The sequence below is a fragment of the Citrobacter sp. RHB20-C16 genome (assembly GCF_013890155.1).
Taxonomy (GTDB): domain Bacteria; phylum Pseudomonadota; class Gammaproteobacteria; order Enterobacterales; family Enterobacteriaceae; genus Citrobacter_A; species Citrobacter_A amalonaticus.
This window is the reverse complement of record NZ_CP057630.1, coordinates 3,624,257-3,737,695: the sequence shown is the minus strand read 5'-3', so window position 1 is coordinate 3,737,695 and position 113,439 is coordinate 3,624,257. Positions and strand designations below refer to the sequence as shown.

The window sequence follows — 113,439 nt, the reverse complement described above, 5'->3', positions numbered from 1 at the left end:
GCTCATCTGGGGCTGCGTCGCTATTTTGATGCCGTCGTTGCTGCCGATCATGTCCAGCACCATAAACCCGCGCCAGATACTTTCCTGCTTTGTGCGGAGCGTATGGGCGTGCCTCCGGCGCAGTGCGTGGTATTTGAAGATGCGGACTTTGGTATCCAGGCAGCACGCGCCGCCGGAATGGATGCTGTGGACGTTCGACTCCTGTGAGTGACGGACTGTCGCTCCTTTCATTGTTCGCCAGCAGTTTCCTCAGCGCTACGCTGTTGCCCGGCAACTCGGAAGTCGTTCTGATTGCCATGTTACTGGCCGGACTCAGTCATCCCTGGGTCTTAGTTTTAACAGCAACAATGGGTAATAGCCTTGGAGGGTTAACTAACGTTATCCTTGGGCGTTTCTTCCCGCTGCGCAAGACATCGCGCTGGCAGGAGAAAGCCACAGGCTGGCTTAAACGCTATGGCGCGGTCACACTATTATTAAGCTGGATGCCGGTTGTGGGTGATTTACTGTGCCTGTTAGCGGGATGGATGCGCCTCTCGTGGGGGCCGGTGCTCTTTTTTTTATGCCTTGGCAAAGCGCTGCGTTATATTGTCGTCGCGGCTGCTACCGTTCAGGGCATTACCTGGTGGCACTAATTGTGCCTGGGGATTAGCCTTTAGGTTAACCACTACAATTATGCTAATTAATACGATTTTGACAGGCGGGAGGTCAATTTGATCCCGGACGTATCACAGGCTTTGGCCTGGCTGGAAAAGCATCCTCAGGCATTACAGGGGATACAGCGCGGGCTGGAGCGCGAGACATTGCGCGTGAATGCGGATGGCACGTTGGCGACAACGGGGCATCCTGAAGCGTTAGGCTCAGCGCTGACGCATAAATGGATTACCACGGATTTCGCGGAAGCGCTGCTGGAGTTTATCACACCGGTAGACGGCGATATCCAGCATATGCTGACCTTCATGCGTGACCTGCATCGTTATACCGCCAGAAATATGGGTGATGAGCGCATGTGGCCACTGAGCATGCCTTGCTACATTGCCGAAGGTCAGGACATTGAACTGGCGCAATATGGCACTTCAAATATTGGTCGTATGAAAACGCTGTACCGTGAAGGGTTGAAAAACCGTTACGGTGCGTTGATGCAAACTATTTCCGGTGTGCACTACAACTTTTCACTGCCGATGGCATTCTGGCAGGCGAAATGTGGCGTAGTGGAAGGCGAAGAGGCAAAAGAGAAAATCTCTGCCGGCTATTTCCGCCTGATCCGTAACTATTACCGCTTTGGCTGGGTCATTCCTTATTTGTTTGGTGCGTCCCCGGCGATTTGCGCTTCCTTCCTGCAGGGCAAACCGACCACGCTGCCGTTTGAGAAAACCGACTGCGGAATGTACTACCTGCCGTACGCGACCTCGCTGCGACTGAGCGATCTGGGTTATACCAATAAGTCGCAAAGCAATCTCGGAATTACGTTTAACGATCTCTACGAGTATGTGGCAGGATTGAAGCGGGCGATTAAAACGCCTTCTGAAGAGTATGCGGCAGTAGGGCTGGAAAAAGGCGGTAAGCGTCTGCAAATCAACAGCAACGTGCTGCAGATTGAAAATGAGCTGTACGCGCCGATTCGTCCGAAACGCGTTACGCGTAGCGGTGAGTCGCCTTCAGATGCGCTTCTGCGTGGCGGTATCGAATACATCGAAGTCCGCTCGCTGGATATCAACCCGTTCTCGCCAATTGGCGTGGACGAGCAACAGGTGCGTTTCCTTGACCTGTTTATGGTCTGGTGTGTGCTGGCCGATGCACCGGAGATGAGCAGCAGTGAGCTGCTATGTACGCGTACCAACTGGAATCGGGTGATTCTGGAAGGGCGTAAGCCGGGCCTGACGTTAGGGATTGGTTGTGAAACTGCACAGTTCCCGCTGCCCGAAGTGGGTAAAGATCTGTTCCGCGATCTGAAGCGTGTGGCACAAACGCTGGACAGCATCCACGGCGGAGAGGATTATCAGAAAGTCTGTGACGAACTGGTTGCCTGCTTTGATAACCCGGAATTAACGTTCTCTGCACGTATTCTGCGGTCTATGATTGATACGGGTATTGGCGGTACGGGCAGGGCGCTGGGCGAAGCTTACCGCAATCTGCTGCGTGAAGAGCCGCTGGAAATTTTGCAGGAAGAAGACTTTGTGGCTGAACGTGACGCCTCAAAACGTCGTCAGCGCGAAGTTGAAGCGGCAGATTCGGAACCGTTTGACAGCTGGCTGGCAAAGCAGCAGGCCTGACAGAAAAGAAAAAGGCCACTCGGGAGTGGCCAAAATTTCATCTCTGAAAACAGGGATGATGATAACAAATGCGCGTCTTTCATATACTCAGACTCGCACCGGAACAAAGAGTTCAGTTTATTTATAAAAAATTATCGGAGGTGGCTAAATGCCGTTGTTAGATAGCTTCACTGTCGATCATACCCGGATGGAAGCACCTGCAGTCCGTGTGGCGAAAACGATGAACACTCCACACGGTGACGCCATCACCGTGTTTGATCTGCGTTTCTGCATTCCAAATAAAGAGGTGATGCCGGAGAAAGGGATTCACACGCTGGAGCATCTGTTCGCAGGCTTTATGCGTAATCACCTCAACGGTAACGGCGTCGAGATTATCGATATCTCCCCGATGGGTTGCCGTACCGGTTTCTATATGAGCCTGATAGGTACGCCGGATGAGCAGCGCGTGGCAGATGCATGGAAAGCGGCGATGGCCGACGTGCTGAAAGTTCAGGATCAGAATCAGATCCCGGAACTGAACGTCTACCAGTGTGGTACATATCAGATGCACTCCCTGAGTGAAGCACAGGATATCGCGCGTCATATTCTGGAGCGCGACGTTCGCGTCAACAGCAATGAAGAGCTGGCGCTGCCAAAAGAGAAGTTGCAGGAACTGCATATCTAGTTAGTGCTGTAGCCGGACAGAGGTGGCTCTGTCCGGTTTGTTCACTCATCTCTCACCTGATATTCCACGCAGTGCGCTTCATCAGACTGAGGTACTTCCAGCTTTGACGCCATTCTCATTATAACCGCGTCCGGAACCGCATATTGGCGGTTTGCATTTTGCTGCTTCCATTGCGCCCATGGAACTTCAATGTAGACAATTTTTACCCGTGCACCGTAGGCAGTAAAAAGGTCGATGAGCTGGCTTCGTAGCTGTCGGGTAATATTGGTCGCATTCCAGACAAAAGCCGTTTTTTGTCGCAGCAAAGCCCGTGCATCTTCTTTTGCCTGCTGGACGACGCGACCGGTTGCCGACCTGTCTTCCGGGCTAACACCAAGGCGACGGCGGATATCATCAAGACTTACTACCGGTATGCCGGGACAGTGTTCGCTGATATAGCGATCCTTACCCATTCCGGGCAGCGCACTCATTATAATCACTTCAAAGCTTTCTGTTTCCCAGGGGATGAAATCGGCTGAACTGTTCGAATGCGTCAGATAATGCCAGCGAGCCGCATCGGAAACGAAGTGACGGGCATGTCCCCAGCACTGTTGTTCCTGACAGAAAAGCTCAAACAGGGCGATCCGGTCGAGCATCTCCTCCCTATCCTGACAGCGTCGCCCTTCTATATCGGCACGGGCGAGCAGCGTCAGCAGGCGGGTGTCAATCCGCATAGCCGCGCTAAGCAGCAGGCGCTCAGGGGCGGGACGTTCGAGTAGCCACAACGGCAGTCCGTGCAGGCGAACCAGCGCCGCGATTTGCTCACGCAGAATAAAGGGTGTGGGAATATCTCGCCACAGGATCTGCCGTGTCGTGAGTTCACCTTTGCGCGCATGGCCTAATGACTGGATGCGACCGTGTTCATCACGCAGCGTGGTGCTGCGCTTTTCCACATCGTGTAGCAGCGCCGCAGCCCATAGCAGCTCTTGTTGCTGTGGTGAGCATCGCTGAAAGTCAGACATGGTTGATAGCGCGTTGAGCACCATTTCAGTATGAATGCCAACGTCCCCCTCGGCATGATGGACGGGATCCTGTGGTACATCGTGCATCTCTTCTACCCAGCGGAATTGTTGTCGCAGCGCCGACCAGCTTTTGTCACCAGTAAGCTGCCAGATCATAACTGGCCTCCAAAGGCAAATTCATGGGCCAGACGAGCCCGTCGCCAGTTGCGCTTCCAGTGTTCCGTTGTTTTGACATGATTCTTACGGACAAACTTAAACACTTGGTGGGCGAAATCATCCACAGGAAATTCGTTGCGATTACGGCTCACGATGCCTTCAAGGGTGCAGGGCTGACCGGCCTGGATATCCCATGGGTCGAACGCGCCGCGTCCGTTGGTTAGCGCAAGAAATTCTCGCTGCCACGCTTTTTCATCCTGACCAGGCTGCGGTCCTGGGATTTCCGGGACGCAGGGAAAATCAAACAGCGCGGCATAGAACTGCACTTCTTCCCAGCTTAGCCACATATCCTGGCAGCGGATGGCAAACAGGAAAAAGTCCTGCTCCAGCGCGTGATATTCAATCGAGTGGACGGCATAGAGGTTCTCGCCGAAAAGCTCTAAATCGCCAAGATCGTTTTTTAGCAATTGCCAGCGCTGGCGAATTTTATGTGTCCACGCGGATTGCGTTGGGGCTGCATGAGAGCGGGCAAAAACGCCGTGGCGATTCAGGCAGTTGTTTTCACCATCCAGCTTTTCGGTGTGCACCAGTAGAGGAATAACCTGCAAATCTCGCCAGTAGTCGGCGTTGATACGGTCATCGCTAGTAGTGCCGGGGGAGAAAGGATAGTGCCAGGTTCTCCCGTATTTTCGTTGCGTATTCATGATAATTCATTATTTATGTTGTTATAAAGTTACGCCCGCGGGGAGGCGAGTTGTGAGGTTAACGGGTTTAAAGGGATAGTGTGAATTTCACCCATCAAGGCGAGGGTGTAGATAAAGAGGATTGACAACCTGAGCGAAGCGCTCAGAACCGGCTAGTTGTTAATGGAAGTATTTGGGGCGGCGTAAAGATACACCTCTTATGATGATAAAACAACCACCTGCATTTTCAGGCAATAAAAAAGGGATCCGCGGATCCCTTTAAATCAAACCTTAGTGCGCGCCACCACCGCCACCGCCCGCACCAAACGGGGGTTTGGCGAACCAGACCAGACCGAGCAACACCAGGAAGATCCCCGCCGACATCCAGAAGATCTCGTTGGCTGAAATAATCAGCCCCTGATTCGTTATCTGCTGGGCTATCCAGCCAGACGCCTGTTGCTGCGTCATGCCCAGTCCCTGTAGCTGATCGTACATTGCCTGCGCATTCGGGTTATACGGATTCACCGACTCGGTTAACTGTGCATGGTGCATCGATTCCCGGTTGGTCCACATGGTGGTGGTGATCGATGTCCCGATTGACCCCGCCAGCGTTCGCGTAAAGTTAGACAAACTCGATGCCGCCGCCAGACGCTCAGGCGGTAAGCCAGACAGCGTGATGGTTGTTAGCGGCATAAAGAAGCACGCCACCGCGAAGCCCTGAATAAACTGTGGCCAGGCGGAGGCGCCGAAGTCCATTCCCGGTTCAAACGTCCACGCGCGCCAGTAAAAGCAGACGGCATACATAATAAAGCTGAACGTCACCAGCCTGCGCATATCCAGCTTATGGGCAAAGCGGCCAATAATCGGCGACAGGATCACCGGAATAATCCCCACCGGCGCGGACGCCAGACCCGCCCACGTCGCGGTATAGCCGTAAACCTCCTGCAAAAGCTGAGGTAGCAGAACAATAGCCCCGAAGTACAGCATATAAGCCAGACTGATACACAAACAGCCGATGGTAAAGTTTCGCGACTTAAACAGTGAGAGATCGACAATGGGGTTATCGTCGGTAAGCTCCCAGACAATCAGGAAGCTAATGGCGACCACCGCCACCACGGTCAGAATGATGATCTCCTGTGAGGCGAACCAGTCCAGCTCTTTCCCCCGGTCGAGCATAATCTGCAGGCTACCGATCCCAATGACCAGCAACGCCAGCCCGATGGCGTCAATCCGCCGCTGTTCCGTGCGTGTTTCGCGTCCACGCAGGGTTTGCAGCGTCATCAGAACGACCGCAATACCGATCGGCACGTTGATAAAGAAAATCCAGCCCCAGTGATAGTTATCGCTGATATAGCCGCCCAGAATCGGGCCGCAAATCGGCGCGACAATCACTGTCATCGACCACAGCGCCAGCGCGATAGAGCGCTTTGCCGGAGGGTAGTTATTGAGTAGCAGACTTTGCGAAAGCGGGATCAGCGGCCCGGCAACCACCCCCTGAACGACGCGGAAGAAGATCAGCATGTTCAGACTACTGGAGACGCCGCACGCCCAGGAGGCGATGGCAAACGCCACCGTTGACCACATGAAGAGCTTCACTTCCCCAACGCGCTTTGCCAGCCAGCCGGTAATGGGAATCGAGATGGCGTTCGCCACCCCGAAAGAGGTGATCACCCACGTCCCCTGGCTCAGCGATGAGCCCAGGTTCCCGGCGATCGTAGGGATCGCCACGTTAGCAATGGTGGAGTCCAGCACCTGCATGAATGTCGCCAGCGACAGCGCAATCGTCATAATGACGAGCTGCGCGCCCTCCAGCGGTTTTTGCTGTTGCATCACACGCACCTCAGATTAGCCTGCGTTGGCCTGCACAATCTCTTCGATCAGTTTATTGACCGGGGCAAGGCTGATTTCACGGGCGTTACTCTCAGACACCGGCGTAGTGCGCACCTGGCTGGCGAGCACCTGACCGTCGCGGTTCGCGGTATCGACGGTGACGAGCGTCGATAAACCAATCCGCAACGGATGTTGCGCCAGCTGCTGTGCATCCAGTTCGATACGTACAGGCAGACGCTGAACCACTTTGATCCAGTTACCGGTTGCGTTCTGTGCTGGCAGCAGTGAGAAGGCGCTACCGGTCCCCATATCAAGACCGACCACTTTACCGGTGTACTTAACATCATCGCCGTAGATATCACTGATCACCGTTGCCGGTTGGCCGATGCGCATATGGGCAAGCTGCGTCTCTTTGAAGTTAGCATCAACCCACAGATTGGTGGCCGGAACCACAGCCATCAGCGGCGTGGTAGGGCTGATCTGCGCACCAGGCTGCACGGCGCGGCGCGACACGTAGCCGGTCATTGGGCTGACGATCTTCGTTCGCTCGAGCGCCAGCCAGGCGTTACGCACTTCGGTGGCGGCCTGTTGGACGGCGGGCTGATCTTCCAGCTTGCTGTCGAGAATCATCGCCTGATTAGCATTGTATTGCTGAATGGCAACATCAAGCTGCGCCTGAGCGCTGGCCACGGCATCCCGTGCGTGTTGCAGCTCTTCACGACCAATCAGATTGGCGTTACCCAGTGGTACGCGACGGTTAAAATCGCTTTGCGCCTGGGCAAGGGCCGTTTTCTGCACCGCAATGTTCGCCTGCAACTGTTTGCTGTTGATCATTAACTGATGCGTCTGACGGACGCTGGAGGCCAGCGCGGTCTTCGCTTTTTCAAATGCCTGTCTGGCATCCGTCTGATCGAGCGTGACGAGAACGTCACCCTGTTTAACAAAATCAGTGTTATCCGCCCAGACTTTCGTCACGCTGCCGGATACCTGTGCCATGATTTGAACCTGGTTCCCTGCCACGTATGCATCATCGGTCTCTTCGACATGACGCAGTACCAAAAACCAATAAATTCCATATGCCACGGCAATAATGATAAAGAGCAAGGTCAGGAGGAGTAGCGTACTTTTACGTTTGCTTTTCTTCTTAACCGGTTGCTGCGGGGTTTGGGTCTCCGCATTTGCGCTCATGTTGTTCTCCACGATCTTATTTTTTCGTCGGCTGAGCCGAGCTGTTTATCAGAAAGGCCAGCACGTTCAAGTGCTGGCCAGTCAGTTTTCTTTGGTAATCTGGATTATTGAGCGAGTCGACGCGTTAGCTCAGCGCCTCAAGGATAGCACCCTCCTGGTCCATCTGATCGAGACGCGTCAGAAGCTTACGAGTGATGTGCTCAAGCTGTTCTTTTTCTGCAGTGTTAAGAGCGGACCACAGTTGATGCAGGCAGTTATGCTGCGGCGGTAATACTTCGCGCAAAAATGCATGGCCTTTATCGGTTAACTGCAGATGCAGGCAACGACGATCGTTGTCGCTTTCATGGCGCTCGATCCAACCGCGCTTTTCCAGCTCATCAGCGATACGTGTCGCGTTAGTACGGGATGATCCCAGGGCACAGCTCAGTTCAGAAGGCTGAATGCTGTGGTTTTCCTGAGACTCCAGCGTAATCAACGCCATAAACAACGTCTCGTTAATCCCTTGAGCTTTCAGCATTTTATTGCGGTTATCCAGCAGTTTTCCTTGCATATGCATGCAAAGACGAGTCAGCAGGATTTCCTGATACGGAAAATCCTCGTGGCGGCTGGCGCGAAATTTTAGCATTTGTTCAATGGGCGTAAACGAACTATCCATTTGGGCATGACCTCATTAATTTCAGCCGATATAGTAACGACAGTGACAAATAAAGTAAATGTATTATTAAATTAAAATGATTTTTCCAACCTATAAAACCGCCAACATTTTCCACGCTAATCCATAGGCCAGAGCACTTAATAGCGTAGGAATGATGATACTGCGCGTTTTATAAAAACTAGCACCCAGTACAGCAAAGCCCACGAGCGTCGGCACGAAGCGACTGGCATCGTGCATGACCTCAGGGGCCGTTGACACAACCAGCAGGGCGCAAATTGATGCAATGCCGATGGTGTCGAGTAAAACGCCGGTTGCACCACGCTTGCCTGGACGGGTATTTCCCATCTTCAGACGCAGCGGTAAGTAGCGAAACCCATAATTTACACAGCCGACCAGCAATCCGAGCAGCAGCACCTCATAGCGCATCGGGAACTCCTTGCCAGAAAGCCTGAATCAGCGCGGTCAGACAACCACACACAATCCCCGCCAGAATCGCGGCGGGGATGGAAAACAGCGTCACGCCCGCCAGTGCGCCCGCTAAGGCGGCGGTCACGCACAGGGACTGTTTAGGCTGGAATGACGCCAGCAGAAAACTCATAAACAGCGCGGGGAGCATAAAACCGAGCGCCGCTTCGACCGCCGGGAATCCTTTCAATAAACCGCTGCCGGAAAAGGCGCCGAGTACGGTTCCCAGCACCCAGGAGGCCCAGGAGCAAAACGCGATGCCAATCATCCAGTTCTCGCTCCAGCGACGGTTATCCCGCACCAGCTTTGCAGTGGCAGCGGCAAAGACTTCGTCGGTGAGACCAAACGCCCACAGGGCGGTTTTCGGTTTACTGAGTTTCTGGGCGATACGACTGCGCAGGGAAGGACCGTATAAAACATGGCGTACATCCATCGCCATAACGGTCAGGGCGGCAACCCATAATGTGCTGCCTGCGGCGAGCATGGTTGTGATAACGAACTGGCTGGCACCGGCATAAATAATGCAGGAGAAAAACACGCTCTCAACCGGGCTAAACCCGAGACGGGTGGCATTGAGACCAAATGCAAAGGCAACAGGAATATAGCTGATGACGATGGGTAAGCTGTCTTTGAATCCTTCCGCACAGGTAGCCGGAGGGGTATTGGGCAGAGATGCGGGCCTTTCCATAGAGTTTTGCGCGTTATCACCAATGTTAAAATTATCAGGGTTAATAATCTCTATCACCTTAACAGACTGGGGGGCTCCTTAACACCCTCAGGAGCCCAAACGCTTGCCGGGCGCTTAAATTGCAGCGTCTTGTCGGTGAAATCCTCGCCACCAGACCAGCAGGTTCAGTACGGCAACGGTCGTCCCTGCCAGACAAACGCCCAGCCATCCGGCATGCTGCCAGGCCGAGGCGGAGATCAATGACCCTGCTGCCCCGCCGATAAAGTAACTGGTCATATACCCGGCGGTCAGACGGTTTCGGGCCTCCGGATACAAACGGTAAATCACCGTCTGATTAGTGATGTGAACCCCCTGAACGGTAAGATCCAGAACCAGAATCCCCACAATCAGCGCCAGTACTGAGGTGTGTCCCAACCAGATAGCGAGCCAGGAAAGCAGTAATAGCAGCAGGCCATAGGTCGTGGTGAGGTGAGAATGTCCTTTATCCGCAAAACCGCCAGCCGGACGCGCGCCGAGTGCACCAGCGGCACCCGCCAGCCCAAACAGGCCAATCATCCCTTCAGAATAGTTAAACGGCGGGGCGGCCAGTAAAAAGGCCATTGACGTCCAGAGAATGCTGAAATTGGCGAAGGTCAGGCAGCCCAGCAGTGCACGCGTGCGCAGCAGTTTATCGCGGGTAAACAAACTGAATACCGAACCCAGCAACTGCGGGTAGTTCAGGTGGGTGTCTGACTTCACCTTTGGCAAGCCGCGCCACAGCGCGATAGCCATCAGCGCCATCAATACGGAGGCGACCCAGAAGACAGTGCGCCAACCGCCGAGATTCGCCAGCAGTCCCGCCACGGTTCGCGCCAGCAAAATGCCCAGCAGCAGGCCGCTCATGATGGTCCCGACCACTTTGCCGCGTTTATCCGGCGTGGCAAGCGTCGCCGCCAACGGCACCAGAATCTGTGCAACCACGGAAAAAAGTCCGGTCAGCGCCGTACCGAGGATCATCATCGCCAGCGACTGACTGCTGGCGGTAATCAGCATCCCGCCCGCCGCCAGCAGCGTCATGGAGACGATCAGCGTCCGGCGTTCAAACATATCGCCAAGCGGAACCAGAAACAGTAAACCGGCGGCGTAGCCAAGCTGAGCGGCGGTGACGATAAACCCCGCTGAACTGGCAGAAAGTAAGAAGTGGCGTGCGATGGTTTCGAGCAGTGGCTGAGCATAATAGTTGCTGGCGACGGCCAGACCGGTAGCCACTGACATGAGAACGATCAGTGCCGGGCTCAGCCCGTGAGAGGTTTTTGTCATTATGTTCGCAATCGTGAGTCAGGTGATGATTTCTTTGGGAATCAATCATAGCGGACATTTATGAATGTTGGGGATTTGTTGCGTGCCGGATTGTGCGATCAGGGGAGGGAACGGCGGGAGCAGGCCGGGAACTGCGTTCCCGGCTATCGTATGCCAGATAAGCGCATCGCGCGCCCTTCGGCACTCAGGAGGCGATTACTTCTGCGCAGCCAGCGCGTCGTTCACCCAGCCGTCAAACTGCTGCTGGTGGGCTTTTATCCAGCCGTCAACATGACCCTGGACATCAGCTTCCGACGCTTTGCCCTCATGCATCATCGCGTTTTGCGCGTTAATGTCCGCCAGCGGCAGTTTCATGATGGCAAACAGTTTCGCCGCCGCCGGGTTTTTCTCTGCCCAGGTCTTGTTGGCAACGATGTGCATGGTGTTTACCGGGAAGCCATAGTTCGCGCCATTCGGCAGTTTAGTATCGATATCTTTCTGTTCGCCCGGCAGTGAGGAGAACGGCACCTGCAACCAGACCACATCTTTGCCCGGCTTCATCACGTCGCTCACCCAGTACGGCGTCCAGGTGTAATACAGAATTGGTTTACCTTCTTTAAAGCGGGTGATGGTATCGGCCATCATCGCTGCATAGTTACCGTGGCTGACGTCGACGGTTTTTTCCAGATCAAACGCTTTGTTCTGGTGGTTAATCACCGCTTCACAGCCCCAGCCTGGCGAGCAGCCCATCATGTCCGCCTTACCGTCGCCGTTGGTGTCGAAGATTTTAGCGATGTTGGGGTCTTTTAACTGGGCGATATTAGTGATTTTGTACTGCTCAGCGGTTTTCTTATCGATCAGGTAACCCTGCGCAGCCCCGGTGACGAATGTGCCTTCGCGGTAAAACTTCTTGTCCCCGCCTGCCGCAGAAAACATATCGTCGTGCAGCGGCTGCCAGTTGACGGCGGTAAAGGTAGCGTCGCCGGAGGCAATAGAGGTGTAACCCACGTTATAGTCGACTTCGCTCGGTTTATTGACGGTGTAACCCAATTTCTCCAGCGCGCGGCTCACCAGCAGCGTCTGAAAGGTTTCTTCGGTGATGGTGCTCTGTACCGGTTGGACGGTAATGCCTTTGCCTGGCAGGTCGGCAGCGAAAGCGCTGGTAGAGACAAGGGTGGCAAACGCTGTGGCAATCATGATTTTCTGTCGCATCGTTGTTCCTTAATTATTGGAGGGACGTGTAGGCCCGGTAAGCGCAGCGCCACCGGGCAACAGGTGAATTACTTAATGAAAGGGCGCGTAACGAGCCCGACAGGACCGGTGGTGTACCAACGACGGTTACCGCGGCTGCGTGAGTCGCGACCCACGGCCTGAGTCAGACGATCCAGAATGATGGCGAGGATCACAATGCCGACTCCGCCGACGGTGGCCAGTCCCATATCGAGACGACCGATACCGCGCAGTACCATCTGGCCCAGACCACCGACGGCAATCATGGAGGCGATCACGACCATCGAGAGCGCAAGCATGAGCGTCTGGTTGACCCCTGCCATAATGGTGGGCATCGCCAGCGGTAACTGAACTTTGAACAGCATCTGACGCGGACTGGCTCCAAATGAACGTGACGCTTCGATCAAATCAGCCGGAACCTGGTTAATCCCAAGGATCGTCAGACGCACAATCGGCGGCAACGCAAAGATGATCGTCACGACCACCCCCGGCACGTTCCCGATACCGAACAGCATCACAATTGGCACCAGGTAGACGAACGCCGGCGTTGTCTGCATGGCGTCGAGCAGTGGACGAACGATCTTCGCCGCCCGTGGGCTGCGCGCCAGCCAGATCCCCATCGGCAGGCCGATTACCACGCAGAACAGCAGGGCGGTCAGCACCAGCGCCAGCGTAATCATCGCCTGCGACCAGGCGCCGATCGCGCCGATGGCAATCAGGGAAACAAGTGTTGCAACGCCCATCCCGACGCCGGAAATCTGCCAGGCGATCAGGGCGAAAACGACGATCGCTACCGGAGCCGGCATTCCCAGCAGCAATTGCTGAAAACCGTTAAGGATGTAATCCACCGGCACACGAATGCCCTGGAAGACGGGACGAAAATGGGTAACCACCCAGTCGATCCCTTCAGTGACCCAACTGTCGAGCGGGATCAGCGTCTTATGGAACGGATCCATAATGTTGAAATGTTCAGGTGCTGGCGCAGGTGCGCTGGTCAGCCAGTCTGCGCTGCCGCTATCGGCAGGCGTCCCGGACGGCGTGCTCCAGGCGTCAGCGGATGGTGCGGCGCTCTCAGCCGCTGGTGCGGTATCCCACGGATTAGATTGATCAGCCATTGTTTGTCCCCTCGCGATCTAAAGCCTGTAGCAGCATGCGTTTTGAAATAATGCCTACATACTGTTGTTCCTCATCGACAACCGGCACCGCGCACGGCGCTTGCCCGACATGAGAAAGCAGCTCGCTAAGTGGGGTTTGTGCATCTACGGCCAGCGGCTCGTCGATTAACGCCCCTTCAATGCCCTGAGCCTGACCTAATGCCGCTTTTAATGAGTCGATGGAGACCACGCCAACAAACTTATTGCCGCGTTCGATGACGTAACCGTATTCCCGATCTTCGTCCTGTAATAATTTCAGGGCTGAACGGGGGCCAAAGCCCGGCGTTTTACGAATCAGTCCCACCGGGCTACGGCGGGCAATATCTTTCGCGCTAAAGACCTGGCTAATATCGACGCCACGGAAGAAGGTACGCACATAATCGTTCGCCGGATTATTCAGAATTTCATCCGGTGTACCGACCTGAACTACTTCGCCATTTTGCATAATGGCAATTCGGTCGCCAATACGCATCGCTTCATCAAGGTCGTGGGAAATAAAGACGACGGTGCGCTGATGTTTCGCCTGCAGTTTCACCAGTTCATCCTGCATCTCGGTACGAATTAAGGGATCGAGCGCAGAGAAGGCTTCATCCATTAATAAGATGTCAGGGTTAATGGCTAATGCTCTGGCGAGACCGACACGCTGACGCATGCCGCCGGAAAGTTCATCCGGGTAGCCGTGCGCATAATTTTCAAGTCCCACCTGGCGCAGGGCATCCAGCGCTTTTTCGCGACGTTCCTCAGCACTTACACCGGCTAATTCCATGCCGAATGCGGTATTGTCCAGAACGGTCATGTGCGGCATCAGCGCAAATGACTGGAAGACCATCGCAATCTTTTTTCTGCGCACCTCGCGGAGTTCGGCATCCGATATTTTGGCGATATCGACGCCGTCGATCAGTACCTGTCCGCGGGTGGGTTCAATCAGGCGATTGAGAAGGCGTACCATTGTGGATTTACCCGAACCGGATAATCCCATGATGACAAATATCTCGCCTTCTTCAATGGCCAGACTGGCGTCTTTAACGCCAAGCGATAGCCCTGTTTTTTCCAGAATTTGTTCTTTCGAAAGTCCTTTTTCAATATATTTGAAGGCGCGCTGTGGATGCTCTCCAAATACTTTATATAGATTTTTCACTTCTAATTTAATTGCCATGCAATAGAAAGATTCCTGTTATTTATTTATGTCGATATGATACCTGATAGAAATAGTCACCTTTTTCTACCCTAACATACTGAGAATCTGAGACAACCCTGAATGCGATATGAGGGGAAATAGAGAGGAAGGAAAATTGCCGGGACTTCCCATGATATAAGGGCTGAGAGCAAACCACGGCCGGTGAATATTTTTTGTAAGGACCACTGGAAAGGCGCCTGAATTTCGAAAATTCAGGCGAATATGACAACAGCTATTGAGTGTAGAACACCCTGAAATAGTTTGGTGAGTAAAACGTGATCTGCTTAAAATATTAACGTAAATATTGTAATGATATTCCCTATATTAATTTGTGTTAAAAATTCCAGTCTTCGTCTTCTGTTTCGACGGCTTTACCCATTACGTATGACGATCCTGAGCCAGAGAAAAAGTCGTGGTTTTCGTCGGCGTTAGGCGAAAGCGCAGCAAGTATCGCCGGGTTCACCTCCGCCATTTCCGCCGGGAACAGCGCCTCATAGCCCAGGTTCATCAACGCCTTGTTGGCGTTGTAGCAAAGGAACGCATTGACATCCTCTGCCCAGGCGGTGTCGGCATACAGTTCTTCGGTATAACGGACTTCGTTATCGTACAGTTCCATCAGCAGCTCGAGGGCAAAATCCTTCAGCTCGTCACGCTCGGATTGAGAGCGTTTTTCCAGTCCTTTCTGGTATTTATAGCCGATGTAATAGCCATGAACCGCTTCGTCACGAATGATTAGCCGGATCAGATCGGCGGTGTTGGTGAGCTTACCGCGGCTGGAGAAATACATCGGCAACCAGAAGCCGGAATAGAACAGGAAGGATTCCAGAAACACACTGGCAATCTTCTTCTTTAACGGGTCGTCGCTGGCGTAATGCGCGAGGATAATCTGCGCCTTTTGTTGTAACGGCGCATTTTCTTCGCTCCAGGCATAAGCGGCATCGACATCTTTCGTCTGGCACAGCGTAGAGAAGATGGAACTGTAGGAGCGGGCGTGCACCGCTTCCATAAAACTGATGTTCGACAGCACCGCCTCCTCATGCGGTGTCAGGGAATCTGCCATCAGCGACGGGGCCCCGGCGATATTCTGGATGGTGTCGAGCAGCGTCAGGCCGGTAAAGACGCGGATGGTCATCTGCTGCTCGGCGGCGCTCAGGTTTTGCCACGCTGGAAGATCGTTAGACAACGGTACTTTCTCCGGCAACCAGAAGTTGCTGGTCAGGCGGTTCCACACTTCGAGATCTTTGTCGTCCTGAATCTTATTCCAGTTGATGGCGCTCACGCGTGATAATGTCATACCGGTCTCCTTACAATGCGCACGAAACGCAGCCTTCAATTTCTGTACCTTCCAGCGCCAGCTGTCGCAAGCGAATGTAATATAACGACTTAATGCCTTTTCGCCAGGCGTAGATCTGCGCTTTGTTGATATCGCGGGTGGTGGCGGTATCAGGGAAAAACAGCGTCAGCGACAGGCCCTGATCGACGTGTTTAGTGGCTTCGGCGTAGGTATCAATGATTTTCTGTGCGCCGATTTCATACGCGTCCTGATACATATCCAGATTCTCATTGGTCATGAACGGGGCCGGATAGTAGACGCGCCCGGTTTTGCCCTCTTTGCGAATCTCCACTTTCGAGACAATCGGATGAATGCTCGACGTCGCATGATTGATGTAGGAGATCGAACCGGTCGGTGGCACCGCCTGTAAATTCTGGTTGTAGATGCCATAGCGCATTACTTCATCGCGCAGATACCGCCACATTTCACGCGTCGGCAGCGTGATGCCGCTACGGGCAAACAGCGCCCGGACTTTCTCGGTTTTCGGCGTCCAGTTCTGCTCCAGATACTGCGTGAAGAACTCGCCGCTGGCGTAGCGCGACTGTGCGAATCCGGCAAAGGTCTGTCCACGTTCGCGTGCCAGCAGCATCGACGTATGCAGTGCATGCCAGGTGATGGTGTAAAAGTAGAGATTGGTGAAATCCAGTCCTTCTGGCGAACCATAGGCGATGCCTTCGCGCGCCAGATAGCCGTGCAGGTTCATCTGTCCCAGTCCGATGGCGTGGGAGGCGGCATTACCGGCAGCAATCGACGGGACGCTGTGGATATGGCTCATATCTGACACCGCCGTCAGCCCGCGAATCGCTGTTTCGACCGTCCGGCCAATGTCCGGAGAATCCATGGTGTGGGCAATATTCAGCGAGCCGAGGTTGCAGGAGATGTCATGCCCGGTCTGGGCGTAGTCAAGATTCTCCTCGTAGGTAGAGGCGCTGTTGACCTGCAAAATTTCCGAGCACAGGTTGCTCATATTAATGCGACCCGCAATCGGGTTGGCGCGATTCACCGTATCCTCATACATAATGTAGGGATAGCCGGATTCAAACTGAATTTCTGCCAGTGTCTGGAAAAAGTCGCGGGCGTTAATGTATTTTTTGCGCACTCGCTCGTCGGCGACCAGTTCGTCGTATCGTTCGCTTATGGCGATATCGCCGAAGGGCTTACCGTAAAGACGCTCGACGTCATACGGTGAAAACAGCGCCATCTGCGCATTCTGTTTGGCCAGGCGGAAAGTGACGTCCGGGATCACTACCCCTAGTGAGAGCGTTTTAATGCGGATCTTTTCGTCGGCGTTTTCGCGTTTAGTATCGAGGAAACGCAGAATATCCGGATGATGCGCATGCAGATAGACCGCCCCCGCCCCCTGACGTGCGCCTAGCTGGTTGGCATAGGAAAAGGCGTCTTCCAGCATCTTCATCACCGGGATCACCCCGGAGGACTGGTTTTCGATGCGCTTGATGGGCGCACCGGCTTCGCGCAGGTTAGAGAGTAAAAACGCCACGCCGCCGCCGCGTTTGGAGAGCTGAAGCGCGGAGTTCACCGCCCGACCGATCGACTCCATGTTATCTTCAATCCGCAGCAGGAAGCAGGAGACCAGTTCGCCGCGCTGCTGTTTACCGGAGTTTAAGAAGGTAGGCGTGGCGGGCTGGAAACGCCCAGAGAGCATCTCATCGGTGAGTTGTGACGCCAGCGCTTCATCCCCCTGCGCAAGTGTGAGCGCAACCATCACCACACGGTCTTCAAAATCTTCCAGGTAGCGTTTGCCATCAAAGGTTTTCAGCGTGTAGCTGGTGTAAAACTTCCAGGCGCCGAGGAAGGTCTGGAAACGAAAACCGCTGGCGTGGGCGCGGGCAAACAGCGATACCACGAAAGCGCGATCGTAGCGTGCCAGAACGCTTTCGTCGTAATACCCTTCGCGCACCAGCGTTTGCAGACGTTCCTCCTGACTGCTAAACGTGACAGAGTGGGGGCCAACATGGGCGGCAAAAAAGGCGTCGACCGCCTGCCGGTCCTTATCGAACTGAATACGGCCTGCTTTATCGTACAGATTCAGCATGGCGTTCAGTGCATGGTAATCCAGCGATTCCTGCGTTACGCGTTCTGCGGTTGTCGTTGCCAAAATTCGCTTACTCCTTTTCGAACGTTGTCGATGTCGGCGGGGGTTCCCATCAGTTCAAAACGATAGAGCCAGGGTACGGCGCATTTCTGGGCAATCACTTCCCCTGCGCGACCATACGCCTCGCCGAAGTTACGATTGCCAGAGGCAATGACACCGCGAATTAACGCCCGGTTGTGAGCATCATTTAAAAAGCGGATCACCTGTCGTGGTACTGCGCCGGCCGTGCCGCCTCCACCGTAGGAAGGCACCACCAGAATGTAGGGATCGTCTACCCGGATCCGTTCGCGTTCATTCAGCGGAATGCGAATGGCGGGCAGCCCCAGACGCTGCATAAAACGGTGCGTATTTTCGGAGCTGCTGGAGAAGTAGACGAGCGGGTTCATGCGCTGGCTACCCGAGGCTCTGGATGCAGACGGTTGATCATATCCGGACGAAATCCTGACCAACGGGTTTCGCCGGCAATGACCACCGGCAACTGGCGAAAACCTTGCGCACGCAGGGTCTCGGCCGCGTCGGGCACCAGATCGACGTTCACCATCTCAAATTCAAATCCACGGCTTTCCATCGCCCGTTTAGTGGCGTGGCACTGAACACAGTCATTTCGAGTGTAAATAGTAATGCGCATGATTCGTATTTCCATTTAAAATGAAAGAACGGCGCGATAAGACGCGTCGGTTTGGGTGTGTACTGATAGAGGGAATACTAGATGTAGTTGAAATAAGTTTCAACCATACAAGATATGGGAATTATCGATTGATTACTCCCCACCGATGAGCCTGGCGGGGAGCGGGAGTTTGTGCTGAAAAATCGCCGGATTACATCCGCATGCTAACGGCCAGGCGGTTGAAGCAGTTCATCAGGCCGATCGCAAAGGTCAGGTCGCTGATTTCGCGAGCGCTAAAATGCGTAAGCAGCGGCAGATAAACGTCATCTTCAGCATGGGTTCTGGCGATATCGGTCACCGATTCAGCCCATGCCAGCGCCGCTTGCTCCTGCGCGCTGAAATGATGACTCACTCGCCAGCCGGCCAGCGCGTCCAGTTTACTTTGCGTGACACCCGATTTACGCAGCGCCTTGCTGTGCATTTCCAGGCAAAATGCGCAGCCGTTGATCTGCGAAATACGCAGGTAAATCAATTCCATCAGCGTGGTATCCAGCGCGCTGTTTTCCAGTGCCGTTTTCGCTTGTACCAGGGCGTTATAGACTTCAGGGCTGAGTTCATAGTAGGGCTGGCGTAACGTCGTCATGGTGCTTCTCCTCATGTTGATGGCAGGCAATGTAGCACTATAATGGACTGCAAAAGAGAGCCATATTTTTACGAAAAAAGCAGACCATATGCCGCGCTATCAGCAAATTGCCCGTCAGTTAAAAACGGTCATTGAACGTGGGGAACTCCAGCCCGGAGCCAGACTACCGTCCAGTCGTACCTGGTCACAGGAGCTGGGTATTTCGCGCTCGACGGTGGAAAACGCTTATGCGGAGCTGGTGGCACAGGGCTGGCTGGAGCGGCGAGGGCAGGCGGGAACGTTTGTCAGCGCACAGTTGCATCCGGAACAGACGTACAGCGAACCGGTGGTCTTTGCCGGAGAAAGTACCGTTCCTCAGCCCTTTCAGATGGGGCTTCCTGCACTGGATCTCTTCCCGCGAGACATCTGGGCGCGGGTGATGGGGCGACGACTGCGCACGCAGACGCGTTTTGATCTGGCTCTCGGCGACGTCTGCGGTGAAGCCGTGTTACGCCAGGCAATCGTGGACTATCTGCGCGTGTCGCGCAGTATTGACTGTCTGCCCGAGCAGATTTTTATCACCTCAGGCTATGCGGCGTCGATGACCCTCATCCTGCGCGCGCTGGCCAAGCCGGGCGATGGCATGTGGATTGAAGATCCCGGCTTTCCGATGATCCGTCCGGTGATTGAGCAGGAAAATGTCGCGCTGCTGCCGGTTCCGATCGATGACGACGGGTTGAATGTGGCGACCGGGATCCGCGATTATCCGGATGCGCGTTTTGCACTACTCACTCCGGCCCATCAAAGCCCGCTTGGCGTCGCGCTGTCGCTAGCCCGGCGTCATCAACTGCTGGAGTGGGCATCACATACCCAGGCGTGGATTATTGAAGATGATTACGACAGCGAGTTTCGTTATCACGGTAAACCGCTGCCGCCGCTGAAAAGTCTGGATGCGCCACAGCGGGTAATTTACGCCGGTACGTTCAGCAAATCGCTGTTTCCCGCCTTGCGCTGTGCATGGCTGGTGGTGCCAGTAAACCAGGTGAGTCGTTTTCGTCAGCAGGCGGTACGGATGGCCTGTAGCGTGCCGCTGCTCTGGCAGCAAACGCTGGCGGATTTTATCCGTGATGGGCATTTCTGGCGGCATCTGAAAAAAATGCGTCAGCACTATGCGCAGCGAAGGCAATGGACGGAAAGGGCGCTCGGCGAACAGGGATTTCACGTTGTGCCCCAACAGGGCGGGATACAGCTGGTGATTACTGTTGACGGTGACGATATCGCGCCGGTACGCAAAGCCAATGAGGCGGGCCTGGCGGTCCAGGCCCTGAGTCTCTGGCGGTTGAATACATCGGGGATGGGAGGGATTTTGCTGTCGTTCACTAACATCGCTTCGCCTGAAATCGCAAGACAGGTGGCAAAGCGGTTGCGACAGGCCATTCAGTCAGCGCTTTAGTCGAGTTTATGCCAGGCCGGATATACGTAAACGCTATCCGGCACCGGCCTCATCCTTAGCGACGAAGACTCAGCAACGCACCGACAAAGATCCCCACCGCCGCCGCCGTACCGATGCTACACCAGGGTTTATCACGCACAAACGTATCAGCGCAGCCTACGGCGTCACGGGCGGCTTGCTGCACGCGCGTCCGGCCATGCATTTTCGCACGCGTCTCTTTCAGTAGCGCCTGTGCTTTACGCCGTGCGGTATCTGCTTCATCCTTCGCATCGCTACCCAATGACTTCAGTACGGCTTCCAGACTATCGGCTAATTGATTGACGTCATTATGAATATCCTGCACGCCATCATCTACGTCGTTTCGGTTCGGTCGGTTAAACATATGATCCTCCAGTGATTTCGATGTGACTTTCAGTTTAGTCGATATTTTTAACTTCTGAGACGCCTCACGGCGTTATTGCGCGTTTATGGACTTTTCTGAAAGCGTTGCCAATGCTGAATCAGGTAAGGTAAGCCCGCAGTAAAAGATAACGAGGAAAAAATATGTATTTACGACCTGACGAGGTGGCGCGCGTACTTGAAAAAGTGGGGTTTACCGTTGATGTGGTAACACAGAAAACGTACGGTTATCGACGTGGCGAGAATTATGTCTATGTTAATCGCGAAGCGCGTATGGGACGCACTGCGCTGGTGATTCATCCGACATTAAAAGAGCGCAGTTCTTCGCTGGCTGAACCGGCATCTGAAATTAAAACCTGCGACCATTATCAGCATTTTCCGCTTTATTTAGCCGGGGACACCCACGAACACTACGGCATTCCTCACGGCTTTAGTTCGCGTATTGCGCTTGAGCGTTATTTGAATGGACTGTTTGGCGAGGCGAGTTAATTAAGCGACTGGCACAGCCAGTCGCAAAGTCGTTTCAGGCTTTAACCTGTTGGTAGCGACTCACCTTAAACAGGCGGCGGCAATAATCGAGGAAATAGCCATATACCGCCCCCATCATCATCGATATTACGATATTAGAACTGACTGCGGCGGTAATTTGATGCCAGTCAGCGCCCACCGTCAGCAGAATAGCGACATAAACCGGGGACTGGAAGGTGACATAAGCCAGTACATCCGCCAGGTTTTTCAGCCACCCCGCAGAACCCACTTTACGCGACGCCTTCATAAAGAGATCACGATACATTCCATAGGGCCAGGCGATCAGAATGTTGACCGGAATGGCGACCAGTCGGGACGAAAGTGATTGCTCAAAGGTCATTCCGGAGAGGAAGATCTCGATCAACATGTTCACGACAGAACAATAAACAACCATCGCAAACGTGTCTGCTACAGCATGACGCAAGCGTGACTGTGGTGAGAACATGCTAATGCTCCTTGTAAATAAGGGGTAAAATTGCCGTTAAATAAGTTAGTGTTAGTGTTTTGTTGTGGTGTTTTTGCTTAATGCTAGAGTATATTGCTGCATTGTAACTATCAACTAGCGAAATATTTTTATTTTGACGCTTTTTGTCGATAAAATACTCTGTAACCGCCTGATTTTTGTACCGGATAGAGTTTTTGTTGTTTGTGTATTTTAAATCATTAAAAATCAAGATGTTATGTTGGTGTTCTGATTGAGGGATTTCCCTGTAAGGCAAAAACCGCATTCTATGTTCGATGAGCCGATATGGAGGTTATTCGTCAGAGAATGAGAAAATGAGCCGGAATATTATTTAGCGTATATTAACGGGAGGTGGTATTTCCTCTGTTATATTCCAGGGGCTGGAAAATGTTCTAACAATATAATAGACTGCGCAGTGTAATAATTTGTTTTTGCGTTAAAGGATTTTAATTATTATGAATTTGATGTTACAGAACTTAAATAATATTCGTAAATTACGCGCCATGGCTCGCGAATTCTCCATTGACGTTCTTGAAGAAATGCTGGAGAAATTCAGGGTCGTCACTAAAGAAAGACGTGAAGAAGAAGAACAGTTACAGCGTCAGCGCGCTGAACAGCAGCAGAAAATTAATACTTTGCTGGAAATGATGAAGGCCGACGGAATTAGCCCGGAAGAGTTATTCAGCAATGACGCCGCGGCCATGCGAGTGGGTAAAAAACGCCAGCCGCGTCCGGCGAAATATCGCTATACCGATCTTAACGGGGAAAGTAAAACCTGGACCGGTCAGGGGCGTACGCCAAAACCGATTGCCCAGGCACTGGCGGCAGGTAAATCGCTGGACGATTTTCTGATCTAATTCTGTAAGCGGTGAGGTGTTCCTCACCGCTTATTTCCCGTGATTATTGAGGACGGCGATTCCACGGCATTTTGTCGAGCAATCGCGCCATGCCGCAAAAACCAGTCAGTCCGGCGAACAGCAACCCCGCGCCTACAAAACCGCTGAGCAGGAAAAAGCCGCTGTTGACGCTATATCCCAACACTACGCCCAGTAAGGCCAGCCCGCCTGCGGCAATTTGTACCTGACGCATCAGCGGAAGCGGCTGTGATTTATCTTCTGCCGTGGGGAAACCCGCCGCTTTCCAGCCGTCAATGCCCCCTTCCAGCAACAAGGCTTCAGCCGGTGCGGCAAGAGCCTGCAAGGTAGCCGCATTGTTTTGCGTTCGTTTTCCGGACTGACAATGGAAAATGACGCATTCACCTCGCAGCCTGGCAGGAAAGCCCCCCTGTTCGAGCGTACTCAGCGGTGCGAGATGGGCCTGCGGAATATGTTCACGCAGATATTCGTCGGCATCGCGAATATCAATCAGTCTGGCGCCTTGCTCAATACGGGCCTTTGCGTCGCGCGGGGAAATCGTCCCGATGGTCATGTTCACTCCTTATGGACAATAGACGTTTTTCAATGTGGCAATGAGTGAATTCACCGCTGCATTTTTAATGAAATAGAGGATGCGCTGAGCATCGCGCTGGCTGCCAATCAGCCCTTCTTCGCGCATTTTTGCCAGATGCTGTGAAGTGGCCGAGGGACTTAACCCGGTGGCGCGTGCCAGATCGCCCGCGCTGGTGCCCGGTGAGCCGCAAAGCATACACAGGATCAGCAGTCGCTTAGGGTTGCTCATCGCTTTCAGCAGGGCCGCCGCCTGTTCCGCGCTGGCCTGGAGTTGTTCGAGTTCGCTCATCTTTATTTTAGTGTTTTCTAAATTAAGTAAAGTCTAAAATAAAAATGAAGCGACTGCCAGTGTAAAAATCGTAAAAGAGGGTAAAAGCGAGAGTGATAACTGGCGATCTCCGCTAAGCTCGCTACGCTTAGGGATAAAATCCCTTTTTAAACAATGAGTAATTTTTTTTTTGGAGTGTATATGGGTTTCTGGAGAATTGTATTTACGATCATTCTGCCGCCGCTGGGGGTCCTGTTGGGTAAAGGATTCGGCTGGGCGTTCATTCTTAATATAGTTCTGACGTTACTGGGCTATATTCCGGGTTTGATTCACGCGTTCTGGGTGCAAACCCGTCCTTCATCTCTTTCTTAACCGCCATGATACCGCCCGATAGCGTGACGTTATCGGGCCACACCGGTCGCCGCGCCGTCAGAATTTTAAGCGAAACTTTCTGCTACACTTCCTGAGTGTTTATTGTCAACGATCGAGGTGGATATGGGACTTTTCAACTTTGTAAAAGACGCCGGGGAAAAACTGTGGGATGCAGTAACCGGTAATCACGATAAAGACGATTTAGCAAAAAAGGTGCAGGACCATCTGCATAAAACCGGTATTCCGGACGCTGACAAGGTGAATGTACAAATTGCTGATGGCAAGGCGACGGTGACGGGTGACGGATTAAGTCAGGAAGCGAAAGAAAAAATCCTGATTGCGGTCGGGAATATTTCCGGGATTGCCAGCGTGGAGGATCAGGTTAAAACCGACGCGCCTGCCGCCGAGAGTCAGTTCTACACGGTGAAATCCGGCGATACCCTGAGCGCTATTTCGAAACAGGTTTACGGCAATGCCAACCTGTATAACAAAATTTTTGAGGCGAATAAGCCGATGCTTAAAAGCCCGGATAAAATATATCCCGGCCAGGTGCTGCGTATTCCGGAAGAATAAGCGCCGTCAGGATTTTTGCGCCAGTAGTTTACCGGTCATGGCCTGCTGGATAATAGGTATCGGCGTCAGTAAATGTTGGCGCATGAGTTCACTGGCGCGCGTCGCATCGCGCGCCAGAATTGCCTCCGTTAGCGTCTGATGCTGAATGTGTTTATCCTCCAGCATTTCAACCGACAAGACCGTTTTTCGCAGCCAGATAAACCGATAGCGCGCCGCGAGATCAAACAACCGTTCACGCATTTGCAGCAGATACTGCGAACCGCATCCGGCAACAATAGCGGTATGGTATGCCTGATGGCGTAAATCCCACTCATCCAGCAGGTGTTCGCTGGCGTCGCTGGCCTCTAGCTTGCTGAGCATGTGGGCGCGGGCGAGGATCTCAGCTTCCCATTCGTCACCGCCGCGTTCAATCGCCAGACTTACCAGCATGGCTTCCATATTGGCCCGGGCGTCGAAAATATCGAGCAGTTCCTGCTCTGACATGGACGCCACCCGATACCCTTTTTGATTCACCACCGTGACCAGCCGTTCCGCCACCAGATGAGAAAGCGCCTCCCTGAGCGGCCCAACGCCAAGAGAATAGCGTGAAGTTAATAAACTCATGCGCAGTTTTTCATCAGGTTGATAAACACCACGGATAATATCGTTCTTCAGCCAGCGGTATCCATCTATGGCCGTCGGATGGGAAATGGCGGTCATGGTCTTACTCCTGAATCGTGTTCCCGGCCTGCGCCGGGAAATCATTTAACGGGTATTTTGCAGCGGTGTCTTTTGCCACAATACCAGTTTTTTCCAGCGCGACATAATCGGCACGGTGCAAATAATCCCCAGCCCCAGCAACCCTGTGGAAATCACTTCCAGCTGTTGCGCCGGGCGGAAGAGCATCACAACCAGCACAAAGATGATAAAGCCAATCACCAGCCAGGTCAGCCATGGATAGAGCCACATTTTCAGTTTGATCTCGCCGCCTTCCGCCAGCAGGATTTTGCGCATCCTCAGCTGAGAAACGGCGATAACCAGATACACCAGCAGGGCGATAGCGCCGGAGCTGTCAATCAGGAACTTAAACACTTTTGCCGGGGCATAATAGTTCACGACTACGGTTAAAAACGCCGCGCCTGTCGAGAGTAACACCGCCACCCAGGGGGTTTTGCTGCGATTGATTTTACCCATCATGGCTGGCGCGTCGCCACGGCGGCTCAGGGAGTAGAGCATTCGCGACGCGGTATACAGCGCAGAGTTCAGGCAACTGGTTACCGACAGCAGGATCACACAGTCCATGATCAGTTTGGCATGCGGAATATGCAGCAGTTCCAGCACCGACTGATAGGAACCTACCTCTTTCAGACCCGGCATGTTCCACGGAATCAGGGAGACGACGACAAAGATCGAACACAGATAAAAGATCGAAATACGCCAGATGACCGAGTTAGTGGCGCGGACGATGTGCTTATCCGGCGTGTCGGATTCGGCAGCGGCGATGGTAACAATCTCAGCGCCCATAAAGGAGAACATGGTGATCAGCATGGCGCTTAGCACCGCGCCAAAGCCGTTCGGCATAAAGCCGCCGTGATCCCACAAGCGCGAAATACCGCTGACTTCAGCGTAAGGGTAAAAACCGCTGATCGCCGCGGCACCCAGCGCGATAAAGGCGAGGATGGCAATCACTTTGCACAGCGCCAGCCAGAACTCAAATTCACCGTAGTTTTTGACGCTCAGCAAATTACTGCCGGTCAACGCCAGCGTGATGACCAGCGAGAACAGCCAGATCGGGATGCCGGGGACCCAGGAATTGAGGATGATGGCGGCGATATTCGCTTCAAGCGGGATCACCAGCACCCAGAACCACCAGTACAACCAGCCGATGGTGTAGCCTGCCCAGCGTCCGATGGCTTTATCGGCGTACGTGGAAAAGGAACCGGTGTCCGGCGTGGCGACGGCCATTTCGGCCAGCATCCGCATAATCATCACCACCAGTAACCCGGCGAACAGATAGGCCAGCAGGACCGCGGGCCCGGCCTGGGCTATCGCCACACTGGAACCCACAAACAGACTTGCGCCGATAACCCCGGCAATAGACAGCATGGTGACGTGGCGTGATTTCAGCCCGCCCCCTAAATCATGTGATTGCGACAGTTGCCCCATCTTATGACCTCTTTATTGTTATTGAACCGTTTGCCGGATGGCGGCTCCGCCTTATCCGGCCTTCAGAGGAGAGGTTTTCCAGGCCGGACAAGACGCCGAGGCATCTTGTCCGGCAGCGCTACAGGCGTGTTAACCGTGTTTCGCCTCATCAAAACACTGGGCGATAATGTCCAGCCCCTGGCGGATTTGCGCCTCTTCAATGGTGAGCGGAACGAGGATGCGCAGCACGTTGTAGTACGGCCCACAGGAGAGCAGGATCAGACCTTTATCGCGGGCGCGCGCGACGATCTCTGCCGTCAGTTTTGCATCCGGCTTGTTGTGGTCGCCGTCTTCAAACAGTTCGATGGCGATCATCGCCCCCAGCCCACGGACATCGCCGATTTCACGATGCGTTTCGGCAATCGCCAGCAGACCGTTGCGCAGGGTTTTGCCGAGTTCGTTGGCTTTTTGCAGCAGATTTTCCTGCTCGAAAATGTTCAGGACCGCCAGCGCGGCGGCGCAGGCAATCGGGTTACCGGCATAGGTGCCGCCCAGTCCACCCGGCGGGATGGCGTCCATGACGTCGGCGCGTCCGGTGACGCCCGCCAGCGGGAAGCCCCCGGCAATGGATTTGGCGAAGGTAGTGATGTCCGGTGCCACGCCCATCTGCTCCATCGCAAACAGCGTACCGGTACGCCCCGCACCGCTCTGTACTTCATCGGCAATCAGCATGATTCCGTGCTCGTCGCAAATCGCGCGCAGGCGCTGCATAAAGGCCGGAGAGGCGGCGTAAAAACCGCCTTCGCCCTGTACTGGTTCAATCACGATGGCGGCGATATCTTCCGGCGCGGCATCATTTTTAAAGATGCGGTGAATGCTGGCGATGGCGTCATCTTCGCTAATGCCGTGCAAGGCGCACGGATAGAGCGCGCGATAGACGTGACCCGGCATCAGCCCCATTCCGGCGGAGTACGGGTTCACTTTCCCGGTCAGCGACAGGGTGTAGTGAGTGCGACCGTGGTATGCACCGCTAAAGGCGATCGTCCCCGTCCGTTTCGTTGCCGCGCGGGCGATCTTCACCGCGTTTTCTACCGCTTCGGAACCGGTGGTGACCAGCAGGGTCTTCTTGGCGAAGTCGCCCGGCACTTTCTGGTTCATGATTTCGCACAGTTGCAGATACGGCTCATAGGCCAACACCTGGAAGCAGGTGTGGGACAGTTTTTTCAGTTGCGCTTCGACTGCCGAGACGATCTGCGGGTGCAGGTGTCCGGTGTTCAGCACCGCGATGCCGCCAGCAAAATCCAGGAATTCACGGCCTTCCACGTCCCAGACCCGGCAGTTTTCCGCGCGCGCGGCAAAGATCGGATGAATTTGTCCTACGCCACGCGGGACGGCATGAGCGCGACGCTGCATTAATTCGTTATTGGTGCTCATCAGGTGTTCTCCAGTTGATTTATTATGAAAGGCCAATGCACAGGTATTTGATTTCTAAGTAATCTTCGATGCCGTATTTGGAACCTTCACGGCCAAGACCGGAGGCTTTGATTCCGCCAAACGGCGCGACTTCGTTCGAGATAATGCCGGTATTAATGCCGACGATGCCGTACTCCAGCGCCTCGCCAACGCGAAAGACGCGGCTCAAATCGCGGGCGTAGAAATAGGCCGCCAGACCAAACTCGGTGTCGTTGGCCTGTCTGATAACGTCGGCTTCATCACTAAAGCGGAACAGCGGAGCCAATGGACCGAAGGTCTCTTCTTTGGCGACCTTTGCGTTGTCTGGCACGTCCACCAGAATGGTGGGCTGGAAGAAATTACCGCCCAGCGCGTGCGGTTTTCCGCCGGTGATGATGCGCGCCCCTTTTTCCAGCGCATCGGCAATATGCTCCTGCACTTTGGCGACCGCTTTCTCATCAATCAGTGGGCCGGTAGTGACGTCGGGTGCCAGACCGTCACCGAGATGCAGTTTTTCCACCGCCTGTTGCAGCTTCTCCGCAAAGCGCTCATAAACGCCGTCCTGCACATACAGACGGTTGGCGCAGACGCAGGTCTGTCCGGCGTTGCGGAACTTGGACGCCAGCGCGCCTTCAACCGCTTTATCGAGGCAGGCATCGTCAAAGACGATAAACGGCGCATTACCGCCCAACTCCAGAGAGACTTTTTTGATGTCTTTGGCGCACTGTTCCATCAACTGACGACCAATCTCCGTCGAACCGGTGAACGACAGTTTGCGCACCAGCGGATTGTGGGTCAGTTCGTTACCGACCGCGCCCGCCGAACCGGTGACAACACTGAATACGCCCGGCGGGATCCCGGCGCGGTTTGCCAGTTCCGCCAGCGCCAGCGCGGAGAACGGCGTCTGGCTGGCGGGTTTAAGCACCATCGTGCAGCCAGCCGCCAGTGCCGGACCGGCTTTGCGGGTGATCATCGCTGACGGGAAGTTCCACGGCGTAATGGCGGCAGTAACGCCAATCGGTTGCTTAATGACGATCAGGCGTTTGTCGGCCTGGTGTCCGGGAATGGTGTCGCCATAAATGCGTTTGCCCTCTTCGGCAAACCACTCAATAAAGGAGGCGGCATAGCTGATTTCCCCTTTGGCTTCTGCCAGCGGCTTGCCCTGTTCCAGGGTCATCAGGCGGGCGAGATCGTCCTGATGCTCCAGCATCAGATTGAACCAGCGACGCAGAATATTCGCCCGCTCTTTGGCGGTGAGGTCGCGCCAGGCGGGCAGCGCGCGGTTAGCGGCCTCAATGGCATCGCGGGTTTCCGCGCTGCCCATTTTCGGCACGCTGCCCAGCGTCTTGCCGTTGGCCGGGTTGGTCACCGCAATGACTTCGCCGCTATCGGCATCGCGCCACTGGCCGTCGATCAAGGCCTGCTGACGGAACAACGTCGGATCGTTTAGTTGCATGATGGCTTCCTGTCTGAAAAAAGGTTAACGGGTGAAAGCGGCGTGTAAGGTGTCCACGCTACGTGCCGCACGCAGCGTGCGTCCGGGGTTGCTCTGGTTTGCCAGCAGCGTTTGTACCTGGCTGACGATGTGTGCGCCGATAGGCAGCGCTGACGTCGCCGCAGGGGAGGGGGCATTGCAGGTGTGGATCGATCGCGGTGTGGTGACAAACAGAAAATCGTCAATCAGCTTGCCGTCCGGCGAAACGGCCTGAGCGCGGACGCCTGCAGGCCACGGTTGCAGATCGTTTAGCGTCAGGCTCGGGCAGTACTTTTGCACCAGTCGCAGATAGCCACTCTTGCACAGCGAGTTTTTCATTTCGCTTAAACCGGCGCGCAGGTTGTTTTGCAGAACCCGACGAATGCCGGAAGAACCGAGGATCTCCAGCGTATCGCTGAGCGAAAAGTCGCGTTTGCGATAGCCCTCGCGCTTAAACGCCAGCACCGCATTTGGCCCAACCGTGACGCTGCCGTCGATCATGCGGGTGAGATGGACGCCGAGAAACGGCATCGCCGGATCGGGAATCGGGTAGATCAAATGGTTGACGATATGGTTGTGTTCCGCCGCCAGGCGGAAGTACTCGCCACGGAACGGGCAGATGATAAAGCCTGGCTCGACGCCGAGCATTTTCACCAGCCGATCGGCCATCAGTCCGGAGCAGGTAATTAGCGTCGACCCTTCAAATTCCTGTCCCTGGCGGGTACGCACGACCATGCCCGAGGCGTGCTCTTTCAGAGCGCTGACGTCGGCGTTGTAGATAATTTCGCCGCCTCTGGCCTGGAAGATTTTCGCCATCGCCGCCGTGACCTCCCGGTAGCTGACGATCCCGCTGGACGGCACAAAAATGCCGCCGAGTCCGGTGATGTTTGGTTCGCGCTCGCGCAATTCCTGCGCATTCAGCCACTCGCGTTCTAAGCCATTCGCGGCGGTGCGATCCCACAGGGCGCGCATCCGTTCCATTTCCTGTTCAGAGGTGGCGACCAACATCTTGCCGCAGGTGTCGTAGCGGATGCTGTTTTGATCGCAAAAGGCTTTGGTCGCACGGTTACCGACGAGACAAAACTGCGCTTTAAGACTGCCGGGAGTGTAATAGACCCCGGCATGGATCACGCCGCTGTTGTGGCCCGTCTGATGACAGGCCGGGCCGGACTCTTTTTCCAGCAGCGCGATGCGAGCGTCCGGATAGACCTCACTTAACTGCATGGCGGTCGACATGCCAATAATGCCGCCGCCAATAATCACAAAATCATACATCCGCTTGTTCCTTCACGCTTACTGATGCGTCTGGTAGTGGTGGGTGGAATAAGCGAAGTAGCCGCGCTGACGCATGAGTTCGCGGCGCAGGTCCGGGTGCGAGGTAAAACGATCGCGACCGTGTAGCCAGAACAGGTTGTTGATCAACAGGAATTTACCCACCGAAACCGGAACGGACAGGATGCTTTTGCTGGTTTCCAGCGCATCAGACAGCTCGCTCAGCCAGACACCTTCTTCAAAATCTTTTGGCTGCACAAACTGGTCGATGTAGCGCATAACCGGGCGGCCCTGTTGGTCGACGTCAAATACCGGGTGGTACACATCATGACTGACGTTCTTGCTGGGCGGCGCAGCGAAGCGCATCGGACGGCGCGCCAGTGGGTGGCTGAAGTACTCGTCAAGATGTTCCCAGTCGTCAAGATGCAGCAGCAGCGAGTTGCCGCCGGTCATGTTTTGCTCGTCGATTTTCATCATCAGCACGTAATCGGTGATCTCTTCGACGTAGGTGCCGTCGTTATGCAACTCCATTACGCGGTGTGGCTGACGCAGATAGCTGTCTGAGTTATCGACGTTTTTTACCACAAAGCGCGCATAATACTGACCGCTCATGGCATCAAAGTTGGAGCGTCCAACCAGATGGGCCACCGCGGTTGCCAGTTTGACCATATCGTCAGCCTGCGCCACGTTATCGATGCCTTCTGCGTTGATCAGCAACGCGCCCTTTGCGCGATCCAGCAGCGTTTTCAGCAGCAGCGGCTGCAGCTGGTTGTCGCACAGATCGTCAAGGATCTTGCCCACTTTGAAGCGCAGGAACGATTTGTATTCCAGTGCCTGCACCGGCCATTGCGCGACCTGCCGAAGAAAGTGTTCTGTCGTCCGGGCGGAAAAGGTCAGCTCTAGCAGACGTGGGGATTGGGCTGACGGTTTCAGCGTAAATCCGTTGCCAGGTTGGCCTGGATCTTCAGCGTTTGGTTTAACGGCAGTCAGTGCATTCATCAGAATCGATCCTCTCAGTAGATGGTCAGGGAGACATGGCGAAGCTCATTTCGTAGCCATAAATTAAAAATATCTACATTTTTAGAAAGCGTGCACAAAATGAACCTTTTGTTTCTTTTTTGTGATCAAAAACAACAAATATTTAACATTATTAAATGCAGGGGTAAATGCATGCGTATCGGGAGAAAATGGCGGAAAAGGTTGAGGAAACCGCCGGTTAGCCTACACTAACGCCGGTTGCGGTGTGTCTGATGAGCGAGGTTCGGGATAAACATGTTGCTTAAAAACCTCTTCCGTCGGGTGAAGTGGGTCAGTTCCGGCCTGTTGGCGCTGATCAAACACGTGGTGCTGACGCTGCTGGTGGTACTGATTATTTTTCTCGGCGTGCGGGTGTATCAGACAGAGAGTGGGCCTGATCTTCATTCCTGGCATACCTGGCACGGGAATGAAATGAGCGCGGCGGCGCTGGATAACGCCACCTTTGCGCAGTATCAGGTACGGGAAGCGGCGCTGTTTGCCGATCTACAAAAACAGGTGGGCGATACGCTGAGCCCGGATGAGCAGACGCCGATCAACCGTTTCTGGTTGGGCAGTCGGGTTGCTCCGGGGCAATTTACCCCCAACTGGAACCGCTCATTCGTGTTGATGCCGCAAGGCAAACCGCGCGGCGTTGCCGTGATGCTCCACGGCCTGACCGACTCGCCCTACAGCCTGAAAGATATCGCCCGGATCTACCAGCAGCAGGGATTTATCGCCGTGGTGCCACGCCTGCCCGGACACGGTACCGCGCCAGGCGCGTTAACGGCGGTCGACTGGGAAGCGTGGCTGGCCGCGACACGTCTGGCGGTGCGTGAGGCGACGAGACTGGCGGGTAACGAGGTGCCGCTGCATCTGGTGGGGTACTCTAACGGCGGCGCGCTGGCGCTGAAATACACGCTGGACAGTCTGGACGACGCCACGCTGCGACGTCCGCGTCAGGTGGTGTTGCTGTCGCCGATGATTGGCGTCACGTCATTCGCCCGTTTTGCCGGGCTGGCGGGGTTACCGGCGCTGTTTCCCGCGTTTGCCAAAGCCGCGTGGCTCAACGTCACGCCAGAATTTAACCCCTTCAAATACAATTCGTTTCCGGTCAATGCGGCGCGGCAGTCTTATCTGCTGACCAAAGCGCTACAGCAGCAAATTGTGCAGGATGCGCAGACTATGCGACTTCACGATCTGCCGCCGGTGCTGACCTTCCAGTCGGTAATGGATTCCACCGTCAGCACCCAGGCTGTAGTGGAGTCGTTGTATCGCTATCTGGGACCTAACGGCAGCGAACTGGTGCTGTTTGATATCAATCAGGCGGCTAACCTGCGCCCTCTGCTGCGGACATCTTCTTATACCGCCGCCGCGACGTTGCTGCCCTCCGTACCGCGAGCTTACCGCACAACGGTGGTCACTAATGCCACGGCAGAAACGCTGGCCGTGGTGGCGCGTGACACCCTCGCCGGAACGCGTGATGTGCAGGTTCAGCCGTTACAGGAGGCCTGGCCGCAGGAGATGTATTCGTTGTCGCATGTGGCGGTGCCCTTTCCAATGACCGATTCGTTGTATGGGTTGAAGCCGGATGTGTTGAATCGCTATGGGCTGAGCATTGGCACGATTGCGCTGCGCGGAGAGACCTCCACGCTGCTGGTGGGGCTGGATACGTTAATGCGTGTCACCTCGAATCCGTTCTTTCCCTATATGAAGGAACGGATTGAGGCGGTTATCGGAAGGAATGTTAAGAATTGAGACTGTTGCCGGATGACAACGCGGCGTGTTTTATGCGGCCTGGGTTGAGGGTAGGCCGGATAAGCGAAGCGCCATCCGGCGAGGCATTACCCGACATCCACCTGCGGTTTGGTGTGGCGCTTACGGAGGATCCGTAACAGCGGCGGGATCACAATGACTGCCACCGCCATCACCAGCAGCACTTTGGTGACGCTACTTTCCCACAGAATCGCCATATTGCCGTTGCTGATCGACAGCGCACGGCGCAGGTTTTGTTCGAGCATTTCGCCCAGCACAAAGCCTAAGATCAGCGGCGACATCGGGAAGTGCATTTTGCGCAGAACGTAGCCCAGCACGCCGAGCGCGACCATCAGCACCAGATCGAAGGTTGTACTGTGTACGGCGTACACGCCGACTGCGGAAACCGCCGCGATAGCCGGTACCAGGAACCACAGTGGGATGGTCAGCATCCGGGTGAACAGGCCGATCAGCGGAATGTTCATCACCAGCAGCATCACGTTGGCAATCAGCAGAGCCGCAATCAATCCCCAGACGATATCCGGTTGTTCGGTAAACATCGCCGGTCCCGGCGTGATGTTGTACAGGGTTAGGGCACCCATCATCACCGCCGTGGTGCCGGAGCCCGGCACGCCCAGCGTCAGCATCGGAATAAACGAGCCACAGGCCGACGCGTTATTCGCCGCTTCTGGTGCGGCAACTCCACGAATATCGCCTTTGCCGAAGCTGTCGCTGTTGCCGCTGATTTTTTTCTCGGTCATGTAGGTGATGGCGCTGGCGATGGTGGCACCCGCGCCCGGCAGCACGCCGACGAAGAAGCCAATCACCGACGAGCGCAGCGTCGCGCCGACGCACTGCGCGCCTTCTTTGGCGTTGAACAGCATGCGCCCTGTTTTGCGTACCAGTTTCTGCCCGCTGCTGGTATGTTCCAGCATCAGCAGGATTTCAGAAACCGAGAACAGGCCGATCACCACGACGATAAACTGCACGCCGTCAGAAAGATGCACGCTGTCAAAGGTAAAGCGATACACCCCGGTGTTGGCGTCAACGCCGACGGTCGCCAGTCCCAGACCAATCAGCGCCGCCAGAAACGATTTCAGCGGATTTTGCGCCATCATGCTGCCAAGACAGGCAATCGCAAAAACCATGAGCGCGAAGTACTCTGCCGGACCAAACGCCAGCGACCATTGCGCCAGTAAGGGGGCGAACAGAATGATTCCGCCGATGGCGATCAGTGAGCCAAAGAAGGAACTGACCGCTGAAATAGAGAGCGCGACGCCGCCGCGCCCCTGTTGCGCCATCGGGTAGCCGTCCAGCGCGGTCATAATTGCCGCCGCATCGCCGGGCACGTTGAGCAAAATCGACGAAATGCGTCCGCCGTATTCGCAACCAATGTAAACCGTTGCCAGCAGGATTAGCGCCGATTCCGCTGGCAGATGCAAAGCAAAGGCCAGTGGCAACAGGATCGCCACGCCGTTGATCGGCCCCAGACCCGGCAGCAGACCGACAATGGTGCCGACGAAGCAGCCGATCAGCGCGATCACCAGGTTTTCCGGCGTCATCGCCACCGCAAAACCCTGAGAAAGATATATCCAGGTATCCATCGTTTCTCCGTTAACTCAGCCAGGCGCCGAGCGGTAAGGTGACATCAAGCAGGCGGTCGAAGGCATACCACAGGGTGATGCCAAGAACGGCGCCGGAAATGCCCGCGGCGGGTAATGTGGCGCCAAACAGAATGCCAATCACCAGCGTCAGAATGGCGGTGGCGACAGGGAAGCCCAGCCACTCAAAGCCCCAGGCGTACATCAACAGGACGATCACCATGGTTAACAGTTTTTGCAGGACGTGCCGGCGCGGCCAGTCCACAACATCCGGATGGCGTAACAGTAGTGCCAGCGCGCACAGCGCCATCAGGGCGATAATCCCCAGCGGAAACGGACGCGGGCCGACCGGTTCGTAACTGTATTCACTCTGAATTTGCCAGGCGATAAACAGCCCGGCGATACACAGCAACAGCCAGATACCGGCGAAAATACGATCGCTCATCGGAGCCTCCATCTTTATTTCGCCAGGCCAAAGGCTTTCGCCTGCTCGCGGTAACCGGTCACCTGTTTTTTGACATACTCATCAAGCTGTTGACCCGTCATATTGAATTCGAACAGGCCACGCAGGTCGCGCTGCTTTTTGAACGCGTCGGTCTGCTGGAGTTTTTCAAATGCCTGCACCCACCATTGATACTCGTCATCACTGACTTTTGGGCCGACATAAAAGCCGCGAATGATGGGCCAGACCAGGTCGTAACCCTGCTCTTTGGCGGTAGGCACATTGGCGAGTTGTCCGGGCAGACGGTTTTCAGAGAAGACGGCGAGGACGCGGATTTTATCGCCGCTCAGATAGGGCACCATCTCACTGAGATCGCCGGAAACCACCTGTACATGATTGCCCATCAGTGCGGTGACTGGTTCGCCGCCGCCTTCAAAGGCGACATAGCGCATCTTGTGCGGATCGACGTGAGCCTGTTGCGCCAGTAGCGCCGACTTCATCCAGTCCTGGCTGCCAATAGAGGCCCCGGCGCCAATCACCACGCTGTTGGGATCTTTTTCCATCGCGGTGAGCAGATCTTTCAGTGACTTCCACGGTGAGTCGGCGCGCACGGCGATCATGCCGTAGTCCGTACCGACGCTCGCCAGCCAGCGCACATCATCCACGCCGTAACGACCAAATTTACCCTGCGACAGGTTCAACAGCGAACCGCCGGAGAACGCCACGACCGTCCCCGCTTCGGCGGGCCGTTGCGCGACGATCGCGTTATAGGCGACTGCGCCCACGCCGCCTGGCATGTAGGTCACGCGCATCGGTTTCTCGATAGCGCCGGTTTCCATCATGCTTACCTGAATCAGTTTGCAGGTAAGGTCAAAGCCGCCGCCCGGTTTCGCCGGGGCGATACATTCGGTACGCGACGGCGCTTCTTGCGCCAGGACAGAGGTGCTCATCAGTAAAACGCTTGCAGCAAGGGTACGAACGAACTGTTTTTTCATTATTTATCCTCACGCCGGAGAACCGGATGGTAGGGTTCGGAAGATTATTTTTTGATTATGTGAACCAACATGTAGCGGTTCAGTTGCGTGATTGTTAAAACATTAACCTTTCATTTCCCTTTCAATGCGGCAGAAACTTTACAGGATGTGATATGCGTCTCTTATTGGCGGAAGATAACCGTGAGCTGGCTCACTGGCTGGAAAAAGCGCTGGTACAGAACGGATTCGCCGTGGACTGTGTGTTCGACGGACTGGCTGCCGACCATCTTCTGCATAGCGAAACCTATGCGCTGGCGGTTCTGGATATCAACATGCCTGGGATCGACGGACTGGAAGTGGTGCAGCGTCTGCGTAAGCGTGCGCAGACGCTGCCGGTGCTGCTGCTGACAGCGCGTAGCGCGGTGGCGGATCGGGTAAAAGGACTCAATGCCGGAGCGGATGATTATCTGCCCAAGCCCTTCGAACTTGAGGAACTGGACGCCCGGCTGCGGGCTTTGCTCCGGCGCAGTGCGGGACAGGTACAGGAGCTTCAGCAACTGGGCGATCTGGCATTCCATGACGAAGGATATTTCTTGCTTCAGCAGCAACCGTTGGCGCTCACCCCGCGTGAACTGGCGCTGTTGACGGTGCTGATGTATCGCAGAACCCGTCCGGTATCGCGCCAGCAGTTGTTCGAACAGGTCTTCAGCCTGAACGATGAGGTCAGCCCCGAAAGTATCGAACTGTACATTCATCGTCTGCGGAAAAAATTACAGGGCAGCAATGTGCGGATCACCACGCTGCGCGGGCTGGGATACGTGCTGGAGTGCGGCAATGAGGTGGGTTAAACCCCAGTCGTTATACCTGCAATTGATGCTGTTTCTTGGTCTACCGTTGATTCTGCTGTGGGGACTGTCGGCGTTTAACAGCTACGTCAGCGCCCTGCAGGCGGCAACGCAGGCCTATGACCGCACGCTGCTGTCGTCTGCCCGCACGGTGGCGGAGCGGCTGGTGGTCCGCAATGCAACGCTGGAGGTCAATGTTCCGTGGGTGGTGCTGGACAGCTTTGAACTGAACATGAACGACCGGCTGTACTATAAAGTGGTGGATCCGTCGGGGAAGGTGATTTCGGGTTACGACGACCTGCCGGCAATGCCGCCTTCCACCTCTCGTACGCAACTCTACCCTGCGCTGGCCTGGTTTTATCATACGCAATATCAGGGGCAGGCCATTCGCGTGGCGCGCCTGCTACAGCCGGTAAACGAGGGCGGCATTGTCGGGATGGCGGAGATCTACGTCGCAGAGACGCTACAATCGCGGCGTTACCTGGCAGGACAACTGCTGTTTTCGTCATCGGTAACGCAGGGTCTGTTGGTGCTGCTGACGCTGGTGCTGGTCGGCTGGCTGCTGCGCCGCGTGCTGCGGCCGATGCGCCAGCTCTCCTCACTGATGGTGCGACGTGAACCGGAACTCCTGACGCCGTTACCTGAACTGCTGCCCTGGTCGGAGACGCGGTTGCTGATCGTCGCGTTTAACCGCTATCTCGATCGCCTGCGCGCGCTGATCTCCCGGCAGGAACGGTTTAGCGCCGATGCCTCTCATCAACTGAAAACCCCGCTGGCCGTGTTGAAAACGCAGGCCGCCGTAGCGCTTGCCAGCGAACAGCCTCAGCAGTGGCACGAGAGTTTACGGGCGATGAGTACGACGCTGGACAACACCATCCTGCTGACGGAAAGGTTGTTACAGCTTTCAGCGGTGAAGCGAAAAGAGCAGGGGGAGCGGCAGTTTTCACCGGTCAATCTGTTCGAGGTGGTGCAGACGAGCTGTTTCACGCGACTGGCGCAGGCGCGCAGTAAAGGCATCGACCTGGGTTATGAAGGCGTGCTGGAGGCGATATGGATAGACGGTGATGATGTCCTGCTGGGGGAATTGTGCGGTAATTTGCTGGATAACGCCCTGAAATATACCCCGGCCCAAGGGACGGTGACCGCCAGGTTACGTCGGGAAGGTGAGGCCGTGGTGCTGGAGGTCGAAGATAGTGGTCCTGGCATCGAAGATGAACAGATTCATCAGGCAATGCTGCCGTTCCATCGTCTGGAAAATGCCGGAACGGAAGCCGGAGCAGGCATTGGCCTGGCGCTGGTTTCTGATATTGCCCGTTTGCATCGCACCCATCCTCATCTTTCACGCAGCAATACGTTTGGCGGTTTACATGTTCGGGTTCGCTTTTTAGTGGTCGCTCACATCCCGATGAAAACATAAATATTCTTTATAGACAATCAGATAGCCGGAATTACCACATTGAGCCATAAAAGCTTTTAGCAAAAAGTGCTTTTCAAAGGCAGTTTTTACACGCTGGCAAAATGTTAAAAATCTTATTACGCAATATAAAAATCCTGGGTTCCTCTCTATTTCCCCTTTCATGATACGGAAAAATAGAATTTCGTCATCTGTCCTTCCCAGGAATTTATGCTCACTAATTATTATTTTCTGATATTAATGTTCAGGCTAATAGTCCGGGGGCGTATTGACAGCTTTTTAGGCGAGTGTAAAACTGAGCGCAAGAATTACATAAACATTATTAACCAAACAGCAAGCCGCAATGGCTGCCGCCGAACCGATCCCGGGTCGTCACCAGAAGGTCTGAATTTATCGTGTGTTGTCAGTCACCAACTGGCATGAGTGGATGTTTTGTACAGGGACACGCGTTATATATTTGCATAATATTGTTTTTTATTTCTGACGATGGTCTGTGATTCATTAACGCCCTCTCCGGAGAGTAAATCGTGGATCCTGGATGTTCGTTATTTACTCATGCATGGATACTATTGTCGGAGACAATATGTGAAATCATTATAACACCATCAATAGATTATTTAATTTAAGACTGTTCAGAATTCATTTCTGAATAGTCCTCTATTTCCTATTTCCAGGTGAGGGAAGCTTATCGATTCTATGTTGCGTATTAAAAACAATTACACCGCATATAAACATTTTATCAGATTATGAGCATTTTTTATGAACACAAATTATCGCGTTATATGGAATGAAGTTCTGAAGGTATTTCAGGTTTGTTCCGAGTTGGTGAGAGGGAAAAGCCAGTCATCAACCCATTCATCTTTGAATACAACGTCCTCTTCCGCGCAACAACACCATGCTTTGCAACCGCTTTTTAAACGTAGTGTCCTGTCACTGCTGCTGCTGGCCTCTCTGCCCGCCTATTCGGCCATTATTGATAATGGCGAGGTGGTCAACGTGTCGACGGGATATTCACTGGATTACTACACTTTCGTCGGCATGAACGGCGTGGGCACGCTGAATATTCTCGCGGGCGGTGTGGTAGCAGGATCGGATGTCTACAAGCTCATTATCGGCGATAACACCCAGGCGAACGGTACGGTGAACGTCGATGGTTCCGGCTCTTCGTTACGTTCAGGAGCGATGACCATTGCCGAGTACGGTGTCGGCACCATGACCATCTCCAACGCTGCGGTGGTGAATACTTCAGGGTTGGGCGTGTTGGGCGGATCAAATGGCAGTCACGGGGCCGTTACGATCCGTTCGGGTGGACTGTGGAATTTAGTGAATCCTTCGGGGGCGCTCCAGGACCTGAATATTGGTTATGGCGGCACAGGAGTGATTAACATTGAAGAGGGCGGTGCGCTGAACGCCGGTATGACAACGATTGGCAGTTTTGAGGCCGGGGTCGGAACCGTCAGCGTTAGCGGTCAGAATTCAACAATGAGCACCGGCGCGCTGCGGGTCGGGGATTATGGTTCGGGAACGCTGAATATCTCTGACTCTGCCATTGTACGCAGTAGCGCCGACAGTATGCTGGGTCGTTCGCCTGCTGGTTACGGGCGAGTGAATATCAGTAACGGCGGGGAATGGCGGATCGCTGACGCCAGTGACGTCACCAAAAAACTCAACGTGGGTCATTCCGCGACAGGGATACTGGATATTCAGTCGGGTGGGAAAGTGGTTGCCAGCGCGGTGAGCCTGGCGGCAAATGGCGGCGAGGGGACGGTGAATATCAATGGCGCCGGATCGCGTCTGGATGCGACGTCAGCCACCGTCGGCGCCGTGGGCGACGGTACTCTCAACCTGAGTAACAGCGGCGCGCTTAACCTGAATGGCAAACTGTTCATTGCGCAGAATGCCTCAAGCACCGGCGTAGTGAACATTGGCGCGGCTCAGGGACAGGCCGCCGCCGGAGCGGGCGTGATTTCCGGCGTGACCGGCGTGACGTTTGGCTCGGGTACCGGTTCTCTTGTGCTCAATCACATCACCAACGATCCCTCCACCGCGGGAGGATATCAGCTCGCTATGCCGATTACCGGCCAGGGAACGATTGTTCATCAGGCCGGGCATACCGTACTGACGGGGGACAATACCTACAGCGGGAAGACCCTGGTCAATGGCGGCACGCTCACCTCGGCTCTGCAATCTAGCGCTAACAGAACCGGCCTTGGCAGCAGTGAAGTGACGATTGGCAGTGATGGCACGCTCGAAATTGTCGGTGCCACCGACACCAGCACTAATGACTTTGCTTTTAGCAATGTGTTGAACGGCACGGGGTTGATGTCTGTCAATCTGCACGCTGGAGATGATGTCTTTTCCTTTACGCCTGCCGTCGGCAACAGTTTTCGCGGAGCGGTTGAGTTGCGAAATAGCACATTTGCGCTTTCCGGGACTAACGCTTCGTCATTGGCACAATCGCTGTTAATCAGCAGTGCGGGGAACACCACAACCGTCAGCGGTACGCAGGATCTTACGGGGCTACTTTTTAATGGGGGCACGCTGGCTTTTGACGTTACGCTTCCGGGGTCAACGATCTCCAACAGTCTGGTGTCGGTCAATACCCTGGTTGCCGGCGCAGCGGGGGTAATGTACAACGGACGCGAACATCAGGCAGACGGTACCGGCACGGTGAAAGTAAATCTTGCCGATCCCTGGAACGATACTGGCACGGCGGCGAATCCAGATACTACCGCAAACCTGCTACAGCAGGATGACGCCGGGATTGGCGTACAACTGGTGAAAGCGTCGATTGTGCTTGGGTCGGGTGGTTCACTGACGCTTGCCGATCAAAACGGTGCGCCGATTGCGGGAGATAAAACCCTTCAGATAGCGCAGAACGGGACGACCGTGGCGAACGGGCAGTATGGTTTTCGCCTGACCACCGCACCGGGTAATGGCCTGTATGTAAACTACGGTCTGAAGGCGTTGGATATTCTCTCCGGACAAACGTTGGTGCTGTCGCCGTATGCGGGTGTGACGGGGGCTGGCGCTGATATGTCGGCGACGATCTCCGGCAGCGGCAATCTGGCGGTGAATACGGCTGATGTCGTGTCGCTCTCCAACGGCCTGAACGACTACAGTGGTGCCACGCAGGTACTGGCAGGGACGTTGCGCACCGACGCCGATGGCGCGCTGGGCGAGACCAGCGAATTGCACATCAGTAGTGGAGCAACCGCCGATCTCAATGGTACAACCCAGACGGCGGGTACGTTGACAGGACAGTCCAACTCCACCTTAGCACTAAATGGCGGCTCGCTGACCCTGTCGAACGGTGGGCTTAGCGAGGGACGTCTGACCGGCAGCGGCGCGCTGAATGTTAACGGCGGCCTGTTAACGATTGACGGTGCTAACGCCGCCCTGACGGCCAAAACGACCATCAGCAGCGGGGCGGAAGTGAGCGTAAATGATGTGCTGGGTGCAGGCAGTGGCGATATCGTTGACGGCGGGACATTGACCCTGAATGGCGTTGTCGGCACGCTGACGAACACCCTCAGCGGAGCGGGCGGCATTGATGTGGCAAACATGTCAGATGTGGTCGTCAGCGGGGATAACAGCGGTTTTAGCGGCCTGTTCAATATCGACGCAGACAACAAACTGACCGTCAGTGAACAGCAGAACCTTGGCACTGCTTCTGTGACGGATAACGGCCTGTTGACGGTAGCGACGGACACGAACTGGACGCTGGACAATGCCATTAACGGCACAGGCAATCTGACCAAGACCGGTAGCGGCGTGTTGACACTGAAACAGGATTTGACCTCCTGGACGGGCACCACCGATATTCTCGACGGTGAGATTGCGCTGGGTAGCGATGCCGATTCTGCCGTCGATATGGCTAACCAGCAGGTAAATATTCACGATGGCGCTACCCTGTCGGGGTATGGTCGCACCGCCGGGGATGTGGATGTGATGAGCGGCGGGACGATGCAGGTGTCCGGCTTTACAGTCGGCGGCAATCTGACTCACAGCGGCACTGTGATCCTGGGGCGTTCGGGCATGCAGCCGGGTAATCACCTGGATGTGAACGGTAACTACCACGGTAATGACGGTCTGATGGTATTTAACACAGCCCTCGGCGGTGATGATTCCGCCACGGACAAACTGACCGTACATGGCGATACCTCCGGTAACACGCGGGTGGACGTCAATAATGTCGGCGGTATTGGCGCGCAGACCCGCAACGGCATTGAACTGGTGCAAGTGGAGGGCAATTCAGCCGGTCAATTCGCCCTGACCCGTGGCTCCGTGGAGGCCGGTGCGTATGTCTACACGCTGGCGAAGGGAACCGGCGAGGCGGCGAAAAACTGGTATCTGACCAGCAAATGGAATGGTGTGATTGATTCGGACAACCCGCCGGTTGTTGATCCGCGGACGGTGGATGTTCTGCGACCGGAAGCGGGTAGCTATACCAGCAATATTTCTGCTGCGAACACGCTGTTTGCTCACCGTCTGCACGATCGTCTCGGCGAGCCGCAGTACAGCAATGCGCTCCAGGATGAAGGGCTGGCTGGTAGCATGTGGATGCGCCACGTCGGCGGGCATGAACGTTCCACGGCGGGGGACGGCCAACTGAAAACACAGAGCAATCGCTACGTGCTGCAACTGGGTGGCGACATTGCACAGTGGAGTATGGATGGGCTGGACCGCTGGCATCTCGGCGTGATGGGCGGTTACGCCAATGAGCACAGCAACACCCAGAGTAACCGTGCAGGATACGGTTCAGACGGACGTACCAGCGGCTACAGCGCCGGTCTGTACGGAACCTGGTATCAGAATGCCGTGGATAACACGGGGGCGTATGTTGATAGCTGGTTGCTGTACAACTGGTTCGACAACACGGTGGACGCGGATGCGCGTGAGAGCGACAGCTATGACTCTAAAGGGCTGACGGCCTCGCTGGAAGCGGGTTACACCCTGAAAGCCGGTACGTTCAGCGGCAGCCAGGGCTCACTGAACACCTGGTACATCCAGCCGCAGGCACAGATCACCTGGATGGGCGTGAAGTCGGATTCGCATACCCGGCATGATGGTACGCGCATTGAAACAGAAGGTGATGGCAACATTCAGATGCGTCTTGGGGTGAAAACGTACCTCAACAGTCATCACAAAATGGATGACGGACAGCAGCGCGAGTTCCAGCCCTATGTCGAAGTGAACTGGATCCACAATACCGAATCCTTCGGCGTGAAGATGGATGGCGTGAAAATCAGCCGTGACGGCGCGCGCAATCTGGGTGAAGTGCGTACCGGGGTGGAAGGTAAACTGAATAACCGTTTAAGCGTCTGGGGGAATGTCGGTGTGCAACTGGGTGATAAAGGCTACAGCGATACCCAGGGCATGCTGGGAGTGAAATACAGCTGGTAAGTTCAGACGGGGAAAAGCAGAAATAAAAAAGCCGCGTAAGCGGCTTTTTTATTCTTTAATGATCAGGGCGAAAGATTTATTCGCTGATTTTCTTCTCTACGCTGGCTGCGCCTTCTTTGGTTTTATTCCAGCCCTGCTCAGCACTTTCTTTCGTGGCGTTCCAGCCTTTTTCAGTACCTTCTTTGGTTTTATGCCAGGTTTCTTGCGAGCCTTCGCTAACTTTGCTGCTGATATTATCCTGTTTACCTTCGGCGCGGTGTTCTGCTTTCAGTTTTTGCTCTTCACCCTGATTCTGCGCCTGGTGTAATTTCTCTTTCGCTGTATTTGCGTTTTCATGTGCGGCAGCGACATCATTATCGGTTGCGTGTGTCGTAGCGGCAAAAACAGGAGAAGCCAGCAGAAGTGCAGATAATGCGATTAGAGTCTTTTTCATCATGTCCTCGCTTTACGTTATAAGTTATTAGCGTGATTAAGCATGGCATCTAAACGAAGCGCTGGCTTTAGGAAAAAACTGTAAGCGGGAAATATCGATTTTTTTCCATGTGTTACGTCAGGCGCACGTCATGCTGATTGGCGTTGACGGCGATAAATAAATATCGACATGACTATGGTTATTTATCGTTCTTTCTACCATGCTTTTTAGATTCGTGGCGTTAAGCGAGTCAACGACAAAATAATAACTTTTCTTTCGCCCGGGGCTGACAATGCGTAACACTCTTCTCCCTATTATTGTTGCTGTGTTGCTCTTTATTTTCGGTGTTTCTGTTTTAAATGTGCAGCTCTGGTATTCGGCGAGAGCAGGCAGTCTTTCGGGGGCCCGGTATGTTGCGAGTGATATTGATGTCATTCTTGATGAGGCTACTCACGCGACGTCAACGGTCAGTGATATCACGAGAAAGGGTTGCGATCAGGAAGGGCAGTATCGGTTAGGGACGGAAGCCGCGCTACAGCCTCATCTTCGGACCATTTTAATCTACCGCGAAGGCAAAATATGGTGCTCCTCGCTGCCGGGTAATCGCATGCTACTTTCTTATCTTTCTGAAATACCGGATACAACGCTGCAACTCGCGCCAGCAAATAATGCGGTTAACAGACGACCGGTTTTGTTATATCAGAATCAACTTGCCGGGAGCCGAATTGTCATCACCATCAGCGATCAGCATATTCGTGATTCACTGCGCACGCCGCTGAAAGAGGCGAATTATTCATTAATGGTAGGGAAGGCGATCCTGGGGCTGTCCGGTGATGTGGCGACCGTCAACGATACAGGCCAGGAGTTCGGACAGGTAGGATCCAAACGTTACCCCTTCACAATACGTTATAATTTACCGCCCGTGTTTAGCCTGCAAAGACTCATCAGTCAGGGGATGGGGATGCTGATCTTCATTTTTCTCATGTCTTGTTTTGCCGCGTATGCCCTGATTAAGTATTTAAATAAAAGCACCACGCCGGAAGAAGCGCTGCGCAGAGCAATTCTCAAGGGAGAAATCGTGCCTTTTTATCAGCCCGTGGTGAATGGTCGGGAAGGGACGTTACGGGGCGTTGAAGTGCTGGCGAGGTGGAAACATCCGAAAGCCGGATATATTTCCCCGGCGTCATTTATTCCGCTAGCGGAAAAGTCAGGTTTGATTATTCCTCTGACGCAAAGTTTGATGGAACAAGTGGTTACCCATATGAATGCTATCGCCACGAAGTTGCCAGAAGGTTTTCATGTCGGTATTAACTTCAGCGCCTCTCATATTACCGCTCCGACCTTTGTCGACGAGTGTCTGAACTTTAAGGCGCGGTTCAGCCGAAAAGATTTGAATCTGGTGCTCGAAGTGACCGAGCGTGAACCTTTGCATGTCGATGAGCACCTGGTACAGACGCTCAACGTTCTGCACGAAAATGGTTTTGTCATCGCTCTGGATGATTTTGGCACCGGTTATTCCGGACTTTCTTATCTTCATGATCTACACATTGATTACATTAAGATCGATCAAAGCTTTGTGGCGCGAGTCAGCATGGAAGAAGATTCCACCCGGATTCTGGACTGTGTACTGGATCTTGCTCGAAAACTGTCGCTAAGCATTGTGGCGGAGGGCGTGGAAACAAAGGAGCAGGTTGACTATCTGAACCGTAACGATATTACCTTCCAGCAGGGGTACTATTTCTTTAAACCGGTTAACTTCACCGAACTGATAAAAATTATTTTGTCGAAGCCGAAAGTCAAAGTGGTTGTTGAATAGGTGCGTTATTTTTTCTGTGAATTTTGTGTATTCATATTATCCACTTCCTGCATGCCTTTTTGTGGGTCAATAAAATAGCATTTCGTCTTTGACGAATGGGCCAGTGATGCCGTCTCGCATTGCGCCAGATCGCTAAACGCGCCAATCACTTCACTTTTCGTTGTGTTATTGGAAAGGGCGAAAATCAGTGCCAGAACGTACATATTCATTCCTTGAATAAATGGCTCATGGAGAGCCCGTTTTTTATTGACAGGAAGATACTACGTAGGACATGGCGCAAAACAAGTTGAACATGCCTGCAAGTCTGAATCTGGACCAGATCTCGTTTTTTATAAACCAAAGAATTGGCGTGGCTTGTCTGGTGTTCAGGAGGACTCCAGCATATCTCAATGGTGTTAAAGAAAGGCTAAACGCCAGACTATGAAGCCGCCTTAGAACGGTTCAACAAGTGTGTTGCGTCTATCAGTTGAACTCACAGCTCATAGCAGACGCTCACATCAGCTATGGCTAAAAAGCATGTATGAGGGGAAGGTGACAGGCTGCGATGAAAGAAAAGCGGGCTGTTGTTTGCGGCCGCATTGAAAGTGGCGAATGAGGCCAGAGAGCAGCAATAAAAAAGCCCGCATCAACGGGCTTTCATGTCACTCTGGAGCCGCGGCTCCTTTGCGTATCCTTTTTTGTCCCCTCACCGTCTGGTCGGTGTCCTGCTGAGACTGCTAACTTCCTGTTTTTGTTAGTGCTGTCCTGGCACTGTCCAATCATGATTGGCTGGCGGGAGTTGAACCCTCGTCCATCTCTCGGTAACTAACTGTAATTTATTGTTTTTTTTGAAGCCGATCACATACGTACCCTTTGAGGATACTTTTTTTGTATGATATTTTCAGTATGTTGTTTTATCAATCAAATGGATGTAGAGAATGACAATTCCGGAAGTAATTCAACAACGTAATATTACTAGACTGTTTCATTTTACACATAGCGACAATCTATCTTCTATTTTAGAAAATGGTCTTTTATCACGTTCAGAGCTTGATGATGAAGCGAATGAATATAACTATGATTTCAACGATGAAGATAGGATTGATGGGCATTTAGATGCGACATGTTTGTCGATAAGTTTCCCTAATGCAAAAATGTTTTGGAAATATAGGAGCTTAAAACCTGGAAATTGGGTCATATTAGAGATTAATCCATCCATTCTTTGGACTAAGAATTGCGCATTTTACCCCACTAACGCTGCATCAAATAATGTTCGTTTTAACGATCTTGAGTTAATGAAAGGGGATGTAGCATTTAGTGCTTTGTTTTCAGATGAGGTGTTTGGCATTCAGAGAGATGTAAAACTTCCTGCTGAATATACAACGGATGTTCAAGCTGAAGTACTGGTGTTTGAAAAAATTGACCCATCATATATTGTAAATACATTTCACCCTAACAAACAATCTGCTGAACATTTCAAAGGACTATATCCCCAGACACATCAGAGATATTATGCTAATCTTAATGGTAGAACACTCTACTCTCAGAGGCACTATTATTTAGGATAAGTTATGGCCGTTAGACCTGTTTTCATCCCTACAAATGCCGGGAACGTACTATCCGTTACGAAGGATGTAGACTTCCCTTGGGCACCTGGGATGTCTAAAACGCAAAAGCAAAAATCGATCAGGGCATTACATGCAGCTGCGAATGAGCAGGGGGGGAACTCTTTGTTGGAGATTTCTAGTAAATCTGAGGATGAGCTGGGAGTAAAACTTAGTGCCTTTAATCTAAGAATAAAGACCAAAAAACTTGGTAAAGAGTTTACAGTTGAATCTGCGTTTCAGGCAAGTAAAGTATTTGAAATGGGAGGACCATATGTCGATATCTTAGACAAAAGCTCTGTAGAGGCCAAGAAAGATTTGAGATTGAAGGAGTCAGGGAGTCTGGTTAATTTCAAATTTTATAATACTATATGGCCTCTTGTTCCCAGAACGGCTTTTTATGATTGGTTATATTTAAGTGCGCTCAACCAAAATAAAACATTGGCTCTCCATTTATTAAATTTTGACGGCTTTACAGATATTGAATTTAATCCAGCGAAGTCTATTAATTGCCAAGCTAGAGCAGCAGCTCTTTTTGTCTCTTTAGTGCGGAGAAATATGTTGGATGATGTTTTATCTTCAAAAGATAAATTTTTATCAGTATTAGTAACTCATTATGGTATTGAGAGTTACGCTGTTCAAAACACATTGATATAACTAATGGCCTATGATGGCCATTAGTGTTATCTATATTACTGTTTGATTTTTATGTTTAAAGATGTATTTCCATCATACTCTTTGAGGTATGAGCCATAATGTCGAAATAACATTTCTGGACCTTTGTGTCCCATTTGCGTTGCCAGCCAGAATAGGTTAACCCCCCGACTTATCAGGCGAGTAGCGAAGGTGTGACGTGTCTGATATGGATTACGGTAACGAATCCCAGCCTTTCGTAGTGTTGGAACCCAGGCTTTTTTTCTGATTGCGTCAGCACTGTCCCATGGTTTATTGGTTTTTGGATCTTCAAAGATCGTAGTGTCTTTCATGAAAGTGAACATTTTCTGACTTGTCAGTGCTGCCATTGCCTCCTCAGATAGTTCAACTTTTCGTGTACCGGCTTTTGTTTTTGTTCCTTTGATTATGCCAACTACGCTAGCGTTCTGAACGTGTGCCGTTTTTCCTACAAAGTCGATATTACGCCAATGAAGAGCACACAGTTCTGAACTACGCAGCCCGGTTTGTATCGCGAACCTGAAAAGATTCTCCCACTGCTTATTGCCAGCAGCGGAGAGCAAAGCTTCTACTTCTGCTGGTGATAGCGGATCAACAACATAACTACTTTCTGCCTCTGATTTATCACTTTGGTAACGCGAGGCTGTTACCAGTGATACAGGGTTAATCTGAAGCACACCATCCGTCACCGCTTCATCCAAAGCAGAGCGTAGGAATGACAGTTGGTTTCGGATAGTTTTCAATGTCGTTTTCTGGTTCTGGATCCATGTCTTCAATGCGGCCGGCGTCAACTCACTTGCAGGAAAAATATGAAGTGATGACAACGCGCTTCGGCATTTCTTATACCCGCCTATTGTCGAAGGGGATAGATTCCTCGTTTCGCAGATCACCAGGTACTCGTCCAAGTACATCTTCACTGTTTTGCCAGCGGCAGCGTTGCCGAAGATTTTTAGCCGGGTAGAACGGGGAAAGTATTCCGCATAAACAAATGTTCCCCTTTCTATCTTGTTATGGATTTCGCCGAGTGTGCGCTCGGCGTATCTGATGTTTTTTGGGGTTACGTCCAGATTAGAAAGGGGTTCACGGCATTTAACTCCTTTATAAGTGAATGTAATATTGATGGTTTCACCGTTGCGATGTTTCCTTATGGTTACGCCGCGCGGGAGTTTAGGCGATTCTGTCTGGCCCATTTTACAACCTCACTAAGATCAATCCATCTCTCCTTAACGCCTTCGATTTTCAGTACCTGAACCCCTTCACGCCACAAACCACGTTGTACGCGCTTGTTGATAGCATCAGGAGTTTCGCCTGTCTCTTTGCAATAAGTTGAAATGGGAACACAATCGAGGTTCAGCATAGTCATCTCCACTTAGCCCGGCTGCACCCGGGCTTAATTTTAAATATCAATATTGCTCGACACGTTCAACACAGATTTTTGCCTTACGTGAGCAAGCAATTGATTAAACATCAGTGTCAGAGGATTACTGCAGCCGAATGGCAGATCGTTGACGCGGTATGTCGGTGCACCACCACGAACGCCAGTTTTTACTATGTGGCCAGTGGTGTAGAGTTGCGATAGTGCGCCGGCCACGACAGGTGTCCTTCTGTGTAGCGCTTTAGCAATATCACTGCTGGTGGTATTGGGATGGGCCTGGACGTATTCGAATACGGTCATTGCGCATTACCTTCACGTTGTTGATCCAGCCGAGCCAGTGACTCGGTTAACGCTGCATAGGTTGCTTCCAGTCGTGTTGCGACCTCTTTCATAAGCCGCCCATGTTTTGCTGGCAGTTCCGGTACGGAGGCATGCGCCTCCGCAACGAGCTCTTTTACTTTCAGGCGGCGCATTGGCGCAGCTCCATCAGTTCATTGAACCGGTTAATGAACAGGCCGAAGGCCTGGCCGGGGCGCAAAGGATGAATTTCGAATAAATCCGTGGGTGGAATACCTTCCAGAATCGGCCATATGGAGCCGTCGTCGATATCCAGATCCCGGCGTTCGGTCGCTAGCATGGTCAGGTCGGCATATTTAACGAGGTATGTCTCGTCGAGCGGCAGGCCGAATTTCAGGCGGATCAGTTGATCCGTGCGCGTCTCGATCCGGCGGTAATCTGGCAACAATGCTTTCAGCGGGGCAGGGATGTCCAGGCAGTACGCCTCTGCGGCATCATGCATCAGAGCTTCAAAGGCAAACTCTGGCGCCACGAGTTGACTGCACAGAACGGAATGCTGCGCCACGCTGTAAAACTCCGACAGGTGCCCAGCGAAGCGGCAGATATTTGAAAGCGCACTGGCGATATCCTCGATATCAATATCGTCAATGGTGGAGTTGATATAATCGAACTTCTTACCGGAAAGAGTCTGGATAAAACTCATCGTTAGTTCTCCTTAATTGGTGCGCTGCACCGCACGATTTTTGGTTGCACGAATCCCTCGCCATAAGGCGATTAAAAGTTTTGGTTTCGTTTCAGTAAATGCCCCATCCAGAGGCACTTAGTGCAACGGGCGACTGCCATCGCCAGTTAGTTTCTCCACAAAACAGACAAGAGCACCTGCGGCTGCAACCGCCCGGGTGGATTGGGTTATGAGCCCGTCGCCCGGTGATGCCATTGTCTGTTTTGTAAAAAAGGGCGGTACCGAGGTAGAACATTATCTTCGCCCCCCTTTTGTCAGGTTGAAGACCCTGGTACCGCCAAGACTACACACAGCTTTCTTACTTCCTGGTACCACGCTGGCTACGTGATTGGGTTGTGGCGCCAGATGCTTATCTTCTGGTTACCTATAAGGGCTGCAATTCACCACAACTGCAAGCGCACTCCGCCGTTTCACACCTGTCACCCATAACTGGTTAGTGAAGGAGTGCGCTTGCATGTTGTGCCCTGAAAAGGCTGGCGGTTGCCGGAAATACACGGGAAAACGCCGGGCCGCCAGAACAGGGATGTGTTTCTTATTGCTTTGGCCTGCTTTTAACCACTTCAGGCGCGGTGGTATCCTTCTAAGTCGCTACAACCACGAAGGAAAATTTTTATGGGCAACGTTACTTATCTTAACCATGCCAGACTCGATGCTATTGAGTTGGCCATATCAAGGCTGGCCATTGCTATTACTGAGGCTGAAGGCCCACATACTAAAGAACTCGAAAGTTCTATCGCTCATTTCCGTATGCTCTTTGAGAAGCCTGATATCACTGAAAAAGAGCGTGAAACCTACCTCAGAACAATAAGGCTGCTAGATCCTTTGGGTAACGACCCTATCGAACCCTTCTAACTGTTTTCTCCGTTCCAGTAACGCCTCGACAATCTGTACCCCGTTGAGGCGCTTCTTTTCATTTTTGTCATGACCTGCGCTTTTTAATGCGGCTTGCGCAAGAAGAATGCGTGACTCAGTACCTGTGTTCGGTTCAATTTGCTGAACTCGCTTGGCATCCTCCAGTAGCAGAGCTATGACATGCTTCAATTCGTTCTCTTTCATCCTGAACCCCCTTGAGAATTGATGTGCCAGCGAATCATCCGGTCATTCATACGCCACCGGCGGCTACTTCGTGGGCGTCCTGCCTGTTCGCTGTTGGTATGATTAATGTAGGATAACTTACACGTAGTGGTCAAGTAAAAATGTTGGATAACTTACATAAAGGGGCGAAAAAAAACCGGGGATTCCCGGCTTTCTTATAAATCCATTATTACTTGTCTTACTAAACCTACAAGTCGGCAGTTGCCGTTGACCTCTAGCATCCTGTAATTGGGGTTGAGAGGTACCAAGTATTTCAGCGGCCCATCAATGACAAACTTTTTAATGGTGGCCTCATCACTGCCTACAAGCTGCGCAATAACGATTTTACCATTTGCTTGACTGGCATCACCAAAATCAGGCTCAACAACGACAATAGATCCCTCTGGGATACTTGGCGCACCTGTTGGGTTGGTCATCGAGTCACCGCGAACAATGAGTGCAAACGCGCTTTCAGAGACGGCTGCTGAAGTATAGACCCAGTCCTGAATATCTCGTTCCGTAATAGCCCCGCTATTGGCCGTCCATTCCCCGGCCTGTACCCATGTTAGAACGGGAACTGACCTGATTCCGAATCTCTGTTCAGGGTTCATGGTTGGCGGCTGCTGGCTTCCATCATCCTTACCATCCAGCAACCATTGCGGTGTCTTTTCTAATGCAGCTGCAAGCGCCTGGAGGTTTTCACCACCTGGCTTGTAGTCACCGGATTCCCAGCCAGTGATGGTGACGCGATTTACCCCGACAAGTTTAGCCAGGACGGATTGCGTCATCTTTAGTTCTTTTCGTCTGCTTCGGATTCGATCATTCATTTTCATGTAGGCAATCCTACCATTTTATGATGTAGGAATGCTTGACCATTGTATGTAAGATATCCTACTATTTGTGCACTGCATTACCTAACTCCAGAGGGAAAAATGAAAAAGAATGACGTTATCTCTTACTTCGGTGGCGTAGGGAAAACCGCTAAGGCTCTGAATATTTCTCACGCATCCGTATCGGGCTGGGATGAAGTTATCCCAAAGGGGAGGGCATTTGAGATCCAAGCGCTGACGAAAGGTGATTTGAAAGTTAACCAATCACTTTATGAAAAGCGTAGTCATTCGGCTGCGTGATTAAAACCACAGGAATAAGGGGTATGCCGTGGGAAATGAACCTAACTGGAAAGTTGAACGACAACCTGCCTGGCTGGTGGCCGCAATTAAAAAGACCATTACCGATCTGCCTGGTGGTTATGCCGAGGCGGCAGAGTGGTTGGGGGTAACAGAGAATGCACTGTTTAACCGCCTCCGTGTCGATGGCGATCAGATCTTCCCTATGGGGTGGGCAATGGTGCTACAGAAAGCTGCTGGTGTTAGCCACATAGCCGATGCATTTTCTCGTCAAACAGATAACGGGATCCACATTCCAGGCGCAGCGCCAGAGATAGAGAACGAGGAGATTGGTTTAAAGCTGGCTGAGTTGGTGGGAAGACTCGGGGACCTGGTCAACGCATATCGTCGATACATTGATGATGGCGTTGTTGATAAAGGGGAATGGGACAGTCTGAACGAAATCGCGTACCAGTTCCGGGTAACGCTTATGACATTTTTGAACCTGATTTCACGTGTTTATTGCCTTCCAGAAAAGAGTGACGCCCGCGAGTGTGCAGCTCCGGGCGCCGTGGCGTGTCGTATCAGTGGAGAAACTAACGCATGAACAGTTTAACGGTAAAGAACCGCATACCGCAACTACGTGCATTCCCTGTTCGGGGTTACATCATGTTTCGGTATGAACGCATGGTATCAGGCCGCTGGGTTCCCTGTAACCACAGTCGGGCGATGGCAATTGTGGGGGTATGGCGCCGTAGAGGGGAGTCCTTATGCGAGAACTTAACCGATGGTTCAAAGACCACTACGGTATCCCTGTTCGCGTTATCCGATGGGAACCGGAAACTCACCGCGTTATCTACCTGCGCAAAGGCTATGAGCATGAATGCTTCAGCCCGCTCGAACAGTTCCAGCGCAAGTTTACTGAGATAAAGGACGATCATGAGCCAGATATTTGAAATCGTTCAGTCGCTGTCGGGCCAGCGCAACGCAATAACAATCCCGGTCCCTTACCTTGATTTTTTTTCCGGTGATCAGCAGGCGCATGCTTTGGGGGCAGTTCTCAACCAGTTGGTCTTCTGGTCCGGGAAATCAGACCTGAAGGATGGCTGGTTTTACAAAGAGCACAGTGAGTTAGCTGCGGAAATTCGTGGAGTCAGTGAAGACCAGGTACAGCGGCTGGTAAACAAGATTTGCACTCGCTGGTTACCTGGAATTGTTGATAAAGCGCAAAAGCAGGTAAATGGTACGAAAAAGACGCACTACCGTATCGACGGGGATGCATTAATCGGGGCTTTATTCCCTACAACCCTGGATTCCGCAGAATCGCGGAACGGGAAACGCGAAGTCGCGGAACCTATTCCGCAGAATCACGGAACCGAAAACGCAGAATCGCGGAACCATAACCGCGAAGTCGCGGAACCTATTCTCTATACAGATCATTACTCAGATCACCACAAACAGATCATAAAACCTTCTTGTCCGGTTGCGTCGCAACCAGACCCTGAAGTTGCGATCACCGATAATGCCATTCTGGTTTTAACCCATTTGAACCAGGTCAGCGGTTCCCGCTATCAGAAATCAAAAACCTCGCTGGAAAACATTCGTGCTCGTCTGCGTGAAGGTTACAGCGTTGCAGACCTGCAACTGGTTATCGACCTGAAACACGAGCACTGGAATGGCAACGATGAGCAGTACCAGTACATGCGCCCTGAAACACTGTTTGGCCCGAAAAAATTTGAGGGGTATCTGCAAAGCGGGATCCGCTGGGACAAGAAGGGGCGTCCGCCACGTGAATGCTGGGGTGAAAAGAAACATGACCCAATGAAGTTCGGTCCGGTTGATACCAAAATTCCAGAGGGGTTCAGGGGATAATGACAAACAAATATTGCCAGGCGCTGGCGGAACTGCGCAGCAAACCAGCCCACGAACTGAAAGAGGTTGGCGATCAATGGCGAACTCCGGATCTGTTGTTTTGGGGGATCAACGCAATATTTGGGCCGTTGGTTCTGGATCTGTTTGCTGACGACGATAACGCGAAGTGCCCGGTCTGGTACACAGCCGAAGATAACGCGCTGATGCAGGATTGGTCGGAAATGCTGGAGTCAATCGGCGGGGCCGCATTCGGTAATCCACCCTATAGCCGCTCTCAGTACCACGAGAAGCAGGCGATCACCGGCATGACCCACATCATGGATCACACAATGGAGATGCGTGAAAAGGGTGGGCGTTACGTGTTCCTCATTAAAGCGGCGACAAGTGAAACATGGTGGCCTGAAGATGCCGATCACATCATGTTTATTCGCGGTCGCATTGGTTTCGATCTCCCTGTGTGGTTTGTTCCTGCTGACGATAAACAGAAACCCACTGGTGCTTTCTTTGCTGGCGCCATTGCAATCTTCGATAAGTCATGGCGCGGCGAGCGTTTCAGCTACATCAGCCGTACCGATCTGGAGGAAAAAGGGAAGGCGTTTATGTCGCTGGTCACATTTGCCGCTGGTAAGGCCCAGCAGGTAGAAACAGTACAGCCAACTGCGCCGCTGGTATTGCCAGAAGTCGAATCGCGTATCTGGCCTCTCGAGGTTGGTCTGGTGTTTAACCAGGTGGATGGCGTTGACGCCCTGACTGAGTCACAGCAAAACAAGCTGAAAGGCAATATCAATCAGCTATGGCTTGAACGTATGCCCACCAGCGAGATTATTGCTGTTGCCTCTGGTCTTGCCAGCAGCATGCAGGGGGTGACTCATGCGTGAGATTATCGTTGATAACTTTGCTGGTGGTGGCGGCGCGTCAACCGGTATTGAAATGGCGATTGGTCGTAGTGTTGATATCGCGATCAACCATGACGAGAACGCGATCGCGATGCACAAGACGAACCACCCGGACACACTTCACTACTGCGAATCCGTATTTGAAGTGGATCTGCGCGCGGCGACGGGTGGCTTACCGGTTGCCCTGGCATGGTTCAGTCCTGATTGTCGCCATTTTTCGAAAGCCAAGGGTGCGAAGCCTGTTGAAAAAGCGATACGCGGTCTGGCCTGGGTGACACTGCGATGGGGGCTTGATGTTAAGCCTCGTGTTATGAAGCTGGAAAACGTCGAAGAGTTCAGAACGTGGGGACCGCTTCTCGCAGGTGAAATGCGCCCGGATCCTGAACGTGTTGGCGAAACTTTCCGGGCTTTCGTAGCTATGCTAACGACGGGGATTTCTCCCGATCATCCTGCGCTGGTGGAGTGCTGTGAATTCCTGGGTATTCCTCTCGACAGCGAGGACGCCGCCAGACTGGTAAAAGGTCTGGGTTATCTCGTTGAGTATCGCGAACTGCGCGCCTGTGATTACGGTGCGCCGACGATCAGAAAACGCTTCTTCATGGTTATGCGCTGTGACGAGAAACCGATAGTGTGGCCGGAGCCAACACACGGGGATCCGAAATCACCGGCGGTTCAGGCTGGCAAGCTGTTGCCGTGGCGCACCGCTGCGGAGTGTATCGACTGGACCATTCCTGCACTGTCGATCTTCGACCGCAAAAAGCCACTGGCAGTGAACACGCTCAAGCGCATCGCGCGCGGTATTCAGCGTTTCGTTATCGACAGCGCGTCGCCGTTTATCGTGAAGTGCAACCATACCAGCACCAAAACGCATTACGACTGCTTCCGGGGCCAGTCGCTGGAAGAACCACTGCAGACAATCACCAAAACACATGGTTACGCGGTTGCCGTGCCGCACCTGACTAAGTTCAGAACAGGCGCGACAGGGCAGGATGTCACACAACCAGTCCCGACAATCACCGCCGGCACGTCACGGCGCCCGGGCGGGAATGGTCATGCTCTCGGCATCGTTGAGGCCGCGCTTACACCGTTCCTGGCTGGTAACGGCGGCAGTGAGTACCAGGCAAAGCCGCGCCCGCTGGATAAACCCGCTCATACCATCCTGAAGCAGTCCCGTGCCTGTCTGGTTGCGCCGGTCATCGCTCGCCAGTTTGGTGCCAGCATCGGTCACCGGGCAGACGAGCCGAGTGCGACGATTACGGCGGGCGGCGGCGGTCATTCACAGCTGGTGACGCCAACGTTGATACAAATGGGTTATGGCGAAAGACCGGGGCAGGACCCGCGCGTGTTGCAGCTTGAAAAGCCGTTGGGGACAGTAACCGCTGGTGGTAACAAGTTCGCCGTGGCCAGCGCATTTCTGGCGAAGCACTACGGCGGCAACTATACGGGACCGGGCGTCGGGCTGGATGAACCAGTCCACTCGGTGACGACGGTCGATCATCATGCTGTGGTGGCCTCTCACCTGGTAAAACTGCGCGGCACCTGTCGCGATGGTCAGCCCACGAGTGAACCAATGCCGACAGTTACGGCCGGCGGCCTGCATGTCGGGGAAGTCAAAACCACTCTGGCGGTCGAAGACTACGACGAACACCGCGCACAGCAGGCGCTGGCGTTCCTGCGTGAATACTGCGGCGAGGAATGCACCGGGATGGTCGACATCGATGGGATAACGTACCGCATCGTCGATATCGGTATGCGTATGCTTCAGCCGCACGAGCTCTACCGGGCGCAGGGCTTCCCTGACTGGTACATCATCGATCAGGATTATCGCGGCAAGCGCTACGCCAAAGATAAACAAGTGGCCCGCTGCGGCAATGCAGTCCCGCCACCGTTCGCTGAAGCGCTGGTGCGCGCCAATCTGCCAGAGCTATGTGTAAGCAAGGAGGAACAGGCAGCATGATGAACTTAACGGCTCGCCAGCAGCATGTACTGGATACCCTGATCAGCTTTCAACGCGAGCATGGCTATCCTCCAACTAATACAGAACTTTCGGGACTGCTGGGATGCAGTTCGCCAAATGCCGCTGCGGATCATCTGCGCGCGCTGGAGAGGAAAGGGGCTATCACCCTGACGCGTGGTGTTTCGCGGGGAATAGCCATCAACGATCAGGAGAACGCTGCTGATGCAGACTCCCTGCTGCATGCGCTTGTGAATGGTGAGGATGGTGCGAAGGACCGCGCCATCTCCTATCTCAAGAACAAGGGGATCCGGTTATGAAACTGGTGCTGCCGTTTCCTCCGAGTGTGAACACGTACTGGCGCGCCCCGAATAAGGGGCCGCTGGCTGGGCGCCACCTGATAAGTGCCAAAGGTCGCCAGTTCCAGTCGTCAGCATGTGCGGCAATCATTGAACAACTGCGCATGCTCCCGAAGCCGTCATCGTCACCGGCGGCTGTTGAAATAATCCTGTTCCCGCCGGACAACCGGATCCGGGATCTGGATAACTACAACAAAGCGCTGTTCGACGCTCTTACCCATGCGGGGATCTGGGAAGACGACAGCCAGGTAAAAAGAATGCTGGTGGAGTGGGGGCCAGTAGTGAAAGGGGGAAGAGTAGAGATCTCGATCAAGAAATTTGAGGAAAAAATATCATCTTGCTAGAGCAAAACATGGGTAATTCAGGGTATGGTTATCCGGTGCAAGCGAAACGGGAGTGCAGTCCCCTTCGCACTAAAACAGTGGAGAAAACAATGAATCAGTTACTTGTAATTGATGGCGTTTCCGTACGTCAATATTTTGAATCCAATTACTGTCTTAACGATCTGCAAAAAGCAGCGCTTAACGCTTCAGGCGAAAAGCGATCCGCTCGTTCAATGGAAGTCCATGAGTTCATGCGGCGTCCAGAAACCCAGGCGTTGGTGGAATTGTTGGAAAAAGAAACTACGGGAAATTCCCGTAGTATTCCGGTGATGACAATTCAGGGGCGTAACGGAGGAACCTACGTCTGCAAAGAGCTTGTTTACGCCTATGCAATGTGGATTAGCCCATCCTTTAACCTTAAGGTCATCAGAACGTTCGATGCTGCTCAGAATGCGGCTTCGCATTCACAAACTTCAGATAAAATTCAGGCCGGTATTATCCTGCTCGAATCAGCCGCCAAAATGCTGAACCTCTCAAATTCATCAAAGCTTGGGGCGTACCACAAACTGCAGCAAGTTGCTGGCCTGCCAGACCTGATGCCGCACTATGCAATTGATGCACCAGCAGGCGCACAGGACGGGTCTAGTCGACCTACGCAATCACTAAGCGCCCTCCTCAAGGCTAATAATCTCCGGATCACTGCCAATCAGGTCTATCACATGATGTCCCGGCAGGGGATTGTTGAGCAGAAACAGCGCCAGAGCCGTTCAGGTATCAATGGAGTTAAAAAGTTCTGGTCGCTTACTGCGAAAGGCTGTCTGTTTGGGAAAAACATTACCAGTCCAGCAAACCCGCGCGAGACTCAGCCACATTTCTTCGAGTCAAAATTTGCTGAGTTGATGAAGCTTATCGATCTGGTCGGGTGAGGTTGCTGTGAGAGCGTTGTTAACTCCTGAAATAGCTCATCGAATGGGGGTTGTGCTTTTCCGCCCCGGCGCTGAACTGATGCCGCTATTCATGCGCGGTCGGGTTTTACTCGAGCCAGAACCTGAAAGCATGGCCTCTTACGATACTGGTCCTGTGCCGGCAGCTGTTCAGCCACTGGCAGACGATCCGGTAATGAGTGGGATATTTGAAAATCAGCGCGTTATTCAGCGCGCTGGCGGATTGTCTTCGCTTGATACCTGGCTAAATGAAAAGTTCGAATGCCAGTGGCCCCATTCAACATGGCACGACAAGAATTTCACGATCATGCGGCATAAGCCCGGAAGCATCCGGTTGTGCTGGCACTGCGACCACACCCTCGCTGGACAATACACGGAACAGCTTGCAGGTATAGCCAGCAAAAACCTGGTATCCTGGATCATGTCAGTCATCCGTACGGATTTAGGTTTTCCAGAGTCGCATGTACTGACCCTCTCGGAGCTGTGCTGGTGGATGGTCAGAAATGATCTGGGCGATGTTATTCCTGAAAGTGTTGCACATAAGGCGCTGAGATTGCCGGTTGAAGAACCGAAATCGATCATGCGAGAAAGCGATATTGTGCCCTCGTTACCGGCCACTAGCATTGTGCAGGAGAAGGCGAAAAAGGTACTGACACTCAGGGTTGATCCGGAATCGCCGGAAAGCTTCATGCTACGCCCGAAGCGCCGACGCTGGGAAAATGAGAAATACACGCGATGGGTGAAGGCCCAGCCGTGCGCCTGCTGTGGTAAGCAGGCAGATGATCCGCACCACCTGATAGGCCACGGTCAGGGCGGCATGGGGACAAAAGCGCATGACCTCTGGGTGTTGCCTTTGTGCAGAAAGCATCACGACGAGTTACATGCGGATACCGTGGCATTCGAAGAGAAATACGGCTCCCAACTGGAGTTGATATTTCGTTTTATCGATCGCGCGCTTGCAATTGGTGTGCTGGCGTAAGTGGAGTGGAGAAGAATAATGCGTGATATGTATGAAGTTATGGAATTATGGGGCGCTTGGGCATCAGCTGATAGCAGCGGTGTAGACTGGCAGCCAATTGCTGCTGGGTTTAAAGGGGTGCTGCCCTACGGCAAAAAAACACGCATTCAGTGTGATGATGACGAAGGAATCATGATTGATGGTTGTGTGGCTCGCTTGCGAAAGTACAAACCGGAAGAGTATGAGTTGATTATTGCTCATTTTGTAATTGGCATTTCATTACGTGCTATCGCAAAAAAACGGAAGTGTTCGGATGGGACTATTAGAAAAGAGTTGCAAACAGCGCTTGGTTTCATAGAAGGCATAGTTTGCACTCTTATATATTAGATCTTTTTCTCTGTATTTCAATTATATTGGACGCTTTGAACTTGATTTAAAGCGTCTACCACTTATTCCAGAGATCCAAATGTCTTCCTCGATAAAGTCGAGTAGGGCTTTTATTTCTTTTTTGGATGAGGGCATAACGATTTTTTCAACGCCACCAACTACTGTGGTATTTAAAGGGAAATTAACTTTGGTAGCTTCGTTTTTAAATATTGACAGGTTCTGCGGGGTTAACATCCCAGTCTGATTTATTAACGTTACTTTGTTTCTAATCACAGTGTCTGCAACGCTTTTTAAATCAAATCCTTGCGGTGTTGAGAATACACTAAGTTGACTAAAAGTATTAAGTTCTTGATCCGTAGCAGCCGAAAAATAGGACGTCATGTCGAAAATACTTCTCAGCTTAAAGAAGCTCTTAAATCGTATTTTATCATTTTCAATTATGGCAACAAGTTTTTCATCAACATTAAAACCAACACTATCAGCTTTGCTAAAAGTGGTTGTACTTGCTACAAGTTTCCCAAAGAATGATTTGGAGTTATCTAGGATTTGTTTTTTATTGAAGGTTTGCAATGCGATAATATTAGGATTTGTTGGCGCGTCAACTCCAACAAATAATGCTTTAATATTTTCTATGTCTATTTGATTAGGATTCCAGATTGGAACTGCTGTTGGCCTATTGACTGCGTCAAGAAGGCTTGCAGAATCCGTAAATCTTTGTATTTCAAAACACTCATCATATTTAGGGTTGTAACCGGCGTAAAATGGTATTTTATTGTTATGATGACTTTCAAAATATTGACGCTGCTGTTGAAAAATAGCTGTAACAGATGCACTGGCTTTTTTATCAAGCTCAACCCTAACAATTCTCGTTGTTATTGTATTATCCATTACTGCAAAAAGTGCCATAATAATTATCCTTTAACATGTAAAAATGTGTAGTCTGTTAATTGAACCACTGAAAATTTAATATCTTTAATGTCAGTAATAACTGACTTAGAAATCAAGACAAAACCTACTCCTGTGTCATCTTCAGCTTCGTAAAATTTATAACCTATAAGTGAAAGAACGGGGTTAAAGTTATAGTTCTCGGAAAAGCTAATGTAAAATAATAATGATAAGTAAAAGAATAACGCATATGCTTTGTTTTCAGCGATAGAATCAGTACCCAAGAGAGGAAATAGATAGCTTAAGAAATAATTAGTTACTTCTTTGTTTGCAGGAGAAACAGAATTGATATTTTTTGTGAGGGGTTCCAGTTCCCTTTCTGCATATTGGATAAGACCTATAGCTAATAACCAACTTGCTATTCCTACACACAAGCTATATTGCATCAGCCAAACCGTTTCTTTTACATACCCAATAAAAAAAAGAGTGGCGCATACAGGCGCAATTGAGCTTGCTGTTAATAATAAGCGTGCTAATTTATTCATCATGATATCCTTTATACTGTACTTACATACAGTAATTTACATCATGTGTCCCAAAGTATCTATCTTGGGAGTAAATCTAGCACTAAATGACACAGAAAAAAATTAACGCGTACGCAATTCGTCGTGTAATGTGTTAAGGGTGGTCACTAAGACGCGAACTTAAGGTTTCTGTTTCCGTGACCTTTCTCATAGATTACCCCTTTTCTCCTTGCTAGTAATGTGTGTTCCACACAGCAAGGAGAAGGTATGAGTATATGTGGCAGTTGCGCTAAACCTTTACGACGTTCTTTGAAAGTGATGCGTGAGGGAGTCTCCCTCAAGTCATGCCCTGAATGTTCAGGAAGGGCTGGGTATCATGTGTTTTATCGTTTAGAAGACTTTGGTGACCGGGAAATGGAGGACGGAAGAATAATCCCCCAATCCTGGTGCCCAGCGTGCAGAGCCGATGTTCCTTCATCGATCTCACCATTTTTTGTCTGTAAATAATTAAGCACAACAAATTTATAAGGCTCACTTCGGTGGGCCTTTTTTCTTTCCCCTCGTTCTGAGAGGACTCACAGTAATAAGAGGGGGCTAAATGTCCGATCCTGTTTCTGGCACTACTGTAGCGGCTGGTGGACTGATGGGGGCCAGCATGTTTGGCCTGGCAACCGGCATTGATTACGGCGTAGTGTTTGGCTCCTTTGCAGGTGCAGTGTTCTACGTTGCGACGGCGGTGAACATCAGCCGCTTTAAGCTGGTGGGATATTTCATCACGTCATTCATCTTTGGCGTTCTTGGCGCTCCGCTAGTTGGCTCGTTTTTTTCTAAATGGACTGGATACAGCGACAGGCCACTTGACGCGCTGGGTGCGGTACTCGTTGCAGCAATTGCCATTAAGCTACTGACTTTCGTCAACAGCCAGGATTTGGGTAGCCTGTTTGGCATTCTCTCTCGTTTGCGCGGAGGAGGGACCAGTAATGGTAACAAGTGATCCTTCAGCGATGATCAATGCGTTAATCTGCGGGGTCATCGTTCTTGTTCTGATGTTCTACCAACGTGACGGGGCGAGACATCGCCCGATGATATCTATGCTGGCCTACTTCGTAGTGCTGGTATACGCCAGCATCCCGTTTCGGTATTTGTTTGGTCTCTATCATGAATCACACTGGATGGTGGTCATCGTCAATCTGATCATCTGTGCCATCGTGCTTCGCGCTCGGGGGAACCTGGCACGCTTAATTAACATTCTTCAGAAATAAAAAAGGGAAGCGCGACATCTCCGCTTCCCTGAAAGTTCGAGGCTTTGTGTTGTTTTAATGAGGTGGAGTGTCGACTTTAGTCAAACTCTGTTTCGCGGGTATTACATCACATCCTTTGATTTGAGTTTTGTCCTGCCTCAATTTCGGATTAATCACATGAAACAATCACAATTTCAGCAGGCGACTGGTATAAGCGCCGGATTAGCTGCGCGCTGGTTTCCGCACATCGATGCGGCAATGAAAGAGTTTGGCATCACAGCAATTAATGATCAGGCCATGTTCATTGCACAAGTCGGGCATGAATCTGCTGGTTTTACCTCTCTGGTAGAGAGCTTCAACTACTCGGTAAACGGGCTGAAGAAAACATTTGGTAAGCGCCTGACGCCGTATCAGTGCGAAATGCTGGGGCGCGTTGATGGTAAGCAGGTCGCTCACCAGCCGCAAATCGCCAATCTGGTTTACGGTGACCGCATGGGTAATAACAGCCCGGGTGATGGCTGGAAATATCGCGGTCGCGGCCTGCTGCAAATCACTGGACGTGAGAACTACACCAAATGTGGTTCGGCGCTGAAGCTTGACCTTGTCAGTACGCCAGAACTTTTGACGCAAGAGCGACATTCGGCCCGTTCGGCGGCGTGGTATTTCACGTTACGCGGTTGTCTCCTGCATTCGGGGGATGTGGAACGCGTCACGCAAATTATCAACGGCGGACAGAACGGCATTAAAGACCGTCGTGAACGTTACGCCAAAGCTAAAGCTGCACTGGTTTGAGGTCATATGGGACTTGAAATGATTATTGGCCTGGTTGTTGCTGTCCTGGCAGCAATTGCAGGTGCTTTTGGTCTGGGTAAATCACGCGGTACTAACATCGCTGAGACAAAAACGAACCAGCAACGCACTGAAGAGCGTGCAGCAGCTACTGAAGCCGTTGCAGAACGCCGGGTAGAGACAACGAAAGGAGCAAGGGATGTACAGCAGACTGTTAATCATCTTCCTGATGACGATGTTGACCGTGAGTTGCGTGAGAAATTTACCCGCAAAACCTGAAGTAACGGACACGGCATGTGACTGGGTAAACATCATATTCCTGACTGAGCATGACATTGATGTACTGGATAAGCAGACGAAGCGCGACATTCTGGCACATAACAAAGCGTGGCAGGCGAACTGCCAAGATGAGGGAACTTAAGAGAATGGCGAGCAATGAAGCCCGCCATAGATTCTATTGCTCTGCAAGGAAGTCTAAACCGTAGCAACTGATGCGTGTCTTATCTGGTGATAAGAAGTAATTATTACCTGTGTAGTCCCATTTCATATCAGTGATAATCAACTTTTTATCAGACAAATAAAGCATGTGCCCATCGAACTCATTCTCACTACCAACCTCGTTTGCGAGTTCTTGAAGGTACTCGGGAGTAGGGTAGTTCGGATAAACTTCTGCTAATGCATTAAGTATCATAACTAGCTTATCTTTTTGTATTTTCATTATAAATTCCAGTAAGTTACTCACCTAACGTGAGCTATATAGATGTTGGGATTAATTGTAAAAATGCAATAGGTGCAAGCCATTAATTTAAATGGATAACCAGTGGAGGTTATATGCGTCTCACTGTATTAGATGACGATCCCGGCAGGAAGATTAATCCCGGTGTTGAAAGATACGCCGTCTTTCTCAATGGTGCTGAGGTTAAGCATGTCTATAGTGCTGATGATGAGAAAGGTGAAGTGATCTCGGCGGTGCTCGATGAGCGTGGTTACGTGGCAACAGAAAACGGCGAAGTGAAGCGGCAGACACTGTATGGCACTGTGAGGATAGAGCGCTTGCTCGAGCAATAGGACCTCCGCATGAATAAAGAGCCCCGCATCTACGGCAGCAAGTGGGACCGCGAGCGTCTTACATTCCTTCGTGCTCACCCCTTATGCGTCATGTGCCAAGAGCAAGGCAGGGTGACAGCGGCAACAGTGGTTGACCACATCATCCCGCACAAACTGAAAGAGGCTCTGCGCTCTGGTGACAGTCAGGCAATAGCGAAGGCGCAGAAGCTTTTCTGGAGCCGTAAGAACTGGCAAGGGCTGTGTAAGCAGCACCATGACTCCACTAAGCAGAGGATGGAGAAACGTGGCACCGTCATCGGTTGTGATGAGCACGGCATGCCGCTTGATCCTAACTCGCACTGGTTTAAATGAAATCAATTCTCATCTGAGGGGAGGGCGGGTCAAAAGTCCATAAGCCTGACTACAAATGACCGCCGCCCATCCTTTTTGTACACAACCGCGAAATGAAAAGTTTTTTTCCGGGAGGTTCCGATGGCAGGACGACGCCCGAAACCGTCCCACCTGAAAGTGGTGACCGGCAATCCGGGCAAGCGAAAACTTAACGATAAAGAGCCCCAACCCGCGAGAGAAATACCCAGCCCTCCAGCCCACCTTACAGATTGGGGAAAAGTCGCCTGGGGAAAACTCACTGTGCTGCTTGACGGCATGGGCGTGCTCACCGTGGCTGACGTGCTGGCACTGGAGCGCCTTTGCGATATTTACGCCGACATACTCCAGTTGCGCCTTACGATCGCTGACGAGGGCAGGACGTATACCGTTCAGACCGAAGGTGGTTTTTTAATTAAGGCGAATCCGGCGGTGGCCATGTTGGCAGATGCCGATCGCCGCTTTAAAAGTTACCTGGTTGAATTCGGTCTTACCCCGGCTGCCAGAACGAAGGTGAAAGTTGATGGTGGAGAAAAAGAAGAAGACCCGCTCAACCAGTTCTTCGGTTGACCCCGCCACACGATATGCGATGGATGTGGAATCCGGCAGGGAAATTGCCGGACCCGATATACGCAATTCCTGCAAGCGTCACCTTAAAGATCTTGATTCTTGCCATGCGCGGGGCCTGCACTGGGACGCGTCGGCGGCACAGCGTGCTATCGACTTTTTTGCAAAAGTGCTGAAGCTCAATGGTGGTGAGCATGAAGGCCAGCCCTTTAATTTATTGCCGTGGCAATGCTTCATCGTTGGTTCGATATTTGGCTGGAAAAACTCAGACGACTATCGCAGATATCGAATGGCTTATGTCGAATCCGGGAAAGGTTCCGGGAAGTCGCCGTTGGCAGCGGGTATAGCCCTTTATTGTCTGGTCGCCGACAAAGAGCCACGCGCCGAAGTGTATGCCGCTGCAACGAAAAAGGACCAGGCTATGATCCTGTTTCGTGATGCAGTGGCGATGGTGGATCAGTCACCGGCGCTGGCGCAGCGAATCCACAAATCAGGCGGAGCCGGGAAAGAGTGGAACCTTGCATTCCTGCAAACTGGCTCATTCTTCAGGCCTATCAGTTCTGATGACGGTCAGTCAGGTCCGCGCCCGCACTGTGCGCTGATTGACGAAATTCACGAGCACAAAAACAACCAGGTGGTTGAAATGATGCGCGCCGGGACGAAAGGCCGGCGGCAGGCGCTGATTTTCATGATCACCAACAGCGGCCACGATAAAACCAGTGTCTGTTATGACTATCACGAGTACGGGCGCAAGGTCGCTGAAGGGGCTATTGAGGATGACAGCTTCTTCTCATTCATCTGCTCACTTGATGAAGGGGAAGATCCTTTCAAGGATGAATCCTGCTGGAAGAAGGCGAATCCGTCGCTGGGTCACACCTTTAGCGAGCGCTATCTGCGTGAGCAGGTCACACAGGCACGTGGCATGCCATCGAAGGAGAGCATTGTCCGGCGCCTGAATTTCTGCCAGTGGGTTGACGCTGATAACCCCTGGATGAGCAGCGATGTCTGGATGGGGTGCGAAGAGGATTTTGACCTTCAGGAACTGCTGGGGGAGGAATGCTACGGTGGGCTGGACCTCTCCGGTAGTCGTGACCTTACCGCGCTGGCACTGTTCTTTCCGAGAAAGCGGAAACTGCTGGTAGAGTTCTGGACACCAAAAGACACGCTGGCAGATCGCGCGAAAACAGACCGGGTTCCGTATGACGCCTGGGAGCGGGACGGATATATCCACACCACGCCAGGTAAAGCGGTTAAGTATGGATTTGTTGCTGAACGAATAGCCGACCTTTCCCAGATGTTTTTTATAAAAGCTATCGCCTTTGACCAGTACCGCATCAAATATCTTGAACCAGAGCTGGAGGAAGCCGCTGTTTCTGTGCCGCTGATCCCTCACGGCCAGGGCTACTACAAAGCGCAGGAGTCAGGGTTGTGGATGCCACACTCTATAGAGCTTTTCGAGCAGCGTCTGGATGATGGTGAAATCATTATTAAAACAAATCCCTGTCTTCGCTGGAACGCGGCTTCTGCTGTAACTGAAGCCGATCAAAAAGAAAACCGCATATTTGCCAAGAAGAAAAGTACCGGCCGTATTGATGGTGTGGTTGCTTCCGCTATGGCAATAGGCGCATCCGAAGGTGATGTCACTGACGATGGTGATATTGACGACTTCTTCTCACAACCGTTGAGCATGTGATGGACGAGACAAATTACAGCATTGATCTGCGCACAAATAACGGCTGGTGGGCGCGGCTGGCGTCATGGTTTGTCGGTGGAAGGCTGGTAACCCCTGAGCATGGATCGCAAACCGGTCCCGTCTCCGCCAGTGGTACGCTGGGCGACTCGCAGATAACAGATGAGCGTATCCTGCAAATTTCCACGGTCTGGCGTTGCGTGTCGCTGATTTCGACGCTCACCGCCTGTCTGCCACTGGATGTTTTTGAAACCGACCAGGAGGACAATCGAAAAAAAGTCGGTATCAGTAATCCGCTGGCACGCCTGCTGCGTTATTCACCTAACCAGTACATGACCGCGCAGGAATTTCGTGAAGCCATGACCATGCAACTTTGCTTCTATGGCAATGCCTACGCACTGATTGAACGGAACAGCGTTGGGGATGTAATCAGCTTACTGCCGCTCTTATCCGCAAATATGGATGTTCGCCTGGAAGGTCGGCGCATTGTTTACCGCTATCAGCGTGATACCGAATATGCAAACTTCAGTCAGCGGGAAATATTTCATCTGAAAGGGTTTGGTTTTAACGGTTTGGTTGGCTTGTCACCTATTGCCCACGCCTGCAAGTCAGCAGGGGTGGCTGTTGCGATGGAGGATCAGCAGCGTGATTTTTACGCTAACGGTGCAAAATCCCCCAAAATCCTGACTACCGGTGACCGGGTGCTGACAAAAGAGCAGCGCGGCCAACTGGAGGACAATTTTAAGGAGATTGCTGGTGGCCCGGTGAAAAAACGCCTCTGGATCCTGGAGGCGAACTTTCAGGCTCACGATATTGGTGTCAGCCCGCAGGATGCCGAGACAATGGCTTCCCGTAAGTTTCAGGTCAGTGAACTGGCGCGGTTCTTCGGTGTTCCCCCGCATTTGGTCGGTGATGTTGAAAAGAGTACCAGCTGGGGGACTGGCATCGAACAGCAGAATCTGGGGTTTCTTCAGTACACCCTTCAGCCGTATATCTCACGCTGGGAAAACAGCATTCAACGCTGGCTTCTCAGACCGGAGCAGGTTGGTGTTTATCACGCTGAGCATAATCTTGATGGTCTCCTTCGTGGTGACTCGGCGTCGCGGGCGGCGTTCATGAAGGCGATGGGCGAAGCGGGATTGCGAACCATTAACGAAATGCGACGACTTGATAACTATCCTCCTCTGCCTGGTGGTGACGTCGCAATGCGCCAGGCGCAATACGTACCGATAACCGATCTCGGCAATAACACAGAGCCCCGCAGCAATGACGGGGCTTAATTTTTATGGGGGCTATGATGCCTGACATCATCAAAACGCTGTCATTCGACGAAACCGAAATCAAATTTGCCGGTGATGGCAAGCAGGGCATTTTTGAGGGCTACGCCTCTGTTTTCGGTAATACAGACTCTGACGGCGACATCATCTTGCAGGGTGCCTATAAAAGCACGCTTGAAAAGCAGACCCGAAAGGTGGCGATGTTTTTTAACCACCGTCAGTGGGAAATACCGGTCGGTAAATGGGACTCCATTGAAGAGGACAGCAAGGGGCTTTTCGTCCGGGGGCAGCTTACTCCTGGAAACAGCGCTGCGAGTGACCTGAAAGCAGCCATGCTGCATGGCACCGTCGAGGGTATGTCTGTCGGTTTTTTAGCCACAAAAGATGATTACACCCTCGCTGCCAATGGTGGCCGCATCTTCAAAAATATTTCCCGACTGAAAGAGATCAGCGTCTGCACTTTTCCGGCCAATGAGCTGGCGGGCGTGGATTCAATGAAGAGCATTGACGGGATAGAAACTATTCGTGACGTTGAGGTCTGGCTGAGGGATTCAGTTGGGCTGAGCAAGTCACAGGCAGTAGGGCTTATTGCCCGGTTTAAGTCGGCAATTCGGAGCGAGTCCGAAGACGGCGATAACAAACCCGATATCAGCGCTCTGTTGAAGAGCATAAGTAACTTTAACCTGAATTAGGAAATTAACTATGTCAGAACTCGCTCAAATTCAGAAAGCCCTTGAAGAGTCCCAGAGCAAACTACAGGGCCTTTTCGACGAACAGAAAAAACAGATCGAACAGAATGGTACTGTATCCAAGCAGTTGCAGGACGATATGGCGAAGGTCAACGATGAAATGACCAAAACTGGTCAGCGCCTGTTTGATCTGGAACAGCGCCTCTCTTCCGGTCCAGAAAATCCGGGTGAGAAGAAATCTTTTTCTGAGCGTGCCGCGGATGAACTCACCAAGTCGTGGAACGGCAGCAAGGGCCACTTTGAAGCAAAAACTTTTAATAAATCCCTGGGAAGTGATGCAGGTTCAGCAGGTGTCCTGATTCAGCCGATGCAGGTGCCAGGTATCATCATGCCTGGTCTTCGCCGCCTGACTATTCGTGATTTGCTTGCACAAGGGCGTATTTCAAGTAATTCCCTGGAATATGTTCGCGAAGAGGTATTCACCAATAATGCGGCAAGTGTGGCAGAAAAAGCGCTGAAACCGGAATCGGATATCACTTTCAGCAAACAGACTGCAAACGTGAAAACCATTGCCCACTGGGTCCAGGCATCCCGACAGGTAATGGATGACGCTCCAATGTTGCAGTCCTATGTCAACAACCGTCTGCTGTATGGCCTTGCGCTGGAGGAAGAGCGTCAGTTGCTGAACGGAGATGGTACTGGTGACGACCTGGAAGGTATCAACCATGTTGCAACGGACTACGATATCTCCCTGAACGCGACTGGTGATACGCGTGCCGACATTATCGCGCATGCCATTTTCCAGGTTACAGAATCCGAGTTCAGCGCTTCCGGTATCATTCTCAACCCGCGTGACTGGCACAACATCGCGCTGCTGAAAGACAACGAAGGGCGTTATATCTTCGGCGGACCGCAGGCATTTACCAGCAACATTATGTGGGGGCTTCCTGTGGTTCCGACCCGCGCCCAGACTCAGGGGACCTTTACCGTCGGTGGTTTTGATATGGCCTCTCAGGTCTGGGATCGAATGGATGCCACCATTGAGGTGAGCCGAGAAGATCGCGACAACTTCGTGAAAAACATGCTGACCATTCTCTGCGAAGAGCGTCTTGCGCTGGCGCATTATCGCCCGTCTGCGCTTATCAAAGGTACTTTTGCGACAGAGCCTGCTGGCGGTTGATGGAGGAGGCGGGGAGTCCCCGCCTTTAATCATTATGGAAATTAACGATGGGCTGTTGGAGCAGATTAAGCTGCATTTACGTGTTGAAGGTAATGAAGAGGATCAACTGCTCATTGCGTACGCGCAGGCCTCAGCTGATTTTGTAGAAAAATACTGTGATGGTGTTTTGGTTGAAAGCCTTACACCACCTTCTCCAGATGAACCTCCACCACGAGAAATTGTTTTTACTAAAGGGATTTGGGCCGCAATGCTGCTTCTTATTGGGCACTGGTATAACAACAGGGAGGCTTCCGGGCAGAACCTCTCGGAAATTCCTTTGGGTGTTGACGATATTCTTTTTTTGAACCGTAGGTGGAACTAATGTCCTGTTCTGGATGTGCCAGGCGGCGCGAGTGGATAAAAAAGTGGGCGAGAATTGCTTATGAACGAGCAACTGGTAAACGAACTGATGGTGGCACTGCGGGAACAGACCGCAGCACAGAAAGAACAGACGGAAGCAATAAACCGTCTGGCTGAATCAAACGTAGCCTTATGCGACGTCATTATTCAGGCGATGGATGATGAAGACAGAGTTGATATTACTACCGTTAGCGATATCACTCCGCAGTATCTAAGCCAAAAAGCCCGGGGGTAACATGCAAGCTGGGAAATTACGGCATCGGGTAACGATACAGGAACCGGTAAAGATTCAGAATCCTGAAACCGGTTCGGTCAATAACACCTGGCGTGATGTTGCGACTGTCTGGGCCGAAGTTTCCCCATTGTCAGCGCGTGAATTTATTGCTGCGCAGGCTTCTCAGGGTGAAATAACCACCCGTATTGTTATTCGCTACCGTGCCGGGGTTACCAGAAAACATCGCATCTTATTTCGTGGTGCTGTGTATAACATCCATGGTGTTCTGCCCGATCCAAAAAGCGGACGTGAATACCTGACGCTTCCCTGTTCTGAGGGGGTTAATGATGGCTGATAGTGTTGAGGTAAGTCTTACCGGGCTTGAATCACTTCTTGGGAAAATGGAGGCCGTATCAGAAGTCACCCGTAATAAAGCCGGTCGGTTTGCATTGCGTAAGGCGGCAAACATTATACGGGACCGGGCCAGAAGCAACGCGTCACGGGTTGATGATCCTCTGACTAAAGAAGCGATCCACAAAAATATCGTCGCCAGCTTCAGCAGCAAGCAATTCCGCAGGACGGGTGATTTGGCATTTCGTGTCGGGGTAATGGGCGGTGCGAGGCAGTATGCAAATACAAAGGCAAACGTCAGGAAAGGCAGAGCAGGCAGGACATACAAGACAGCAGGCGACAAAGGGAATCCTGGTGGCGACACCTGGTACTGGCGTTTTCTGGAATTCGGAACTGAACACGCCGCTGCAAAGCCTGTACTGCGACCTGCCATGAATGGCGTTGATAATGCGGTTATCAGTATTTTCGCTGAGGAAATGGAAAAGGCTATTGATCGTGCCGTTCGTCAGGCTACCAAAAAAGGAATAAAAGCATGATTGCGCCAGTTTTTGCCGTCTGCTCGGCGGACCTGAAAGTAAAGGAGTTGCTGGGCGATGATCCGGTGAGGCTTTATCCGTTTGGCATGCATGATGATGACCTGGTGTATCCATACGCGGTCTGGCAAAACATTGATGGTGAGCCAGAAAATTATCTGAAACAGAATCCTGATATTGACCGTTATTCAATCCAGGTGGATGTGTATGGGGACACCGACGAAGATGCTATTGCTGTGGCACGAGCGCTACGCGATGCCATTCAGAGTAAGGCCTACATAACCCGCTGGAACGCACAGGGTCGCGACCCATCAACCCTCAAATACCGCTATTCCTTTGACGTTGACTGGCTGGTCAACCGATAGCTCAAACCACTCACATCACACCGGCTAAAAGCCGGTTTTTTTATATCCGGAGATGACTATGTCAGTAGTGACTCAAGGCACTCAACTTTTTGTGCTCGCGAATGGTGTCGTGAGCGAAATCGAATGTATCACGGCATTTTCACCAGGTGGAAGCCCGGCAGATCAGATTGACGATACCTGTCTGAGTGAACGAAACACCCGTAAATATAAAAAGGGATTACGTACACCAGGGCAGGCTACAGTCACACTCAATGCCGATCCTCAGAACGCCAGCCACCTCATGCTCAGTAATATGGCTGAGTCTAACGACCAGAGTGACGTAACGTTTGCGATCGGTTGGTCCGATGGCGAATCATTACCAACCGTCGCGCCGGAAAGTGATCCGGATGCAGTTGACGGCCTGTCCCTGCCATCTGACCGAACCTGGTATGTTTTCAAAGGATACGTTTCCGACTTCCCGTTTGATTTCCAGGGGAATACCGTCGTGCAGACATCCGCAACTATCCAGCGTTCCGGTCAGGGCGGATGGATTCCGAAAGAGCAACCAGGCAGTTAATTAAGCGCGGGGAGTATTCCCCGCCCCATCGATGCTGATACAGGGAAATTTCATGAAACTGACTCTTGATACACTTAAAAAAACAGGTGCTTTCACAGGCCGTCCTGTTGAGAAAGAAATTAAATGGAAAGGTGCTGACGGGAAAGAACACGTTGCTACAACATATATTCGTCCGCTTGGTTACCATACTGCAACGTCTGATGTTCTCGCTGGCTTAGGCAAGATTGATGGCGTGGCTGGTCGCATTGCTGCGTCCATTTGTGATGAGAATGGGCATCAGGTGTTTACCGTGTCTGATGTAACTGGTGAAGCTGATCCAGAGCGTGGCGCGCTGGATGGAAACCTTACGGTAGCTTTGCTGTTGGCAATTCAGGAAGTCAATGATCTGGGAAAGACGGACTCAGCGCAGAAGACGAAATCTGGTGCGAACTAGTCCTTAACGGGATTGGTGGACGTACCATTTCAGAAGCGCAGGAACGCCTCAGTTTTCTGGAGTTCCAGCAGTGGGTTCAGTACCGTCAGAAGTACGGAAGCCTAAACCCTATGATGAGGACAGAATGGGGGGCTGCTCTTGTTTCTTCTGTGCTGGCAAATGTTAACCGCAGTAAAAACACGCCACCCTTTCGGGTAGCAGACTTCGCACCGCATATTGCAGCAGAGCGGGTCGCTGCTAACGAACCAATCAGCCTTCAGGAGGCGATGAGGACTTGGTCATAGTCATAAATTTTTCTTTTAAGTTATTGCTTGATATTATCGATGCGTTAATTTAAATGGAAATGATTTTATGAAAAAGATAATATTATGTGCTCTAATTTCTCTTACTATTCCTGTTGGTTTATCATTTGCCGACACAAAAACATATGATCAGGATATTGTATTGCTATGTAATAATGATGGTAGTGAGAAAAGTATTCTTTGTGCACAGTACGTTAAAAATCTAGTATCAATGGCTATTGATCAAGGTAAAGTTTCATATTTATGTGACGAGTGGAGAAAAAAAGGACATGACGTCACTAAAGAACAAAGATGTGTTGATGCAAAAGAATTTGAGTCATATTTCGACAAAAAATAAATTTCAATTTTTCTGAAAAGCTCGCTTTGCGGGCTTTTTTTATTTGGAGAGCAATATGGCTGGGAAATCACTAGGTACGTTGACTATTGACCTTATTGCTAAAGTTGGAGGTTTTGTTTCCGGACTCAGCCAGGCGGAAAGGGCATCACAGAAATGGCGCAAACAAGTTAAAGACGATGCTAAGGCAGCGGCAGTGGCATTTACTGGCTTTGCTACAGCGGCAAGCGCGGCTGCACTTAGCGTGGGGGTGGCGGGGTATAATCTCCTTAAAAACACCTCGAAGCAGATCACTGAGTCTGATCGCTGGGCTAAGTCGCTGAATATGTCAACTCAATCTTTACTGTCTTGGCAGTATGCTGCGCAAAAAGCTGGCGTATCTGGCGATCAGATGGCTGATATTTTTAAAGATATTGGCGATAAAATTGGTGATGCAGTTCTGAATAAATCAGGAGAGGCTGTTAACGCTCTGGATGCACTTGGGTTATCGGCAAAAAAACTATCAGGGGAGTCTCCAGATAAGCAACTTTTGGCGATCAGCGATGCACTTTCAAAAATAAAAACAAACTCTGAAAAAACAACCATTCTAGAAAGTCTTGGCAATGATCTATCAAAGCTTCTTCCCCTACTTGACCAGGGTGGAGAAAAGTTACAGAAATATCTTAAGGCCGCAAAAGAATTCGGTGTTGCACCTAACGATGCTGATATAGAAAGTCTTGTTAAAGTTAATTCAATCTTTGAGGATATGGAAACCCAAGTTAATGGAGTTAAGATTGAATTAGCTACAGGATTAGCAAAGGTTGACCTTTCAGCCTTGCAGAAATCAATTAGTGACATGGGGGATGTATTTAAAGACCCTGAAGTTATAAAAGGTATAACTGATCTTGTCGGTGGTGTCGTCGATCTTGCAACCTGGCTTGTTAAGGTTGGGGCTGAGGCAGGTAAACTGATTGATCTCTATAAAGGAGGTAGTCCTGTTGGTGATAATGCTTCAGCCGGAGAAATTGAACGTCGTATAAGAAACCTTACAGCAGATCTTGAAGATGAAGGGTTCGCTGCAAGTGTTAACAGAATTGGAATGGATGTTGAAGGGAAAAGGGCAGAAAGAGAACAATTAAGACGGCGTCTTTCAATTTTAGAGTCCGCAAATAATCTACCTCTTACGCCAGCAACAGTGGGAAATTCTTCATCAACTAAGACGGGCTATGGGCTTAGCGAAGGGGAGTCAAACGGGAAAGTAAAAACTGATACTTCTGCTAAGAAACTTGAATCAGCCTTTAAGTCGATGGAAACAAGTTATCTTCGACAGATTTCTCTTATAGATACAACCGGGAAGAAAAGCGCCGAAGTAACTGAACAACAAAAGCTACATTTTGATATCGCCAGTGGAAAGCTAACCGGACTTAATGAAGCCCAGAAGCAACGCCTTGAACAACTGGCAACAGAGGTGGATCGCCTCAACGCTGTTAAAAAGGCAAATGAAGAAAACCTCAAACTAGCTGAGTACATTTCAAATCTGCAACGTGAAAATGCCAATGTCGCTGCTTCCCTTGATGCTGATGTGATCGGCGCAGGGCAAGGGGATAAAACCCGCGAACGGATGCGCGAGCAACTCAGCATTGAGCGCGAGTTTATAGAGAAACGTGAAGATTTGCAGCGTCGATACCAGCGTGGTGATATTCGTAACCAGGCAGATTACGACCGTTATAACCAGGAACTGGATAAAGCGCTCGCTGAAAGACTCGATAAATATCGATCACATTATGATGAACTGGACAGATTGCAGGGTAACTGGCTTGCCGGTGCGCAGAATGGTCTGGCTAACTGGGTAGATACTTCCAGTGATTATTACACTCAGGTATCTGATTTAGTCGGTAACACGCTTGATGGGCTGGTGGATAACATGGCCGATGCGCTAAGCGGAAATAAAGCCGACTGGGCAAGCTGGGCAAACAGCGTGCTCAGCGAACTCCAGAAAGTTCTGCTCAGGGCAATCATGGTAAATAGCCTTAAATCTGCTGGTGAGAGCGGCTGGTTTGGTTCTCTTGGTGGGATGTTTGGTGGTTCTTCTGCCGGAGGTAGCACACCTTCAGGTCTATACGATGGCTTAACACTTAACGCTAAAGGTGGAGTCTATGACTCACCAGACCTGAGCAAATTCAGCAACGGTATAGTCAACAGTCCGACCATGTTTGCTTTTGCTAAAGGTGCGGGACTTATGGGAGAGGCTGGATATGAAGCCATCATGCCATTAACCAGAACCGCTGACGGTAATCTTGGCGTCCGTATGGTGGATGATACAGTTTCTTCTGTTGGCGGCGGTGGAGCCCAGGTTCAGCAAACCATTCAGCAGCATTTTTCCATCTCCGGTAACGGAGATGCGGCACTTAAACAGGCTATGCAGGAAGCCGCCCGTCAGGGGGCGAACGACGGTGCTAAGCAGGCACGTCAGGATTTGCTTAATGACTTTTCCAATCGCGGTCAGGCGCGTCGTTTATTAGGCGTGTGACGTCCAAATTTTTCAATATAAATTGCCGAAAGGCAGGAGATAGTTATGACTTTAGAGCAACGAGTGGAAGCGCTGGAGTTCAAGGTGGAATTTCCAGAAAAGAATGGATTAAGTTTCACTATGAACAAAGACTTAGCCATGAAATTCATACAGCGCATTGGCAGCAATGTGTCGGTAAATATCGGTTCAAAAACGCTGGCTAACATTCCATACAGTGAAGAGTTAACAACTGATTTTACACTAGAAGGGTACAATCAGCGGGCGAAATTGTATGCTGAAAAAATGGTCGCGAAGATTTTTGAAGCGGCCCAGAAACAGGCCGCTCATAAGATGAATATTACTAATGATGAAGTGAAGATAGTTGATAAATGTGGATCTATTCGGGTTTCGTTAGGGCCACTTTGGTAATCATTGCAAGCCGCGCTATATCTTTATGGCAAGGCACACCCTCATTCATTTTATAGGCATTATCAAGCGTCTCGAACAACGCGGAGGAGAACTCAGGATCTAATTTATCTATTGCTCTGGCTAGTGCTGCGTAGCCAACAATAAGTGCATCCACAGTGCGCTCATATGATGGCATATCCAAATCCATGCCTATCTCTTCGAATGTATATTTACTCATGTCATTCCTTATCCAGAGGTAATCAGCCATCCCTCTGCATATAGGTTCGCCAGCGTCCCACCACTGACGGGCTGAGTAACAACCATAACCAGGTATGTAAATCAGTAACATCCTGATAAACGATCAGTAGCCGCCTTATGCGTATTTCACCAGGAGTTATTTATGGCTGCACTTGAATGGCCGAATGATATCTGTCCGGCGTCTTTAACTTGGCGACCTGAAAGCAACACAAAAACTTTTCGCTCCCCCTTCAACGGCGCATCACAGACTGTCCGTTTCCCCGGTACCCGTTGGGTATGTTCTCTGACCTTTAACAATCTTTCAGATGAGAAATCGCGACGTATTGATGCGCTAATTGCTGAACTCGATGGTGAGTATGGCAGGGTGAAAATCCACGACTGGGGGCGGGGAGGAAGAACCCCAGCAGGTGTTCCGGTTGTGAATGGTGCCAGTCAGACAGGGACACAATTGCAGACGCGCGGATGGACTCCTGGCGTAATGATTTTGAAACAAGGCGACTACATCACAGTGAACGATGAACTGAAGATGATCACTGCTGATGTGACGAGTGCTGCGAACGGGACAGCCATGATTACGTTTGCGCCAATGCTTCGTAGTTCCCCGCCTGCTAATGCTGCGATTGAGGTGGCGAAACCTTACGGCATTTTCAAACTGAAGGATAACCAGCAAGGGGCGGGGAACCGGGTGCCGGGTGTGTTCACCAGTTACACGCTGGAGCTTGAGGAGGCGTTTTAATGTTGTATTCCCCATTTTCTGACGCAATGGTTGACTGGCTTTCCCGCGACCGGGTGACAGCGGTGATCGCCGCAAGCATTCAGTTTGAGTCCGGCACTGTTTACGTGCATTCCGGTACCGGGACGATAGTGCTGGGTGGCTACGTCTATTACGGAATGGGACGCATGGGCTCGATTGATGATGCCACTGAGACGAACACGACCAGCCCGACGCAGGTGAAGATGACGCTTTCCGGGCTTGACCTGTCACTGTTCGCCAAAACACTGAATGAACGTTGTGTTGGTCGCAATGCTGAAATCTACCTGGTTGCGATGGATGACAACGGCGTGGTGCAGGTTGCCGATCTTCTGTTTAAAGGGAAGGTATCGGGTACCGGGGCCACAGCCGGGGAAACCAACGCTCTTCAGTACACCATCAGTAATATTTTTGAAGACTGGCAACGACCTTTCCCGGATCGCTATACCGACGAATCACAGCAGGCTTCGTATTCTGGCGACCGCATATTCCGCTATGTGGCGCAGATGGCTGAGCGTTCCATTTTCTGGGGCAACAAAAAGGATGCGCCTGGGTTTACTTATAAGTGAGGAAGCATGAAGCACCCTGACTGGCAAAACAGATTAAATGCAGTGATGAAGGCCGCCATTGAGCGGCCTTTTTCATGGGGCAAACATGACTGTTGCCTGTTTGCGGCTGACTGCGCACAGGCCATGTGTGGCGATGACTATGCGGCAGACTGGCGTGGAACTTATGACAGTGAAACCGGCGCAAAGAAAGCGATTCTTACAGGTGGCGGGACGCTGGAAAAAGTGATCGGCAAATACCTTGACGAGGTTCCGGTGAAACTGGCGCAGCGTGGTGACATCGCCATCGTCGAGAACGGCGGGGCGAAGTGCGCTGGCGTGGTGTATTCCGGTTCGGTCTGGGTGCCTGGTGAAAATGGTCTGGTGAGTTTACGGGTAAAACCGCTGAGCGTCTGGAGGGTTCGTTAATGCCTGCTGCTATTCCCATCATTGCGACCGTTGCAGCAGGTGCTGCTGCTTCATATCAGTATTACGGGATCGCAATGGCTATCACTGTTGCCGCTCAGGTTGCAACTCAGGCACTCACCAAAAAACCATCCATCGATTCATACCGTGACACATCAGAACGTAAACAGGTTCTTCGTGCAGCGGCCAGCGCCAAAACGGTTGTGTATGGACGTACCACTGCCGCCGGTACGTTGTTCTTTTCAGAAGAACAGCCTGGTCAGCAGGATGATGGTGAAATGTTGCACCTGGCCGTTGCTCTCGCAGGGCATTCATTATCCAGCATCGGAACGGTATGGCTCGGCGACGAACCCATCAGCAGTTATCCCGAGCATGCATCATTCCAGTTGCATACGAACCGGCAGACCGCTGATCCGTTCATGCTGTCGAACTGCCCATCATGGAAAAATGACATGATCGGCAAGGGGATCACATGGCTTCGTGTCTCCCTGAAATTCAGCGCAGAGAAATTCCCGTCCGGTATTCCCAATATCAAGGTAGAGAAGTTTGGGCGCGTCGTATACGACCCGAGAACAGGCCTGACCGGATACAGCAATAACGCTGCTCTGGTCATCCTGGACTATTACCGCAACTACCTGAAGGTTCCTGATTCAGACATCAACTGGGATCAGTTTCAGGAAGCCGCCAACATCTGCGATGAGGATGTGATCACCGGCGGCAATACCGTCGAAAGACGCTACACGATCAACGGTGAGTTTGACCTCAGCGAAAACAAGGTGAGCATTCTGGAGGGGATGCTTGCGGCCTGTGCAGGAGACGTCACCTATATTGCCGGAAAGCATGGTTTGCTGGTTGGTGCGTACTATGGCCCGGCAACGGAAGTGATCACTGAAAGCCAGCTGGCCGGTGATATCGAAATCATGCCGGAAGTCTCCCAGGCGGAGCGTGTTAACACTATCAAGGGAACATTCGTCGATCCGCTACAGGGTTTTACTGAGGCTGATTTCCCATCCGTATCTGTAAGCGAGTGGGTGGCGGAGGACGGCGTCGAAATATCGCAGGATATGAAACTGCGATTTGTGACGAGTGAGTTTCAGGCTCAGCGCCTGGCTGATGTGAAGTTAAAGCGTACCCGTATTGCCAGAACGATGAACGTTACGCTGAATCTCAGCGGCTACCGGTATCGCCCCGGAATGTATGTGAAAGTCAATTTCCCGTCTATCGGCATCGTGAACGTTGAGATGCGGGTAACGGACTGGAAATTTGGTGTGCAGAACGGCGTGCAGTTGACACTAAAACAGGAAACGGCTGATGTATGGGGTGATGCTGTTGGCAAGCCTATAGAGCGCCCTCCATTCACTCAGTTACCGTCCGGTGGTGTTGCCCAGCCGCAGAACATGAAGTACACCGTCGAAGAAATCGGTCAGGTGGTCCAGGGGATACTGTCCTGGGAAAATATCGGGCAGGTTGTCTATAACAAAGTCGTCATTCGTCGCAATGGCCAGATGGTGCTTTCTGCTCAGGTGCCGGGGTCTTTCACTCGTCTGACTGGGTTGCCAAGGAATACCTACACTGCGCATGTTTCAGCGGTGAATCAGATGGGGGCTGAATCGCCGGAAGCTTATCTTGAGTTCAGTGTTGAAGCGCCGCCGCCGCCCTCGCATGTTGATATTGAGCAGGGTTTCTTTGCGGTGACGATGTTCCCCCGCCTTGCTGCTATCACCAACGTTTCCACCCAGTTCGACTTCTGGACATCAGGTGAGACGCAACTGTCGGGCACCTCAACTGAGATCGTTGAGGGCAATGCCAGCAGAGAGGGGATGGGTACCACATGGACCAGCAATCAGTTACAGGTCGGGCATACCTATTACTGGTATATCAGGACCATTAACGCATTCGGCGCATCTGCATTTATCGAAGTTCCTGCTCTGTGCTCTATGGATACAGGAAGCCTGATCGACCTCATTGATGATTCTGTTCAGAATTCTGAAGCATTCCAGAACGTTAAAGGCGGGGTTGATACAAACCTTGAAGGCATAATGGAAAATGCCCTCGCCAATCACGGCACGGTCCAGCGTCAGTTTGAGCAGTATGGTGAAGTCAAAGCCGAAGTTATGACGGTGACCACTACGGTTGCAAATCTGGATGGCGCATTCGCTGAACTGGCTGATTATGTACAGGCGCAGATCGGGCCGGATGGGGAACTGATGGCGGCTGTAAATCAGAAATTAACAGCCGAAGTGAACAACGATGGTACTGCGAAAGCGTCGTACACACTGAACCTTGGGATTGTCAGAAACGGTGTGAAATATAACACCGGTTTTGGCATGTCCATTGAGCCATCAGGCAGCACATATAAATCCACAGTGGTTTTTGCTGCTGATCAGTTCGGCATTTATTCTGGTAGCGATCCGGGAAATTACACCGCCGCCTTCTTTGTCTATAACGGGCAGGTATTTATTCGCGATGCGCTTATTCAGGATGCCAGTATCACCAATGCCAAAATTGCAAACTATATCCGCTCGAATAATTTTCTCGCCGGAACACGTGGCTGGAATATTGATAAAAGTGGTGACTGTGAATTCCATGGGAAACTGTATGCGACCAGCGGCCAGTTTGCATTTAACGGTGTGAACAATACGGTCGTTATTAACGGCAATGGAATTACTGTCAATCTGTCTGGTGGCGGGCGAGTCGTTGTGGGTAAATGGTAGGTGAATTATGCCGGAAGGTATTCTGATTGATTATAACGATGGTCGCCCGGTGATGGCGATTACAGCGGGGCTTCGTGCCCCGTCGTTTTGCACGAACTTCTCGGGGCGCGGCACAGCCGGTAATCAAATGACAATAAGCACTCCGCTAACGGCTGGGTCTCAGGTGATTGTCGTACCAACGAAGCCGGTCGAAGTACAGGATATCGTCGATAACCAGGTATTTCTTCAGATCCCCGTATCAATGGCGTCAGTTGCACGAAATGGAAATAGTGGAGTAATCATCAACGGCGGTCCCCAGTTCGGCTACAACCTCACCCCGCAGGACTGGCGCGGCACGGTTCTTGAGATATTGCCAGCTGGAACTTACAACACCGGCTTGCTGGTGGCTGACTCTACCGATTTCACCGCTATATCGAACAACGCTAAATTAATGACATGCGCATGGGTTGGGCAGTGGGTTGTGAATGGGTCCCGCGCCCTTCCTGTAAGCGGGATACCCTTCGCCCGCTGGGATAACGGAGGTGTATCAGTAGGATTCGACGGTACCAATATTATCGTGCGGGATACCAATTACACAGGGTCTGATGACGTCACCGGGAGCGTTACATTAGACCTGGTTATATTCAATAATACCGCCCCGGTTGGGGGACCTGGTATCACCATGACCAACTCAGCGGGGCAGGTGACATTTTCCACACTTAAACGACCATTTATTTACGAACGACTTCTTACGGTGTCCGACAGTAACCAGACAGTCGGAAACAGTTTTACGCAATTATGTTTTGTCGGGTCAAATAGCCGCAAGATTGGCGATTACGATAATGTGCGCTTTAAGGGGATGATTCGTTCCGGAAATAATATTAGAGCCGGACTTAGTCGGGTTGTTGGTAACTATTATAATCAGGGGTTCGACAACAGGTTTAACCAAAACATCGCAATGCCAATCCTTGTCCTTCCCCCAATGTATTGAGGAAATAATATGTCAGCAGGAACATTAACCCTGACCAATAACTCAGATTTGGTCTCCGGGGCAGGCACCTCATTTTCCACGGAACTGACCGCCGGTGATTTCGTTGTCGCTACCGTTGGGGGTGTAACTTATACGCTGCCGGTTAAGTCCGTTGAAGGTGATACTGAAATCACCCTCATCAGCAAATATCCCGGTCCTACACAGCAAGGTTCCGCGTGGAATGCAGTACCACGTGCCACACAGAACCAGGTTACGGCGGCGTTGGTGGTGCAGAGCACCGAGGCATTGCGTGGGCTGAACTACGACAAACAAAACTGGCAGGCTGTATTCAGTGTGGACGGTCATATCACCGTCATGTTACCGGATGGCTCCTCCTTCTCTGGCCCCTCGTGGTTAAGTATTGCAAACATTCTGAACACACTGGATGTTGAGTATCTCGATCAACTTGCTGCACAAATCAAACAGGATGCACAGCAGGTTGAAGCCGATAAAAACACTGTCGTTGAAACTGCATCACAGGTATCAACTGATGCGCAGACTGCGTCCACTGCTGCAACTGGTGCGCAGGGCTCAGCCGCTGATGCTGCCGAGAGTGAAACGAATGCCGAAGGCTATAAGGAACTGGCTCGAAAATATGCGCTTAACCCGGAAGATAACCCGGTAACAGGTAACGAATATTCAGCGCTTCACTATTCGGAGAAAGCGAGGAAGTCCGCTGAAGACGCGGCCTCACATAACCCTGCAGAAGCTCTCGTAAAATCGCTGAACCTGTCTGACCTGGCGGATCGTGCCGCCGCCTGGCTTAACGTTCGTCCGATCGGGTCTACCCCGTTGGCAGGAGACCCGGTAAACCCATATGACGCAACGACGAAACGTTGGGTGGAGAACTATGTATCTGGCGGAGGTGGAACCGGGCCAACCATGAACGGGGTGCAAAACTTCGGCGTGGGTATGCCGACTTTGTGGACCAGTCGCGCATTTATTCCGGCGTGGGCGGTGCTGTCCGACGGGCAATTACTAAACCGCGCTGACTGGCCTGAATTATGGGTGCACGCGCAAATGCACACGCCGATCGACGATGCCGATTGGTTGGCTAACCCCGGGAAGCGAGGCAACTACTCAAACGGCGATGGATCGACTACTTTCAGGGTGCCAGACTTTAACGGTGTTCAAAGCGGGTCAATTCCGGGGCTATTTGGTCGGGGCGATCAGGGTGGATTATTGCCAGCGGGCAATGTATACGAAAGCGCCGCACCTGACATTGCCGGTACATTAAACTTCCGGCAAGTTCGAGCGCCAGCGGGAGAATTAAATAATAACCTAGTTGGGAGTGGTGGCGCGTTCTCCACATCAACCGGAACAACAGGACAGTACGGACCTATTAGCCTCAACGGCACGCTAGCCACTGCGTTGCAGTTGCTATCATTTAAAGCTTCCGACAGTAACCCTGTATATGGGCGTAGCGCTAACCAGGTATGGCCTAACTCTTTTGTCGGTGTCTGGATCATCCGCGCATCCGGCGGGTTTACGGCGGCTAACACGTTGTGGAGCGTTATTAATGAGGACGCAGAAGCACCAGGCCCCGGAGTATTAACGCGCGGCGGTAATGTGATTAGCTCTTATAAAATCGCCGGTGTAGAAGTGGCGCGTGGGTCACTGAGTGTATCGCATAACACGTATTCTTCCGGTTTCAGAGATGTGAGTGCCGTAATAGAAGCATGGAGCACAGACGCTTCGGCTTCATGGTCATTTAACCACGCTGGATTTATAAAGCCTAATACCCCTAGCGGTCAATTCATCACGCAAGCCGAAATCGGCCTTTCTGGTGGGTTATTTGCTAACGGAGACCGATTTATTGCCGTAGGGCTTCGTGACCAGAATACGGCAAACGCCGATGCCGTTGGAAAAACGTGGATAATGTCGCTTAATGGTACATCAGGCTTGCAATTTATTGCCCGTAACCGCGCGCAGTCGAACGTGGGGCAATTGGTTATTAACATGCCGTACTCAAGCGGCACATTAGCGCTTCAGGGTACATCGGGTCTGGCATATAAGCGCGACATAAAAGATGCCGAGCTTGCGGAAGCAGTAAACCGTATTGATGCACTTCGCATGGTTAACTTCGTGTACAACGACGACGAGCAGAACCGCGAGCGATTCGGCATTATCGCGGAAGAAGCAGAACTGGTAGCGCCGCAATACATCAAACACAACTCTGAAGAAATCGCCGATATCATGGATGACGACGGTAACAAGATTGGGGCGGAAACTCGTGATCGGCCATCTGTAGACAACAACCCGATCGTGATGGACTTACTGGGGTATGTGAAGCACCTGAAGGCAGAGATCGAAATGTTGAAAACTGCATTGAAGGGTTAATTAACTGAAGGGGCCGGTTGGCCCCTTTCCCACGCGAACTCTATCTCCAGTTTTGCTTTCCCTGTCTTACCGCTTCCATAATGGCCGCTCCTGTATGCTCGTATTCAGGAAGCGAGAGAACTTGCCAACTTTTCCGCAGGAATGCCAGGATGCAGCAACGCTCACCTACGGTACCCTTGATGGCAAAATTGCGCATGTTATCCGGTGGGATGGGAAGACGCTCGCCGGGTTTAGGGAAATAAATTCTGATCCCCGATATGATCAAGCTGTCCATAGTTCACTCGCTCACCAGCCACATGTCAGACTCTTCAAACATTTCCTCAAGCATGCGGTTCAGCCGTTCTTTCTCAGTTTTTGTGCAGTCGCTGTTTAAGGAGTTGGCCTGCATTGGCTTTACCTTCACCTCGGCATCGGGAAAAATCCGGTGCACCCGCTTTGTCAATTCTGCCAGAATGATGTTACTTGCACCTGGCAACCCTGCAACGTTTCTCTTGTCATAAACCAGCTCGACAAACATATTTTCCCTTCCCTCTTTACTGGTTGGATATACAGTATTTATACTGTTTTTATATCCAGTGTCAATAGAAGGGGGCTATATGGGTTTTCACATTCCAGCATCAGACTATGCAGTTGAAAGGCTTTCTCTCGACAGTAAGTTGATCCCCAGACCAACATCGACTTACATCATGCAGTCTTCGGAAACTATCTGGCGGGTAGGCATCATGAAAGATGCAATGCTCGTGGTGGACAGCGCCGCGACTCCTGTTGATGGTTCCATTGTCATATGTCAGTTAAACGATGAGCTTAGACTTAAGCGTCTACGGTTCTCTCCGGTGCGATGTATTGAAGATCTCAACTATCCGGATCGGCATCAGATGCTGACGTCAGAAACTCTCATTATGGGAGTAGTGACCTATATCATCAATGACGCCCGTAGCGCCGAACTTGACGACTGCCCGGTGATCTGATGTTTGCCCTGGTTGATGTAAATTCATTTTATGCGAGCTGCGAGACGGTGTTCCGGCCCGATCTGAAAGGAAAACCGGTTGTTGTGCTGTCGAACAATGACGGGTGCGTGATTGCGCGTTCTACTGAAGCAAAACTTCTCGGTGTCAAAATGGGTGACCCGTACTTCAAACAGAAAGATTTGTTCCGGCGCTGTGGTGTTGTCTGCTTCAGCAGCAATTACGAGCTTTATGCGGATATGTCCAACCGGGTGATGACCACGCTCGAAGAGATGTCACCGCGTTGCGAAATATATTCAATAGACGAGGCTTTCTGTGACCTTAGCGGCGTGCGGAACTGCCGTGTACTGGAGGACTTTGGTAGGGAACTGCAGGATGCGGTGTATCGCAATACGCGACTTGCTGTTGGTGTGGGAATAGGGCAGACCAAGACGCTGGCGAAACTGGCAAATCACGCCGCGAAACGATGGCAACGACAGACTGGTGGAGTTGTTGACCTGTCTAACGTTGATCGGCAGCGCAAGTTGATGGCGGCACTTCCTGTTGATGAGACCTGGGGCGTCGGCCGTCGAATTACCAAAAAGCTCGAAGCTATGGGGATCAAGACGGTTCTCGACCTGGCTAATACCGACATCCGGTTTATTCGAAAGCACTTCAATGTGGTCCTGGAGAGAACCGTGCGCGAGTTGCGCGGTGAGCCATGTCTTGAACTGGAAGAGTTTGCACCCGTTAAGCAAGAGATTGTATGCAGTCGGTCTTTCGGTGAACGTGTCACTGAATACGATGCAATGCGGCAGGCTATCTGTAGCTACGCGTCGCGGGCAGCGGAGAAGTTGCGTGGAGAACACCAGTATTGTCGGTTCATCTCCGCGTTCGTTAAAACATCGCCATTTGCACTTAATGAGCCATATTACGGTAACAGCGCATCGGTTAAGCTACTGACACCGACGCAAGACAGCCGGGACATCATAGCAGCGGCCACACGGTGCCTTGATGCCATCTGGAAAGACGGACACCGATACCAGAAAGCAGGAGTAATGTTGGGAGACTTCTTCAGCCAGGGTGTCGCACAGCTTAACCTGTTTGATGACAATGCACCGCGCGCCGGCAGCGAGAAGCTGATGGAAGTGCTGGATCAACTCAACGCCAAAGGCGGGAGGGGGACGCTGTATTTTGCAGGACAGGGCATCCAACAGCAGTGGGCGATGAAACGCGAGATGCTTTCACCGCGGTATACAACAAGGTTTTCAGATCTGCTGCGTGTTAAGTGACAGGCTCGATCAACTCTGGCCCCTGATTTTTCACATTGCCAACGGCGCGTGATACAGCGTGCCAGATAAATTTGTCTGCCGGCACTGCTCCGTCGGATGCTATCTCTCCGGCTTCCTTCCCACCAACATCTTGGCGCATCCATTCGCGTGCAGCTTCCGGTGACAAGACAAGCGGCCGGCGGTCGTGAATGTCTACCAGTCCCTTATCAGCCGCTGCAGTCACAATCAGGAATCCCTCTGCATCATCACCGCGTTCGAACGGTATACTGCCAATTGCTGCCATAAATATCGGCTGACCGTCGGCTCGGTGGATGAAATACGGCTGTTTTTTATCACCTTCCTTCTTCCACTCAAACCAACCATCCGCAAACACGATAGCCCGGCCATGTTGCCACAGAGGCTTGAACATTCTGCTGGTGGCTGCAGTTTCAACGCGTGCATTAATCAGCGGTGGTTTATCCCACCATCCGGGCGCATAGCCCCAGAACACCGGATCCAGATGCAGTTGCTCGTCGCGTTCACTGAGCAGCAGAACTTTGGTACCGGGGGCCACGTTGTACCGGCCTATAGGTTCTGGGTCATAAGCGATATCGCGATCGGCTTCATCGGCCAGATATGCCAGGTATTCTTCGCGGGTCTGTGCTTGTGCAAAGCGACCACACATAGGAAACCTCCAGTCGTCAGACTGAAAGTATAGAAGAGGATATGCGAGTGGCTGTTCCGCTGTTTCTTGGGCAACTTATGTCGGAGTAATTCCCCAATTTCACCCCAGTTTCACCCCGTACAAATTTCAGGCATAAAAAAACCAGCCGTAAAAGGCTGGTTCTTAAGGAGTAATTTGGTCGGCACGAGAGGATTTGAACCTCCGACCCCCGACACCCCATGACAGTGCGCAATCATCTGAATGGCAGCTATGTGCCATAAAGGGACACTAATAACACCACAGTAAGTAAAAATATGGAGTTCAGGTCAATCAAGAACCATTCAAATGTTAACCGTCGCGCGCTCATGACAAGGATTTTACTTGCCGCCAAGTTTCTACGCCCAAGCATGTCATTGCATCGAATGCAGCTTGCTTATACCTTGCATACTCGTCATCATCTGACTGCGTGATAGTTGCTGGCGTTTTCTGGAATACTCCCAGTATGAATCTAAGCACCAGTTGAAGCGCGTCGTAAAGCTTGGCTTGATCAGGTTTGTTTGGATTAAGCATTAGCGTGATCATGTTGCATTGCTCCATGATCTCAGAAGACATCTCATCAAGCTGTTTCTGTATGGTAGCAATGTTGCCGGTAGCCACTGGACGCTTCGCAAAATTGTACTGCATGTCTAGCTGTTTATATAAGTTCGAAAACCTTTCACGAATATCTTGTAGCCAACGAAGCCGTTCTGTCGCTACAAGATTCGCCTGTAGGCGTTTGGTTTCGAGTTCCAAATCAGACTTCGCCTTCTGTTTGGCAACCAGGTAGCTGGCCAGTCCGCCGGCCAGTGCGCCGAATACCCCAGCAGCCGCAGAGATAAGCGCGATAAGGGTTGCTGAATCCGTAGAAGCATTGCCGCTCGGAGTCGAGACAGTCGTTATGGTTGGTGTTGGTGGCATGTTGACTGTCTGAGAAACGGTGTTTGATCCGCAGACGAGGCTTATTTCAGGTCTAACAGGCTGCGCAGACTTGCGAGGCTGCGTTGGACGCGGAAGCTCACATATGGTCTTTGCTCCAGACTCTTCAGCCAACACAGGAGTGAAAGCGAATAACAACGCCGATAGAGAAAATATGTGCAGTTTTAAATTCATAGGATCGCTTACCGCTCCTTGAGACGGCTAACAGTGATTAGATGGAAGGCTGCACTAACAGATTAATAGTGCCTTCCATCTAACTCCGCTCAGTCGGATACATGATGCGACCAATGGCATTTTAAATCAATCACATAAACTCCACCCTCATAATCTGGGTATATGCGTTTGAACTCTTCTTCTTTTTCCGCAAACATATATGGTTGTATCGCAAGGCGCGTGACGAGAAAGCTACAAAGAACAGAAACAAAAAAGCCCGCATAAGCGGGCTTTTTTGTCAATTGGGAGCCGCGGCTCCTTTACGTATCTTTTTTTGTCCCCTCACCGTCTGGTCGGTGTCCTGCTGAGACTGCTAACTTCCTGTTTTTGCTAGTGCTGACCTGGCACTGTCCAATCATGATTGGTGGAGCTGGCGGGAGTTGAACCCGCGTCCGAAATTCCTACATCCTCGGTACTACATGCTTAGTCAGTCTTTACATTCGCCTGGCACCTGCGGATTGACACGCCACTACCAGACTAGCCTGATTAGTTTTAACGCTTCAACCCCAGGCAGGGCATCCACGCGATCTCTTTTGGGTTTGACCTCTCTTTGATCCCCGTCTTAAGAGCGGAAGCTAGGGAGAGAGGGCTCAGAGCAGGTTATTAAGCTGCTAAAGCGTAGTTTTCGTCGTTTGCGACTATTTTTTGCGGCTTTTTACGAGGCCAACCGCCCCTCGGCATGCACCTTGGGTTTCGCAAATCCCGTCGAATCCAGAATCAGCCCCAATGTGTTAAGACAAGTATAACAGACTTGTGACAGCCCTTTCCACCCCAAATCATCAGGCATTTACCGCTCGCGCAGCGCTTCTTTGGCTCGGTTGAACGGTTTGATTAAATAGTCGACGATGCTTTTTTCACCTGTTTTTATATCCACTGTCGCGATCATGCCCGGTACGATGGAAAAACGGCGTCCCAGCTTGTTTTGCAGATAGTCCTGATGGGTACGAATGAAAACGCGGTAGTAGAAGATTTCCGGCTTCACTTTGTCCTGAATGGTATCCGGCGAAATGGTTTCGACAACACCTTCCAGTCCGCCGTAAATGGCGTAATCGTAGGCGGTGATTTTCACCAGCGCGCGCTGGCCGGGGTGGATAAAAGCGATGTCGCGCGGCGACAGACGCGTTTCAATCAGCAGATGATCGTCAACCGGTACGATCTCCATCATCTCGCCGTTTGGCGGGATCACGCCGCCGATGGTCGTGACCTGAATGTTCTTCACAATGCCGCGAACCGGTGAGCGAACGGTCAGGCGGGTCACCGAATCTTCGCGTCCCTTAATGATGGCGGAGAGCATTGCCACTTCGGCGTTGGCTTTAGACAGCGCCTCGCGCGCCTGGACGTAATATTGCGAGCGCAAATCCGTGAGCTTCAGACCAATATCGCTTTTTTGCCGTTGCAAACGTAGCACCTCGACGTGGCTGGCGGCGCCGCTTTTTGCCAGCCGCTCGGTGATCGCCAGCTCTTTATTCACCAGCGTCAGCGCCTCTTTGAGCTCAGACTGCGCGTCGGCGAGTTGTGCGCGGCGACTGGTGTAAAGTCGCGTTTCCGAGGCGAGCAGATCCGGCCAGGCGTTCAGTTCGTCAGAGAAAACCAGCGGCTTGTCGCTAACCTCAGCCGTCAGGCGCTGACTGGATGCCAGCGAGGCACGATAGCGGGCGGCGCTTTCGCCGACGTTAGACTCCGAGCGCGTCGGGTCCATTCGCGCCAGTACCTGTCCCGCCTGGACCTGATCGCCTTCATGCACCATCAGTTCGGCGAGGATCCCCCCGTCGAGCGACTGCAATACCTGCTCGCGCGAACTGGGGATTACCTTGCCGGTGCCCGTCGAGACCTCATCAAGAATGCCGAACCACGCCCACACCGCGAGAAGCAGACACAAGATCGCGGTGAGCCAGATGATGCGGCTGGCACCTGAGAATTCTCGCTCGCGGCTGTCGTCGAGCGCGTCGTGGGTCGCGTCAGGCTGACTGGTTTTCATTTTTCCACTCCCGCGTGTTGACCTGCGCGGCCATTCGACTTTGCCCCAGCGCCTGCGCTTTCGGCGCGTCCATCACCAGTTGCCCCTCTTTAAGCACCACCACCCGTTCGACCAGCTCCAGTACCGGTACGCGATGGGTGGCGACGATCAGAGTGCGGTTGCCGAGCCATTGTCCCAGTCGTTGAATAAACTCGCGTTCGGAATGCTCATCCAGCGAGGCGGTGGGCTCATCGAGCAGGACGATATTGGGGGCGCGCAGCAGCATGCGGGCGAGCATAATGGACTGTCGCTGACCGCCGGATAACCCGCTGCCGCCTTCCATAATCGGATGATCGAGCCCTTTCGGCAGCCGTTTCACGAAGTTGGCTGCACCGCAAATCTCCAGCACGGTAAATATCTCGTCGTCGCTGGCGTGCGGGGCGCCGAGCGTCAGGTTCTCGCGCAGGGTGCCAAAAAACAGGCGCGCGTTCTGGCTCAGTAGCCCGACGTTGCGGCGCAAATCGGCCATATCGATGTGCGGCAGGCTGAGGTTATCGAGACGGGCGTCGCCCTCGACCAGATCCACGCCGCCTGCCAGCGCCTGCAACAGCGTGGATTTGCCCGCGCCGTTGCGCCCGAGCACCGCGATGCGCTCGCCGGCGGCGATCTCCAGTCGGTTAATGCGCAGTGGCACTCGCTGGTCTTCACTGTGATAGCGAAACTGTGCGTTCTCGAACAGATAATGACCGTGAAAGATCTCCTGATGCACCCGCGTTTCGTCACGCTGGGTCTCAGTGGGAAGTTCCATAATGCTGTCCAGCCCCTTTTTAGCGGCTTTCACCTGCTGCCAGCGTGCCAGCACGCCGCACAGATTACCCATCGGGGCGATCATCCTTGAGCCAAGCATGGAGGCAGCAACCACCGAGCCGGTCGTCAGCGTGCCTTCAATCACCAGCGGAGCGCCAAACATCACCATTGCAGCATAAACCAGCCCCTGGACGGTCACCCCCCAGTTGATTAGCCCTTGCGACAGTTCGCGGGTGCGCAGTCCGGACTCGGCGGTGATGCGGATATAGCTGTTCCACTGTTGCAGAAACCGGTTCTCCGCCTGCATCAGCTTGATGTCCTCCAGCCCCTGAACGCTTTCGACCAGCACGGCGTTACGCAGCGTGGCCTCGTGCGCTGACTGATTCGCCAGCTCCGCGAGCTTTTTTTGCAACAGTAGACCGGGAAGGATCATCAGCAGCGCGGCGACCGGGGCGATCCAGGCGAGCGGCGGGGCGATGATCGCCAGCACCACGATGAACAGGAAAAAGAAGGGCAGATCCACAATGGTGGAGATCGTAGAAGAGGTCACCATCTCGCGGATCTGTTCCAGCTCGCGTAGCTGCGAAATAAAGCTGCCGGTGGAGCGCGGGATCGCGCTATTACGCAGGCGTAGAGCGTGGCTGAACACGCGATCCGACACCCGCATATCGGCGCGCTTACCCAACCGATCCATCACATGACCACGGGAGAGTCGCAGCAGAAAACCAAACAACATGGCGATCAAAACGCCGACGGCAAGGACATACAGCGACGACCACGATTGCGCGGGGATCACCCGGTCATACACCTGCATCGAGAAGACGATCCCGGAAAGCGACAGGATGTTGATCAGCAATGCTGCCAGCATCACCGGGCCGTAAGGACGTAGATCTTTCAGCACCAGGCTTTTCAGCCAGTCGGGTTTGAAACGCGAGATATAGGTATCCACCCGGCGGTCTTTCACGGCGGAAAGCGGACGTAACGCGATAATGAAACGGACCGTCGGCAGCAGGTCGCGCAGGGCGATCCGGTTGCGCTGGAGTTCGCCGTTGATAAAACAGACGTCAAGCTGGTCTTCGCCGTCGAACTGTTCAACCAGTACCAGTTCACCCTCCTGGAGCTGGATCACCACCGGCAGACGCCATCGGGTGAGCGACTGTTCGCTGGGAGCCAGCGGCTGAAAAGAGAGTCCGGCCTGGCGGGCCAGTTGGCTGAGCGCCTGCGGCATCGGTTTATCCTGGAACCACGGGGCGCAGGCCTGCAACGCGCCGGGAGAACAGGCAATACGATAATGGGTGGCGATATGGCTCATTGCCCGCGCCCAGTTGGCCAGCGCCGGTGCGGTGATGCGCTCGTCGCCAGGAATGTCGGCGTGAGTCATGGCTGAATCTCCACTGACTGAATGGTGCGGTTTTCCAGACCAAAGGCCTGGCGCATCTGACCGGTGTTGTACAGGCAGTTAAGCTGCAGTTGATGCAACTGACTCTCTGTCTGTAACTGTGCGAAGCGCGCCTGATAGACCTCCTGTTCAGCGTTAAGCACATCGAGAAGCGGTCGGGAACCAAGGTCGAGATACTGTTGCTGGTACAGCTCGCGCGTCCGTTCACTCAACGTCTCCTGACGCTTCTGGATCTGCAAGGAGGTCACCAGGTTCATCGCTTCACTGCGATCCGCAAGCAGCTTCTTGCGAACGTCCAGCCGGGTGCGCTGGATGGCTGACTGGGCGGAATCCACCGCGTGGCTGGCGGCGTTGCGCCGGGCGGTTAAGCCGCCGCCCTGATAAATGGGCATCTCCACTTTGACCCACGCCGAATACTGAGTGCGGTCAACGGACTCATGCCCGGCATAATTATCATTGAGATAGTGGCGAACCTCCGGCTCCAGCGAAACCGTCGGCGTCATCTGCGCGTTGGCGTAGTCGAGATTAGCCTGGGCGACGTTGGCCTGCGCCCAGGCGGCAAGAACGGCGGGTACCAGCTTGTCATCCGGTTTTGCCAGTTCGCAACTGCGGCCCAGCTTTTGCGGGAAGTCGTTGCTGATGGTGTTAAGGTTTTTCCAGCCCAGCCAGGTCATGAGCGTCGCCTGCGAGCTCTCAAGATTGGCCTGATACTGTACGAGTTGGGAGCGGGCGCCCTCAATGCGCGCATCGGTCTGCACCACGTCCGACAGCGAGCTGGCGCCTTCATCGTTGCGCTGATTCGCCAGCCTGCCAATGGCGCTCAGGGCATCCAGTTGCTCCTTTGCCACCGCCACCATCTGCTGCCAGGTCTGCACCTGTACAATAGCGGTTGCCGTTTCATGGCTGACGGTATCAATGCTGAGCAGCACGTTGGCCTGCTCCTGCGCCACGCCGGCGTTTTCTGCCCGCACCTGGCTTGCGACTTTTCCAAAGTCATAGAGCATTTGCGACAGTGACAGTACCAGCGACGGGCTGAATCCGCTGTCGGAATAGCTGTTGGTATAGCCGTTATTCATCCCGGCGTTAACCTGCGGATAGTATTTGGCTTTTGCAACATCGACCTGCTGAATTTGGGCATACAGTTTACCGACCACTTCCGCGATCGATGGATGCCAGGTGACGGCGCGATTGACCGCCTGAGAGAGGGTCAGTTCGCCGGGCGCGGCGCTGTCGCCGCTTTGCGGCATCGGGCCATCAAGCGCGGGCAGTTCCTGCCGTTCAACCCACTGCTGCGGGGCGATGCGGGGCATTTCCACGGCAGCGATAGCGGGCGCAGCGCACAGATTGCCCGCCAGCCACCAGAAAGTAAGCTGTCGTTTTCCCATTTTCTTCCCTAATTGAGCGTTGTTTTTTGCCCCGGGCGAGCGTGCGCCCGGGGTCGTTGTGTTGTCGTGCTACTGGCCTTTATCAGGTCACAATATGGTTTTGTTCGATAAGCTCCGTCAGCGTGGTTTGTACATTCTCCAGGGTTACCAGTTGCGTGGAGTGGTAAGTGCTGCCCGCCCCGTCACGGTCAATAGAGAGAGTGGTATTGCCGCCGCTGGTGCTGACGCTGAGATAGTTGCCCAGCGAGGCGGTTTGCCCGTTCCAGCCCACCAGCAAATCGCCGATGTCAATTTTGTCGCCCTGCGCCAGCGAGAAGTTTCTCCATGTGTCAGTTCCGTTGCCGCCCGTGGCATCGCTGGCGTTGAGCAGGTTGTAGATCAGCGTGTCGCCATATACCGATCCCACCAGCACGTCGCTTTGCACGGTACTGCTTACCTGCGGGGCGATATCCACCGTCAGCGTGGCGGTATCGGTATGACCGTGGGTGTCATTGAGCGTGTAAGTGAATGTCTCCTTCGTGGTGATGGACGAGAGCGCCACACCGTTGTTGAGCGTGTAGGTGTACGAACCGTCGGTGCGAATTTGCAGCGAACCGTAGTGGCCCTGAATGGTTGTAGTGGCGCTGGAGTAAGGATCCAGCGTGGCGGTACTGCCGTTGTAACCGGTAATGGTCAGGCGCGTATCGACGGTATTCAACTGGTCCATCGCACCGCCGGAGTCGCTGCCGTCAAAGATATTGCCGCTGACGGTGTGCGTGCCGGAGGTTTCGAAGTTATCCAGATCGACCGTCGTCCCGGTGATTTTCGGCGTAATGGTCGCTGCGCCCGCCAGGGTGTTATTGCCGGTGAAGTTCAGCGTGTAGGTGCCGCCATCCAGCTCCAGCCCGCTCAGATTGACGGTCACGGTGGCGCCGCCGAGCGTGATATTGGCGACCGGCACGGTACCGGAGCGAACGACCACGCCGTTTTCCAGTATTGACCAGCTAATGGTCAGATTGCCCAGCGTCACCAGCGTCGAGACATCAAAGACGATGGACGCGCCTTTCAGAATGGTGCCTGCCGCGACGTCAAAGGTTCCGCTGCCGCTACCGGTTCTGCCAAGTACTCCCCAACTGGCACTCCCGACGGTGGAATCCAGATAACTCGTGGTGTCCTGTACGGACGGGGCCAACAGGGTATCGCTGACATCGTTCACGGCATCCAGCGGACGGGCAGTCGGCTGGATATTGAGCGAGGCGGTATCGGTATCCCCGTTTGGCGCTTTCACCGTGTAGATGAAGCTGTCCGGTGTTTTGGTGCCGTCCGCACCTACGCCGCTTTTCAGGGTGTAGGTGTAGTTCCCTTTCGCATCAATGGTTAACGTGCCGTAGGTGCCGACAATGGTTGTCGTGCCGGTAGCGGCAACCGCCACACCGTTTACCTGGGTGACCAGCGTGCCGGCGGGGGCGATATCGTCGCTCAACACATTGCCCTGGGTGCTGGTGGTCAGGCTGTCAACGCTGTAAACATGATCCTCCAGCACGTTCAGGGTATAGCCGGTCAACGCCGTGACGCCAAATGCCGGGTTCAGCAGGAACAGGTATTCGCCGCCCGGCAGATTCAGCGTCAGCTTGTCGGACTGACCGCCCAGCAGCGGTGCGTTCAGCCAGTTTTTCTCCACTTGCCACTGTTCAAATTTCTGGGTGACGTCGTTGAAGCGATAGATGTACAGATCGAAACTGGACGCCACCGCCACGCCGCCAATGGAGGATTGCAGCGTCATGGTGCGCGTAGAACCCTGCTCAACGTCGAAAATAATCGGGTTGCTCAGTTTGTCCAGTACGCCCAGATCCAGCACGTTGCCCAGACTGACGTTCACCACCGTAAAGCCGCCCTGCGAGGACGCCCCGTTGTTGATCGCCTCCACATGCGTGTCATAGGGCAGGGTGGAGACGTTATCGACGGCGGTCACGCTGCTGACCGGAGCGTCATTGCCCAGAGTAATCACCAGCTTCGCCGAGGCGCTGTTGCCGCCGCCGTTGATGGTGTAGGTGAAGCTCTCCGTGCGGCCAATCACTGAGGCCGGACTGTTCGGGTTCAGCGCATAGCTGTAGCTACCGTCCTGATTAATCGTCAGCGTGCCATAGTCGCCCTGAATGACGTTACTGCCAGCGTTAAGCGTAAAGACTTGTCCGTTGGCGTTAGTGACTGTGGTGACAAGAGTATCCTGCGGCGCGCTGTCGTTATTCAGCACGTTGCCAGTCTGCGGCGTAGTGGTAGTGATGGTACCGGCACTGGTCTCTTCGACGCTGACGTTCAGTGCGGTATAAGAGCCGGTTGCCAGCAGCGCGGTGTTATAGGTCAGAACCCGATAAGTACCGCCCTCCAGTCCGGACACGTTCACCGTGACGCCGCTGCTGCCGAGCGTCAGTAAATTGGCAAACTGTGCCTGCGCGGTGTCGATGACCGTGGTCCACGAGTTAGTCGCGGCATCATATTTCTGGATCGCCACCTCCTGCGTATTCAGCAACGAGAGCACAACCCCGGTAGCGCTGGCGTCTATCACAAGACTGGCGCTGCCGCCGTCCTGAATGGTGAACTCCACGGCTGCCGTATCGTTACCTAACACGTTCGCCACGTTGCCCAGCGCGCCAACCAGCAGCAAACCATAGTCGCTCAGTTGCTCGGTTGTGACGGTGGCACTGGAGGTTAACTCCAGATTTTCAACGTTATCGCTGGCCGAGATGGGCAGCGTTGGCGCGGTGACCTGCGTCGGGGTCGAGGCGTTGCCGACGGCGTCCGTGGCGCTGACGCTGATGTTCTCGCCGCTGGTCTGTTTGCGATCGAAGGTATAGGTGTAATTGCCGCTGCTGTTGGCGGTCGTGGTCACCGTTAAGCCCGTGCTAAGCGTGATGCTCACCGTACTGCCCGCTTCAGCGGTGCCGCTGATACTGGCACCGTCGGCGCTCACGGTGCCCGTTGGCGCGGCCGTGACCGTATCCACCGTGACGGTATAACCGGATGACAGCGTACTGGTGCCGTTGGTGTTAGTGGCTGTGGCGGTGAGGATGTGCGTTCCGTCGGCGATGTTGGCCTGCGGGGTCAGTGACCAGTTACCTTGCGCATCCACGCTGGTGCTGCCAATAGAGACGCCGTCGCTGTACACCGTGATGGTGGAGAACGGCTGACCCGTCCCGTTTAACAACGGTCTGGCGTCATTGGTGCCCTGACCGTTGGCCACCAGGCCGGTGATAGAGCCCACATCGTCCGTCAACGAGGCGATCACCGGGGCTCCAGGCAGACCACTGAACGGCGCAATGACGCTGCCGGAGGTCCCGGTATTACCCGCTTTGTCCTGGGCGACTACCTGCAACGTCTCTCCACCGACCTGCGCAGGGGTAATCAGAATGTTAAAGCTGCCAGTGGTGCCGTCCGCAACGCCGGTACCCAGCACCGTGCCATTGCTGCTGGTGATAGTGACCGTGCTGCCGGCCTCTGCCGTACCGGTGACGTGACTGCCGTTGGTGACCACCGCCAGATTGCTCGGCGTGCCGGGCGGCGTGGTATCCACCACGATGGTCGATGTCGCCGATGATGCGCTGACATTGCCCGCGGCGTCGGTGGCTTTGGCGGTAAAGGTATGCGCACCCTCCGTCAGTGCGGTGGTAGGCGTAAAGCTCCACGCGCCGTTGGCATCCGCCTGAATCGGGGTTGGCGTGAGTAACGTTGCGCCGTCATAGAGTGTGATGAATGCGCCCGGCTCGCTGGTGCCACGCAGCTCTGGCAGGGTGTCATTGGTGCTTTGTCCGCTGCCGACGGGACCGATGATATTGCTGACATCATCAAGAATGGTGGTAATCACCGGCGCGGTTGGCGCCAGCGTATCCACCGTGACGGCGAAACTGGCCGCCGGACCGACGTTGCCCGCGGCGTCAGTCGCGGTCACAGCAAGGGTATGCGCGCCGTTAGTCAGGGCGGTGGTTGGTGTGAAGGTCCAGTTGCCGTCCGTACCGACAACGAGGCTGCCAATGACCGTGCCGTTATCGGTAAAGGTTAGCGTGGTGCCAGGCTCTGCCGTGCCGTTAAGCGTTGGGCGAGTGTCATTGGTGCTCTGATTGGGCGACAGATTGCCGGTTTGCGGCGCGCTGTCATCGACCACAGAAGTGATTACCGGTGCCAGCGGTGCGGCGGTATCTATCGTGACGGTGAAACTGGCAGAAGGACCGACGTTACCGGCGGCATCCGTTGCGGTGAAGGTTAACGGATGATTCCCCTGGCCCAGATCGCTGGTGGGGGTAAAGGTCCAGCTTCCGTTCGCCTCAACCGTCACGCTGGCGAGGGGAACGCCGTTGTCCGCGATGCTGATTGTGGTCCCCGGTTCACCGGTGCCGGTGAAAACAGGACGCGCATCGTTGGTGGTTTGACCGCTGCTCAGACTGCCGGTGACTGGGCCAACGTCATCCTGCACATTACTGATTATTGGCGCGCCGGGCGAAACGGTATCGACCGTCAGCGTAAAATTCGCTGATGCCGGGCCGGTATTGCCCGCGCTGTCGGTGGCGGTGACCCTCAGCGAGTGGCCCCCCTGGGACAATCCGTCCGGTCGGTAGCTCCAGCTCCCGCCTTCGGTCACGGTGGCGGTGCCAAGCAGAACGTTGCCATCGTAGACGTTAATGGTGCTACCGGGTTCACCGGTTCCGGTCATGATCGGGCGGGTATCATTGGTGCTTTGCCCGCTGGTGAGCGCACCGGTTCCTGGCGTCACGTTATCGGTGACGCTGACGATGGTGGGAGCCGGAGGGGAAACCGTATCGACGACCACAGTAAAGGTAGCGCCAGGGCTGACGTTACCGGCCGCGTCTGTGGCGGTTACGTTGAACGTGTGTGAGCCATTGCCCAGCGCGGTGGTGGGCGTAAAGGTCCATGCGCCTGTACCGTTGGCCTGCACGGTGCCTAGCAGCGTGGTGCCGTCAAAAATGCTGACGGTGCTGTTCGCTTCGGCGGTTCCGGTCAGCGTTGGCCGCGTGTCGTTGGTGCTTTGTCCGTTGTTCAGCGAACCACTATTCGGGGCGACATCATCACTGACGGAACTGATGACAGGAGCCGATGGCGCCTGTGTGTCCACGGTCAGAGTGAACGCGGCGGACGGGCCTTCGTTGCCTGCCGCGTCCGTGGCCGTGACGGTCAGATTGTGTGGGCCGCTGCCTAATGGGGTATCCGGTGAGAGCGACCAGCTTCCATCGGTGCCCACCACCACGCTGCCCACGGCGAGTCCGCCGTCATACAGCGTAACAGTGGCGCCCGGCTCCGCCGTTCCCTGGAAGGTTGGCTGAGTATCATTGGTGCTTTGTCCGTTCGCCAGTACGCCGGTTGACGGGGTGGTGTCATCGGTGACGCTTTGAATCACCGGTACCCGTGGCGCGGTGGTATCGATGTTCACCGTGTACGCAGTGGAAGGCGCGCTGACGTTACCCATCGCATCGGTGGCGGTGACGGTAATCACATGGGAACCTGTGGCAAGCGTCGGAGAGGTAAAACTCCAGCTACCGTTGGTGACCTGCGTGGTGCCGATTTTCACGCCATTGTCATAGAGGGTAATCGTACTGCCTTCTTCACCGCTGCCGGTAAAGGCGGGTGTGGTGTCATTGGTGCTGCCACCGTTACTGATGACGCCTGTTTGCGGCTCGCTGTTATCTGTGGCGCTGGTAAGGGTTGGCGCTACTGGCGGCGTGGTATCCACCACCACGACAAATGCTTCCGACGCGACGCTGGTATTCCCTGCCGCATCGGTGGCAGTGATGGTCAGATTGTGGCTGCCTTCCCCCAGACCGGTGGAAGGCGTAAAACTCCACGTGCCGTTGACGACCTGTACCTGACCGATTGGCGTATTGCCATCGTAAATCGTGATGGTTTCGCCGTTGGTGCCGCTGCCGCTCAGGGTGGGACGGGTATCGTTGGTCGTCTGCCCGCTGGTCAGCGTTCCCGTACCCGGGGCGACATCATCTGTCACGCTGCCAATCGACGGTTGTGCCGGTGGAGTGAGATCGACGGTGATGTTGACCACGGCTGACGCTTTGCTGCCATCCACAGTATCGATAACCTCGAAGGTGTGCAGGCCTTCGGCTAACGTGGCGGTGGATGTCCAGTTCCAGTTGCCGTTCTCGTCAACCGGGACGTTTGACGCGACAACGATGCCGTCGACCAGAATATCGACGGTTGAGTTCGGTGTGGAAACGCCGCGCAGCCCTGGTTGCGTATCGTCAGTGGTTTGTCCGCTCTTCAGATCGCCCTGAATGGTGCCGGTGTCATCGACTATCGCGCTGATGACCGGCAACCCGGTGCCGGAGCCGGTAAAGTTAGTGGGATCGCTGGTGTTACCGGCGGCATCCTGCGCCGTAGCGGTCAGCGAATTGACGCCCGTTTGCGCTGGCGTGACCTGAATCTGGAACGTGCCGTCCGTTGCCACGCCCGTACCAATCACATTGCCGTCGGTATCGCGGATCGTCACCGTGCTGCCGGTTTCCGCCGTGCCGCTGACCGTCGCGCCATCGGCTGTGATCGTTACCTCCTCCGGGGACGCCGGTTTAGTCAGATCGACGTTCAGCGAGATGGAGGCAGAAGGTGTGCTGACGTTACCCGCCGGATCGGTGGCCGTTGCCGTCAACGTGTAATTGCCTTCGGTGAGCGGCGAATCCGGGGTGATCGTCCAGTTCCCTGCGGCATCGACTTCAGCGGTGCCAATTACCGTACCACCATTCGACAGGGTGATGGTGCTGCCGGGTTCGCCGGTACCGCTAATGGGTAACCCGGGCTGATTGGTGACTGCCGGACTGCCCAGCGAGGTGATAAACGGCGCGTCGGGTGCCTGGGTATCAATGATGATGCCAGTCGCCTCCGACGGCTGACTGGTGTTACCTGCGGCATCTTTTGCCGTCACGCTAAAGTTGTAATGGCCTTCGACCAGGGCGCTATCCGGGGTAAAGCTCCAGACGCCATCAAAGACCTCGGCAGTGCCAATCTCCACGCCGTTATTCAGAATGGTGACAATGCTACCCGTCTCGCCCGTCCCACTCAGCGTTGGGGTGGTATCGTTGGTTTGCGCTCCGGCGTTCAACGCCCCGTCATCATCGCTCACAGCCAGCGTTGGCGTGCCAGGCGCCTGGGTATCCACGCGAACAATGCGATCCGGCGAGGTGCTGCTGTTACCGGCGGGATCGGTCGCGGTGACCTTGATGATATGGTCGCCCTGCGCCAGCAGTGGCGACGGGACGCTCCAGTTCCCGGAATTGTCAATCACCAGCGATGGCAGCGCGACGCCATCCAGCGTGATAGTGATCGTGTCGCCTGGCGTACCGTTTCCGCTCAGCAGCGGTCGCGTATCATCGGTGTACTGACCGTTATCGAGAGTGCCGGTCTGATTGCCGACGCGGTCAGTGACGGTCAGGTTGGGCACGGCGGGTGGGGTGGTATCTACCAGAATGCCGATCGGCGCGGAGGGTTCACTGATATTGCCCGCCGGATCGGTGCTGGTGAGGGTAAAAACATGGTCGCCTTCATCAAGGGCATCCGACGTGTAGCTCCAGACGCCGTTAGTCACCGTGACGGTGGTAACCAGATCGCCATTGTCGTAAATGCTGATGATATCGCCATCTGTTCCCGTACCGCTCAGAACCGGCTGGGTTTCCCGGGTCGCCTGACCGTCGGTGAGTGGGCCATTTGCGCCATCCGTCAGCGTCAGCGCCGGAGTGTCGGGGGCGGTGGTATCCACCGTAATGGTTATCGGGGAGGATTTCTCGCTGGTGTTGCCCAGAGGATCGCTGGCGGTGACGCGCAGCGTATGGTCGCCTTCGCCCAGCGCGGGAGTCGGGGTAAAGCTCCAGCTCCCGTTTTCCGCAACTTTTGTCGTGCCAATGATCGCCGTTCCGTCATACACCGTAATGGTGTCTCCGGCGGTGCCGCTTCCACTTAACACCGGTTGCGTGGCGTCGGTTACGTCGTTGTCCGTCAGTTCACCTACGTTGCTGCCAGTGTTGTCAGTCAGGGTCACGATCGGAACGACTGGCGGCGTGGTATCGACGGTAATCGTGATGGGTGCAGAAGGTGTGCTGGTCTGGTTTTCCGCATCGGTCGCGGTGACGGTGAAGGTATGGTCGCCGTCGCCCAGCACCGGTGTGGTGAGCGTCCAGTTGCCGTTGCTGTCCACGGTGGCGGTTCCCGCAAGCGGGGTCCCTCCGTCCAGAATGGTGATGGTTGCGCCGGGTTCACCGGTACCGTTGAAGGTCAACGTGTTGTCGTCCGTGCGCTGGCTATCACTCAGATTGCCTTTCTGCGCGCCGGCATCATCGATAATCGCACTGACGACGGGGGCGTCTGGCGCTGTGATATCCGGGGCCGTAACGTCAGTTGGCTGGCTGGTATTGCTCGCGGCATCGGTGGCGGTGACGCTCAGCGTTTCACCGTTGGCCTGCGGCGGGTTAAGGGGGATCACCAGCGTTCCGCTCTCCGGTACCGGACCGGTTTCCGCCAGCGTATTGCCGTCACTGTCTTTAATCGTAATCGTACTGCCGGGTTCGGCGGTGGCGGTCAGGGTGGTGCCGTCTGTTGAAATAACCGCCGTAGGTGGCTGCGGCGCGGTGGTATCCGGCGCGGTAACGTTGGCTGGCGTGCTGTTCTGATTTGCCGGATCGGTCACTGTGGCAGTAAGCGTTTCACCATTGGTTTGTGGCGTGTCCAGCGTGACGGTGAAATTCCCCTCGCCGTCGGTTTGACCCTGGCCAATCGGGTTACCGTCCGGATCGCGAATCGTCACCGTGCTGCCGGGTTCTGCTGTCCCCGTCACGGTGGTACCATCATCCGAGACGTCCAGGTTTCCGGCGGGCTGCGGCGGGGTCGTGTCCGGGGCGAGGGCGGTCGCCGGAGGACTGGTCAGATTCGCCGGATCCTTGACGATGGCAGTTAAAATTTCTCCGTTGGTTTGTGGTGGGTTCAGTGTGACGGTAAATGAGCCGTCGGGTTGAACCTGTTCAGATCCCAGCGGGGTGTTGTCGCTGCCGTAAATAGTCACCGTCGTGCCAGGCTCGGCGGTACCGGTTACGGTTGTCCCATCATCGGAAACATCCAGATCACCGGCCGCCTGCGGAGGCGTGATATCAGGAGCGGTTGCGTTGGCAGGCGAGCTGTCATTTCCCGCTTTATCCGTGGCGATGGCGGTCAGAACTTCCCCGTTTACCCGTGGCGGATTGAGCGGGAAGCTGAATTTCCCTTCGCTGTCTGCCGTCACGGTGCCGAGCGTGGTGCCGCTGGCGTCAGCAATGGTGACTTTACTTCCCGCCTCGGCGTTGCCGGTCAGCACGGTTCCGTTTTGCGAGACGCGCAGATCGTCGGGAGCCTCCGGTGGGGTAGTATCCACGGTGACCGCAAATTCTATCGTATTGCCGCTGACGCCGTCCTCTGTGGTCTGTGTGGCCGTGTAGTTGTGCAACCCTTCAGGCACACCTGTCAGATCGAACGTCCACGTGCCATCGTTGGCACTCGCCGTGCCGATCGCGATACCATTTTCATAAATGGTCACGACTGCGCCAGGCAACGCGGTACCTGTAAGGGTGGGGGTAGTGTCCTTGGTAAACTGACCGCTGCCTAACGTCACCGCGGTGGGTTGCGTGTCATCAATGATGCCGGTAATGGTGGGGGCATCAGGAAAACCTGAGTCGGAACCGAGAAAGGCGGCTTCGTCACCTTCGTTACCCGCAGCGTCAGAAATATCGGCATACAGCTGTTCGGAATCGGTTTGCGCTGAAGTGAGGCGAACGGTAAACCGGCCAGTGTCATCGACCTGAACCGAGGCCAGGACATTGTGCTGGTTGTCGAAAATCGTGACGACACAACCCGCTTCTGCGATCCCTGAAACCCAGAGCCCATCTTCAGAAATCGCTAACCCGGAGACCTCATCAGGGGCAATCGTGTCGACGGTAAAGGTGAAATCACCGGAGATGGCGCTGGTATTACCGTTTTCGTCCGTCGCGGTCGCGGTCAGTACGTGTTCGCCTTCGGAAAGCGGGAGGTCGGGTTTATAGCTCCAGTTTCCTTGTTCATCGACGATAACGATCCCCATGACCTGCCCATTGTCATAGAGGGTGATGACGGAGCCAGCTTCACCTGTACCGGCAATCATCGGCTGGCTGTCGTTGGTGCTCTGGTTTTCCTGAATCGCCCCCGTAATGGCGGAGACGGCATCTGTTGCGCTGGTAATCACAGGGGCCGTCGGTGGTGTGGAATTTTCCCCGCCCGGAAGGTTCGTGTTGTTATCGCCGCCGCTGTTATTTCCACTTCCGTTATTTCCGCCCGCATCCCCCGGCGTGCCGCCGTTCCCGGAACCATCATCAGGATTACCATTGTCGTTATCATGATGATGACTGCTGCCACCTCCCGAGGATGCGATGGCCACGATTCCACCGGCAGCAACCGCGCCACCCAGAAGCCATGGCCAGAGTGCTCCGCCTTCGTGAGATTCGCCGGCAGTAACCAGTAAATCGTCAATGGTTGAAATTTGTTCAAAATGCAGACCGTTTTCCGGGTTTTCCACCCACCACAGAGCACCGTGACTGTCTTCCAGCACCAGTTGGCTGGCCCCCTGGTCGTTCGCCACATAGAAATTTTTAACGGTCAGTTTTTCACCGGACGTAAAGGTGATCACCAGATCCTGATTCACGCGAGCCAGTTGGCTGATGTCGCTACGCTCTGCGGATAATTTCACAATGGAAGGGGCATTAAGTGTGACTTCAGAGGCTTCAACATTGGTGGAAACGCCCGTCAACCTGGATATAACGGCGAGATGACGCATATGATCACTCCTGATGGCTAGCTCTGTGCATAAATTCGTTAAAACTACCGGGCAGGGAAAAGTACAGACGAGCGATCCCGTTCATCATGTGGATGAATTCTTGCCGGTGATGACAATGTTATGGCCGTGCAGATGATGGTTTCTGTTGCGTTGAATAACCCTTTGTTTTTTTGATCCACTGGTACTTTCGTATTAGATGATATAGTCAGAAAGAACTCATTCTGCAAATTAACGTATATTTGCGATTTGTTTAGTGGCGGTAAAATATATACAGTTTTGCACCGATTGGCGACGTGAAACGGTACGGTGCGGAAAGCGAGTGTGATTTATCTCATTGTATTGAAATTAATTTTATGATTTCTGTTAGCCGGATAGGTATTGATTTCTTACATAAATTGTATTGGTATTTTTGACTATTAAAATGTCAAAAAAAATTATTTGAAGTATTAGATTATTGGACTATGTACGTAATATGAATAGGGTTGAAGATATATTCTTATCAGTTTTACGTTTCGGGGAAATAGAAATAATAAAGGAGAGAATATATTTTTGGAGATTCAACAGGTAAATAATGATGACCTACCTCAAATGCGAGGCAGGTCACATAATAACATCGTTAGCGTCCGGCATTTTTCATAATGCGCGCTTTATCCAGTTGCCATTCACGTTCTTTCAGGTCGGAACGTTTGTCGTGCTGTTTCTTACCCTTCGCTACGCCAATTTTGACCTTGCACCAGGCATTCTTCCAGTACAGAGAAAGGGCGACAACAGTGTAGCCTTCACGATTCACACGACCATACAGGGAATCAAGTTCACGCTGATTCAACAGCAGTTTACGGGTGCGAGTGGGATCGCACACCACGTGCGTGGAGGCCACCGCCATCGGCGTAAAGTTAGCGCCGAACAGGTACGCTTCGCCGTCTTTCAGGATCACATAGCTGTCGCCGATGTTGGCTTTACCGGCGCGCAGGGATTTCACTTCCCACCCTTGCAGAGCGAGTCCCGCTTCGAACTCTTCTTCGATAAAGTATTCGTGTCGCGCGCGCTTGTTGAGCGCGATGGTGGCTGAGCCAGGTTTGTGTGCTTTTTTCTTCGTCATAGTGCCGCTCAGTATAGGTAATCTGGAATCGAAAAACACCCCATTTCATCCTTTGGGGCGCAAGGAGATATCTTAACATGAACGAGGTTGTACCCTGTTGTGGGATAGCGTTTTTTTTACCTTGTGATAAATGGTATTATTTGTTCGATTTTTGTTGATGGAAAGAGCTATGCCGCAGATTAGTCGAACCGCGTTAGTCCCTTACAGTGCGGAACAGATGTATCAGTTAGTGAATGATGTTCAGTCCTATCCCCAGTTTTTACCGGGTTGTACCGGCAGCCGTGTTCTCGAGTCTACGCCAGGACAGATGACGGCCGCAGTGGATGTCTCTAAGGCGGGGATCAGCAAGACGTTCACCACGCGAAATCAGTTAACCAGTAACCAGAGTATCTTGATGCATCTGGTCGACGGTCCGTTCAAAAAATTGATTGGTGGCTGGAAATTTACGCCGCTGAGTACGGATGCCTGCCGCATTGAGTTTCATCTCGATTTCGAGTTTACCAATAAGCTGATCGAGCTGGCGTTTGGCCGTATCTTCAAAGAGCTGGCATCCAATATGGTGCAGGCTTTTACGGTTCGAGCCAAAGAGGTCTACCGTGTCGCCTAAGATTGTCGTTGAGGTGGCCTATGCGCTGCCTGAGAAACAGTACCTGCAACCGGTGACGTTGCAGCCGGGGGCAACGGTCGAAGAGGCTATCCGCGCGTCGGGGCTGCTGGAACTGCGAACCGATATCGACCTGATGAAAAACAAAGTCGGTATTTACAGCCGTCCGGTCAAGCTGGCGGATGTATTACAGGATGGCGATCGGGTAGAAATTTACCGACCACTGATTGCCGATCCGAAAGAGTTGCGCAGACAGCGGGCAGAGAAATCGGCAAAAAAATAGCAGATAACAAAAAAGGTGCTCTGAGAGCACCTTTTTTGTTATCTGAAGACAAGCTTACGGGTTGTTGGTCAACGAAGGCTTGTTATCGATATTGGTCAATACACCGCTGCTGTTGAAGGTTAACGTCAGCGTTTGCTGCGTAACACCTTCATGGCCCGGCTGTTGACGGAACACATAGAACCAGGTGTTGGTGCCAAACGGATCGGACATCATCGGCGTACCCAGCGCATAGGCAACCTGTTGTTGCGTCATGCCCACACGAATTTTGGCTACATCGTTCGCGGTCAGATAGTTCCCCTGGTTGATATCAGGGCGGTAAACCACTCGCTCCAGAGTGGAACAGCCTGCGGTCAACATCAATAATACTGCTGCGGCAGCAGTCAGCGTTTTACAGCGCATAGTGATTTGATTCCTTTTCGGGCCCGAGCAGTACGTGGCTCATATGTAATATGCCGATGATAATAGACCTTTCACCACTTTAAAACCTTTTGCTTACGGGTCCGACGGCGTTTTTGTTGTCTACTCTGACCGTTAAGGTGCAAAAAAGTTTACGCTGCCAGCAGTTCTTTCGCATTTGCTAGGGTGTTGCGCGTTACTTCGCTGCCGCCCAGCAGGCGCGCCAGCTCCTGCAACCGTGCGCGTTTATCCAGTGGTTGCATGTGCGTTTCGGTCATTTCGCCGTCGGTCTCTTTACTGACAAAAAAGTGCTGATGACCGCATCCCGCCACTTGTGGAAGGTGCGTGACGCACATCACTTGTGTTGACTCACCGAGCTGACGCAGCAATTTCCCGACCACTGCGGCTGTTGGACCACTGATGCCGACATCGACTTCATCGAAAATCAGCGCTGGGGTTTCCATCTTACGTGCGGTAATCACCTGAATGGCGAGAGCAATACGCGACAGTTCCCCACCGGAGGCCACTTTGGCAATCGGCTGCATCGGCTGGCCTGGGTTAGTTGTCACTTTAAACTCGACGCGGTCTGCGCCGTCCTGGCTCAGATGGTGCTCATCAAACGCCACGTCGATAGTGAAACGACCGTGTGGCATAGAGAGTGAGTGCATACTCTCGGTAATGAGGGTACTCAGTTCCTGGGCATAGTGCTGACGTTGCTCATGCAGCGCTTTCGCTGCTTCCAGCGCCTGCTGGCGGTGTTTGTTCACGGCCAGAGTCAACGTTTCCAGCGAGTCGGCCTGATCGTCGAGCTGCTGCTGTTCCTCCAGTAACGACTGGTAATACTGTGGCAGCGCTTCCGGACTGACGTGGTGTTTACGGGCCAGCGAAATTTGCTTCGAGATACGCTGTTCCAGTTCGAACAGGCGATTAGGGTCTAAATCCAGGCGATCGCAATAGTGGCGCAGCTCGTCACTGGCTTCCGTGAGTTGAATCGTTGCCTCTTCCAGCATATCAAGAATGCCTGAGAGCTTACCGTCCATACCGACCAGTTCACTAACCAGTTGCTTTGCGGTATAGAGCTGACTTTGTAGGTTAACGTCTTCACCGTCTGCCATCAGCGACAGCGCATTCTGGCTGGTGGAGAGAAGCTGGCCGCTGTTGGCCAGGCGCTTGTACTCTTCATCAATCTGTTCAAATTCACCCGGCTGCGGGTTAAATTCATTCAGTTCTTTAAGCTGATACTGCAGCAGTTCCGCACGAGCGGCACGTTCCTGACTCAGCTGCTGGTGATGTGCTAAATCACGGCAGCTCTGGTGCCAGAGTTGGTAACGCGCAGCCATATCCTGCACCCGCACGGATTCATTCGCGTAGCCATCAAGCAAGGATTTTTGGTGTTCAGCTTTGGTCAGCAACTGATGCGCGTGCTGGCCGTGAATTTGAATGAGCAGTTGTCCCAGTTCGCGAAGCTGAGAGAGGGGAACCGCAGTCCCGTTGATAAAACCACGGGAGCGCCCGTCGCTGCTGATCACGCGGCGAAGTAAACACTCACGTCCTTCTTCAAGCTGGTTTTCTTCCAGCCAGCGCAGGGCGGCAGGGGTATCCTTCAGCGAAAAACGGGCGCACAGGTCAGCACGGCTGGCGCCGGCCCGGACCATGTCGGCTTCAGCACGGCCACCAAGGCACAAGCCGAGCGCATCAATTGCAATAGATTTACCCGCCCCGGTTTCACCGGTGATGACGGTCATTCCGCTCTGAAAATCGATCTCAAGTTCACGAACGATAGCAAAATTGCTGATGGTCAGTTGTGCCAACATAATCGTTTTCCTGTATGAAAAACCATAACTGTAATTACATACAGTATAAACTGGTTTTTTATACAGTAAAGAGGTTGGTGTTAAATTAGAATAATTTTTTTGACCAGCCTAATTTGGTACTTAATGTATTGAAATAACTATAATCTTTAGGGTGGATGAGATTCAGGTGATAGTCACAGCGGCGGATCAGTACATCTTCACCTTCCTGGATCGGCAACGCGATCTGGCTGTCACAACTGATTTCGAGATCGTTACGGCGGTGCGAGAAGCGCAACCGAATAGTGCTGCTGCTGTTGATGACCAGCGGACGCGCAGAAAGGGTGTGCGGGAACATCGGCACCAGCGTGATGGCATCAAGCGACGGGGTCAGAATCGGCCCGCCGGCGGAGAGGGAATAGGCGGTGGAACCGGTAGGCGTTGAGATGATCAGGCCATCGGAACGCTGAGAGAAGGCAAAGCTTTCGTCAATATAGACTTCAAACTCAATCATATGCGCGACTTTGCCGGGATGCAGCACCACTTCGTTAATGGCGGTACTGATACGCTTCTGGCAGTCCTTCTGACACACCTGTGCTTCCAGCAGAAAGCGTTTTTCCGCGACGTAATGACCTTCCAGCACGTCGGCGAGCTGTTGCTGCGCGTTATCGGGGTCAAGGTCAGTCAGAAAGCCGAGATTGCCACGGTTGATACCGATCACTTTGATATCGTATCGCGCCAGCGTTCGCGCCGCACCCAGCATATTGCCATCACCGCCGACAACCACCGCGAGGTCTGCCTGCTGGCCAATCTCCGCCAGGGTGCCAATTTTCACATTCTTCAACTGCAACTCGTGAGCGATTTGTTGCTCAACAATGACCTCATACCCTTTCGTGCATAACCAGCGGTAGAGCATTTCATGTGTCGTGAGTGCCGTGGGGTGACGAGGGTGTCCCACAATGCCGATACACTTGAAATGATTATTCATTTTTTCGAGGTCCTTGTGACGAAGATTGATGACAATGTGAGTGCTTCCCTTGAAACCCTGAATCTGATCCCCATAATAAGCGAAGTTAGCGAGATGAATGCGAAAAAAACGCGGAGAAATTCATGAGTAGTAAAGAACAGAAAACGCCTGAGGGGCAAGCCCCGGAAGAAATTATCATGGATCAGCACGAAGAAGTTGAGGCGGTTGAATCAGACGCTTCTGCTGAGCAGGTGGATCCGCGCGATGAAAAAATTGCGAATCTGGAAGCGCAGCTTACTGAAGCTCAGACCCGTGAACGTGATGCGGTGCTGCGCATAAAAGCGGAAATGGAAAACCTGCGTCGCCGTACCGAACTGGACGTTGAGAAGGCGCACAAGTTCGCGCTGGAGAAATTCGTCAATGAACTGCTCCCGGTGATTGATAGCCTGGATCGCGCGCTGGAAGTGGCGGATAAAGCCAATCCGGATATGAAGCCTATGGTGGAAGGGATCGAACTGACCCTGAAATCGATGCTGGATGTGGTGCGCAAGTTTGGCGTTGAAGTGATTGCTGAGACGAACGTTGCGCTGGATCCGAACGTGCATCAGGCGATTGCGATGGTCGAGTCTGAAGACATCGCGCCGGGCAACGTGCTGGGTATTATGCAGAAAGGCTATACGCTAAACGGTCGTACGATCCGCGCGGCGATGGTGACCGTTGCGAAAGCGAAAGGTTAATCTTTCGGCTATTTATATTGCCGGATGGCGCTGATGTTTATCCGGCCTACGGCCCACTGGAAAACCGGCGGGCCGTTTTCATTACTCCGCGACACTCTCCCGCAGCGGTTTCACGGGCAACACTTTGACCTGTTTAATCATATTCTCCTGGACGTCGAGAATATCGATATCATATTGACCGATGCGCACGCGAGTGCCCGCAATCGGGATCTCTTCCAGTGCTTCCAGAATCACGCCATTTACCGTACGCGCGTCGTCTTCCGGCAGATGCCAGTTAAACGCTTTGTTAATTTCCCGCACGTTGGCGCTGCCATCGATAATCACCGAACCGTCATTTTGCGGCGTCACTTCCTCAGCCAGCGTAGGTGACATCGAGGTGGTAAAGTCGCCGACAATCTCTTCAAGAATATCTTCCACCGTGACCAGCCCCTGAATATCGCCATATTCATTGACCACCAGGCCGACTTTCTTTTTATTACGCTGAAATTTGATGAGCTGTGTGCTGAGTGGCGTGCCCTCCGGGACGAAGTAAATCTCATCGGCGGCGCGCAGCATGGTCTCTTTGGTGAACTCTTTCTTTTCCGACATTAACCGCCAGGCTTCGCGAACGCGCAGCATGCTGATAGCGTCATCCAGCGAGTCACGGTACAACACAATACGCCCGTGCGGCGAGTGCGATAGCTGACGCACGATGGACTTCCAGTCGTCATTGATATCAATTCCCATAATTTCACTGCGCGGCACCATGATGTCATCCACGCTGACCTTTTCCAGATCGAGCACTGACAGCAGCATGTCCTGGTTGCGCCGGGAAATTTGCGAGCGGGATTCATTCACGAGGGTTCGTAACTCATCTTTACTCAACGAACCGCTGATGACGATATCGGTTTTAATGCCCATCATGCGCATCAGTAATCGGGTGATGGTGTTGAGCAACCAGACCAACGGCATCATCAGAATCTGTAACGGCGCCAACAGGAAGCTGCTGGGATAGGCCACCTTTTCCGGGTACAGCGCCGCAATGGTTTTTGGCAGAACTTCGGCAAACACCAGCACGACGAAGGTCAGCACGCCGGTGGCGATGGCAACGCCCGCATCGCCATACAAACGCATACCGACAATGGTGCCGATGGCCGAAGCAAGAATATTGACCAGGTTATTACCAATTAGTACCAGGCTTATCAGGCGATCGGGCTTACGCAGCAGCTTTTCAACACGCTTTGCCGGACGGTTCCCTTGTTTGGCAAGGTGGCGTAAGCGATAGCG

115 protein-coding genes, 1 tRNA gene, 1 other RNA gene and 1 pseudogene (2 of these 118 only partly in view) are annotated in these 113,439 nt (G+C 53.0%); 62 read left to right on the top strand and 56 right to left on the bottom strand.

What is annotated here, in order from left to right; translation table 11 throughout:
- The 4 genes from yqaB to luxS form a co-directional block, all read left to right on the top strand.
- Window positions 1-207: the 3' portion of a fructose-1-phosphate/6-phosphogluconate phosphatase gene (yqaB, locus tag HVX64_RS17950; protein WP_042999618.1), read on the top strand. Its footprint begins 360 nt before the window's first position; 207 of the gene's 567 nt are visible here — the last part of the coding sequence; its start codon lies off the left edge, out of view; the stop codon is at window positions 205-207.
- Window positions 204-632: a YqaA family protein gene (locus tag HVX64_RS17945; protein ID WP_042999619.1), complete on the top strand. Its 429-nt coding sequence runs from the start codon at window positions 204-206 to the stop codon at window positions 630-632. The genes yqaB and HVX64_RS17945 overlap by 4 nt, the downstream gene beginning before the upstream one ends.
- A gap of 78 nt (window positions 633-710) precedes the next feature.
- The gene (gene gshA / locus HVX64_RS17940) at window positions 711-2,270 is read left to right on the top strand and encodes a glutamate--cysteine ligase (protein ID WP_044255102.1); all 1,560 of its coding nucleotides are present in this window, start codon (window positions 711-713) and stop codon (window positions 2,268-2,270) included.
- Between the two features lie 148 nt (window positions 2,271-2,418).
- The gene (luxS, locus tag HVX64_RS17935; RefSeq protein WP_003037312.1) at window positions 2,419-2,934 is read left to right on the top strand and encodes an S-ribosylhomocysteine lyase; all 516 of its coding nucleotides are present in this window, start codon (window positions 2,419-2,421) and stop codon (window positions 2,932-2,934) included.
- 41 nt (window positions 2,935-2,975) lie between these two features.
- Here luxS and HVX64_RS17930 read toward each other — a convergent pair whose 3' ends face one another.
- The 16 genes from HVX64_RS17930 to HVX64_RS17855 all read right to left on the bottom strand — a co-directional run bounded on the left by HVX64_RS17930 (window position 2,976) and on the right by HVX64_RS17855 (window position 19,135).
- Window positions 2,976-4,091: an AAA family ATPase gene (locus HVX64_RS17930; protein WP_044255105.1), complete on the bottom strand. Its 1,116-nt coding sequence runs from the start codon at window positions 4,089-4,091 to the stop codon at window positions 2,976-2,978.
- The gene (locus HVX64_RS17925; RefSeq protein ID WP_042999622.1) at window positions 4,088-4,795 is read right to left on the bottom strand and encodes an RNA ligase family protein; all 708 of its coding nucleotides are present in this window, start codon (window positions 4,793-4,795) and stop codon (window positions 4,088-4,090) included. Before HVX64_RS17925 ends, HVX64_RS17930 begins: the two co-directional genes overlap by 4 nt.
- Before the next feature lie 270 nt (window positions 4,796-5,065).
- Window positions 5,066-6,604 (bottom strand): multidrug efflux MFS transporter permease subunit EmrB, encoded by a 1,539-nt coding sequence (emrB, locus tag HVX64_RS17920; RefSeq protein ID WP_042999623.1) that lies wholly within the window; start codon window positions 6,602-6,604, stop codon window positions 5,066-5,068.
- A 15-nt stretch (window positions 6,605-6,619) separates the two neighbouring features.
- Window positions 6,620-7,792, bottom strand: coding sequence for a multidrug efflux MFS transporter periplasmic adaptor subunit EmrA (gene emrA / locus HVX64_RS17915; protein ID WP_042999624.1), 1,173 nt, complete (start codon window positions 7,790-7,792; stop codon window positions 6,620-6,622).
- A 124-nt stretch (window positions 7,793-7,916) separates the two neighbouring features.
- Window positions 7,917-8,447: a transcriptional repressor MprA gene (gene mprA / locus HVX64_RS17910; protein WP_042999625.1), complete on the bottom strand. Its 531-nt coding sequence runs from the start codon at window positions 8,445-8,447 to the stop codon at window positions 7,917-7,919.
- Window positions 8,448-8,537: 90 nt separating this feature from the next.
- The gene (ygaH, locus tag HVX64_RS17905; RefSeq protein ID WP_042326037.1) at window positions 8,538-8,873 is read right to left on the bottom strand and encodes an L-valine transporter subunit YgaH; all 336 of its coding nucleotides are present in this window, start codon (window positions 8,871-8,873) and stop codon (window positions 8,538-8,540) included.
- Window positions 8,863-9,600: an AzlC family ABC transporter permease gene (locus HVX64_RS17900; RefSeq protein WP_044255238.1), complete on the bottom strand. Its 738-nt coding sequence runs from the start codon at window positions 9,598-9,600 to the stop codon at window positions 8,863-8,865. The genes ygaH and HVX64_RS17900 overlap by 11 nt, the downstream gene beginning before the upstream one ends.
- Window positions 9,601-9,714: 114 nt before the next feature.
- The gene (locus HVX64_RS17895; protein ID WP_042999626.1) at window positions 9,715-10,899 is read right to left on the bottom strand and encodes an MFS transporter; all 1,185 of its coding nucleotides are present in this window, start codon (window positions 10,897-10,899) and stop codon (window positions 9,715-9,717) included.
- Window positions 10,900-11,094: 195 nt separating this feature from the next.
- Window positions 11,095-12,090 (bottom strand): glycine betaine/L-proline ABC transporter substrate-binding protein ProX, encoded by a 996-nt coding sequence (gene proX / locus HVX64_RS17890; RefSeq protein WP_044255108.1) that lies wholly within the window; start codon window positions 12,088-12,090, stop codon window positions 11,095-11,097.
- Between the two features lie 68 nt (window positions 12,091-12,158).
- Window positions 12,159-13,223, bottom strand: a complete 1,065-nt coding sequence (proW, locus tag HVX64_RS17885) for a glycine betaine/L-proline ABC transporter permease ProW (protein WP_042999628.1) — start codon at window positions 13,221-13,223, stop codon at window positions 12,159-12,161.
- Window positions 13,216-14,418, bottom strand: coding sequence for a glycine betaine/L-proline ABC transporter ATP-binding protein ProV (gene proV, locus HVX64_RS17880; protein ID WP_042999629.1), 1,203 nt, complete (start codon window positions 14,416-14,418; stop codon window positions 13,216-13,218). The genes proW and proV overlap by 8 nt, the downstream gene beginning before the upstream one ends.
- 355 nt (window positions 14,419-14,773) lie before the next feature.
- Window positions 14,774-15,733: a class 1b ribonucleoside-diphosphate reductase subunit beta gene (gene nrdF / locus HVX64_RS17875; RefSeq protein ID WP_044255110.1), complete on the bottom strand. Its 960-nt coding sequence runs from the start codon at window positions 15,731-15,733 to the stop codon at window positions 14,774-14,776.
- 10 nt (window positions 15,734-15,743) lie between these two features.
- Window positions 15,744-17,888 (bottom strand): class 1b ribonucleoside-diphosphate reductase subunit alpha, encoded by a 2,145-nt coding sequence (gene nrdE, locus HVX64_RS17870; RefSeq protein ID WP_044255112.1) that lies wholly within the window; start codon window positions 17,886-17,888, stop codon window positions 15,744-15,746.
- A complete protein-coding gene (gene nrdI / locus HVX64_RS17865) occupies window positions 17,861-18,271 on the bottom strand; it encodes a class Ib ribonucleoside-diphosphate reductase assembly flavoprotein NrdI (protein WP_042999632.1) in 411 nt (136 codons plus the stop codon). The genes nrdE and nrdI overlap by 28 nt, the downstream gene beginning before the upstream one ends.
- A complete protein-coding gene (nrdH, locus tag HVX64_RS17860) occupies window positions 18,268-18,513 on the bottom strand; it encodes a glutaredoxin-like protein NrdH (protein ID WP_042999633.1) in 246 nt (81 codons plus the stop codon). The genes nrdI and nrdH overlap by 4 nt, the downstream gene beginning before the upstream one ends.
- A gap of 190 nt (window positions 18,514-18,703) precedes the next feature.
- Window positions 18,704-19,135: a carboxymuconolactone decarboxylase family protein gene (locus tag HVX64_RS17855; protein ID WP_044255114.1), complete on the bottom strand. Its 432-nt coding sequence runs from the start codon at window positions 19,133-19,135 to the stop codon at window positions 18,704-18,706.
- Between the two features lie 88 nt (window positions 19,136-19,223).
- On the opposite strand from HVX64_RS17855, the gene HVX64_RS17850 reads away from it, so the two are divergent.
- The gene (locus HVX64_RS17850; protein ID WP_044255117.1) at window positions 19,224-20,567 is read left to right on the top strand and encodes a PLP-dependent aminotransferase family protein; all 1,344 of its coding nucleotides are present in this window, start codon (window positions 19,224-19,226) and stop codon (window positions 20,565-20,567) included.
- A 55-nt stretch (window positions 20,568-20,622) separates the two neighbouring features.
- Here the strand turns inward: HVX64_RS17850 and HVX64_RS17845 are convergent, their stop codons facing one another.
- Complete coding sequence (locus tag HVX64_RS17845) at window positions 20,623-20,949, bottom strand: DUF883 domain-containing protein (RefSeq protein WP_042999636.1); 327 nt, start codon at window positions 20,947-20,949, stop codon at window positions 20,623-20,625.
- 161 nt (window positions 20,950-21,110) lie between these two features.
- Here HVX64_RS17845 and HVX64_RS17840 point away from each other — a divergent pair, with 161 nt between their 5' ends.
- The gene (locus HVX64_RS17840) at window positions 21,111-21,455 is read left to right on the top strand and encodes a DUF2002 family protein (protein WP_042999637.1); all 345 of its coding nucleotides are present in this window, start codon (window positions 21,111-21,113) and stop codon (window positions 21,453-21,455) included.
- Between the two features lie 34 nt (window positions 21,456-21,489).
- Here HVX64_RS17840 and alaE read toward each other — a convergent pair whose 3' ends face one another.
- Window positions 21,490-21,939, bottom strand: coding sequence for an L-alanine exporter AlaE (gene alaE / locus HVX64_RS17835; protein WP_042999638.1), 450 nt, complete (start codon window positions 21,937-21,939; stop codon window positions 21,490-21,492).
- 473 nt (window positions 21,940-22,412) lie between these two features.
- On the opposite strand from alaE, the gene stpA reads away from it, so the two are divergent.
- Window positions 22,413-22,814: a DNA-binding protein StpA gene (gene stpA / locus HVX64_RS17830; protein WP_042999639.1), complete on the top strand. Its 402-nt coding sequence runs from the start codon at window positions 22,413-22,415 to the stop codon at window positions 22,812-22,814.
- Between the two features lie 43 nt (window positions 22,815-22,857).
- Here the strand turns inward: stpA and HVX64_RS17825 are convergent, their stop codons facing one another.
- The gene (locus HVX64_RS17825) at window positions 22,858-23,385 is read right to left on the bottom strand and encodes a rhodanese family protein (protein ID WP_044255122.1); all 528 of its coding nucleotides are present in this window, start codon (window positions 23,383-23,385) and stop codon (window positions 22,858-22,860) included.
- A gap of 9 nt (window positions 23,386-23,394) precedes the next feature.
- Complete coding sequence (locus HVX64_RS17820) at window positions 23,395-23,694, bottom strand: metalloregulator ArsR/SmtB family transcription factor (protein WP_042999641.1); 300 nt, start codon at window positions 23,692-23,694, stop codon at window positions 23,395-23,397.
- 180 nt (window positions 23,695-23,874) lie between these two features.
- On the opposite strand from HVX64_RS17820, the gene HVX64_RS17815 reads away from it, so the two are divergent.
- Together HVX64_RS17815 and lysM are read left to right on the top strand one after the other, a co-directional pair.
- Window positions 23,875-24,045 (top strand): YqaE/Pmp3 family membrane protein, encoded by a 171-nt coding sequence (locus HVX64_RS17815; RefSeq protein ID WP_042999642.1) that lies wholly within the window; start codon window positions 23,875-23,877, stop codon window positions 24,043-24,045.
- A gap of 123 nt (window positions 24,046-24,168) precedes the next feature.
- Window positions 24,169-24,618 (top strand): peptidoglycan-binding protein LysM, encoded by a 450-nt coding sequence (gene lysM, locus HVX64_RS17810; protein WP_042999643.1) that lies wholly within the window; start codon window positions 24,169-24,171, stop codon window positions 24,616-24,618.
- Between the two features lie 6 nt (window positions 24,619-24,624).
- Here lysM and csiR read toward each other — a convergent pair whose 3' ends face one another.
- The 6 genes from csiR to glaH form a co-directional block, all read right to left on the bottom strand.
- The gene (gene csiR, locus HVX64_RS17805) at window positions 24,625-25,317 is read right to left on the bottom strand and encodes a DNA-binding transcriptional regulator CsiR (protein ID WP_042999644.1); all 693 of its coding nucleotides are present in this window, start codon (window positions 25,315-25,317) and stop codon (window positions 24,625-24,627) included.
- 45 nt (window positions 25,318-25,362) lie between these two features.
- Complete coding sequence (gene gabP / locus HVX64_RS17800; RefSeq protein WP_042999645.1) at window positions 25,363-26,763, bottom strand: GABA permease; 1,401 nt, start codon at window positions 26,761-26,763, stop codon at window positions 25,363-25,365.
- 129 nt (window positions 26,764-26,892) lie between these two features.
- Window positions 26,893-28,176, bottom strand: a complete 1,284-nt coding sequence (gabT, locus tag HVX64_RS17795) for a 4-aminobutyrate--2-oxoglutarate transaminase (RefSeq protein WP_042999646.1) — start codon at window positions 28,174-28,176, stop codon at window positions 26,893-26,895.
- A gap of 22 nt (window positions 28,177-28,198) precedes the next feature.
- Window positions 28,199-29,650: an NADP-dependent succinate-semialdehyde dehydrogenase gene (gabD, locus tag HVX64_RS17790; RefSeq protein ID WP_042999647.1), complete on the bottom strand. Its 1,452-nt coding sequence runs from the start codon at window positions 29,648-29,650 to the stop codon at window positions 28,199-28,201.
- 24 nt (window positions 29,651-29,674) lie between these two features.
- Entirely contained in the window at window positions 29,675-30,943 is a 1,269-nt protein-coding gene (gene lhgO, locus HVX64_RS17785; protein ID WP_042999648.1) for an L-2-hydroxyglutarate oxidase, read from the bottom strand.
- An 18-nt stretch (window positions 30,944-30,961) separates the two neighbouring features.
- The gene (gene glaH, locus HVX64_RS17780; RefSeq protein ID WP_042999649.1) at window positions 30,962-31,939 is read right to left on the bottom strand and encodes a glutarate dioxygenase GlaH; all 978 of its coding nucleotides are present in this window, start codon (window positions 31,937-31,939) and stop codon (window positions 30,962-30,964) included.
- 273 nt (window positions 31,940-32,212) lie between these two features.
- On the opposite strand from glaH, the gene HVX64_RS17775 reads away from it, so the two are divergent.
- Entirely contained in the window at window positions 32,213-33,712 is a 1,500-nt protein-coding gene (locus HVX64_RS17775) for an alpha/beta fold hydrolase (RefSeq protein WP_044255128.1), read from the top strand.
- 86 nt (window positions 33,713-33,798) lie between these two features.
- Here the strand turns inward: HVX64_RS17775 and HVX64_RS17770 are convergent, their stop codons facing one another.
- From HVX64_RS17770 to HVX64_RS17760, 3 genes are read right to left on the bottom strand one after another with little or no spacing between them, the layout of a single operon-like run.
- Window positions 33,799-35,313, bottom strand: a complete 1,515-nt coding sequence (locus tag HVX64_RS17770; protein WP_042999650.1) for a tripartite tricarboxylate transporter permease — start codon at window positions 35,311-35,313, stop codon at window positions 33,799-33,801.
- Window positions 35,314-35,323: 10 nt separating this feature from the next.
- On the bottom strand, window positions 35,324-35,755 hold the full coding sequence (locus HVX64_RS17765; protein ID WP_044255131.1) for a tripartite tricarboxylate transporter TctB family protein: 432 nt from the start codon (window positions 35,753-35,755) through the stop codon (window positions 35,324-35,326).
- A 14-nt stretch (window positions 35,756-35,769) separates the two neighbouring features.
- Window positions 35,770-36,747, bottom strand: coding sequence for a tripartite tricarboxylate transporter substrate binding protein (locus HVX64_RS17760; RefSeq protein WP_042999652.1), 978 nt, complete (start codon window positions 36,745-36,747; stop codon window positions 35,770-35,772).
- 152 nt (window positions 36,748-36,899) lie between these two features.
- Here HVX64_RS17760 and tctD point away from each other — a divergent pair, with 152 nt between their 5' ends.
- From tctD to HVX64_RS17745, 3 genes are all read left to right on the top strand, one after another.
- The gene (gene tctD / locus HVX64_RS17755; RefSeq protein WP_044255134.1) at window positions 36,900-37,574 is read left to right on the top strand and encodes a transcriptional regulator TctD; all 675 of its coding nucleotides are present in this window, start codon (window positions 36,900-36,902) and stop codon (window positions 37,572-37,574) included.
- Window positions 37,561-38,988, top strand: coding sequence for a sensor histidine kinase (locus HVX64_RS17750; protein ID WP_181825103.1), 1,428 nt, complete (start codon window positions 37,561-37,563; stop codon window positions 38,986-38,988). The genes tctD and HVX64_RS17750 overlap by 14 nt, the downstream gene beginning before the upstream one ends.
- A 756-nt stretch (window positions 38,989-39,744) precedes the next feature.
- The gene (locus HVX64_RS17745) at window positions 39,745-44,391 is read left to right on the top strand and encodes an autotransporter outer membrane beta-barrel domain-containing protein (protein ID WP_044255139.1); all 4,647 of its coding nucleotides are present in this window, start codon (window positions 39,745-39,747) and stop codon (window positions 44,389-44,391) included.
- Between the two features lie 76 nt (window positions 44,392-44,467).
- On the opposite strand, the gene HVX64_RS17740 is transcribed toward HVX64_RS17745, so the two are convergent.
- Window positions 44,468-44,824 carry a hypothetical protein gene (locus HVX64_RS17740; RefSeq protein WP_042999656.1) on the bottom strand — a complete coding sequence of 119 codons (357 nt, stop codon included), beginning with the start codon at window positions 44,822-44,824 and terminating at the stop codon, window positions 44,468-44,470.
- Between the two features lie 271 nt (window positions 44,825-45,095).
- On the opposite strand from HVX64_RS17740, the gene HVX64_RS17735 reads away from it, so the two are divergent.
- Complete coding sequence (locus HVX64_RS17735) at window positions 45,096-46,619, top strand: cyclic diguanylate phosphodiesterase (RefSeq protein WP_044255142.1); 1,524 nt, start codon at window positions 45,096-45,098, stop codon at window positions 46,617-46,619.
- Between the two features lie 5 nt (window positions 46,620-46,624).
- On the opposite strand, the gene HVX64_RS17730 is transcribed toward HVX64_RS17735, so the two are convergent.
- Window positions 46,625-46,822, bottom strand: coding sequence for a hypothetical protein (locus HVX64_RS17730; protein ID WP_042999658.1), 198 nt, complete (start codon window positions 46,820-46,822; stop codon window positions 46,625-46,627).
- Window positions 46,823-47,536: 714 nt separating this feature from the next.
- Between HVX64_RS17730 and HVX64_RS17725 the strand changes: the two genes are divergently transcribed.
- A complete protein-coding gene (locus tag HVX64_RS17725; RefSeq protein WP_181825102.1) occupies window positions 47,537-48,166 on the top strand; it encodes a DarT ssDNA thymidine ADP-ribosyltransferase family protein in 630 nt (209 codons plus the stop codon).
- Between the two features lie 3 nt (window positions 48,167-48,169).
- Window positions 48,170-48,859, top strand: coding sequence for a hypothetical protein (locus HVX64_RS17720; RefSeq protein ID WP_181825101.1), 690 nt, complete (start codon window positions 48,170-48,172; stop codon window positions 48,857-48,859).
- Between the two features lie 35 nt (window positions 48,860-48,894).
- Here HVX64_RS17720 and HVX64_RS17715 read toward each other — a convergent pair whose 3' ends face one another.
- Genes HVX64_RS17715 through HVX64_RS17695 form a run of 5 tightly spaced genes read right to left on the bottom strand, consistent with a single transcriptional unit; the run spans window position 48,895 to window position 51,249 of the window.
- Window positions 48,895-50,064, bottom strand: a complete 1,170-nt coding sequence (locus HVX64_RS17715; RefSeq protein WP_181825100.1) for a site-specific integrase — start codon at window positions 50,062-50,064, stop codon at window positions 48,895-48,897.
- Window positions 50,025-50,231: an excisionase gene (locus tag HVX64_RS17710; RefSeq protein ID WP_181825099.1), complete on the bottom strand. Its 207-nt coding sequence runs from the start codon at window positions 50,229-50,231 to the stop codon at window positions 50,025-50,027. The genes HVX64_RS17715 and HVX64_RS17710 overlap by 40 nt, the downstream gene beginning before the upstream one ends.
- A 39-nt stretch (window positions 50,232-50,270) precedes the next feature.
- Window positions 50,271-50,549, bottom strand: a complete 279-nt coding sequence (locus HVX64_RS17705) for a hypothetical protein (RefSeq protein ID WP_181825098.1) — start codon at window positions 50,547-50,549, stop codon at window positions 50,271-50,273.
- Entirely contained in the window at window positions 50,546-50,722 is a 177-nt protein-coding gene (locus HVX64_RS17700) for a hypothetical protein (protein WP_181825097.1), read from the bottom strand. Before HVX64_RS17700 ends, HVX64_RS17705 begins: the two co-directional genes overlap by 4 nt.
- Window positions 50,710-51,249, bottom strand: coding sequence for an HD family hydrolase (locus tag HVX64_RS17695; protein ID WP_181825096.1), 540 nt, complete (start codon window positions 51,247-51,249; stop codon window positions 50,710-50,712). The genes HVX64_RS17700 and HVX64_RS17695 overlap by 13 nt, the downstream gene beginning before the upstream one ends.
- Before the next feature lie 651 nt (window positions 51,250-51,900).
- Between HVX64_RS17695 and HVX64_RS17690 the strand changes: the two genes are divergently transcribed.
- On the top strand, window positions 51,901-52,140 hold the full coding sequence (locus tag HVX64_RS17690) for a hypothetical protein (RefSeq protein WP_112002491.1): 240 nt from the start codon (window positions 51,901-51,903) through the stop codon (window positions 52,138-52,140).
- On the opposite strand, the gene HVX64_RS24305 is transcribed toward HVX64_RS17690, so the two are convergent.
- Both HVX64_RS24305 and HVX64_RS17680 read right to left on the bottom strand, forming a co-directional pair.
- Window positions 52,102-52,344, bottom strand: a complete 243-nt coding sequence (locus tag HVX64_RS24305) for a hypothetical protein (RefSeq protein WP_181825095.1) — start codon at window positions 52,342-52,344, stop codon at window positions 52,102-52,104. The genes HVX64_RS17690 and HVX64_RS24305 overlap by 39 nt on opposite strands.
- A gap of 194 nt (window positions 52,345-52,538) precedes the next feature.
- On the bottom strand, window positions 52,539-53,195 hold the full coding sequence (locus HVX64_RS17680) for a S24 family peptidase (protein WP_094465286.1): 657 nt from the start codon (window positions 53,193-53,195) through the stop codon (window positions 52,539-52,541).
- A gap of 99 nt (window positions 53,196-53,294) precedes the next feature.
- Between HVX64_RS17680 and HVX64_RS17675 the strand changes: the two genes are divergently transcribed.
- The 11 genes from HVX64_RS17675 (at window position 53,295) to HVX64_RS17625 (ending at window position 61,161) form a co-directional block, all read left to right on the top strand.
- The gene (locus HVX64_RS17675; protein ID WP_057101686.1) at window positions 53,295-53,492 is read left to right on the top strand and encodes a Cro/CI family transcriptional regulator; all 198 of its coding nucleotides are present in this window, start codon (window positions 53,295-53,297) and stop codon (window positions 53,490-53,492) included.
- A 28-nt stretch (window positions 53,493-53,520) separates the two neighbouring features.
- Entirely contained in the window at window positions 53,521-54,075 is a 555-nt protein-coding gene (locus HVX64_RS17670; protein WP_181825094.1) for a YmfL family putative regulatory protein, read from the top strand.
- A 163-nt stretch (window positions 54,076-54,238) separates the two neighbouring features.
- Complete coding sequence (locus HVX64_RS17665; RefSeq protein WP_072011112.1) at window positions 54,239-54,424, top strand: DUF4222 domain-containing protein; 186 nt, start codon at window positions 54,239-54,241, stop codon at window positions 54,422-54,424.
- Window positions 54,408-55,340, top strand: a complete 933-nt coding sequence (locus HVX64_RS17660) for a conserved phage C-terminal domain-containing protein (RefSeq protein ID WP_181825093.1) — start codon at window positions 54,408-54,410, stop codon at window positions 55,338-55,340. Before HVX64_RS17665 ends, HVX64_RS17660 begins: the two co-directional genes overlap by 17 nt.
- Entirely contained in the window at window positions 55,340-56,218 is an 879-nt protein-coding gene (locus HVX64_RS17655; RefSeq protein WP_181825092.1) for a phage N-6-adenine-methyltransferase, read from the top strand. Before HVX64_RS17660 ends, HVX64_RS17655 begins: the two co-directional genes overlap by 1 nt.
- A complete protein-coding gene (locus HVX64_RS17650) occupies window positions 56,211-58,193 on the top strand; it encodes a DNA cytosine methyltransferase (RefSeq protein ID WP_181825091.1) in 1,983 nt (660 codons plus the stop codon). The genes HVX64_RS17655 and HVX64_RS17650 overlap by 8 nt, the downstream gene beginning before the upstream one ends.
- A complete protein-coding gene (locus tag HVX64_RS17645) occupies window positions 58,190-58,510 on the top strand; it encodes a LexA family transcriptional regulator (RefSeq protein WP_346010929.1) in 321 nt (106 codons plus the stop codon). Before HVX64_RS17650 ends, HVX64_RS17645 begins: the two co-directional genes overlap by 4 nt.
- Window positions 58,507-58,893, top strand: coding sequence for a RusA family crossover junction endodeoxyribonuclease (locus HVX64_RS17640; protein WP_044256254.1), 387 nt, complete (start codon window positions 58,507-58,509; stop codon window positions 58,891-58,893). The genes HVX64_RS17645 and HVX64_RS17640 overlap by 4 nt, the downstream gene beginning before the upstream one ends.
- Before the next feature lie 89 nt (window positions 58,894-58,982).
- Window positions 58,983-59,798, top strand: a complete 816-nt coding sequence (locus tag HVX64_RS17635) for a KilA-N domain-containing protein (RefSeq protein WP_181825090.1) — start codon at window positions 58,983-58,985, stop codon at window positions 59,796-59,798.
- 7 nt (window positions 59,799-59,805) lie between these two features.
- Window positions 59,806-60,795, top strand: coding sequence for a DUF968 domain-containing protein (locus HVX64_RS17630; RefSeq protein ID WP_181825089.1), 990 nt, complete (start codon window positions 59,806-59,808; stop codon window positions 60,793-60,795).
- An 18-nt stretch (window positions 60,796-60,813) separates the two neighbouring features.
- Window positions 60,814-61,161, top strand: a complete 348-nt coding sequence (locus HVX64_RS17625; protein ID WP_181825088.1) for an antiterminator Q family protein — start codon at window positions 60,814-60,816, stop codon at window positions 61,159-61,161.
- Window positions 61,162-61,182: 21 nt separating this feature from the next.
- Here HVX64_RS17625 and HVX64_RS17620 read toward each other — a convergent pair whose 3' ends face one another.
- Together HVX64_RS17620 and HVX64_RS17615 are read right to left on the bottom strand one after the other, a co-directional pair.
- Entirely contained in the window at window positions 61,183-62,067 is an 885-nt protein-coding gene (locus HVX64_RS17620; protein WP_181825087.1) for a DUF4868 domain-containing protein, read from the bottom strand.
- Window positions 62,068-62,072: 5 nt separating this feature from the next.
- The gene (locus HVX64_RS17615; RefSeq protein ID WP_229114290.1) at window positions 62,073-62,594 is read right to left on the bottom strand and encodes a hypothetical protein; all 522 of its coding nucleotides are present in this window, start codon (window positions 62,592-62,594) and stop codon (window positions 62,073-62,075) included.
- Window positions 62,595-63,168: 574 nt separating this feature from the next.
- Between HVX64_RS17615 and HVX64_RS17610 the strand changes: the two genes are divergently transcribed.
- The 5 genes from HVX64_RS17610 (at window position 63,169) to HVX64_RS24165 (ending at window position 65,021) form a co-directional block, all read left to right on the top strand.
- Complete coding sequence (locus HVX64_RS17610; RefSeq protein WP_044268891.1) at window positions 63,169-63,564, top strand: phage holin family protein; 396 nt, start codon at window positions 63,169-63,171, stop codon at window positions 63,562-63,564.
- Complete coding sequence (locus HVX64_RS17605; protein ID WP_181825086.1) at window positions 63,551-63,832, top strand: phage holin family protein; 282 nt, start codon at window positions 63,551-63,553, stop codon at window positions 63,830-63,832. The genes HVX64_RS17610 and HVX64_RS17605 overlap by 14 nt, the downstream gene beginning before the upstream one ends.
- Before the next feature lie 156 nt (window positions 63,833-63,988).
- A complete protein-coding gene (locus tag HVX64_RS17600; protein WP_181825085.1) occupies window positions 63,989-64,603 on the top strand; it encodes a glycoside hydrolase family 19 protein in 615 nt (204 codons plus the stop codon).
- 6 nt (window positions 64,604-64,609) lie between these two features.
- The gene (locus HVX64_RS17595; protein WP_181825084.1) at window positions 64,610-64,879 is read left to right on the top strand and encodes a hypothetical protein; all 270 of its coding nucleotides are present in this window, start codon (window positions 64,610-64,612) and stop codon (window positions 64,877-64,879) included.
- Window positions 64,836-65,021, top strand: a complete 186-nt coding sequence (locus tag HVX64_RS24165; RefSeq protein WP_249418883.1) for a hypothetical protein — start codon at window positions 64,836-64,838, stop codon at window positions 65,019-65,021. Before HVX64_RS17595 ends, HVX64_RS24165 begins: the two co-directional genes overlap by 44 nt.
- Window positions 65,022-65,054: 33 nt before the next feature.
- Here HVX64_RS24165 and HVX64_RS17590 read toward each other — a convergent pair whose 3' ends face one another.
- Window positions 65,055-65,318: a hypothetical protein gene (locus HVX64_RS17590; protein WP_181825083.1), complete on the bottom strand. Its 264-nt coding sequence runs from the start codon at window positions 65,316-65,318 to the stop codon at window positions 65,055-65,057.
- A 113-nt stretch (window positions 65,319-65,431) separates the two neighbouring features.
- Here HVX64_RS17590 and HVX64_RS17585 point away from each other — a divergent pair, with 113 nt between their 5' ends.
- The 17 genes from HVX64_RS17585 (at window position 65,432) to HVX64_RS17505 (ending at window position 77,841) form a co-directional block, all read left to right on the top strand.
- A complete protein-coding gene (locus HVX64_RS17585; RefSeq protein WP_181825082.1) occupies window positions 65,432-65,668 on the top strand; it encodes a hypothetical protein in 237 nt (78 codons plus the stop codon).
- A 9-nt stretch (window positions 65,669-65,677) separates the two neighbouring features.
- Window positions 65,678-66,019 carry an HNH endonuclease signature motif containing protein gene (locus tag HVX64_RS17580; RefSeq protein WP_044268913.1) on the top strand — a complete coding sequence of 114 codons (342 nt, stop codon included), beginning with the start codon at window positions 65,678-65,680 and terminating at the stop codon, window positions 66,017-66,019.
- Window positions 66,020-66,139: 120 nt separating this feature from the next.
- Complete coding sequence (locus tag HVX64_RS17575) at window positions 66,140-66,604, top strand: phage terminase small subunit P27 family (RefSeq protein ID WP_125340033.1); 465 nt, start codon at window positions 66,140-66,142, stop codon at window positions 66,602-66,604.
- Window positions 66,558-68,294, top strand: a complete 1,737-nt coding sequence (locus HVX64_RS17570; protein ID WP_181825081.1) for a terminase TerL endonuclease subunit — start codon at window positions 66,558-66,560, stop codon at window positions 68,292-68,294. Before HVX64_RS17575 ends, HVX64_RS17570 begins: the two co-directional genes overlap by 47 nt.
- A complete protein-coding gene (locus tag HVX64_RS17565) occupies window positions 68,294-69,571 on the top strand; it encodes a phage portal protein (protein WP_181825080.1) in 1,278 nt (425 codons plus the stop codon). The genes HVX64_RS17570 and HVX64_RS17565 overlap by 1 nt, the downstream gene beginning before the upstream one ends.
- Window positions 69,572-69,588: 17 nt before the next feature.
- Window positions 69,589-70,260: an HK97 family phage prohead protease gene (locus HVX64_RS17560; protein ID WP_181825440.1), complete on the top strand. Its 672-nt coding sequence runs from the start codon at window positions 69,589-69,591 to the stop codon at window positions 70,258-70,260.
- A 10-nt stretch (window positions 70,261-70,270) separates the two neighbouring features.
- On the top strand, window positions 70,271-71,437 hold the full coding sequence (locus tag HVX64_RS17555; RefSeq protein WP_181825079.1) for a phage major capsid protein: 1,167 nt from the start codon (window positions 70,271-70,273) through the stop codon (window positions 71,435-71,437).
- Window positions 71,412-71,798 carry a head-tail connector protein gene (locus HVX64_RS17550; protein WP_249418882.1) on the top strand — a complete coding sequence of 129 codons (387 nt, stop codon included), beginning with the start codon at window positions 71,412-71,414 and terminating at the stop codon, window positions 71,796-71,798. Before HVX64_RS17555 ends, HVX64_RS17550 begins: the two co-directional genes overlap by 26 nt.
- A gap of 60 nt (window positions 71,799-71,858) precedes the next feature.
- Entirely contained in the window at window positions 71,859-72,071 is a 213-nt protein-coding gene (locus HVX64_RS17545; RefSeq protein WP_181825078.1) for a hypothetical protein, read from the top strand.
- A 1-nt stretch (window position 72,072) separates the two neighbouring features.
- Entirely contained in the window at window positions 72,073-72,405 is a 333-nt protein-coding gene (locus tag HVX64_RS17540) for a phage head closure protein (protein WP_150546927.1), read from the top strand.
- Window positions 72,398-72,937, top strand: coding sequence for an HK97-gp10 family putative phage morphogenesis protein (locus tag HVX64_RS17535; protein ID WP_104446307.1), 540 nt, complete (start codon window positions 72,398-72,400; stop codon window positions 72,935-72,937). Before HVX64_RS17540 ends, HVX64_RS17535 begins: the two co-directional genes overlap by 8 nt.
- Entirely contained in the window at window positions 72,934-73,299 is a 366-nt protein-coding gene (locus HVX64_RS17530) for a DUF3168 domain-containing protein (protein ID WP_104446308.1), read from the top strand. The genes HVX64_RS17535 and HVX64_RS17530 overlap by 4 nt, the downstream gene beginning before the upstream one ends.
- A gap of 58 nt (window positions 73,300-73,357) precedes the next feature.
- Window positions 73,358-73,855 (top strand): phage tail tube protein, encoded by a 498-nt coding sequence (locus tag HVX64_RS17525; protein ID WP_181825077.1) that lies wholly within the window; start codon window positions 73,358-73,360, stop codon window positions 73,853-73,855.
- Window positions 73,856-73,907: 52 nt separating this feature from the next.
- The gene (locus tag HVX64_RS17520; RefSeq protein ID WP_181825076.1) at window positions 73,908-74,288 is read left to right on the top strand and encodes a phage tail assembly chaperone family protein, TAC; all 381 of its coding nucleotides are present in this window, start codon (window positions 73,908-73,910) and stop codon (window positions 74,286-74,288) included.
- Window positions 74,289-74,639: 351 nt separating this feature from the next.
- Window positions 74,640-74,927, top strand: a complete 288-nt coding sequence (locus HVX64_RS17515) for a hypothetical protein (protein WP_181825075.1) — start codon at window positions 74,640-74,642, stop codon at window positions 74,925-74,927.
- 55 nt (window positions 74,928-74,982) lie between these two features.
- Window positions 74,983-77,433 (top strand): phage tail tape measure protein, encoded by a 2,451-nt coding sequence (locus tag HVX64_RS17510; RefSeq protein ID WP_181825074.1) that lies wholly within the window; start codon window positions 74,983-74,985, stop codon window positions 77,431-77,433.
- Between the two features lie 45 nt (window positions 77,434-77,478).
- A complete protein-coding gene (locus HVX64_RS17505; protein WP_181825073.1) occupies window positions 77,479-77,841 on the top strand; it encodes a hypothetical protein in 363 nt (120 codons plus the stop codon).
- Here HVX64_RS17505 and HVX64_RS17500 read toward each other — a convergent pair.
- Complete coding sequence (locus HVX64_RS17500) at window positions 77,810-78,058, bottom strand: hypothetical protein (protein WP_044257081.1); 249 nt, start codon at window positions 78,056-78,058, stop codon at window positions 77,810-77,812. The genes HVX64_RS17505 and HVX64_RS17500 overlap by 32 nt on opposite strands.
- A 162-nt stretch (window positions 78,059-78,220) precedes the next feature.
- Here HVX64_RS17500 and HVX64_RS17495 point away from each other — a divergent pair, with 162 nt between their 5' ends.
- The 7 genes and pseudogenes from HVX64_RS17495 to HVX64_RS24300 all read left to right on the top strand — a co-directional run bounded on the left by HVX64_RS17495 (window position 78,221) and on the right by HVX64_RS24300 (window position 85,863).
- The gene (locus HVX64_RS17495) at window positions 78,221-78,814 is read left to right on the top strand and encodes a hypothetical protein (RefSeq protein ID WP_044257083.1); all 594 of its coding nucleotides are present in this window, start codon (window positions 78,221-78,223) and stop codon (window positions 78,812-78,814) included.
- Window positions 78,814-79,398, top strand: coding sequence for a hypothetical protein (locus HVX64_RS17490; protein ID WP_044257086.1), 585 nt, complete (start codon window positions 78,814-78,816; stop codon window positions 79,396-79,398). Before HVX64_RS17495 ends, HVX64_RS17490 begins: the two co-directional genes overlap by 1 nt.
- A 6-nt stretch (window positions 79,399-79,404) precedes the next feature.
- Entirely contained in the window at window positions 79,405-79,803 is a 399-nt protein-coding gene (locus HVX64_RS17485) for a hypothetical protein (RefSeq protein ID WP_044257088.1), read from the top strand.
- Entirely contained in the window at window positions 79,803-82,514 is a 2,712-nt protein-coding gene (locus tag HVX64_RS17480; protein WP_125340024.1) for a DUF1983 domain-containing protein, read from the top strand. Before HVX64_RS17485 ends, HVX64_RS17480 begins: the two co-directional genes overlap by 1 nt.
- 7 nt (window positions 82,515-82,521) lie before the next feature.
- Window positions 82,522-83,484, top strand: coding sequence for a DUF6453 family protein (locus HVX64_RS17475; protein WP_125340023.1), 963 nt, complete (start codon window positions 82,522-82,524; stop codon window positions 83,482-83,484).
- 9 nt (window positions 83,485-83,493) lie between these two features.
- Window positions 83,494-83,901: pseudogene (locus tag HVX64_RS24160) on the top strand (phage tail protein); the annotation flags it as partial.
- A 504-nt stretch (window positions 83,902-84,405) separates the two neighbouring features.
- Complete coding sequence (locus HVX64_RS24300; protein WP_181825438.1) at window positions 84,406-85,863, top strand: tail fiber domain-containing protein; 1,458 nt, start codon at window positions 84,406-84,408, stop codon at window positions 85,861-85,863.
- A 277-nt stretch (window positions 85,864-86,140) separates the two neighbouring features.
- Here HVX64_RS24300 and HVX64_RS17460 read toward each other — a convergent pair whose 3' ends face one another.
- Window positions 86,141-86,380, bottom strand: a complete 240-nt coding sequence (locus HVX64_RS17460) for a DinI family protein (protein ID WP_181825072.1) — start codon at window positions 86,378-86,380, stop codon at window positions 86,141-86,143.
- 79 nt (window positions 86,381-86,459) lie between these two features.
- Between HVX64_RS17460 and HVX64_RS17455 the strand changes: the two genes are divergently transcribed.
- Together HVX64_RS17455 and HVX64_RS17450 are read left to right on the top strand one after the other, a co-directional pair.
- Window positions 86,460-86,831, top strand: coding sequence for a S24 family peptidase (locus tag HVX64_RS17455; RefSeq protein ID WP_181825071.1), 372 nt, complete (start codon window positions 86,460-86,462; stop codon window positions 86,829-86,831).
- Window positions 86,831-88,099 carry a Y-family DNA polymerase gene (locus tag HVX64_RS17450; RefSeq protein WP_181825070.1) on the top strand — a complete coding sequence of 423 codons (1,269 nt, stop codon included), beginning with the start codon at window positions 86,831-86,833 and terminating at the stop codon, window positions 88,097-88,099. The genes HVX64_RS17455 and HVX64_RS17450 overlap by 1 nt, the downstream gene beginning before the upstream one ends.
- Here HVX64_RS17450 and HVX64_RS17445 read toward each other — a convergent pair.
- The 9 genes from HVX64_RS17445 to smpB form a co-directional block, all read right to left on the bottom strand.
- Window positions 88,092-88,763, bottom strand: coding sequence for an SOS response-associated peptidase (locus HVX64_RS17445; protein ID WP_181825069.1), 672 nt, complete (start codon window positions 88,761-88,763; stop codon window positions 88,092-88,094). The genes HVX64_RS17450 and HVX64_RS17445 overlap by 8 nt on opposite strands.
- Before the next feature lie 175 nt (window positions 88,764-88,938).
- Window positions 88,939-89,020 (bottom strand) — tRNA-Pro (locus HVX64_RS17440).
- Between the two features lie 85 nt (window positions 89,021-89,105).
- Window positions 89,106-89,891, bottom strand: coding sequence for a hypothetical protein (locus HVX64_RS17435; protein WP_181825068.1), 786 nt, complete (start codon window positions 89,889-89,891; stop codon window positions 89,106-89,108).
- Window positions 89,892-90,292: 401 nt separating this feature from the next.
- Window positions 90,293-90,655: a transfer-messenger RNA gene (gene ssrA, locus HVX64_RS17430) on the bottom strand.
- A gap of 62 nt (window positions 90,656-90,717) precedes the next feature.
- The gene (locus tag HVX64_RS17425) at window positions 90,718-91,908 is read right to left on the bottom strand and encodes an HlyD family efflux transporter periplasmic adaptor subunit (RefSeq protein ID WP_042999676.1); all 1,191 of its coding nucleotides are present in this window, start codon (window positions 91,906-91,908) and stop codon (window positions 90,718-90,720) included.
- Window positions 91,889-94,075 (bottom strand): type I secretion system permease/ATPase, encoded by a 2,187-nt coding sequence (locus HVX64_RS17420; RefSeq protein ID WP_044255189.1) that lies wholly within the window; start codon window positions 94,073-94,075, stop codon window positions 91,889-91,891. Before HVX64_RS17420 ends, HVX64_RS17425 begins: the two co-directional genes overlap by 20 nt.
- Complete coding sequence (locus HVX64_RS17415) at window positions 94,072-95,478, bottom strand: TolC family outer membrane protein (protein ID WP_044255192.1); 1,407 nt, start codon at window positions 95,476-95,478, stop codon at window positions 94,072-94,074. Before HVX64_RS17415 ends, HVX64_RS17420 begins: the two co-directional genes overlap by 4 nt.
- Before the next feature lie 82 nt (window positions 95,479-95,560).
- Complete coding sequence (locus HVX64_RS17410; RefSeq protein WP_181825067.1) at window positions 95,561-106,297, bottom strand: BapA/Bap/LapF family large adhesin; 10,737 nt, start codon at window positions 106,295-106,297, stop codon at window positions 95,561-95,563.
- 616 nt (window positions 106,298-106,913) lie between these two features.
- A complete protein-coding gene (gene smpB, locus HVX64_RS17405; RefSeq protein WP_042325938.1) occupies window positions 106,914-107,396 on the bottom strand; it encodes an SsrA-binding protein SmpB in 483 nt (160 codons plus the stop codon).
- A 130-nt stretch (window positions 107,397-107,526) separates the two neighbouring features.
- Between smpB and HVX64_RS17400 the strand changes: the two genes are divergently transcribed.
- Both HVX64_RS17400 and HVX64_RS17395 read left to right on the top strand, forming a co-directional pair.
- The gene (locus HVX64_RS17400) at window positions 107,527-108,003 is read left to right on the top strand and encodes a type II toxin-antitoxin system RatA family toxin (protein ID WP_042999680.1); all 477 of its coding nucleotides are present in this window, start codon (window positions 107,527-107,529) and stop codon (window positions 108,001-108,003) included.
- The gene (locus tag HVX64_RS17395) at window positions 107,993-108,283 is read left to right on the top strand and encodes an RnfH family protein (protein ID WP_044255198.1); all 291 of its coding nucleotides are present in this window, start codon (window positions 107,993-107,995) and stop codon (window positions 108,281-108,283) included. Before HVX64_RS17400 ends, HVX64_RS17395 begins: the two co-directional genes overlap by 11 nt.
- A gap of 54 nt (window positions 108,284-108,337) precedes the next feature.
- Here the strand turns inward: HVX64_RS17395 and bamE are convergent, their stop codons facing one another.
- The 3 genes from bamE to nadK all read right to left on the bottom strand — a co-directional run bounded on the left by bamE (window position 108,338) and on the right by nadK (window position 111,457).
- Window positions 108,338-108,682 carry an outer membrane protein assembly factor BamE gene (bamE, locus tag HVX64_RS17390; protein ID WP_044255202.1) on the bottom strand — a complete coding sequence of 115 codons (345 nt, stop codon included), beginning with the start codon at window positions 108,680-108,682 and terminating at the stop codon, window positions 108,338-108,340.
- 149 nt (window positions 108,683-108,831) lie between these two features.
- Entirely contained in the window at window positions 108,832-110,493 is a 1,662-nt protein-coding gene (gene recN / locus HVX64_RS17385; RefSeq protein WP_042999683.1) for a DNA repair protein RecN, read from the bottom strand.
- A gap of 85 nt (window positions 110,494-110,578) precedes the next feature.
- Window positions 110,579-111,457, bottom strand: coding sequence for an NAD(+) kinase (gene nadK / locus HVX64_RS17380; protein ID WP_042325929.1), 879 nt, complete (start codon window positions 111,455-111,457; stop codon window positions 110,579-110,581).
- Between the two features lie 122 nt (window positions 111,458-111,579).
- On the opposite strand from nadK, the gene grpE reads away from it, so the two are divergent.
- Window positions 111,580-112,173, top strand: a complete 594-nt coding sequence (grpE, locus tag HVX64_RS17375; RefSeq protein WP_042999685.1) for a nucleotide exchange factor GrpE — start codon at window positions 111,580-111,582, stop codon at window positions 112,171-112,173.
- A gap of 81 nt (window positions 112,174-112,254) precedes the next feature.
- Here grpE and HVX64_RS17370 read toward each other — a convergent pair whose 3' ends face one another.
- Window positions 112,255-113,439, bottom strand: the 3' portion of a protein-coding gene (locus HVX64_RS17370; RefSeq protein ID WP_042999686.1) for an HlyC/CorC family transporter. The gene runs 102 nt beyond the window's last position; only the last 1,185 of its 1,287 coding nucleotides appear in the window; its start codon lies beyond the right edge, outside the window; the stop codon is at window positions 112,255-112,257.

Bases quoted from the DNA above. Each gene is read 5' to 3' on its own strand.
- luxS (WP_003037312.1), top strand. From the start codon at position 2,419: ATGCCGTTGTTAGATAGCTTCACTGTCGATCATACCCGGATGGAAGCA.
- HVX64_RS17930 (WP_044255105.1), bottom strand. From the start codon at position 4,091: ATGATCTGGCAGCTTACTGGTGACAAAAGCTGGTCGGCGCTGCGACAA.
- HVX64_RS17925 (WP_042999622.1), bottom strand. From the start codon at position 4,795: ATGAATACGCAACGAAAATACGGGAGAACCTGGCACTATCCTTTCTCC.
- emrB (WP_042999623.1), bottom strand. From the start codon at position 6,604: ATGCAACAGCAAAAACCGCTGGAGGGCGCGCAGCTCGTCATTATGACG.
- emrA (WP_042999624.1), bottom strand. From the start codon at position 7,792: ATGAGCGCAAATGCGGAGACCCAAACCCCGCAGCAACCGGTTAAGAAG.
- mprA (WP_042999625.1), bottom strand. From the start codon at position 8,447: ATGGATAGTTCGTTTACGCCCATTGAACAAATGCTAAAATTTCGCGCC.
- ygaH (WP_042326037.1), bottom strand. From the start codon at position 8,873: ATGCGCTATGAGGTGCTGCTGCTCGGATTGCTGGTCGGCTGTGTAAAT.
- HVX64_RS17900 (WP_044255238.1), bottom strand. From the start codon at position 9,600: ATGGAAAGGCCCGCATCTCTGCCCAATACCCCTCCGGCTACCTGTGCG.
- HVX64_RS17895 (WP_042999626.1), bottom strand. From the start codon at position 10,899: ATGACAAAAACCTCTCACGGGCTGAGCCCGGCACTGATCGTTCTCATG.
- proX (WP_044255108.1), bottom strand. From the start codon at position 12,090: ATGCGACAGAAAATCATGATTGCCACAGCGTTTGCCACCCTTGTCTCT.
- proW (WP_042999628.1), bottom strand. From the start codon at position 13,223: ATGGCTGATCAATCTAATCCGTGGGATACCGCACCAGCGGCTGAGAGC.
- proV (WP_042999629.1), bottom strand. From the start codon at position 14,418: ATGGCAATTAAATTAGAAGTGAAAAATCTATATAAAGTATTTGGAGAG.
- nrdF (WP_044255110.1), bottom strand. From the start codon at position 15,733: ATGACATTATCACGCGTGAGCGCCATCAACTGGAATAAGATTCAGGAC.
- nrdI (WP_042999632.1), bottom strand. From the start codon at position 18,271: ATGAACCCGCTCGTCTACTTCTCCAGCAGCTCCGAAAATACGCACCGT.
- nrdH (WP_042999633.1), bottom strand. From the start codon at position 18,513: ATGCGCATTACTATTTACACTCGAAATGACTGTGTTCAGTGCCACGCC.
- HVX64_RS17855 (WP_044255114.1), bottom strand. From the start codon at position 19,135: ATGACGACGTTACGCCAGCCCTACTATGAACTCAGCCCTGAAGTCTAT.
- HVX64_RS17850 (WP_044255117.1), top strand. From the start codon at position 19,224: ATGCCGCGCTATCAGCAAATTGCCCGTCAGTTAAAAACGGTCATTGAA.
- HVX64_RS17845 (WP_042999636.1), bottom strand. From the start codon at position 20,949: ATGTTTAACCGACCGAACCGAAACGACGTAGATGATGGCGTGCAGGAT.
- HVX64_RS17840 (WP_042999637.1), top strand. From the start codon at position 21,111: ATGTATTTACGACCTGACGAGGTGGCGCGCGTACTTGAAAAAGTGGGG.
- alaE (WP_042999638.1), bottom strand. From the start codon at position 21,939: ATGTTCTCACCACAGTCACGCTTGCGTCATGCTGTAGCAGACACGTTT.
- stpA (WP_042999639.1), top strand. From the start codon at position 22,413: ATGAATTTGATGTTACAGAACTTAAATAATATTCGTAAATTACGCGCC.
- HVX64_RS17825 (WP_044255122.1), bottom strand. From the start codon at position 23,385: ATGACCATCGGGACGATTTCCCCGCGCGACGCAAAGGCCCGTATTGAG.
- HVX64_RS17820 (WP_042999641.1), bottom strand. From the start codon at position 23,694: ATGAGCGAACTCGAACAACTCCAGGCCAGCGCGGAACAGGCGGCGGCC.
- HVX64_RS17815 (WP_042999642.1), top strand. From the start codon at position 23,875: ATGGGTTTCTGGAGAATTGTATTTACGATCATTCTGCCGCCGCTGGGG.
- lysM (WP_042999643.1), top strand. From the start codon at position 24,169: ATGGGACTTTTCAACTTTGTAAAAGACGCCGGGGAAAAACTGTGGGAT.
- csiR (WP_042999644.1), bottom strand. From the start codon at position 25,317: ATGACCGCCATTTCCCATCCGACGGCCATAGATGGATACCGCTGGCTG.
- gabP (WP_042999645.1), bottom strand. From the start codon at position 26,763: ATGGGGCAACTGTCGCAATCACATGATTTAGGGGGCGGGCTGAAATCA.
- gabT (WP_042999646.1), bottom strand. From the start codon at position 28,176: ATGAGCACCAATAACGAATTAATGCAGCGTCGCGCTCATGCCGTCCCG.
- gabD (WP_042999647.1), bottom strand. From the start codon at position 29,650: ATGCAACTAAACGATCCGACGTTGTTCCGTCAGCAGGCCTTGATCGAC.
- lhgO (WP_042999648.1), bottom strand. From the start codon at position 30,943: ATGTATGATTTTGTGATTATTGGCGGCGGCATTATTGGCATGTCGACC.
- glaH (WP_042999649.1), bottom strand. From the start codon at position 31,939: ATGAATGCACTGACTGCCGTTAAACCAAACGCTGAAGATCCAGGCCAA.
- HVX64_RS17775 (WP_044255128.1), top strand. From the start codon at position 32,213: ATGTTGCTTAAAAACCTCTTCCGTCGGGTGAAGTGGGTCAGTTCCGGC.
- HVX64_RS17770 (WP_042999650.1), bottom strand. From the start codon at position 35,313: ATGGATACCTGGATATATCTTTCTCAGGGTTTTGCGGTGGCGATGACG.
- HVX64_RS17765 (WP_044255131.1), bottom strand. From the start codon at position 35,755: ATGAGCGATCGTATTTTCGCCGGTATCTGGCTGTTGCTGTGTATCGCC.
- HVX64_RS17760 (WP_042999652.1), bottom strand. From the start codon at position 36,747: ATGAAAAAACAGTTCGTTCGTACCCTTGCTGCAAGCGTTTTACTGATG.
- tctD (WP_044255134.1), top strand. From the start codon at position 36,900: ATGCGTCTCTTATTGGCGGAAGATAACCGTGAGCTGGCTCACTGGCTG.
- HVX64_RS17750 (WP_181825103.1), top strand. From the start codon at position 37,561: ATGAGGTGGGTTAAACCCCAGTCGTTATACCTGCAATTGATGCTGTTT.
- HVX64_RS17745 (WP_044255139.1), top strand. From the start codon at position 39,745: ATGAACACAAATTATCGCGTTATATGGAATGAAGTTCTGAAGGTATTT.
- HVX64_RS17740 (WP_042999656.1), bottom strand. From the start codon at position 44,824: ATGAAAAAGACTCTAATCGCATTATCTGCACTTCTGCTGGCTTCTCCT.
- HVX64_RS17735 (WP_044255142.1), top strand. From the start codon at position 45,096: ATGCGTAACACTCTTCTCCCTATTATTGTTGCTGTGTTGCTCTTTATT.
- HVX64_RS17730 (WP_042999658.1), bottom strand. From the start codon at position 46,822: ATGTACGTTCTGGCACTGATTTTCGCCCTTTCCAATAACACAACGAAA.
- HVX64_RS17725 (WP_181825102.1), top strand. From the start codon at position 47,537: ATGACAATTCCGGAAGTAATTCAACAACGTAATATTACTAGACTGTTT.
- HVX64_RS17720 (WP_181825101.1), top strand. From the start codon at position 48,170: ATGGCCGTTAGACCTGTTTTCATCCCTACAAATGCCGGGAACGTACTA.
- HVX64_RS17715 (WP_181825100.1), bottom strand. From the start codon at position 50,064: ATGGGCCAGACAGAATCGCCTAAACTCCCGCGCGGCGTAACCATAAGG.
- HVX64_RS17710 (WP_181825099.1), bottom strand. From the start codon at position 50,231: ATGCTGAACCTCGATTGTGTTCCCATTTCAACTTATTGCAAAGAGACA.
- HVX64_RS17705 (WP_181825098.1), bottom strand. From the start codon at position 50,549: ATGACCGTATTCGAATACGTCCAGGCCCATCCCAATACCACCAGCAGT.
- HVX64_RS17700 (WP_181825097.1), bottom strand. From the start codon at position 50,722: ATGCGCCGCCTGAAAGTAAAAGAGCTCGTTGCGGAGGCGCATGCCTCC.
- HVX64_RS17695 (WP_181825096.1), bottom strand. From the start codon at position 51,249: ATGAGTTTTATCCAGACTCTTTCCGGTAAGAAGTTCGATTATATCAAC.
- HVX64_RS17690 (WP_112002491.1), top strand. From the start codon at position 51,901: ATGGGCAACGTTACTTATCTTAACCATGCCAGACTCGATGCTATTGAG.
- HVX64_RS24305 (WP_181825095.1), bottom strand. From the start codon at position 52,344: ATGAAAGAGAACGAATTGAAGCATGTCATAGCTCTGCTACTGGAGGAT.
- HVX64_RS17680 (WP_094465286.1), bottom strand. From the start codon at position 53,195: ATGAAAATGAATGATCGAATCCGAAGCAGACGAAAAGAACTAAAGATG.
- HVX64_RS17675 (WP_057101686.1), top strand. From the start codon at position 53,295: ATGAAAAAGAATGACGTTATCTCTTACTTCGGTGGCGTAGGGAAAACC.
- HVX64_RS17665 (WP_072011112.1), top strand. From the start codon at position 54,239: ATGCGAGAACTTAACCGATGGTTCAAAGACCACTACGGTATCCCTGTT.
- HVX64_RS17660 (WP_181825093.1), top strand. From the start codon at position 54,408: ATGAGCCAGATATTTGAAATCGTTCAGTCGCTGTCGGGCCAGCGCAAC.
- HVX64_RS17655 (WP_181825092.1), top strand. From the start codon at position 55,340: ATGACAAACAAATATTGCCAGGCGCTGGCGGAACTGCGCAGCAAACCA.
- HVX64_RS17650 (WP_181825091.1), top strand. From the start codon at position 56,211: ATGCGTGAGATTATCGTTGATAACTTTGCTGGTGGTGGCGGCGCGTCA.
- HVX64_RS17645 (WP_346010929.1), top strand. From the start codon at position 58,190: ATGATGAACTTAACGGCTCGCCAGCAGCATGTACTGGATACCCTGATC.
- HVX64_RS17640 (WP_044256254.1), top strand. From the start codon at position 58,507: ATGAAACTGGTGCTGCCGTTTCCTCCGAGTGTGAACACGTACTGGCGC.
- HVX64_RS17635 (WP_181825090.1), top strand. From the start codon at position 58,983: ATGAATCAGTTACTTGTAATTGATGGCGTTTCCGTACGTCAATATTTT.
- HVX64_RS17625 (WP_181825088.1), top strand. From the start codon at position 60,814: ATGCGTGATATGTATGAAGTTATGGAATTATGGGGCGCTTGGGCATCA.
- HVX64_RS17620 (WP_181825087.1), bottom strand. From the start codon at position 62,067: ATGGCACTTTTTGCAGTAATGGATAATACAATAACAACGAGAATTGTT.
- HVX64_RS17615 (WP_229114290.1), bottom strand. From the start codon at position 62,594: ATGATGAATAAATTAGCACGCTTATTATTAACAGCAAGCTCAATTGCG.
- HVX64_RS17610 (WP_044268891.1), top strand. From the start codon at position 63,169: ATGTCCGATCCTGTTTCTGGCACTACTGTAGCGGCTGGTGGACTGATG.
- HVX64_RS17605 (WP_181825086.1), top strand. From the start codon at position 63,551: ATGGTAACAAGTGATCCTTCAGCGATGATCAATGCGTTAATCTGCGGG.
- HVX64_RS17600 (WP_181825085.1), top strand. From the start codon at position 63,989: ATGAAACAATCACAATTTCAGCAGGCGACTGGTATAAGCGCCGGATTA.
- HVX64_RS17595 (WP_181825084.1), top strand. From the start codon at position 64,610: ATGGGACTTGAAATGATTATTGGCCTGGTTGTTGCTGTCCTGGCAGCA.
- HVX64_RS24165 (WP_249418883.1), top strand. From the start codon at position 64,836: ATGTTGACCGTGAGTTGCGTGAGAAATTTACCCGCAAAACCTGAAGTA.
- HVX64_RS17590 (WP_181825083.1), bottom strand. From the start codon at position 65,318: ATGAAAATACAAAAAGATAAGCTAGTTATGATACTTAATGCATTAGCA.
- HVX64_RS17585 (WP_181825082.1), top strand. From the start codon at position 65,432: ATGCGTCTCACTGTATTAGATGACGATCCCGGCAGGAAGATTAATCCC.
- HVX64_RS17580 (WP_044268913.1), top strand. From the start codon at position 65,678: ATGAATAAAGAGCCCCGCATCTACGGCAGCAAGTGGGACCGCGAGCGT.
- HVX64_RS17575 (WP_125340033.1), top strand. From the start codon at position 66,140: ATGGCAGGACGACGCCCGAAACCGTCCCACCTGAAAGTGGTGACCGGC.
- HVX64_RS17570 (WP_181825081.1), top strand. From the start codon at position 66,558: ATGGTGGAGAAAAAGAAGAAGACCCGCTCAACCAGTTCTTCGGTTGAC.
- HVX64_RS17565 (WP_181825080.1), top strand. From the start codon at position 68,294: ATGGACGAGACAAATTACAGCATTGATCTGCGCACAAATAACGGCTGG.
- HVX64_RS17560 (WP_181825440.1), top strand. From the start codon at position 69,589: ATGCCTGACATCATCAAAACGCTGTCATTCGACGAAACCGAAATCAAA.
- HVX64_RS17555 (WP_181825079.1), top strand. From the start codon at position 70,271: ATGTCAGAACTCGCTCAAATTCAGAAAGCCCTTGAAGAGTCCCAGAGC.
- HVX64_RS17545 (WP_181825078.1), top strand. From the start codon at position 71,859: ATGAACGAGCAACTGGTAAACGAACTGATGGTGGCACTGCGGGAACAG.
- HVX64_RS17540 (WP_150546927.1), top strand. From the start codon at position 72,073: ATGCAAGCTGGGAAATTACGGCATCGGGTAACGATACAGGAACCGGTA.
- HVX64_RS17535 (WP_104446307.1), top strand. From the start codon at position 72,398: ATGGCTGATAGTGTTGAGGTAAGTCTTACCGGGCTTGAATCACTTCTT.
- HVX64_RS17530 (WP_104446308.1), top strand. From the start codon at position 72,934: ATGATTGCGCCAGTTTTTGCCGTCTGCTCGGCGGACCTGAAAGTAAAG.
- HVX64_RS17525 (WP_181825077.1), top strand. From the start codon at position 73,358: ATGTCAGTAGTGACTCAAGGCACTCAACTTTTTGTGCTCGCGAATGGT.
- HVX64_RS17520 (WP_181825076.1), top strand. From the start codon at position 73,908: ATGAAACTGACTCTTGATACACTTAAAAAAACAGGTGCTTTCACAGGC.
- HVX64_RS17515 (WP_181825075.1), top strand. From the start codon at position 74,640: ATGAAAAAGATAATATTATGTGCTCTAATTTCTCTTACTATTCCTGTT.
- HVX64_RS17510 (WP_181825074.1), top strand. From the start codon at position 74,983: ATGGCTGGGAAATCACTAGGTACGTTGACTATTGACCTTATTGCTAAA.
- HVX64_RS17505 (WP_181825073.1), top strand. From the start codon at position 77,479: ATGACTTTAGAGCAACGAGTGGAAGCGCTGGAGTTCAAGGTGGAATTT.
- HVX64_RS17500 (WP_044257081.1), bottom strand. From the start codon at position 78,058: ATGAGTAAATATACATTCGAAGAGATAGGCATGGATTTGGATATGCCA.
- HVX64_RS17495 (WP_044257083.1), top strand. From the start codon at position 78,221: ATGGCTGCACTTGAATGGCCGAATGATATCTGTCCGGCGTCTTTAACT.
- HVX64_RS17490 (WP_044257086.1), top strand. From the start codon at position 78,814: ATGTTGTATTCCCCATTTTCTGACGCAATGGTTGACTGGCTTTCCCGC.
- HVX64_RS17485 (WP_044257088.1), top strand. From the start codon at position 79,405: ATGAAGCACCCTGACTGGCAAAACAGATTAAATGCAGTGATGAAGGCC.
- HVX64_RS17480 (WP_125340024.1), top strand. From the start codon at position 79,803: ATGCCTGCTGCTATTCCCATCATTGCGACCGTTGCAGCAGGTGCTGCT.
- HVX64_RS17475 (WP_125340023.1), top strand. From the start codon at position 82,522: ATGCCGGAAGGTATTCTGATTGATTATAACGATGGTCGCCCGGTGATG.
- HVX64_RS24300 (WP_181825438.1), top strand. From the start codon at position 84,406: ATGAACGGGGTGCAAAACTTCGGCGTGGGTATGCCGACTTTGTGGACC.
- HVX64_RS17460 (WP_181825072.1), bottom strand. From the start codon at position 86,380: ATGTTTGTCGAGCTGGTTTATGACAAGAGAAACGTTGCAGGGTTGCCA.
- HVX64_RS17455 (WP_181825071.1), top strand. From the start codon at position 86,460: ATGGGTTTTCACATTCCAGCATCAGACTATGCAGTTGAAAGGCTTTCT.
- HVX64_RS17450 (WP_181825070.1), top strand. From the start codon at position 86,831: ATGTTTGCCCTGGTTGATGTAAATTCATTTTATGCGAGCTGCGAGACG.
- HVX64_RS17445 (WP_181825069.1), bottom strand. From the start codon at position 88,763: ATGTGTGGTCGCTTTGCACAAGCACAGACCCGCGAAGAATACCTGGCA.
- HVX64_RS17435 (WP_181825068.1), bottom strand. From the start codon at position 89,891: ATGAATTTAAAACTGCACATATTTTCTCTATCGGCGTTGTTATTCGCT.
- HVX64_RS17425 (WP_042999676.1), bottom strand. From the start codon at position 91,908: ATGAAAACCAGTCAGCCTGACGCGACCCACGACGCGCTCGACGACAGC.
- HVX64_RS17420 (WP_044255189.1), bottom strand. From the start codon at position 94,075: ATGACTCACGCCGACATTCCTGGCGACGAGCGCATCACCGCACCGGCG.
- HVX64_RS17415 (WP_044255192.1), bottom strand. From the start codon at position 95,478: ATGGGAAAACGACAGCTTACTTTCTGGTGGCTGGCGGGCAATCTGTGC.
- HVX64_RS17410 (WP_181825067.1), bottom strand. From the start codon at position 106,297: ATGCGTCATCTCGCCGTTATATCCAGGTTGACGGGCGTTTCCACCAAT.
- smpB (WP_042325938.1), bottom strand. From the start codon at position 107,396: ATGACGAAGAAAAAAGCACACAAACCTGGCTCAGCCACCATCGCGCTC.
- HVX64_RS17400 (WP_042999680.1), top strand. From the start codon at position 107,527: ATGGTATTATTTGTTCGATTTTTGTTGATGGAAAGAGCTATGCCGCAG.
- bamE (WP_044255202.1), bottom strand. From the start codon at position 108,682: ATGCGCTGTAAAACGCTGACTGCTGCCGCAGCAGTATTATTGATGTTG.
- recN (WP_042999683.1), bottom strand. From the start codon at position 110,493: ATGTTGGCACAACTGACCATCAGCAATTTTGCTATCGTTCGTGAACTT.
- nadK (WP_042325929.1), bottom strand. From the start codon at position 111,457: ATGAATAATCATTTCAAGTGTATCGGCATTGTGGGACACCCTCGTCAC.
- grpE (WP_042999685.1), top strand. From the start codon at position 111,580: ATGAGTAGTAAAGAACAGAAAACGCCTGAGGGGCAAGCCCCGGAAGAA.